Annotated in this window: 85 protein-coding genes, 1 tRNA gene and 2 pseudogenes (1 of these 88 cut by a window edge); 53 read left to right on the top strand and 35 right to left on the bottom strand. The window is 69.1% G+C overall.

Going from position 1 to position 107,034, the window contains the following annotated elements:
* Nucleotides 1-230 precede the first annotated feature (230 nt).
* The 4 genes from J4H92_RS13445 (at nucleotide 231) to J4H92_RS13430 (ending at nucleotide 8,316) form a co-directional block, all read left to right on the top strand.
* The gene (locus tag J4H92_RS13445; protein ID WP_208098689.1) at nucleotides 231-1,946 is read left to right on the top strand and encodes a hypothetical protein; all 1,716 of its coding nucleotides are present in this window, start codon (nucleotides 231-233) and stop codon (nucleotides 1,944-1,946) included.
* Complete coding sequence (gene pglZ / locus J4H92_RS13440) at nucleotides 1,943-4,276, top strand: BREX-1 system phosphatase PglZ type B (protein ID WP_208098688.1); 2,334 nt, start codon at nucleotides 1,943-1,945, stop codon at nucleotides 4,274-4,276. Before J4H92_RS13445 ends, pglZ begins: the two co-directional genes overlap by 4 nt.
* Nucleotides 4,273-6,330 (top strand): protease Lon-related BREX system protein BrxL, encoded by a 2,058-nt coding sequence (gene brxL, locus J4H92_RS13435; protein WP_208098687.1) that lies wholly within the window; start codon nucleotides 4,273-4,275, stop codon nucleotides 6,328-6,330. The genes pglZ and brxL overlap by 4 nt, the downstream gene beginning before the upstream one ends.
* A 207-nt stretch (nucleotides 6,331-6,537) precedes the next feature.
* Nucleotides 6,538-8,316 (top strand): DUF262 domain-containing protein, encoded by a 1,779-nt coding sequence (locus J4H92_RS13430; RefSeq protein ID WP_208098686.1) that lies wholly within the window; start codon nucleotides 6,538-6,540, stop codon nucleotides 8,314-8,316.
* 7 nt (nucleotides 8,317-8,323) lie between these two features.
* On the opposite strand, the gene J4H92_RS15500 is transcribed toward J4H92_RS13430, so the two are convergent.
* The 3 genes from J4H92_RS15500 to J4H92_RS15490 all read right to left on the bottom strand — a co-directional run bounded on the left by J4H92_RS15500 (nucleotide 8,324) and on the right by J4H92_RS15490 (nucleotide 9,020).
* Nucleotides 8,324-8,602 (bottom strand): hypothetical protein, encoded by a 279-nt coding sequence (locus tag J4H92_RS15500; protein WP_243752365.1) that lies wholly within the window; start codon nucleotides 8,600-8,602, stop codon nucleotides 8,324-8,326.
* A gap of 61 nt (nucleotides 8,603-8,663) precedes the next feature.
* Nucleotides 8,664-8,801: a DNA cytosine methyltransferase gene (locus J4H92_RS15495; RefSeq protein ID WP_242497679.1), complete on the bottom strand. Its 138-nt coding sequence runs from the start codon at nucleotides 8,799-8,801 to the stop codon at nucleotides 8,664-8,666.
* 57 nt (nucleotides 8,802-8,858) lie between these two features.
* The gene (locus tag J4H92_RS15490) at nucleotides 8,859-9,020 is read right to left on the bottom strand and encodes a hypothetical protein (protein WP_243752364.1); all 162 of its coding nucleotides are present in this window, start codon (nucleotides 9,018-9,020) and stop codon (nucleotides 8,859-8,861) included.
* A gap of 244 nt (nucleotides 9,021-9,264) precedes the next feature.
* Between J4H92_RS15490 and mobF (J4H92_RS13420) the strand changes: the two are divergent.
* Nucleotides 9,265-10,950: pseudogene (gene mobF / locus J4H92_RS13420) on the top strand (MobF family relaxase); the annotation flags it as partial.
* Between the two features lie 17 nt (nucleotides 10,951-10,967).
* Here the strand turns inward: mobF (J4H92_RS13420) and J4H92_RS13415 are convergent.
* Nucleotides 10,968-11,585 (bottom strand): M23 family metallopeptidase, encoded by a 618-nt coding sequence (locus J4H92_RS13415; RefSeq protein ID WP_175986196.1) that lies wholly within the window; start codon nucleotides 11,583-11,585, stop codon nucleotides 10,968-10,970.
* A 158-nt stretch (nucleotides 11,586-11,743) separates the two neighbouring features.
* Complete coding sequence (locus J4H92_RS13410) at nucleotides 11,744-12,247, bottom strand: MarR family winged helix-turn-helix transcriptional regulator (protein ID WP_175986197.1); 504 nt, start codon at nucleotides 12,245-12,247, stop codon at nucleotides 11,744-11,746.
* Here J4H92_RS13410 and J4H92_RS13405 point away from each other — a divergent pair.
* Nucleotides 12,246-13,298, top strand: a complete 1,053-nt coding sequence (locus tag J4H92_RS13405) for a zinc-binding dehydrogenase (protein WP_341783108.1) — start codon at nucleotides 12,246-12,248, stop codon at nucleotides 13,296-13,298. The two genes, J4H92_RS13410 and J4H92_RS13405, sit on opposite strands and share 2 nt — an antisense overlap.
* Before the next feature lie 51 nt (nucleotides 13,299-13,349).
* On the opposite strand, the gene mobF (J4H92_RS13400) is transcribed toward J4H92_RS13405, so the two are convergent.
* Together mobF (J4H92_RS13400) and J4H92_RS13395 are read right to left on the bottom strand one after the other, a co-directional pair.
* Nucleotides 13,350-16,805 carry a MobF family relaxase gene (mobF, locus tag J4H92_RS13400; protein WP_243752387.1) on the bottom strand — a complete coding sequence of 1,152 codons (3,456 nt, stop codon included), beginning with the start codon at nucleotides 16,803-16,805 and terminating at the stop codon, nucleotides 13,350-13,352.
* Between the two features lie 166 nt (nucleotides 16,806-16,971).
* Nucleotides 16,972-17,640 carry a TetR/AcrR family transcriptional regulator gene (locus J4H92_RS13395; protein ID WP_175986200.1) on the bottom strand — a complete coding sequence of 223 codons (669 nt, stop codon included), beginning with the start codon at nucleotides 17,638-17,640 and terminating at the stop codon, nucleotides 16,972-16,974.
* 105 nt (nucleotides 17,641-17,745) lie between these two features.
* Between J4H92_RS13395 and J4H92_RS13390 the strand changes: the two genes are divergently transcribed.
* The 4 genes from J4H92_RS13390 to J4H92_RS13375 all read left to right on the top strand — a co-directional run bounded on the left by J4H92_RS13390 (nucleotide 17,746) and on the right by J4H92_RS13375 (nucleotide 21,348).
* Nucleotides 17,746-18,360 (top strand): NADPH-dependent FMN reductase, encoded by a 615-nt coding sequence (locus J4H92_RS13390; RefSeq protein WP_175986201.1) that lies wholly within the window; start codon nucleotides 17,746-17,748, stop codon nucleotides 18,358-18,360.
* A gap of 11 nt (nucleotides 18,361-18,371) precedes the next feature.
* A complete protein-coding gene (locus tag J4H92_RS13385) occupies nucleotides 18,372-19,835 on the top strand; it encodes an MFS transporter (protein WP_208098682.1) in 1,464 nt (487 codons plus the stop codon).
* A gap of 518 nt (nucleotides 19,836-20,353) precedes the next feature.
* Nucleotides 20,354-21,013 carry an exopolyphosphatase gene (locus J4H92_RS13380; RefSeq protein WP_243752363.1) on the top strand — a complete coding sequence of 220 codons (660 nt, stop codon included), beginning with the start codon at nucleotides 20,354-20,356 and terminating at the stop codon, nucleotides 21,011-21,013.
* A 125-nt stretch (nucleotides 21,014-21,138) separates the two neighbouring features.
* Nucleotides 21,139-21,348: a hypothetical protein gene (locus J4H92_RS13375; RefSeq protein WP_175986204.1), complete on the top strand. Its 210-nt coding sequence runs from the start codon at nucleotides 21,139-21,141 to the stop codon at nucleotides 21,346-21,348.
* A 63-nt stretch (nucleotides 21,349-21,411) separates the two neighbouring features.
* On the opposite strand, the gene J4H92_RS13370 is transcribed toward J4H92_RS13375, so the two are convergent.
* Complete coding sequence (locus tag J4H92_RS13370) at nucleotides 21,412-22,869, bottom strand: recombinase family protein (protein WP_208098680.1); 1,458 nt, start codon at nucleotides 22,867-22,869, stop codon at nucleotides 21,412-21,414.
* A gap of 84 nt (nucleotides 22,870-22,953) precedes the next feature.
* Here J4H92_RS13370 and J4H92_RS13365 point away from each other — a divergent pair.
* A pseudogene (locus tag J4H92_RS13365) lies at nucleotides 22,954-24,900 on the top strand (ATP-dependent DNA helicase); the annotation flags it as partial.
* A 139-nt stretch (nucleotides 24,901-25,039) separates the two neighbouring features.
* Complete coding sequence (locus J4H92_RS13360; protein WP_073186128.1) at nucleotides 25,040-25,414, top strand: sulfate permease; 375 nt, start codon at nucleotides 25,040-25,042, stop codon at nucleotides 25,412-25,414.
* A gap of 34 nt (nucleotides 25,415-25,448) precedes the next feature.
* On the opposite strand, the gene J4H92_RS13355 is transcribed toward J4H92_RS13360, so the two are convergent.
* From J4H92_RS13355 to J4H92_RS13335, 5 genes are all read right to left on the bottom strand, one after another.
* Entirely contained in the window at nucleotides 25,449-26,432 is a 984-nt protein-coding gene (locus J4H92_RS13355) for a DNA-processing protein DprA (protein ID WP_124973054.1), read from the bottom strand.
* 64 nt (nucleotides 26,433-26,496) lie between these two features.
* Nucleotides 26,497-26,976 carry a hypothetical protein gene (locus J4H92_RS13350; RefSeq protein ID WP_185715025.1) on the bottom strand — a complete coding sequence of 160 codons (480 nt, stop codon included), beginning with the start codon at nucleotides 26,974-26,976 and terminating at the stop codon, nucleotides 26,497-26,499.
* Nucleotides 26,973-27,419, bottom strand: coding sequence for an HIT family protein (locus tag J4H92_RS13345; protein WP_047692334.1), 447 nt, complete (start codon nucleotides 27,417-27,419; stop codon nucleotides 26,973-26,975). The genes J4H92_RS13350 and J4H92_RS13345 overlap by 4 nt, the downstream gene beginning before the upstream one ends.
* Nucleotides 27,400-27,885: a TIR domain-containing protein gene (locus J4H92_RS13340; RefSeq protein ID WP_142113229.1), complete on the bottom strand. Its 486-nt coding sequence runs from the start codon at nucleotides 27,883-27,885 to the stop codon at nucleotides 27,400-27,402. The genes J4H92_RS13345 and J4H92_RS13340 overlap by 20 nt, the downstream gene beginning before the upstream one ends.
* Nucleotides 27,886-28,005: 120 nt before the next feature.
* Entirely contained in the window at nucleotides 28,006-28,338 is a 333-nt protein-coding gene (locus J4H92_RS13335) for a hypothetical protein (protein ID WP_231559520.1), read from the bottom strand.
* Between the two features lie 827 nt (nucleotides 28,339-29,165).
* Between J4H92_RS13335 and J4H92_RS13330 the strand changes: the two genes are divergently transcribed.
* Nucleotides 29,166-29,900, top strand: a complete 735-nt coding sequence (locus J4H92_RS13330; protein WP_208098679.1) for an NYN domain-containing protein — start codon at nucleotides 29,166-29,168, stop codon at nucleotides 29,898-29,900.
* Nucleotides 29,901-30,363: 463 nt separating this feature from the next.
* Here J4H92_RS13330 and J4H92_RS13325 read toward each other — a convergent pair whose 3' ends face one another.
* Nucleotides 30,364-30,825, bottom strand: coding sequence for a TIR domain-containing protein (locus J4H92_RS13325; protein ID WP_208098678.1), 462 nt, complete (start codon nucleotides 30,823-30,825; stop codon nucleotides 30,364-30,366).
* A 33-nt stretch (nucleotides 30,826-30,858) separates the two neighbouring features.
* Complete coding sequence (locus tag J4H92_RS15815) at nucleotides 30,859-31,896, bottom strand: GTP-binding protein (protein WP_208098677.1); 1,038 nt, start codon at nucleotides 31,894-31,896, stop codon at nucleotides 30,859-30,861.
* A 76-nt stretch (nucleotides 31,897-31,972) separates the two neighbouring features.
* Here J4H92_RS15815 and ykgO point away from each other — a divergent pair, with 76 nt between their 5' ends.
* Nucleotides 31,973-32,095, top strand: a complete 123-nt coding sequence (ykgO, locus tag J4H92_RS13315; RefSeq protein ID WP_208098676.1) for a type B 50S ribosomal protein L36 — start codon at nucleotides 31,973-31,975, stop codon at nucleotides 32,093-32,095.
* Nucleotides 32,096-32,143: 48 nt separating this feature from the next.
* Here ykgO and orn read toward each other — a convergent pair whose 3' ends face one another.
* Genes orn through J4H92_RS13290 form a run of 5 tightly spaced genes read right to left on the bottom strand, consistent with a single transcriptional unit; the run spans nucleotide 32,144 to nucleotide 37,839 of the window.
* Complete coding sequence (gene orn / locus J4H92_RS13310; RefSeq protein WP_208098675.1) at nucleotides 32,144-32,779, bottom strand: oligoribonuclease; 636 nt, start codon at nucleotides 32,777-32,779, stop codon at nucleotides 32,144-32,146.
* 31 nt (nucleotides 32,780-32,810) lie between these two features.
* Nucleotides 32,811-34,409 (bottom strand): ATP-binding cassette domain-containing protein, encoded by a 1,599-nt coding sequence (locus J4H92_RS13305; protein WP_208098674.1) that lies wholly within the window; start codon nucleotides 34,407-34,409, stop codon nucleotides 32,811-32,813.
* On the bottom strand, nucleotides 34,406-35,227 hold the full coding sequence (locus J4H92_RS13300; protein ID WP_341783107.1) for an ABC transporter permease: 822 nt from the start codon (nucleotides 35,225-35,227) through the stop codon (nucleotides 34,406-34,408). Before J4H92_RS13300 ends, J4H92_RS13305 begins: the two co-directional genes overlap by 4 nt.
* Complete coding sequence (locus J4H92_RS13295) at nucleotides 35,220-36,209, bottom strand: ABC transporter permease (RefSeq protein ID WP_208098673.1); 990 nt, start codon at nucleotides 36,207-36,209, stop codon at nucleotides 35,220-35,222. Before J4H92_RS13295 ends, J4H92_RS13300 begins: the two co-directional genes overlap by 8 nt.
* Nucleotides 36,187-37,839 (bottom strand): ABC transporter substrate-binding protein, encoded by a 1,653-nt coding sequence (locus J4H92_RS13290; RefSeq protein WP_341783106.1) that lies wholly within the window; start codon nucleotides 37,837-37,839, stop codon nucleotides 36,187-36,189. The genes J4H92_RS13295 and J4H92_RS13290 overlap by 23 nt, the downstream gene beginning before the upstream one ends.
* Nucleotides 37,840-37,895: 56 nt before the next feature.
* On the opposite strand from J4H92_RS13290, the gene J4H92_RS13285 reads away from it, so the two are divergent.
* Genes J4H92_RS13285 through J4H92_RS13275 form a run of 3 tightly spaced genes read left to right on the top strand, consistent with a single transcriptional unit; the run spans nucleotide 37,896 to nucleotide 41,499 of the window.
* Entirely contained in the window at nucleotides 37,896-38,489 is a 594-nt protein-coding gene (locus J4H92_RS13285; protein WP_208098672.1) for a TetR family transcriptional regulator, read from the top strand.
* Nucleotides 38,490-38,499: 10 nt separating this feature from the next.
* Nucleotides 38,500-39,063, top strand: coding sequence for a peptide deformylase (gene def / locus J4H92_RS13280; RefSeq protein ID WP_208098671.1), 564 nt, complete (start codon nucleotides 38,500-38,502; stop codon nucleotides 39,061-39,063).
* A 24-nt stretch (nucleotides 39,064-39,087) separates the two neighbouring features.
* Nucleotides 39,088-41,499, top strand: a complete 2,412-nt coding sequence (locus tag J4H92_RS13275; protein ID WP_208098670.1) for an HAD-IC family P-type ATPase — start codon at nucleotides 39,088-39,090, stop codon at nucleotides 41,497-41,499.
* A gap of 6 nt (nucleotides 41,500-41,505) precedes the next feature.
* Here the strand turns inward: J4H92_RS13275 and J4H92_RS13270 are convergent, their stop codons facing one another.
* The 3 genes from J4H92_RS13270 to J4H92_RS13260 all read right to left on the bottom strand — a co-directional run bounded on the left by J4H92_RS13270 (nucleotide 41,506) and on the right by J4H92_RS13260 (nucleotide 48,992).
* A complete protein-coding gene (locus J4H92_RS13270; protein WP_208098669.1) occupies nucleotides 41,506-41,937 on the bottom strand; it encodes a hypothetical protein in 432 nt (143 codons plus the stop codon).
* A 202-nt stretch (nucleotides 41,938-42,139) separates the two neighbouring features.
* Nucleotides 42,140-43,348, bottom strand: coding sequence for an MFS transporter (locus J4H92_RS13265; RefSeq protein ID WP_208098668.1), 1,209 nt, complete (start codon nucleotides 43,346-43,348; stop codon nucleotides 42,140-42,142).
* Nucleotides 43,349-43,466: 118 nt separating this feature from the next.
* Nucleotides 43,467-48,992: a lamin tail domain-containing protein gene (locus J4H92_RS13260; protein ID WP_208098667.1), complete on the bottom strand. Its 5,526-nt coding sequence runs from the start codon at nucleotides 48,990-48,992 to the stop codon at nucleotides 43,467-43,469.
* 155 nt (nucleotides 48,993-49,147) lie between these two features.
* Between J4H92_RS13260 and J4H92_RS13255 the strand changes: the two genes are divergently transcribed.
* Nucleotides 49,148-49,220: transfer RNA gene (locus tag J4H92_RS13255), tRNA-Arg, on the top strand.
* A gap of 249 nt (nucleotides 49,221-49,469) precedes the next feature.
* Here the strand turns inward: J4H92_RS13255 and J4H92_RS13250 are convergent.
* From J4H92_RS13250 to pepN, 4 genes are all read right to left on the bottom strand, one after another.
* Nucleotides 49,470-51,065 carry an isocitrate lyase gene (locus J4H92_RS13250; RefSeq protein WP_208098666.1) on the bottom strand — a complete coding sequence of 532 codons (1,596 nt, stop codon included), beginning with the start codon at nucleotides 51,063-51,065 and terminating at the stop codon, nucleotides 49,470-49,472.
* Between the two features lie 324 nt (nucleotides 51,066-51,389).
* Nucleotides 51,390-51,857, bottom strand: coding sequence for a globin (locus J4H92_RS13245; RefSeq protein WP_208098665.1), 468 nt, complete (start codon nucleotides 51,855-51,857; stop codon nucleotides 51,390-51,392).
* Nucleotides 51,854-52,747 carry a mechanosensitive ion channel family protein gene (locus J4H92_RS13240; protein ID WP_208098664.1) on the bottom strand — a complete coding sequence of 298 codons (894 nt, stop codon included), beginning with the start codon at nucleotides 52,745-52,747 and terminating at the stop codon, nucleotides 51,854-51,856. The genes J4H92_RS13245 and J4H92_RS13240 overlap by 4 nt, the downstream gene beginning before the upstream one ends.
* A gap of 1 nt (nucleotide 52,748) precedes the next feature.
* Nucleotides 52,749-55,364, bottom strand: coding sequence for an aminopeptidase N (pepN, locus tag J4H92_RS13235; RefSeq protein ID WP_208098663.1), 2,616 nt, complete (start codon nucleotides 55,362-55,364; stop codon nucleotides 52,749-52,751).
* A 226-nt stretch (nucleotides 55,365-55,590) separates the two neighbouring features.
* Between pepN and J4H92_RS13230 the strand changes: the two genes are divergently transcribed.
* From J4H92_RS13230 to J4H92_RS13220, 3 genes are read left to right on the top strand one after another with little or no spacing between them, the layout of a single operon-like run.
* The gene (locus tag J4H92_RS13230; RefSeq protein WP_208098662.1) at nucleotides 55,591-56,193 is read left to right on the top strand and encodes a mycothiol-dependent nitroreductase Rv2466c family protein; all 603 of its coding nucleotides are present in this window, start codon (nucleotides 55,591-55,593) and stop codon (nucleotides 56,191-56,193) included.
* Between the two features lie 28 nt (nucleotides 56,194-56,221).
* Nucleotides 56,222-56,713: a ribose-5-phosphate isomerase gene (locus tag J4H92_RS13225; RefSeq protein WP_208098661.1), complete on the top strand. Its 492-nt coding sequence runs from the start codon at nucleotides 56,222-56,224 to the stop codon at nucleotides 56,711-56,713.
* 44 nt (nucleotides 56,714-56,757) lie between these two features.
* The gene (locus J4H92_RS13220) at nucleotides 56,758-57,744 is read left to right on the top strand and encodes a DNA-formamidopyrimidine glycosylase family protein (RefSeq protein WP_208098660.1); all 987 of its coding nucleotides are present in this window, start codon (nucleotides 56,758-56,760) and stop codon (nucleotides 57,742-57,744) included.
* A 118-nt stretch (nucleotides 57,745-57,862) separates the two neighbouring features.
* On the opposite strand, the gene J4H92_RS13215 is transcribed toward J4H92_RS13220, so the two are convergent.
* A complete protein-coding gene (locus J4H92_RS13215; RefSeq protein ID WP_208098659.1) occupies nucleotides 57,863-58,090 on the bottom strand; it encodes a hypothetical protein in 228 nt (75 codons plus the stop codon).
* A 112-nt stretch (nucleotides 58,091-58,202) separates the two neighbouring features.
* Between J4H92_RS13215 and J4H92_RS13210 the strand changes: the two genes are divergently transcribed.
* The 3 genes from J4H92_RS13210 to J4H92_RS13200 all read left to right on the top strand — a co-directional run bounded on the left by J4H92_RS13210 (nucleotide 58,203) and on the right by J4H92_RS13200 (nucleotide 61,109).
* Nucleotides 58,203-59,579: a Mur ligase family protein gene (locus J4H92_RS13210; protein ID WP_208098658.1), complete on the top strand. Its 1,377-nt coding sequence runs from the start codon at nucleotides 58,203-58,205 to the stop codon at nucleotides 59,577-59,579.
* Nucleotides 59,576-60,316, top strand: coding sequence for a type 1 glutamine amidotransferase (locus tag J4H92_RS13205; RefSeq protein ID WP_341783105.1), 741 nt, complete (start codon nucleotides 59,576-59,578; stop codon nucleotides 60,314-60,316). The genes J4H92_RS13210 and J4H92_RS13205 overlap by 4 nt, the downstream gene beginning before the upstream one ends.
* Nucleotides 60,317-60,548: 232 nt before the next feature.
* Nucleotides 60,549-61,109 (top strand): YceI family protein, encoded by a 561-nt coding sequence (locus J4H92_RS13200; protein WP_208098657.1) that lies wholly within the window; start codon nucleotides 60,549-60,551, stop codon nucleotides 61,107-61,109.
* Between the two features lie 279 nt (nucleotides 61,110-61,388).
* Here J4H92_RS13200 and J4H92_RS13195 read toward each other — a convergent pair whose 3' ends face one another.
* Together J4H92_RS13195 and J4H92_RS15810 are read right to left on the bottom strand one after the other, a co-directional pair.
* Nucleotides 61,389-62,480, bottom strand: a complete 1,092-nt coding sequence (locus J4H92_RS13195; protein ID WP_208098656.1) for an FUSC family protein — start codon at nucleotides 62,478-62,480, stop codon at nucleotides 61,389-61,391.
* On the bottom strand, nucleotides 62,477-63,532 hold the full coding sequence (locus tag J4H92_RS15810) for a phosphatase domain-containing protein (RefSeq protein ID WP_208098655.1): 1,056 nt from the start codon (nucleotides 63,530-63,532) through the stop codon (nucleotides 62,477-62,479). The genes J4H92_RS13195 and J4H92_RS15810 overlap by 4 nt, the downstream gene beginning before the upstream one ends.
* Nucleotides 63,533-63,763: 231 nt before the next feature.
* Between J4H92_RS15810 and J4H92_RS13185 the strand changes: the two genes are divergently transcribed.
* From J4H92_RS13185 to cydC, 4 genes are read left to right on the top strand one after another with little or no spacing between them, the layout of a single operon-like run.
* Complete coding sequence (locus J4H92_RS13185) at nucleotides 63,764-65,230, top strand: cytochrome ubiquinol oxidase subunit I (protein ID WP_208098654.1); 1,467 nt, start codon at nucleotides 63,764-63,766, stop codon at nucleotides 65,228-65,230.
* A gap of 21 nt (nucleotides 65,231-65,251) precedes the next feature.
* Nucleotides 65,252-66,289 carry a cytochrome d ubiquinol oxidase subunit II gene (cydB, locus tag J4H92_RS13180; RefSeq protein WP_208098653.1) on the top strand — a complete coding sequence of 346 codons (1,038 nt, stop codon included), beginning with the start codon at nucleotides 65,252-65,254 and terminating at the stop codon, nucleotides 66,287-66,289.
* A gap of 30 nt (nucleotides 66,290-66,319) precedes the next feature.
* On the top strand, nucleotides 66,320-67,984 hold the full coding sequence (cydD, locus tag J4H92_RS13175; RefSeq protein ID WP_208098652.1) for a thiol reductant ABC exporter subunit CydD: 1,665 nt from the start codon (nucleotides 66,320-66,322) through the stop codon (nucleotides 67,982-67,984).
* Nucleotides 67,981-69,693 (top strand): thiol reductant ABC exporter subunit CydC, encoded by a 1,713-nt coding sequence (cydC, locus tag J4H92_RS13170; protein ID WP_243752362.1) that lies wholly within the window; start codon nucleotides 67,981-67,983, stop codon nucleotides 69,691-69,693. The genes cydD and cydC overlap by 4 nt, the downstream gene beginning before the upstream one ends.
* Before the next feature lie 7 nt (nucleotides 69,694-69,700).
* Here cydC and J4H92_RS13165 read toward each other — a convergent pair whose 3' ends face one another.
* Entirely contained in the window at nucleotides 69,701-70,444 is a 744-nt protein-coding gene (locus J4H92_RS13165) for an aminotransferase class IV (protein WP_208098651.1), read from the bottom strand.
* Between the two features lie 60 nt (nucleotides 70,445-70,504).
* Here J4H92_RS13165 and J4H92_RS13160 point away from each other — a divergent pair, with 60 nt between their 5' ends.
* From J4H92_RS13160 to efeB, 5 genes are all read left to right on the top strand, one after another.
* Nucleotides 70,505-71,899 (top strand): anthranilate synthase component I family protein, encoded by a 1,395-nt coding sequence (locus tag J4H92_RS13160; protein WP_341783104.1) that lies wholly within the window; start codon nucleotides 70,505-70,507, stop codon nucleotides 71,897-71,899.
* Nucleotides 71,900-71,918: 19 nt separating this feature from the next.
* Complete coding sequence (gene leuS, locus J4H92_RS13155) at nucleotides 71,919-74,453, top strand: leucine--tRNA ligase (protein ID WP_208098650.1); 2,535 nt, start codon at nucleotides 71,919-71,921, stop codon at nucleotides 74,451-74,453.
* A 79-nt stretch (nucleotides 74,454-74,532) separates the two neighbouring features.
* Entirely contained in the window at nucleotides 74,533-75,639 is a 1,107-nt protein-coding gene (locus J4H92_RS13150; RefSeq protein ID WP_208098649.1) for a ferrochelatase, read from the top strand.
* Nucleotides 75,640-75,661: 22 nt separating this feature from the next.
* Entirely contained in the window at nucleotides 75,662-76,372 is a 711-nt protein-coding gene (gene hemQ / locus J4H92_RS13145) for a hydrogen peroxide-dependent heme synthase (RefSeq protein WP_208098648.1), read from the top strand.
* 7 nt (nucleotides 76,373-76,379) lie between these two features.
* Nucleotides 76,380-77,783: an iron uptake transporter deferrochelatase/peroxidase subunit gene (efeB, locus tag J4H92_RS13140; protein ID WP_208098647.1), complete on the top strand. Its 1,404-nt coding sequence runs from the start codon at nucleotides 76,380-76,382 to the stop codon at nucleotides 77,781-77,783.
* 270 nt (nucleotides 77,784-78,053) lie between these two features.
* On the opposite strand, the gene efeO is transcribed toward efeB, so the two are convergent.
* Both efeO and efeU read right to left on the bottom strand, forming a co-directional pair.
* Complete coding sequence (gene efeO / locus J4H92_RS13135) at nucleotides 78,054-79,334, bottom strand: iron uptake system protein EfeO (protein WP_208098646.1); 1,281 nt, start codon at nucleotides 79,332-79,334, stop codon at nucleotides 78,054-78,056.
* Nucleotides 79,331-80,389 carry an iron uptake transporter permease EfeU gene (efeU, locus tag J4H92_RS13130; RefSeq protein ID WP_341783103.1) on the bottom strand — a complete coding sequence of 353 codons (1,059 nt, stop codon included), beginning with the start codon at nucleotides 80,387-80,389 and terminating at the stop codon, nucleotides 79,331-79,333. The genes efeO and efeU overlap by 4 nt, the downstream gene beginning before the upstream one ends.
* Before the next feature lie 148 nt (nucleotides 80,390-80,537).
* Here efeU and J4H92_RS13125 point away from each other — a divergent pair, with 148 nt between their 5' ends.
* The 3 genes from J4H92_RS13125 to holA all read left to right on the top strand — a co-directional run bounded on the left by J4H92_RS13125 (nucleotide 80,538) and on the right by holA (nucleotide 84,904).
* Nucleotides 80,538-81,350, top strand: coding sequence for a ComEA family DNA-binding protein (locus J4H92_RS13125; protein ID WP_243752361.1), 813 nt, complete (start codon nucleotides 80,538-80,540; stop codon nucleotides 81,348-81,350).
* Entirely contained in the window at nucleotides 81,347-83,797 is a 2,451-nt protein-coding gene (locus tag J4H92_RS13120; RefSeq protein WP_341783102.1) for a ComEC/Rec2 family competence protein, read from the top strand. Before J4H92_RS13125 ends, J4H92_RS13120 begins: the two co-directional genes overlap by 4 nt.
* Nucleotides 83,798-83,896: 99 nt before the next feature.
* A complete protein-coding gene (gene holA / locus J4H92_RS13115) occupies nucleotides 83,897-84,904 on the top strand; it encodes a DNA polymerase III subunit delta (protein WP_208098645.1) in 1,008 nt (335 codons plus the stop codon).
* Between the two features lie 22 nt (nucleotides 84,905-84,926).
* Here holA and J4H92_RS13110 read toward each other — a convergent pair whose 3' ends face one another.
* The gene (locus J4H92_RS13110) at nucleotides 84,927-85,793 is read right to left on the bottom strand and encodes an acyl-CoA thioesterase (RefSeq protein WP_208098644.1); all 867 of its coding nucleotides are present in this window, start codon (nucleotides 85,791-85,793) and stop codon (nucleotides 84,927-84,929) included.
* A 169-nt stretch (nucleotides 85,794-85,962) separates the two neighbouring features.
* On the opposite strand from J4H92_RS13110, the gene J4H92_RS13105 reads away from it, so the two are divergent.
* From J4H92_RS13105 to J4H92_RS13080, 6 genes are all read left to right on the top strand, one after another.
* The gene (locus tag J4H92_RS13105; RefSeq protein ID WP_208098643.1) at nucleotides 85,963-86,610 is read left to right on the top strand and encodes a DUF8185 domain-containing protein; all 648 of its coding nucleotides are present in this window, start codon (nucleotides 85,963-85,965) and stop codon (nucleotides 86,608-86,610) included.
* Between the two features lie 59 nt (nucleotides 86,611-86,669).
* The gene (rpoZ, locus tag J4H92_RS13100) at nucleotides 86,670-86,984 is read left to right on the top strand and encodes a DNA-directed RNA polymerase subunit omega (RefSeq protein WP_208098642.1); all 315 of its coding nucleotides are present in this window, start codon (nucleotides 86,670-86,672) and stop codon (nucleotides 86,982-86,984) included.
* Nucleotides 86,985-86,995: 11 nt separating this feature from the next.
* Entirely contained in the window at nucleotides 86,996-88,186 is a 1,191-nt protein-coding gene (gene metK, locus J4H92_RS13095; RefSeq protein ID WP_208098641.1) for a methionine adenosyltransferase, read from the top strand.
* Nucleotides 88,187-88,206: 20 nt separating this feature from the next.
* The gene (locus J4H92_RS13090) at nucleotides 88,207-90,309 is read left to right on the top strand and encodes a primosomal protein N' family DNA-binding protein (RefSeq protein WP_341783101.1); all 2,103 of its coding nucleotides are present in this window, start codon (nucleotides 88,207-88,209) and stop codon (nucleotides 90,307-90,309) included.
* Between the two features lie 161 nt (nucleotides 90,310-90,470).
* Complete coding sequence (locus J4H92_RS13085) at nucleotides 90,471-91,745, top strand: calcium-binding protein (RefSeq protein ID WP_208098640.1); 1,275 nt, start codon at nucleotides 90,471-90,473, stop codon at nucleotides 91,743-91,745.
* Nucleotides 91,746-91,879: 134 nt separating this feature from the next.
* Nucleotides 91,880-92,911, top strand: coding sequence for a hypothetical protein (locus J4H92_RS13080; RefSeq protein ID WP_208098639.1), 1,032 nt, complete (start codon nucleotides 91,880-91,882; stop codon nucleotides 92,909-92,911).
* Between the two features lie 48 nt (nucleotides 92,912-92,959).
* On the opposite strand, the gene trpB is transcribed toward J4H92_RS13080, so the two are convergent.
* The gene (gene trpB / locus J4H92_RS13075; protein WP_208098638.1) at nucleotides 92,960-94,171 is read right to left on the bottom strand and encodes a tryptophan synthase subunit beta; all 1,212 of its coding nucleotides are present in this window, start codon (nucleotides 94,169-94,171) and stop codon (nucleotides 92,960-92,962) included.
* Nucleotides 94,172-94,374: 203 nt separating this feature from the next.
* Between trpB and J4H92_RS13070 the strand changes: the two genes are divergently transcribed.
* The 11 genes from J4H92_RS13070 to aroC form a co-directional block, all read left to right on the top strand.
* Nucleotides 94,375-95,307 (top strand): methionyl-tRNA formyltransferase, encoded by a 933-nt coding sequence (locus J4H92_RS13070; protein WP_208098637.1) that lies wholly within the window; start codon nucleotides 94,375-94,377, stop codon nucleotides 95,305-95,307.
* Complete coding sequence (locus J4H92_RS13065) at nucleotides 95,304-96,764, top strand: RsmB/NOP family class I SAM-dependent RNA methyltransferase (RefSeq protein WP_208098636.1); 1,461 nt, start codon at nucleotides 95,304-95,306, stop codon at nucleotides 96,762-96,764. The genes J4H92_RS13070 and J4H92_RS13065 overlap by 4 nt, the downstream gene beginning before the upstream one ends.
* Complete coding sequence (locus J4H92_RS13060) at nucleotides 96,761-98,107, top strand: MFS transporter (protein WP_208098635.1); 1,347 nt, start codon at nucleotides 96,761-96,763, stop codon at nucleotides 98,105-98,107. The genes J4H92_RS13065 and J4H92_RS13060 overlap by 4 nt, the downstream gene beginning before the upstream one ends.
* 273 nt (nucleotides 98,108-98,380) lie before the next feature.
* Nucleotides 98,381-99,010 (top strand): 30S ribosomal protein S4, encoded by a 630-nt coding sequence (gene rpsD, locus J4H92_RS13055; RefSeq protein WP_208098634.1) that lies wholly within the window; start codon nucleotides 98,381-98,383, stop codon nucleotides 99,008-99,010.
* Between the two features lie 160 nt (nucleotides 99,011-99,170).
* Nucleotides 99,171-100,307 carry a serine hydrolase domain-containing protein gene (locus tag J4H92_RS13050; RefSeq protein WP_208098633.1) on the top strand — a complete coding sequence of 379 codons (1,137 nt, stop codon included), beginning with the start codon at nucleotides 99,171-99,173 and terminating at the stop codon, nucleotides 100,305-100,307.
* 53 nt (nucleotides 100,308-100,360) lie between these two features.
* Nucleotides 100,361-100,585: a YtxH domain-containing protein gene (locus J4H92_RS13045; RefSeq protein ID WP_208098632.1), complete on the top strand. Its 225-nt coding sequence runs from the start codon at nucleotides 100,361-100,363 to the stop codon at nucleotides 100,583-100,585.
* Nucleotides 100,585-103,254: an alanine--tRNA ligase gene (alaS, locus tag J4H92_RS13040; protein ID WP_208098631.1), complete on the top strand. Its 2,670-nt coding sequence runs from the start codon at nucleotides 100,585-100,587 to the stop codon at nucleotides 103,252-103,254. Before J4H92_RS13045 ends, alaS begins: the two co-directional genes overlap by 1 nt.
* 16 nt (nucleotides 103,255-103,270) lie before the next feature.
* The gene (gene ruvX / locus J4H92_RS13035) at nucleotides 103,271-103,792 is read left to right on the top strand and encodes a Holliday junction resolvase RuvX (RefSeq protein ID WP_208098630.1); all 522 of its coding nucleotides are present in this window, start codon (nucleotides 103,271-103,273) and stop codon (nucleotides 103,790-103,792) included.
* Nucleotides 103,793-103,809: 17 nt separating this feature from the next.
* A complete protein-coding gene (gene mltG, locus J4H92_RS13030; RefSeq protein WP_341783100.1) occupies nucleotides 103,810-104,916 on the top strand; it encodes an endolytic transglycosylase MltG in 1,107 nt (368 codons plus the stop codon).
* Between the two features lie 5 nt (nucleotides 104,917-104,921).
* Entirely contained in the window at nucleotides 104,922-105,842 is a 921-nt protein-coding gene (locus J4H92_RS13025; protein WP_208098629.1) for a shikimate dehydrogenase family protein, read from the top strand.
* Nucleotides 105,843-105,956: 114 nt separating this feature from the next.
* Nucleotides 105,957-107,034, top strand: partial view of a chorismate synthase gene (aroC, locus tag J4H92_RS13015; protein WP_208098628.1) — the 5' portion only. 119 nt of this gene lie beyond the right edge of the window; only the first 1,078 of its 1,197 coding nucleotides appear in the window; it begins with the start codon at nucleotides 105,957-105,959; its stop codon lies off the right edge, out of view.

Raw genomic sequence — 107,034 nt, 5'->3', positions numbered from 1 at the left:
TCACCGGCAAGGACGCTCAGCACGATCCTTGTCTTCTTCTCCACCGGAATCTGGGGTGGTCTTCCCATGTCGGACTCTCCGTTCAGGACTCAACTAACAGCCCTGCCACATAGTCTGACGCGCGACACTATACGTTCATCGCGACAAACCCACCGTACCTCGGTCGAGGATATTTCTCTGACGAGTTGATGGAGTTCGTTGATTTCCACTTCCCTAGCGGGAAGGCTGACTTGGCCACGGTGTTCATTCAGCGGTGCGCGATGATGTCGATGACCTCGGCGATCGTCTCTCCGCAGAACTGGCTCACCCTCACCAAATACAAGGGACTTCGGCACGAGATCCTCGACAGTTCGACGCTACAGCTGATCGCGCGCCTGGGCCCAGGCGCGTTTCGCGAGATTAGCGGCGAAGTCGTCCAGCCAGCTCTTTGTGTGCTTACTTCAGCGGTGCCGACTGTCTCCAGCAAGATAGCGACCATCGACGTGTCGGGCGCGCGTGGCGCGCAGGCAGGAGCGCTGAAGACCACCGAGATGCTGACCGTCGATCAGATGGCACAGCGCGGCAATCCAGACGCACGAATTTTGCTTGTTGAGCAAACTCAGGGGAGCCGCCTCAGCGAGTACGCCGATGGTATCCATGGCCTTGGTACGAAGGACTCGCCTCGCTTTATCCGCAAGTTCTGGGAGGTTGCTCGAACGGCCCCCGATTGGGAGCTGATGCAGTCGTCGGTCTCTCAAACCACGGAGTGGGCGGGATTGGAGCACATCGTCTATTGGCAGCGAGGCGAAGGCGTACTTCACGCCCTCGCCAAAGAAGGCTGGGCCATTCTCGCGGGAGGCTCGGCGCACGGTCGGCCAGGAGTGCTGGTAAGCCAGGTGGGCCGGCTTTCCGCAACTCTGTATTACGGGGGGTTGTTTGAAAAGAGCGCCGCTGTGGTTAGCCCCAGAGATCCGGAATTGCTCCCCGCGATCTGGGCCTACATCAGCTCTCCTGAGTATGCGGTCGACGTGCGACACATCGACCAGAAGCTCGCCGTCACCAACCGGACTCTCGTCAAGGTGCCGTTCGATGAGGAGCGTTGGAGGGGTGTGGCAGATCGGCGCGGACCGATTCCCGTGCCGTGGTCCGATGACCCGACGCAGTGGATCTTCGATGGAGGAATCTGCTCTGCCAAGCATCAACTTCAGGTAGCCGTCGCGCGACTGCTTGGCTACGCGTGGCCGATGCAGGAGCCTGATCAGTTCGACAGCTTTGCAGACAACGACGGGATCGTTGCGTTGATGTCGCTGCCCGGCGAAGCCGACTTGGCAACGCGTCTCCGCGAGTTACTCGGAGCCGCTTACGGCAGCGAGTGGTCTGGTGCGCTTGAACGGCAGCTGGTGATCGACGCCGGCAGCAAGAACGGGCGATTGGAGGACTGGCTCCGTGATACGTTCTTCGCCCAGCATGTCAAGGTTTTCGCCAACCGACCGTTCCTCTGGCACATCTGGGATGGCCGGAAGGACGGGTTCTCGGCAATCGTCAACTATCACCGCCTTGACCGGAGGACCCTTGAGAAGCTCACATTTACCGTCCTCGGCGCATGGATCGACCGACAGAAGCATGAGGCCCGCGCAGAGCGTCCCGGCGCCGATGCGCGGCTGGCTGCCGCCGAGGAGCTTCAGCACAGACTCCAACTGATCCTCGAAGGCGCGCCTCCGTACGACGTGTATGTCCGGTGGAAGGAGCTGGCAGAGCAGCCGATCGGGTGGGAGCCTGACGTTGATGACGGGGTTCGTTTGAACATCCGTCCGTTCGTGACCGCCGGCGTGCTCCGATCCAAGGTGAACGTCCACTGGCGAAAGGACCGTGGGACGAATCCCGACGGGTCGGAACGGCACAACGATCTGCACCCGACACTTGAGGAGCGCCGTGCCGCCCGACGCGAGGCGGGGGACGCCAAATGACGCTTGTCCATGCCATCGTCGCGAAAGCCCTCCGTGACGCTGCTGCCTTCAATGCGGGGGTGAACTCTGCCCCAGCAGCTGTTCTGTGGGCCGATCCTGAGCGCACCTGGGAGCCGGTGATTCGCATCCTCCAAGAGGCAGTACCCATCCTGGTGCTCGGAGAGTACGACCCCGCGGCTGCACGAGGTCCAGCGCTTTGGCTTCGAGCCGTTCTTGCCTCGCCCGAGGCCGCGGAACTCCCAGCTCATCTTGCCGAACGAGACGAGCGCAATCCGTGGGTGATCTACCTGCCTGGTGTCAGTCGAGGTTCCGTGGCTGAGGCAGCCGCTCTCGATGACTCTCTCGCGCCGTTGGCCGAGGTGGCGATCCGCTCGAACTGGTGGCCTTCCGCCCACGGTCAGACGCCATGGACGCCGCACTCTTTCCTTGCGTCGAAGCAGGGTGCGGGGCTCGACATCGCGAGTGACAGTGCGACGAAGGCGGCCCTCGCTCAGGTGCTGGACAAGTTCCTCTTCGAGGACATCGACGATCTCAAACGTATGGGGCGCCTCGATTCGTCTCGCCTGCACCACCTCGTGCTCGATGACACGGTTCGCACCCTCCTCGAATGGATGAACGCGCCGGACGAGGTGAGGGCTTCGCTCGAAGGTGCGCAGTGGCAGGCCCTTGTCGCCTCCTGCAAGTCCGTCTACGGCATCAGCCCCGACAAGGACGGCGCTCTCACTGCAGCCAGTAAGCTCGGCGGCCGAACGGGTGAGTGGGGAGCTGTCTGGCAACGGTTTGCGGAGAACCCGAGCCGTTATCCGAACCTTCCTGCCTTGCTCGACCAGGCGCGGCCCTCTGTGGTGCCGCTCTTTGGAGACACCGACCCACACCCTGACTCGTGGCCTTCGTGGAACCGCGACCAGGAGGACGCGCTCAGGTCGGCACTCAATGCATTGGGCACTCATCCCGACCCGCGTGGTCGCGTTGAAGAGCTCGCTGCCGCGCACACGCCGCGCGAAGACAACGTATGGGCTGCTCTCGGTCAGGCGCCCCTTGCGAGGGCCGCCGGTCACCTCGCGGAACTGGCAAACCGTGTAGCGACCGCTTCGACAGCAACAGATCTCCAGAGTCAAGTTGCCTGGTACAGCCACGAGGGCCACGTGATTGACAACCTCGCACTGCGGACGATCGCGACGGCCAAGACCGCACAAGACAGGGCCGCTGTCACCCACGCTCTCGGCGCGATCTACGACCCGTGGGTCGATCAGTCGGCACGAGCATTCCAGAAGGCCGCAGTTGGCACCTACCTCGGCCAGACGGGCCTCGACGTAGCCGCCGGAACATGCGTGGTCTACGTCGATGCACTGCGCTACGACCTGGCCACCCGTGTTGCTCGCCGACTGTCGGGTCTCGCGGTAGTTGTGGAGCCGCGCCAGGCGGCTTTCCCCAGCGTCACGCCAACCGGCCAGCCGGCGGTGGCGCCGATCAGGGTCAGCATGGCTGGCGGCGCGGCCTTCGACGCGGCCGACGATCAGGGGCGATCTGTGAAGGGTGCAGTGCTGCGATCGGCCCTCGCTGGGGCGGAGGTGCAGTTCCTCGACTGGGACACCGCTCAGGTCGGCGACCCGGCCGGAACAGCGTGGACGCAGACGAACATGATCGACTCGCTGGGCCACTCGCACGGGCATCAGATGGCGGACCTCATCGACCACCACCTCGACCTCATCGCCGAGCGCGTTCGTACGCTGCTTGACGCAGGGTGGCGGAAGGTCGTCGTGGTCACCGATCACGGGTTCCTCTTGCCCGGCCAGGCAGCGCAGAAGGTCACCCTCCCGATACAGGTGACGGAAGGTGATGCTGCCCGCAAACCGCGTGTGGCGCGGTTGAAAGCCGCCGCGGCGCGCCCGGATTTCCCGATCCTGCCCTGGACTTGGGACTCATCTGTCGACATGGTCAGCGCACCCGGAGCTGCCGCATTTGAAGCGGGCTGCCTGTACGAGCACGGCGGATTGAGTCTCCAGGAATGCGTGATTCCCTTCGTCACCGTGACCCGCGGCGACTCGGCCGCTGCGCCCGTCCAGATTGAAGCTGTTCGATGGACAGGACAGCGCTGCCGCATCGACTACGGCCCTGCCGAAGCCGAAGTGGCCGCCGAAGTTCGGCTTCACCCCGCCGACGCATCGAGCGCCGTCGGCGGCCCGAAGGCGCCCGCCGAGCCGGGCGAGGTCAAGGTGCTCGTCGATGAGGAACAGGCTCCTGCTGGGGCGAGCGCCTGGGTTGTACTACTCGACCCGAGCGGTGGAGTTCTAGCGCAAGCACAAACCACGGTAGGAGGCGTCGAATGACCGAGGCAATCACGCTCGACGAGATCGACACGATCGCAGCATCCGCCTTCGAGGGGTACGTCGTTCGCAAGGACCTCGCCCAGCAGTTCAAGGGCGCGTATCCCGTCCCGACCTATGTCGGAGAGTTCCTCATCGGACGCTACTGCGCCACAACCGACCCGGAGGAGATCGAAGAAGGGCTCCAGGTCGTACGACGACTGCTCGCTGACCGCACTGTACGGGCAGGCGAAGAAGAGCTCTTCAAGTCACGCGCGCGTGAGCGCATGACTGTCAAGCTCATTGATCTCGTGAAGGCCCGACTCGATGCGAAGTCGAACGCCTACGTTGCCGAGCTGCCGAGCCTTGGGCTCCGAGACGTGCGCATCGACGATGACGTTGTCCGTGACAACGAGCGCATGCTGACCGGTGGCTTTTATGCCGAGGTTGATCTGTTCTACGACGCCGCGATCGCTGATGAGAACAACGGCAAGCCCTTCGCTATCGGGTCGCTCCGCCCCATCCAGCTCTCAACCCGCGATTCGCTCTCGCGTCTGGCCGAAGGCCGCTCACGGTTCACCACAGAGCAGTGGAAGCACCTCCTGCTTCGGTCAGTGGGCTTCGAACCTGCGCAACTCACCGAGCGCGAGCAAGACGTGCTCCTGCTGCGCATGGTCCCGTTCGTCCAGCGGAACTTCAACATGGTCGAACTAGGGCCTCGTGGCACCGGCAAGTCCCACCTGTTCCAGCAGGTGTCGCCCTACGCGCACCTGATTTCCGGCGGCAAGGCCACCGTTGCCCGGATGTTCGTCAACAACGCCACTGGGCAACGCGGCCTCGTCGCGCAGTACGACGTCGTCTGCTTCGATGAAGTCTCCGGCGTCTCCTTCGACCAAAAGGACGGCGTCAATATCATGAAGGGCTACATGGAGTCGGGTGAGTTCTCCCGGGGCCGTGAGTCCATCCGTGCTGACGGTTCGATCATGTTGGTCGGGAACTTCGACGTGGATGTCGCCCACCAGCAGCGGATCGGCCACCTGCTCTCGCCGCTGCCCCCGGAGATGCGTGACGACACGGCGTTCATGGACCGCATCCACGCCTACCTGCCCGGCTGGGATGTTCCGAAGCTCAACCCGACCTACTTCACTCACCACTTCGGACTCGTGAGTGATTTCCTGTCCGAGTGCTGGTCGCGCCTTCGCGACCAGTCTCGCCTCACCTCGATCCAGGGGCGGGTCAACTACTCCGATGCACTGTCGGGCCGGGACCTGTCGGCCGTCAACAAGACGGTCGATGGCCTGCTCAAGCTCTTGTATCCCGACGCCGAAGCCGCGATCTCCGACGAGGACCTCGAATGGGCGGTGCGCATCGCACTGGAGTGCCGGCGCCGCGTCAAGGAACAGCAGCGCCGCATTGGCGCAGCAGAGTTCCGTAACACCCAGTTCGGCTACCGCCTCGGCGAGCGAGTCGAGCAGTTCGTCTCGACCCCCGAGCTCGCGAGCCCCGACTCGATCGGGCTCGATCCGCTGCCCCCAGGCCAGGTGTGGGCGATCTCCGAGGGCGGCGGCGACGTCGGCCCGGGACTCTACCGAATCGAGGCGGCGGACACGCCCGGCTCTGGCGCACGCGGTCTACTCAACCAGGCCGCACCCGCCGCGCTCCGGGAAAGCTTCAAGGTCGCAGAGCAGAACCTCATTGCCCAGGCGAGACAACTCGTGGGCGACCGCGACCCGCGCGAGCACAACCTCACCGCTCAGATACGCGCGCTCGACGCGGCCAAGACCGGCGCCGGCCTCGGCCTGCCCATCCTCCTCGCCCTGGCCTCGGCGATGCTCCAGCGGTCTATCCGTGGTGGCCTGATCGCCGTCGGCAACCTGTCGCTCGGCGGTGGCGTCGAGACGATCCTCAACGCAGCGCAGCTTGCCGAGCACGCGATGGAGAAGGGAGCGACGGCCCTCTTGCTCCCGGTATCAGCCCGCCGCCAACTCCTCGACGTCAGCGACGAGGTTGCTACGAAGGTCTCGTTCGTTTTCTACAGTGACGCGCAGGACGCCCTCGTGAAAGCGCTCGACGAATGAACAAGCAGACGGTCAGAGTTTCCATGCGGCCGAACGAGCGGGTGATCTGATGGCCGGTGCTCATTGGGTTCGCGCCGCTCTGCCCTGGACCTGCATCGAATCCCGCAACGAGCTTTGTCGCTATGACCCCTTGCGACACTGTCGTCGCCATGGGGATAAGACCATAGCCTGACCATCCGCCAGTCTGATTGAGAGAAGTCACACCGTATGTCGTTCCAGACCCCGCGCAGCATCGAGGAGATGCTGACCGCGATCCACAAGCGCGAGTACCTGATGCCGGCGATCCAGCGCGAGTTCGTCTGGGGCGCCGACCAGATCACCAAGCTCGTCGACAGCCTCATGCGTGGGTACCCCGTCGGGTCCTTCCTGCTCTGGGACGTCAAGCCCGAGACGGCGCAGTCGTACACGTTCTATGAGTTTCTGACGAACTACCACGAGCGCGATAACCCCTACGCGGACAAGGCGACTGTTCCCTCGGGGAGCGGCACGACGGCGGTGCTCGATGGGCAGCAGCGGCTCACCTCGCTGAACATCGCGCTGTACGGCAGCTTCGCGGAGAAGAAGAAGTACGCGTGGTGGAACAGCGCGGATGCGTTCCCCGTCAAGCGCCTCTATCTCAACCTCGTCGACGAGCCCGACGACGAGGAACTCGGCACCAAGTATGACCTGCGGTTCCTCACCGACCGGGAGGCGGCCCCGGCGGACGGCGAGGCCGACAAGTGGTTCCGGGTCGGCGCGGTCCTCGATCTTGCCAACGCCGGCCCTGCGATCATGCGGGAGCTGGAGCAACGGGGCATCGCCGGATCGGCTGACGCATTCCAGCGGCTCTACGACCTGTACGAGGCGGTGCGGGTTCTCAAGCCGATGAACTACTTCCTGGTCACCGATCAGGATGCCGATAAGGTGCTCGAAATCTTCGTCCGCGTCAACAGCGGCGGCACCACGCTCTCCTATTCCGACCTTCTGCTGTCGATGGCAACGAACCAGTGGCAGGAGCTGGACGCTCGTGAGGAGGTCCGCTCGCTGGTCTCCGAGATCAACAGCAACGCCGGCCGCCAGTTCTCGTTCTCCAAGGATGTGGTGCTGAAGACCGCGCTGACGATCGCGGACGTGGATGTGCGGTTCAAGGTCACCAACTTCACCCAGGGGAACATGGCCAGGGTGGAGGCCGCGTGGCCGCAGATCAAGGGAGCCTTGCTCCGTGCCGCTACGTTGCTTCAGCAGTTCGGGTACAACGAGCGCAACCTCACCGCGAACAGCGTGATCGTCCCGGTCGCGCACTACCTGCACCTCCGAGGTGCAGGCGACTCCTACCTCGACTCCACTGCGGACGCGGCCGACAGGCTCGCCCTGCAACGGTGGGTGACGCGCTCGCTGGTCAAGCGTGGCATCTGGGGGTCGGGGCTCGACACGCTCCTCACCCGCATCCGCGATGTCCTCCGCACCAACTCGACCAATGGCTTCCCGGTCGCTGCGGTCGAGGAGGCGATGGCGGCCGTCGGCAAGAGCCTCGCGTTCGACAACGCCGAGATCGACGAGTTGCTCAACCTCAAGTACGCCGGTCAGCGGACGTTCTCAGTGCTGTCCGTGCTGTACCCGGGGCTGGACCTGAGCAAGAAGTTCCACGAAGACCACATCTTCCCCAAGTCCCGGTTCACCAGGAAGAAGCTCCTCGACGCCGGGATTCCGCTCGACAAGATTGACAACTACCTGGCGGCCGTGAACCTCCTGCCGAACCTCCAGCTGCTCGCCGGGACCGCCAACATCGAGAAGCAGGACAGCCTGCCTGCGGAGTGGATCGACACCGCCTTCCCGGGCGAGGACAAGCGAGCCACCTACCTCGCCGAGAACGACCTCGACGGCCTCCCTCTCGACCTGGCCGACTTCACGTCGTTCTTCGAGCAGCGCAAGCAGCGAATCCGGACCCGCCTGCTCGCCGCTCTGGGAACCACACCGGGAGCGCCGGAGGACGTGCCTCTCTCATAGTCCACGTTCACGCGTCGAGCAGCGACAGTGCGGACACGGCATGGAGAGGTAGCACTCCGTTGCCGAGCGCGGTGATCTGTTGATTCTGCGTCAGCTGGTCGGTATCGGTGACCCATCCGGTCGGTAGGCCCATGAGCCACTCCACGAACTCGGGTGCTGGGCGGGGGCCGTCGGCGACGTTCAGGAGGGCTGGTGCGGGCGCGGGTCGCCCGGTGATGTGTTCCCAGCGGGTGATGGCGTCGGCGTAGCGTCCCCAGCGCTGAACAGTCCGTCGATCAGGGACCACAGCGTTGACGGCGCTCAGCGAAGTTCCTCAGAGTTGAAGTGGGGAGTTTCAGTGAGCGCCGTCACCACTCGGGCTGGAGCGCGTCGATGGCTGCGGCCACGTGCGCCAAGAGCCCCGAGCGGGTACCCGGAGCGAGGCCGGCGCGCTTGCCTACCGTCGAAACGTCTTGGCACGGGAACCCGCCGATGAGGATATCCACGGGCTCGACTTGACTCCAGTCGATGGTCGAGATGTCGCCGAGGTTCGGTGCATCTGGCTAGTGGTGGGAGAAGACGCGGGCGATGGGCGCGTTGAGTCCGGAGAACCACACGGTGTTGGCGGTGAAGACGTGCTCGACGGCGAGGTCGAGGCCGCCGTGGCCGCTGAACAGCGACCCGATCCTGAGTCGCGATTCGCCGCTGACGGTGAGGTCGCGCATGAAGTCTGCTCCGGTAACGGTCGCCCCCGGCATCCGTGCCTCACCGAGAACTGATGCCGAGCTGGCCACCTGTCAGGTGCACGACACCCACACGCGCCTACCGCCCGACTCCTCCACCTCCGGCCTTCGTTCCATCCGCCCTCGGAGGTCACACGCCTCTTGCAGGTCGAGGTAGAGCCAGGCGTCACCGCAGCAGAAGTCGCCAGGTGAGGGTGCTCACCTGCCCGACAGGAACGGAGACGAGATGACGGTTTCGATGCGCGTGATGTCGGCAGGTGACGGCTACAAGTACCTGCTCAGGACCGTCGCGGCGGCCGACGGCAACCGGCCGCTTTCAACGCCGCTGACCCGCTACTACATGGAGGAAGGCACCCCGCCTGGTCGCTGGCTCGGCGCTGGCGTAGCGGCCCTGGGCAAGGGCGAGATTCAGGTGGGCGACCGAGTGTCAGAAGACCAGCTCCAGCTCCTGATGGGCACGGGATGTGATCCGATCACAGGTGACAAGCTCGGCCTGGGCTTCCCGGCGTACAAGAGCCAGGACGAGCGGATCGAGGCGCGGATCGCCGCTCTTGGCCAGACGCTGACGCCTGGGGCCAAGGGCGAGGCTGTCGCGCAGATCGTTGCCGAGGAGACTGCCCGCAGCACACGGCGTGCTGTGGCGGGCTTCGACTTCACCTTCTCCATCCCGAAGTCCACGAGCGTGCTGTGGGCAGTCGCGGACGCCGGGGTCCAAGCGCTCATCGGGGAGGCGCATCATCGAGCGGTTGCGGAGGTGGTTGCGTTCATGGAGCGCGAGGTTGCAGCCACCCGCACGGGCGCAACCGCCGGAGATGGCGCGGTTGCACAGGTCGAGGTCACGGGGCTGATCGCGACCGCGTTCGATCACTTCGACTCCCGCGCCGGCGACCCCCACCTCCACACGCACGTGGTCATCAGCAACAAGGTCAAGACCGACTTCGATGGGAAGTGGCGTTCGCTCGACGGCAGGCCGATGCACGCCGCCGTGGTGGCGCTCTCCGAGCTACATGAAGCCGTGTTCGCCGACCATATGACGCGCACCTTCGGCGTCTCGTGGGAGGCCCGAGAGATGGGCCGCGACCACAACCCGGCATGGGCGATCACGGGAGTGCCCGAGGAACTGATCGCAGAGTTCTCGACCCGCGCCCGTCACATCGACGCCGAGACCGATCGCCTCATCGCTGAGTACGTCGCAGCGCACGGACGACGACCGGCACCAGCAGCCATCATGAAACTCCGAGCCCGAGCCACACTCGCGACCCGCCCCGAGAAGCAGGTCCGATCCTTGGCTGACCTCACCGCCGAATGGCGGGAGCGCGCCACGAAAGCGTTGGGGCGGGATGCGACGACATGGGCGCGCGAGGTGACCGACAACGACAAGCCGCTCCTGCTGCGTGCCGACGACGTGCCGCTCGATGTCATCGGTGAGCTGGGGCGTTCGGTCATCGAGGTGGTCGGTGAGAAGCGTTCGACCTGGCGACGGTGGAATCTCATGGCCGAGGCATCCCGGCAGACGATGGGCTGGCGGTTCGCCACCATGCACGATCGGGAAGCGATCGTCGCGATGGTTGCCGATGCTGCCGAGCTCGTTTCCGTTCGGCTGACGCCCCCCGAACTCGCCTCCTCGCCTGTCGTGCTCCGTCGGCCCGACGGCAGTTCCGTGTTCCGACCGAAGAGCTCGACCGTGTTCACCTCCGAGTCCCAGCTCGCGGCCGAGGACAGACTCCTCGAACGAGCAGCGAACCTGGCCGGGCCGACGGTGCCGCTCGCGACGGTCGAAAAGACCACGCGCAGACCCGCCGCGGATGGTCGAATGCTCGGCGACGACCAAGCCGATGCCTTGACCCGGATCGCGGTGTCGGGGCGGATGCTTGACGTGCTGGTCGGTCCTGCTGGGGCGGGCAATACCACATGTTGGGTTTGACGCTACTACTCGCTGATGTCGATGACGTTTCCGTTGCGCGGGAGGGTACCCCTGAACGTGAGGGGCACGGCTATGGCGCGCTCGATATCGAGGGTGGTGATCGCCTGGATGTGAACGTGCGGCTCGGTGCTGTTGCCGGAGTTCCCGCAGCCCGCGAGTTCGGCGCCTATCTGCACGCGCTGTCCCGTCCGGACTCCCAGGCTGTCTTGTTGGAGATGGCAGAGGGCGACCACGACACCACCGGTCTCGATGAGCACGTGGTTACCGGCAAGTGCGATCCACCCTGCTCGGGCTCGGCGCTGCTGGGTGAGGGCGTAGCCGAGAGACGGTAGTCCGCGGTATGCGGGGTGGTCGGGTTCGGTGTCGTGCGTGGCGACGACGATGCCCTCGACAGGTGACAGGAGCATGCGTCCGAAGCCGGGGAACTTCTCTGCCGGTTCGGGTCGTATGAGCGATCTGAACGTGATGGGTGCGGTGCGTCCGGCGTCATCCGCGGGAACGAAGTCGATGGCGTAGGACGTGGCCAGCAGCGCCGTTCCGTGGCTGGGCACTCGGTTGGCGGGGCTGTTCTGGACGAGCCACCTGCCCGTGAACGGGTACTCCAGATCGATAGAAGTAGCCACGCGGCTCCTTTCCATCGCCTGGTTTCAGCCCCACGCACGGCACGGCACGGGACGCACTCTTACACCGTTGCGTACTGCCCATTCTCCCATCGTCGGCGTAGCGGCGACCGCTGAGCCGGTGTCGTTCTGATTCCGAAGGTCAGCCGCACCAGAGGGGATCAGAGCCCGCGTCCTGGGCCGTCACTGCGTGGAGTGCCGCGGTGCGCGTCGCGGTCGAGCGGGTCCCGCTTCGTCAGGTCGTGACGGAGGTCGCGGATGAGTGTCGTCGCGGTGTCGAGCCGTGTTCCGTAACGCTGGGCGAAGTCGGTGAGCAGCGGCGCTCGTGCTGCGCGGCTCTGTGCGGCAAGCCGTGCGCCTTCCTCGGTGAGTTCGAGCACGACGGCGCGACCGTCATTTTCGGAGCCGGTTCGCACGACGAGGCCGTTCTCGACGAGGCGGGAGATGAGTCGACTCGGGTGGCCCGACTCGGCGACCAGATGCGCGGCGAGCTGTTTGAGGGTGACGGGGCCGAGGTCGTCCAAGGCCATGAGTGCTTCGGCCTGCACGCAGGTCAGCCCGAGCGGCCGGAACAGCGCGGCCAACGCGGCGTTCAACTCGGTGACGAGGCTCTTGACCTCGAACGAGAACGCGAGCACCGCAGCCGCATCCGATTCGTGTGACATGTCATCTATATCCGCTACTCTTGACTACATGACATGTTACCTAAACGATTCGACGCTCGACCGGGATGCAGTCCGCGTGGAGCGGTTCGGGCTCGCTCACGCGACGGCGATCCGAGAGCGGGTTGCGCGGAAACAGAGCGGTCGCCGTGCTCTCGTCCGCGTCACTCATGCCTCGGTGGGGGTGACCGACGCGATGGCCGTCAGGGGTGACTATCTGCTCCAGCCCGTGCGGGGGTTCGTCCCCGGCTACGACTTCGTGGGCGTCATCGAACGCCTGCCTGCGGGGGATCGCTCCGGCCTGCACGTCGGGCAGCGTGTCGCGGGCATCCTGCCCCGGATGGGCGCCCACGCAAGTCTCATCAGCGTCGCACCGTCGCTGCTGGTGCCGGTGCCCGACCTCCTCGACAGTGCGACCGCGGCGACGATCCCGCTGGATGCGGTCACCGCGCTGTTCGCCATCGACGCGCTGGCGATGGCCTCGGGAACGATCCTCGTGCAAGGCGCTGGCGGCGCAGTCGGAGCTTGGGCCGCGCAGCTCGCTGCCGCCCGAGGACTCACCGCCTACGGCACAGCGTCGCCGCGCTCCCACGCTTACGCCGAACGGTTCACCGACTCGGTGTACGACTACGACGACCCCACGTGGATCGACCAGATACTCGACGCGACGACCGGGGGCGTCGACGGAGCCATCGACCACACCGGCAGCCGATCCGTGCGCAGAGCCGTACGCGCGGGTGGTCGTGTCGTGCGCACGGCATTCGGCGGGGCACCCGGACAAGGGCGCATCAGCACCGCCGCAGGCTTCGCCGCCTCGACGCTGCGCCGTTACGCGCGGCCGGGCGAACGCGTCTGCTCCGTGCCGATCCTCGTTGCGACGCAACGCGCCCGCTATCGGCAGGCACTCACCGAACTCTTCACCGCCGTCGGCAACGGCACACTCGTTCCGCCCCGCCCGCGGATCATGCCGCTCGTACAGTACCCGGATGCCCTGGCTTCGGCCACAAGAGCGGCTCCGGGCGAGAAGACGATCCTGACGACGCAGGAGACATAGACCAGACGAACGGTGTACCGCGGCCCCGTTCGGAGTAACGTCCGAACCGCTTTACAGTCCGCGCGTTGGCCCCTCCCGTCGCGGATCGGAGCGGCGGGCTTCGTGCTCGAACGGGTCACCGAGTCGCCGTGCCCGCGATGCCGCTTGGCGCTTCGTCTCCTCCTGCTCGGCGCGGGTGGCCTCGATCAAGCTGGCGGCGTCGCCCGTGGGGAGGCTACGGAGTGTCTCCGCCTGAGCGCGGGAAGCAGCGGCCCTGGCACGGGCGTCGTGGGCGTCGCGGTGTGGGCTGACCGTGCTCATGCCGAACTGGGCACGGCGGGCTTGATCGGTCCCGAGTTCCTGGACCAACAACGCTCTCCGCTCGTGCTGGTGTCGCTGGCGTGTTGCCAGGCGCTTGGCACGGGCCGCTTCGACGGCACGGTCGGCGTCACTCACGCGGGGGTCGCTCTCGGCTCGGCGCGCGGCGGCCTGGGTTGCCCAGGCGGGCAGCGATTCGGGGGTGCGGGGCGGCTCGCCCCAGGCGTAGCGTATCTGCGCCGTCACGGTGTGTGTTTGTTCTGTCGCGGCGTGGTGCTCGGTGCGGGCCTTGCGCCTGCCGAACCTCCCCACCGTGGAGAGGCGAGCACTCGCGGCCGCCTCGTTCTTGATAGCGGCGAGGTAGACCGCACCGTCCTGCTCGGCGCGTGCGGTGAGCGGCGCGGTGACCTCGACGCGTACACGCGCGGCGGTGTCCTCAGCCTGGCGAAGTGCCGCGGTGCCCTCGTCGTCCTCGGCTCGGTGCGCGGCGCGTTGGGCATCGAGGCGTGCGGCGATCCGCTCCCACCGTTCTGCCGCCCGTTCCGCGCGTTCGACCTCGTGGTCGAGGCGTGCGAGTTCGTCGGTGACGAGCCTGACGGGGCCGTCCGCGACGAGACCCTGCACTGCCTCGACAGCCTGGGCGGTGGCGTGGTCGAGCCCCCGGTCAGCGGAGTCACGTTCCATCGCCTCTACGAACTGCGCCCGCGCGTTCGTCAGGTCTTCGGCGACGATGTGGAGCTGGTTGATCTGGCGGCCTCGGGTCATGCCGACGTAGACACCTGCCGCACTGGTCGCCTCCGACAGGAGCGTGTGCGAGGCGTCCACGGTTGCGCCTTGGACGCCGTAGGCGGTCGCAGCATAGGACAGATGCGCGTGCTTGCTCACATACTCGGCCGGGAGCATGACCGTGCCCCGGTGCTTGAGGCTGCTGCCGACCTCGCGGGCGTAGACGGTGCCGTCGTCGGTGACGTGCTGGACGATCCATTGCTGCCGGTTCGCCGCCCCCAGGTCGCTGCTGTTCTTCCGCGTCTGGATGAGGTCACCAGCCCCGATAGCCAGCCCATCGCTGCCGGTCACTGTGGTGGTGTCGTCGACCTCGCCGCGCTCGACCCGTCCGGCGCGGATGCGCTCGTTCAACCCGGTGGTTTCGTCGTTGGTGGCGACGGTGATCGACTCGCTGTCCCGAGCATGGATAGTGATGTGCTCACGCGCCCGCTCATCGTCCGTGTGCAGGATGACGAGGTTCATCGCGGCGAGTCGGTCGAACACTGCACCGGGGTTGGCCCGGTCGCGCATCGCCAGCGTCAACGAGGCGTACTCGGCGTCAGCGAAGCGGTGCAGTTCGCTCATGTCGTAGGTACGGCCCCTGATCTGCGCGGCCATGTCGAGCACCCCACCACGTCCAACCGCGGGGAGCTGGGCGCGGTCGCCGACGAGCGCGACCGTCGCGCCCGCCTCGGCGGTGATGGTCAAGAGGGCTCGGGCGGTGTCTTGGTCGAGCATCCCGGCCTCGTCCACGATCACCCGCTCACCCCGGCGCAGCACCGCATCGCGCGGCGGGCCGGTGTAGGTGCTGCCGGTTACAGGGTCGAGGTCGCCTACCGTGAGGCGCGTCCACACGCCGTCGTCGTTCCATCGCCACCCGTGCGCGTGCACGAGCGCTGCAACGCTCGTGGCGGGCACGCCGAGTTCGTCATGGGCGACCTGCGCGGCCCGCAATGTCGGCGCAACAACACGCGCACCTCGGCCGTGCTCGGCTGCAACCTCGATAGCAGTACGGAGCATCGTGGTCTTCCCACTGCCTGCGGCTCCTTCCACGATCACCAGCGGGTCGGTCGACGCGACCGCGGCGGCGGCGACCGCCTGCCCGGCGTCGAGTCCGGCGGCTTGCGTGGCTTGGGTCACGTCGGGGTGTCCCGGCTCCCGCTCCGGCGTCGCGGCGGTGAGTTGATCGCGCAGTGCGGTCTCGGCAGCGATCACGTTCAGGCTGGTCAGGTGCGCCACGTGCTTTGGCGTCGGCGCGCCTGGCGGCAGGATGGAGAAGCAATCCTCTGTGGCGAGGTTGGTGGCCAGGTCGATGAGCTCCCGCAACTCCACGGGAGTTGCTTGCACGCTCGCCTCGGTGATGATCCTCGTGACGTGCTCCTGCACGGTGTGGGGTGTCCAGGACGATGCGGCAGCGGCGCAGCGATCCAGCGCACGACTGGCGACCTCCTGCACCGTCAGGTCATCCACCGATACCGCCGGGTGCGCGGCACGACGGTTGAGGTTGTCGGGGTCGTATCCGGCCTCTACGAGTTCCTGCCGCCACCACTGCTCGTCTTTGAGGTCGGTGGGCTTCTTCCCGGGCCGCTGGAACGCCCACGCGGCATCCTGCATCCTCGCCGTCAGCGCCGGACCGGGAGTCTCGCTGGGATGCTCCGCCTCCCACTCGGCCACCATCCGGTTGAGGTTCCGCTTGATCTGCGCCGACCGCTTCGACATCACAGCGTTGAACGGCTCCAGCTCGGTCACCTCACCGGACACCGGATCTAGCGTCAACCCGTGATCTGCGAGCGTGGCGGCGAGCTGGGGGTGCGCGGCGATCACCGCGGTGCCGAGAGCGCGGATCGCGCCCTGCTGCTTGAACAGGGCCGCGGTGGTCAGCGCCCGCCACTTCCCGCCCGCCCACACCCTCGTGCCGATCTGGAAGTGGATATGCCGGTGCGGATCACCCGCCCGGCTCGTCTTGTGGGTGATCGCGACGGTCTGCATGTGCTCGACCGGCAGGACTTCCTGCGCACCGCGCGGCCCGGCCAGGGTGACCGAATGCTGGCCGAGGAACCGTTGAATCTCCTGCGCTGCGTCCCGCTGCGCGGCGTCCAGCGCCTCCGACACCGCGGGGTGCAGGGCGGCGGCGACCGACAGGGACTTGGGGGCGTTAATCGTCATCTCGGCAAACAACGGCGATCCCTTCCGCACCGCACCGGGCTTGCGCGGGACACCCATCGACTCACCCGTTTCCGGGTTGATCCAGTCCACCCACCCCTCGTACTCGTCAGCGGTCAGTGAGCGGGTGGCGGTGACCTCGCCGGTGGAGTCGATCACGGCGTACTCGGCTACGGCGTTGTCCGCGCCGAGGTAGTACTCGTCGGCGCGGGAACGGTCAGCCTCGACATACCGGCGCGCGGCAGCACCGCTGCCGCGGAACAGGAGCACGCCGCCCTTCATCCTGGCCTCCCTCATGAGTGGTCTCATGAGGGAGGTGTGCACCACGGCACCGCCGTAAAATGCGTGCATCACTGTGGGGGCGATGCGTTGGGGCGACAGAGAAGCAGTGATCCCGGAGAGGTTCAGCGGCGAGGGCAGGGGTCTCGGAGGAGGAACTCCTGTGTGCTTAGTGACGGGCAGAGATGTGGCCGTGGAGGAAGGCGCGGACGCCAGCATCGGAGAGCCGGTGTAGTTCCGCTACGGGGAGTGGGATGGCCCCGTGGTAGGTGCGGGTGGTGATGTCTCCGGCGATGAGCTGCACCAGGTGGACGGCGGCGAGGTCAGCGTCAGTCACGGTCAGGTGTCCGGCCGTGGCGATGCGGCTGAGGTGTTCGGCGATCTCTTTACGTACACGGAGCGGACCGACTTCTTGCCAGGCTCGGAGTGTGGTCTCGGCGATGTGTCCGGCATCTGCATGAATCTGTCGCACCAGCGCGAAGTGCGGAGCATGCTCAGGTGCGGGAGACGCCCACACACGTCCGAACTCGATCAGGTCGTCTTCGATGTCCACGATCTTGCCCAGGTAGCGACGTACGGTCGCGATCTGCTCATCTGCGGTGCGTCTGGCGCTGTCAACGATCACTGCCTCGAAGAGGGCAGCCTTGTCGCCGAACTGGTTGTAGATCGTCCGTGTTGACACTCCTGCTCTCCGAGCGATGGTGTCGATGCTCGCACGGGTGTATCCGTCCTCGGCGAACACCAGCAGTGCGCCGTCGAGAAGCGCACGCCGTTTGTCGACACGGGTGCTCCTCGGTGGGCGCTCCTTGGGGTCAGCGCTGTCCTGTCCTCGGCTCATGCCCCTCACCCTACTACAACGATGCTTGTACTTACTGCAATGATCGTTGTACCTTGGAGGGGCGGGTCGGCGCGCGACGCGCACGAACGAGACGGAGGGAACCAGATGATCAGAGTCGCAATCGTGATAGCGAGCACTCGACCGGGGAGGCGAGGAGATCAGGTCGCCAGATGGGTGCATGAGCAGGCCGCCGCCCGCACCTCGCAGGATGCCGGGGTCGAGTACGCCGTGGTCGACCTCGCCGAGGTGGGTCTGCCGTTGCTCGATGAGCCGGTTCCCGCGGCTATCGGTGATTACCGAAACGATCACACCCGCCGATGGGCCGACCTCATCGCTTCATTCGACGGGTTCATTTTCGTGGTGCCCGAATACAACCACGCCATCCCCGCGGCTTTGAAGAACGCGATCGACTATCTCTTCGCCGAGTGGCATGACAAGGCCGCGGCCTTCGTCAGTTACGGGCTTAACGGAGGGGTTCGTGCGGTGGAGCAGCTGCGTATGACGCTCGCCGAGGTCAAGGTCGCCTGTGTGCGCAGCCAGGTCGCGTTGGCGCTCTTTACCGATTTCACCATCACTGACATGACTGAGCCGGGCACCTTTGCCCCGGCGGAGCATCATCTGCCGACACTGGAGCGGATGCTCGGCGAGCTGATCGAGTGGACTCGCGCAATGGCTACGCTCCGCCAACCGGCGGGTACGACCTCTCTTGCGCAACGATGACGCGAGGCATCATGGCCGACACCGCAACCAGCATCCGAGCGACACCGCGTGGTGCAGTGACGCTCACTGTTGTGCTGCTGGGCTTCCTCGCGCTTCCGATGTCGATGTCTGGTGCTGGAGTTGCTGTGCCTCGAATCGGCTCCGACCTAGACGCTAGCGGACCGGCAGCACAGTGGGTCGTCACCGCCTACTTCCTGACCGCTTCATCCTTCATGCTCGTGGCCGGGTCTCTCGGTGACGCGATCGGCAGACGACGCATCTACCGCGCCGGTGCTATCGCATACACCCTCGGATGCGTTGGTGCCGCGCTCGCCCCAAACATCGCCGTCCTGCTGGCTGCCAGAGTGCTGACCGGGCTCGGAGCAGCAGGCGTGATGGCAGGTGGCGGGGCCATCCTCGGAGCGACATTCACAGGCGCAGCCCGCGCTCGGGCGTTCGCGGCGATGGGCACCATTTCCGGTCTCGGCCTCGCCCTCGGCCCGTCGCTCTCCGGCTGGCTGGTGGATGGGCTGGGCTGGCGACTCGGGTTCGGCGCGTTCGTCCTGCCCGGTCTCATCCTGATCGCCGGAACTCTGTTGATGCACGAGACCCGCGCGGAGACGACTCCGCGCATCGACGTCGCGGGTGCGGCCGCGTTCATCGCGGGGCTTGCTGCCCTCATGGTTGCCGTCACGCAGGGCTCCTCACTCGGCTGGACGTCTCCCGCCGTCCTCCTCCTGTTGGCCTGCGTGGCACTCCTGCTGACTGCCTTCGTGGTCATCGAGCGTCGCGCCGCCAATCCGATCCTCAACCTCGCGTTGCTGCGCCGTCGGGGGTTCATGGGGTGGCTGCTGGCCGCGATAACCATGTCCGCCGGTTTCGGTGGTGTCTTGAACTTCCTACCCAGTTATCTCCAAGACCCGGTTGGATTGACTGCCGCGAACGCCGGGCTGGTCCTGATGTTGCCGACCCTGCCGATGATGATCATGCCCGCCGTGGGCGGCTGGCTCGTCAGCAAGGGCACCTCGCCGGTGCTGGTCATCACTGCCGCGCTGCTCGCAATCGCCGGAGGCAATGCCTTGCTCGCGACCTTGCACCCGGCCACTACACCGCTCGACCTGGCGTGGCCCCTGGTGTTGCTTGGTGCGGGTGTCGGTCTGGCGTCGGGGATCATCGACGCCCAGGCGATGAACGAAGTCAGCGAGAAGCAGGTCGGGATGGCTGCGGGGATGCTCAACACCGTCCGCGGCACCTCCAACGCTCTTGTCCTCGGTCTCTTCGGTTCAGCGCTCATCACGATCCTGACTGGAAAGATCGGCTCCGCAGAACTCGCAGGACAGGTCGCCACGGGCAACCTCCCGAACACGGCGGATGCAGAGTTCTTGGCCTGGCAACTCACCGACACTTGGCGAATCGTCCTGATCGCACTTGCGATTCTGTGCGTCGTTGCCGCCATCGCCACCAACGCACTCGTACGCCGTCCGCGCCATAGATGAGCGCGACGATCGGCCTGACTATGCCCTGGACTCGACACGAGCGGCTTCGACAACGCTGCCGCTTTCGAGGCCGCAGACACGTCGGCACTGAGTTCAATGCGGCAGGCTTCGGTCGGCACTCATCAGCGGGCCTCGGTGCTACGAGATTGCCCTACCCAACTGTTCATGCACAGCTCGCGCGCTGCCCAGGATCGCCGCCTTGATATGACGCACGCGGCGCGCTTGCTAACCGGCGGCTGGTGTAGGGGCGTGCTGACGAGACGTCCCGGTATGGGTGCTGGTGGCGCACCTCCCTTCTGGGAGGCGTCACCGTGGACGAGCACACTTCACCCGCCAGCGACGATGCTGCGGGACCGGCTGGCCCGGCCAGCCACGGATTCCAGAGCCCCGAGGGACTACGTGCCCTGTTGATCCGCTTGCATGAAGCCGGGCCTGGTGCCTGGCGGGGCGACCGTGAAGCGGCGGAGCTAATGCGATACACGGCAGTGAGGTATCGGCGGCTGGCTCGCAGATACGGGATGGATGCCTGGGAGGTCGCTTCGATGGCGTTCGAGGTCATGCTCGCCCCCTCAACGCGCAACGCGGGGAATCCGTGGGCTGTTGTCACCCACGCCGTGCAGATCACCTGTCTCGCGGAGGCTCGTGCTGCCGGGCTGTTGGTGGCGACCAGCAAGGCCCGCCGCACGCCCAGGATCGCCGGATTCCACGACGCCGTTCGGTTCGCTGAACGAGAGGGCCTGACCGACTACCATCCCGCGTTCGCCGTCGCTGCCGACAATGACGACCCGGAGCCCGGCGAGGACGACGGGCAACTCACCGCCGTGCTGTCGGAAGTGGTGGGGTTGTTCGTCTCGGCGGGCTGGGATGCCGCGCTCGTGGCCGACTGCGTGGAGCATGTCGCCTATCGGCTGGCCGATCTGCCTTCGAGGTCCCGTGCAGTGGAGGTGCTGCGCCGCGACCGCACCGTGCCGGTCCTGCTGGGCCTGCCGCCACGGTCTTGGACCGCGTTGCTGCGGATCGTGTTGGGGCATCCCGCCGCGAAGCACTCCGGCACACCGACCGGCGACGGCCTACTGCTGCGCCTGCTCAGCGGCGAACTACCGGACCGCCTGCGTGACGACGACACTCTGAGAGACGCGATCCGCGCCGCCAACCCCAACCCGACGCCTGAACCGTGAACCTCGTCAGAGCACACTCTCTGGGTGGCGTCGAGGGGCCCCGTCATCCACGAGAACCAACATGTAGCAGATTGATCACTCCATGACCGCTATATGTAGTGGTTTCGAGTGCGCACCTGTCAGGTATGACGACCACAGCAGCGCACAGCACCCCCGAAACTTCTCTGACGCCCTCGGCTCGTGAGCGGCGGGGCCGGACCCCGAGCGGGCTGCCGCCGGGTTTCGATGTCGTGGCGTGGACGATGGAGGCGTGTGAGCGTTCCGCGGTGCCGGTCGGGGTCACCGATCCGGTGACACTGGCCAAGCTCCGCATCCTCACCCGCCCCGAGAACTGACCCTCCACACGCGAGCACCGCCGTCCTTCCTGCCAGGGTGGCGGCGCTCTCGCCCGGGGCGGGTCAGGCTTTGAAGGTGAGTTCCACCCGTTCGGGCCGGAACCTCGCCCCGCGCTTACCGGGCTCTGCGGGTTTGACGGTGAGGGTGTCGATCAGGGCGGCGATGATCGCGCGCTTCTGCGGGATCGACCACTCCACCTCCCACGCCGCCCGCAACGCTTCCTCGTCGCCGATGGGGATGCCCTTCAATGCCGAAGACTTCGCGCTACGACCCAGCACGAGTTCGGCGTTGCTGATGGTCGCGGTGGCGGCGGTCTTGGCGGCGTGCAGTTCGGTGCGGGAGAGCAGGCCCGCGCCGTAGTCGCGGGCCATGTCCTCCATGCGCTGACGGGCGGCGGTGATCTGTTCCATCGCCGCCGACACCCCCGCATCGGCGCCCGGTGCAGTGGTGGGAAGTGTGGTCGCGGCCAGGCGCGCGATCATGGCCTCGCTCACCAGGGTTTCGATGCCGTGCGCGGACACGACGAGCCCGCCACGCTCGGGCCTGCCGGGCAGGGGTAGGCAGCGGTAGAAGCGGCGCTTCCCGATTGAGGTCTCGCCCCGGTGCAGGCCGGAGGAGACGAGGGTGTTGCCGCACTTGGCGCAGGTGATCAGCCCCGCCAGCAGGCTCTTGGATGAGCGGCCCACCCGCCGGTCGGGGTGGTTGAACACCGCCCGGATACGCGCCGTCTCTTCCGGGGTGATGATCGCTTCCCAGTTCCCCGGCCCGAGAATCGCCCGGTCACGGCGTTCCCACGTCGCCGTCGTCTTCGATGCTGGTTCGTAGGCGCGTTGCCCCGAAATCCTGGCCGAGCACAGGATCGAGCCGACCGTGCTCTCGTGCCACATGTTCAACCGGCTCTTGCCCTTCGACGGCGGCACCGGCCCGCCCTCGCGGTTGAGCCACCGGGTGATCTGCCGCACCGACTGGCCCGCGAGGAACCGGTCGGCCATCTCCCGGATCACCGCGGCCTCCTCCGGGATCAGGACCCCGCCGACGCCGTACCCGTACTTCGCCCCGCCATGCCAGTCGCCTCGCTCGGCCTTCTGCTGATTCGCACGGCGGATGCGGTCTGCTTTGTGCCCGGACTCGTAGGAGGCGATCGCCACGAGCTGCCTGGCCATCAACCGGCCTTCGTGGGTGTTCAGATCGAACGCGCCGCCCTTGACCGTCTCGATGCGGATCGGATGGGCTTCCACGAGGTCGATGAGGTCTTCCAGCTCGCGCGGGCGACGGTAGAGGCGATCCACATGCCACGCCACAATCCGCGACGGCCCCAGCTTCACGCGTTCGAGGAGGTCGAGATAGCCGGGGCGCTTCTTGCCCGAGTAGGCGGAGATGTCGTTGTCCATGAACACCGCCGGATCGGTGATCCCGAGCCGGACGCACAGCTCCAGGCAGTCCTGGCGCTGCCGCTCGACTCCGGCCTCCGCGCCGGTACGATCCTCACTGATACGCAGGTACACCACCACCTGCTCCACACCGCTGCTGCTTGCTGCTGTGCCGCCCATGACGACCTCCCCTTGTCGCCTGGTAGGTACGCCGGTCAAACCCGACACGTCGACAAGACCACCGCCATGAACGCGCTCCGACGAGCGTGGGAAGCCGAGCACGGCTCCGGTTCGGTCGTCGGGTTGGCACCGTCGGCGGTTGCCGCCCAGGTGCTGGCGGACGATCTCGGGATCGCGACGGAGAACACGGCGAAGTGGTGGCAGAACCACCTCATCCACGGCACCACGTTCGAGGCGAGACAGCTCGTCATCATCGACGAAGCATCCCTGGCCGGCGCCCTGTCGCTGGACCGCATCACCCACCTCGCCCATGAAGCGGGCGCGAAGGTGCTGCTGGTCGGCGACTACGCGCAACTGCAATCCGTGGACGCCGGCGGAGCATTCGCGATGATCGCCAGAGACCGAGCCGACACCCCCGAACTGGTCGACGTTCACCGCTTCACCCACGTCTGGGAGAAGACCGCCTCACTTGAGCTACGCCACGGCCGCACGGCGGCTATCGACACCTACCTCGCCCATCAGCGCATCACCGACGGCGACGGCGAGGCCATGACCGATGCCGCCTACAACGCCTGGCGCACCGACCGCGACGCGGGACTCGTCTCGGTGCTGATCGCCGAGACCCATCAAGACATGACCGTGCTGAACGGTCGCGCCCGCGCCGACCTGATCCTCAACAAGACGCTGAACCCCGACCGCGAAGTCGAGCTGCGCGACGGCACCGCCGCAGGCGTCGGCGACACCATCATCACGCGACTCAACAACCGGAACCTCCGCACCCTGGCCGGACGGGACTGGGTGCGCAACGGTGACATCTGGACCGTCACCGCCGTCGGCGACGACGGGACCATCACCATCGCACGCGACTATGGGACCGGCACTACCGTCCGCGACGATGGAACCATCAGGGCTCGGAAGCGAGGACGGAGGTTCGGCGGCAGCATCCTCCTCCCCGCCGCTTACGTGGCCGAGCATGTCGATCTCGGCTACGCAGTCACCGCCTACCGAGCGCAAGGCATCACGACCGACACCGCGCACGTCCTGGTCGAACCAACCTCGACAAGGGAGACCTTCTACGTCGCGATGACCCGGGGGCGGCACTCCAACCACGCCTACGTGACGCTCGACCACGCCGACGACCACGCGCAGCCACACCCCGGCGACGACCCACATGCCACCGCGCGAAGCGTGCTCTACGGAGTCCTGCAGCACAGTGGGGCCGAACTCTCGGCGCACGAGACCATCGTCGCCGAACAGGAACAGTGGGGCTCGATCGCCCAGCTCGCCGCCGAGTACGAGACCATCGCCGCCGCAGCCCAACGCGACCGCTGGGCCACTCTCGTTCGGGGCTCCGGGCTCACCGAGGAACAGGCCGAGAGTGCCATCGAGTCCGAGGCGTTCGGCCCGCTCGCGGCTGAACTCCGACGCGCTGAAGCGAACCATCACAATGTCGATGCCCTCCTGCCGCGCCTCGTGGCCGTGCGCGGGTTCGGTGACGCGGACGACATCGCCGCCGTCCTCCACTACCGAGTCGAGCGGGCGACCGCCCGGCCCGCAGGATCAGGCCGAACCCGCAAGCCAGCACGACTCATCGCCGGCCTGCTCCCACGGGCGCATGGAGTCATCGACGCCGAGATGCGAGCAGCTCTCGACGAGCGAGAGGAACTGATCGAGGCACGCGCCGACGCCACACTCGAAGCCGCGCTCACCGAGAACGCAGCGTGGACGAAGGCACTCGGAACACCGCTCGCCGATCGACGACGAGCCGCGGCCTGGCGCAAGTCCGCACGTGTGGTCGCGGCTTACCGAGACCGGTACCGCATCACCGACGACGCGCCCATCGGTGCCCCGCCCGAGTCGGCCGCGCAGAAGATCGACGCCGCCCGAGCGCGCTCCGCGCTCGACAAGGTACGTCAGCTGGTCGCTGATGAGAGCCGTCAGACAGAGGTCGATCTCCAGGCCGTCAGGCGCGACCAGCCCGGGCCTGGGCGCAGCATCTGACCCTTCCCAATGTCATGACTGGGGCGTAGCCTTGAGGTGAGGCGGATTTCTCCTTACCTTTGGGCCGCCCGCGGCAGACCTTCGGGTCACTCTCCACGCACCGTCTCGACAACGACTCGCGTGTTGAGAGGAGCCCATCATGATCCGCCTACTGTGGACAGCCAGCGCCGAGGTTCGCTACTTCCTGCGTTGCTACATGCCGAGCAACATCCTGCTCGATCTGATCCGCACGAGGAAGGGACTGAAGTGGGGCGTCCCCGCGATGCTCCTGGCCGGTCCCTACCTGGTCATCGCCTTCTGGTGCACCACACTCATTGAGAACGGCGGCCCAGGATGGCTCCACCTCGTCGTGCTGGTCTGCCTCTGGAACGCTCTCAAGATGATGGCCATCGGCCCAGTGAGCGTCGTTCTCCTCGTAAGGGCTCGCGCCCGTGAATACCGCGAGCAGCGGCAGCAGCGGCAGGAGCTCTCCGAGGATGTGCCACTGGGTGAGCTCACTCGAAGCTCTCGCTGAGTTCAGGCTCCGGCGTCCACCGCTGACCGGCGCGCTACAGCGTGCGCGTCGGAGCAGGCGAAGGTGGGCCGACCTGCTCCATGTCGAGTCGCTCTCGTGACACCTGGCCCCGCTCCACGAGCTTGGCGAGGTCCGAAGTGTCCGCCACCAAGGTCGCGATGCCGTCGCGCAACAAGCGGTGCGGTCCTATGCTGGCGGCGCTCGTGACTGGTCCGGGAACGGCACCGACACGTCGGCCGAGCTCGTCGGCTCGCTGGGCAACCAGCAGTGAGCCAGATCGAGCACCCGCTTCGACGATCACCGACGCGTAGGACAGCGCAGCCATCAGCCGGGCTCGGGCGATGACCCGGTGTCGGGTCGGAACGGCACCCGGCGGAACCTCACTGACGAGAAGGCCGACATCAGCGACGCGATCAAGCAGGTCGCGATGGCCGACAGGGTACGGGCGATCGACTCCGTTGGCGAGAATGGCGATCGTGTCGCCACCTGCAGCGAGGGCGGCCTGGTGCGACGCGCCTTCGATCCCGTAGGCACCTCCCGCGACGACAACTCGTTCCTCTGCGGCAACGGAACTGGCGAGTTCCCGAGCCACGTATTCACCGTAGGAGGTGCATGCCCGAGCCCCGGTGATCGTGACGAGATCGCTCATCGGACGCGAGAGGAAGGACGACGTGCCGCGAGTCCACAGCACGTAGGGCGCAACTTCACCAAGATCGTCGAAGGCGGTAGGCCAGTCGTTATCGCCTGGGATGAGTGCTCGAACCCCCGATTGGTGCACCTGGTCGATTCGCCCGGCGAGCTCCCTTGCATCTGGCACCCTGAGGCGTTCGCGCCAGACCTGCGCGTCCACTGGGCTCAGACCGACTACTTCGCGGTCGTGCTCAGCGAGCCAAAGCGTCTCGACTGCTCTGAGCCTGGACAAGATGCGTCCTGTCACCGGGTCATTGGGCTCGACGAGCATGGACAGCACCATCCTCGCGGTGCGCTCGTCGCTCGCAACATCGCTCAAGTTGGCCATCATCGGTTCCTCTCGGCGTTTCACTTACCGACGAGGTACACGGTCGGCCCCGGTTGGGCCGCAGCTAGGAGAGGACGGCGCGGATATAGATGCCGACTCCTATGAGCAAGAGCGCGCCGTAGAAGGGCAGAATCGACCACGAAGACCAAACGCTCCAGGTCGGGACCCATCGGCCAACAACAGTCTTGACTCGCTCACGCCATCCGGCCGACGCCGGTATCGGATCGTCAGCTTCGGATGGGTCGAGTGAGAACTGCGGGACGGCCCGCGTGCCCCGTGCAACTGTGTCGTACAGGCGCCGATAGGCGCGTTCTTGTCGCAAGTAGTTGGCGTCGAGGAACATGAAGAGCACGACCGCAGCGAGTCCGAGCAGAGCTACCGCCCGGGAGTGCTGGATCAGCGCGAACCCATAGGTGGCCGTCGCAACTGGCAGCAGCCACCCCTTCGCGCTTGATGACGCAGCGGACATGCGAGTGACGACTGCCTGGATGAAGTCGAGGTGCTTCCGCCGATCTTCTTCAGAGGGTGCGCTCGACGTGCTCAACTGTTGCTCGCCTTCCGACACTCGACTCTCAGCGCTTCCCACGCGTCGTCCTTCTCCTTCTCGCTGTAGTTGCTTTCGGGCGGCCAGATGTGGCCGATGGGGTCGCCTTCCCAGCGAGGCACAAGATGAATGTGCAGGTGGAAGACAGTCTGGCTCGCCGCACTGCCGTTGGACTGGATGACATTGAGCCCGTCCGGATTGACTGCACGTTTGACCGCTGCGGCGAGCCGGGTTGTTGCGTCAGCGAGCTGTTCTGCAGTGCTTCGGTCAAGCGTCCAGATGTCGGGAACGTGGATGCGAGGGATGACCAGGGTGTGTCCGAGGGTTGCCGGGTTGTGGGGGAAGAACGCGACGACATGCTGATCGCGATAGACCTCGCGGGCATCGGGGTCGTCTCTCTGGACGATCTCGCAGAAGGGGCAGTCAGGATCGTTTGTAGGCATTGTTGACCCAAGTAGTGATGTTCGCCTTGATGTCCGCGTAGACGGCCTGGCTGTTCGATCCGCTGGGGCTGTAGACCGGCACGTAGTCGCCGACGGTGCCGCCGCCCTTGAGCGACACCTTGCTGAACGGGTTCTCTCCGTATGAGTCGGTGTTGCCGTTGCGGTCGGCCAGCCCATGGATTCGGATGCCAACCAGCGGCTTGTGGTTGTCCCAGGCGTGCGCGATCTCGTGGCGCACCCACGGACGGCTGGCAGTCTGAGCGCCAATCAAGACTACGACTGCCGACTTGTAGGCCATCTGATCGGCGATCCACTTCTTGATGGCCGCGTCACCCTTGCGCTTGACTTCCTCCCACTGCTGCGCGTTGAGGATGGGCTGTCCCTCCAAAGCGCCCATCTGGATGATCTGCTGCACCCGCCATGCGTCGCGGTCGTAGTGGAAGCTGTAGAAGACTGACTTGGCCATGCTTGACTCTCCCGTCACCTGCGGTCGAGCCGCTCTCGTACCGTCAATCCAAGCCTACGGTGGACCACTGACATTCGAACTTTGATGCGCCCTCGCGCGGAGCCAGACCACCATCCTGCTTCACGACACGCCGTCGATGATCTTGTCCGCGATGAGGCCAGCCTCGACCAGAGCTGCACGCACTGCCTTGCGGTCCACGCCCATCCGACGACCGATCGCTCGCATCGAGACACCCGCACGGGCGAGCCGCACCGCCTCCGCCTTCTCGTCGAGGCCCAACCCCGGGCGGCGGCTCGGCACGTTGCGGCGGCGCAGGTGGGAGAACACCGTTGCGCGGTGGATGCCGTACCTCTCGGCGAGTGTCTTGACGCTCATCCCGGCGAGGTAGTCGCCGACGAGGGCGTCCACTTCGGAGGCGGTGAGAAAAGTTTGAGCCGTCTCGACAGTCCTCACGACGGGGCCACGATCGTCCTTCGGAGCGGTATTCTGGGGACGTCGAGAGACCTCGTAGACCCCACGGTCTAGGCGGTTGACCAGGGTTTTCGTCTTGGGGGCGGAGTTGCCGAACGTACTACTCAGGCACCCCGATGAATCTGCCCCCGGTTTTCGAGTCGGGGCAGATTTCTTTTTGAAACACCTGATCAGCGGTCTATTCCGTGTAGTGCGGCATGGTGATTCGCGAATATTTCGGGTTTCCGAGTTTTGCTGGTGCGCAATCGTGATCATGGTGCGGAGATCTCTTGATCGCCCGAAGCAGTGTCGTCTGTGCGTCACCGAGCTACCACCAACCGACCAGATGCTCGATCCGTTCTCACTGGTGGCCTGAGCTGCCCGCACCTCCGCCTCGCTCAAGCTGCTCTCTCCGAGACCGCGTGTTGCCCCCCCCCGCTTCTTGGAGTCGTTTCCGCAAGGTTTGCACATGGGCACCGTGCCGTCTCGCGATCTCGACCTGCGTCAGCCCGTTCGCGTAATCGACATACGAGTGGAAGTAGTTCTCGAGCATCGGTTCCAGACGATTCCTGGGGTTTGGAGATGCCGGCTCTGCCCTTTCGTTTCTTGCGAGCCGAATCGTTCCCGTTCGCTTTCGTTGTCGCCGCTGCGGTCTCAAACTCGCCTGCCCTGAAATGTCTGAGGAGTTCACGCCGGTTGGGGGGCGAGAAGGAATCCGCGAGTTCCTCTGCTGATTTCGGCAGCCCGGGTTCTTCTCTCGTGTCGCTGGTCATGCCTCACCGCACTCCCGCGAGGTGCTGATTGTCGGACGCGTGATCTAACCTCACCTCATGAGAGTCGGCATCTACATCGATGGATACAACCTCTATTACGGCGGCAGGGGCATCTGTGGACGTTCCAGGGCCGGATGGAGATGGCTGGACATCAAGGCGTTGGCTAAAGAACTTGTTACGGCTCATTCACAATGGGTGGATCCGACGATCGAGGTGGTTACCTACTGCACAGCCAGGATCAGTGGTGCGAGCAATCCCGAAGGCCAGAGGGAGCAGGATGTGTACTTACGCGCTCTGGAACAATCGGGTGCGGCGACACGCATCGCATTTGGAAGTTACGTTGCCCGAGTAGCGACAGCGCCCCTCGCCGTTGCCGGGAGAAACGGGAAGCCGGTCATTTCTCATCCGCAGTGGCCTGTAATGGTTCAAGACGGGGCCGAGGATGACGTGCCAGACGCGAGATTCATGGCATCTATTGCGCGACGCGAGGAGAAGGGGTCAGATGTCAACGTTGCTTCGCATTTGCTCATCGATGTACTCACCGGGGCCATCGATGCAGCTCTCGTGATCTCGAATGACAGTGACCTGGCGTTTCCGATTAACTACGTGCGTGACTTTGTGCCAGTAGGGTTGATCAACCCAACGAAGGGCTATCGTGCAGGCAAACTGGCAGGCCAGCCAACAGACGGAGTCGGTAACCACTGGTGGTACCAGATGCAGCCCGAAGACTGGTATCGAAACCAACTCCCGCAAACGGTCGGGACGAAGGTCACGAAGCCGCCGAAATGGTGATCCGTGCTAGTATTGCCTCACACCACCCGGCCCCTCAGGGGCCGGGTTTTCTTCTTGTCGCTTTGATTAAGTCAATGTGCTTTACAGAACACCCGGTCCTCCTGTGTTCCGACGTTGGTGCACAGAGGAGAATCACCGAAGGCGAACAGGACGTCTACGCAAGCCTCGGCGGGTCCCGCTGTCTTTATGAGCGCTGAAGGCGTTCGTTCGATACTGAAAAGTCGACTGGGTAAGCATAATTGGGCGTGGCCGACAGCGGGCCAGACCGCCTGACCAGTAGTCGACTACCGTGGGATCGGCAAGTTGCACACACGACACCCCCTGTAGGGCGGGGTCGGTCCGCTCTCAGCCCCTGGCGTGGACTTCCAAGCTGTCGACTGGAACAAGCTCAGCGAAGAGTGCTCCCAGTTCCGCAACCAGTTGATCTTTCTCGAACGAGATGTAGCCGAGATTGCTGAAGTCGCTAGGGAAAGATACACTCTCCTCCTTGAAGATCACAATCCGGTTCTCGTACAGGAATTGAGGCGGCTCCCAGTTCGTAGACGAGGTTCTCGCTTGGTCGCCAGATTTCAACCTGTTCGCCCTCTTGGTTCTCTTGCACGAAACGCTCATCCGCGGTGAAGATGAAGATCCCTGAAGAACGCTCGTTCTCCATGAGTTCCGCGACCTTCCGGCTGATAGGACGACCTCGGTTCGGCTCGTCAACCGCGACGGCATACTTGACCTTGAACTGATCGGGCGCCCTCTTTAGCTGATCAAGCGGTGTCCGACTCCTTCCGTGTGCGATGAAAACCTTCTTGGGTCCCTGCACAGCGATTCGCTCGGTGCGGCTTCTCTCACTCTCATCAGAATCCGCCTTGTTCTGCCCATCAGTTCGATGATCGTTGTCCAGACTCTCTTCGCCGACCCAAGGAAGGCCGGGCACAATCGAGCTTGCTCGAATTGCCGAGCCCCGGCCTCAGCGCGGATGCTCGTCGGCGGTGTGCCAGGCGGGGAAGGGATCGGAGAACTCTGCCCAGCTCGTCGGCCCGGCGGCCGCCTCGCGGTCGGTCAGCGCCGCCTCGTCGAGCGCCGCGACGAGCTCGCGGCGGCGCAGATCCAGCCCGATGACGGCGAGATCCTGTCCGAGCGCGAGGATCTCGTCATCGGGCAGCAGACGGTCATCGCTCGCCAGCGGCTCGAGTGAGAACATGGAGCCGACATGGTTCCACTCGGCGATCACCCGCGGGCGGGTGGCGAGACGGCAGAACCCGGCGGAGCGGATGATCGTGCCGAACTCGCCCGGTTCGACGCGTTCGTTCAGCAGCCGCAGCAATCGACCGGGATGGAAGGGGCGCAACTGCTCGTAGCGCAGCGCGGCGACGCGCGGATCGGTCATATGCGGGTCATGATCCTCGTTGAGGATCGCGACCCAGCCGGGCCGCTCCTGATCGGTTTCGTAGGTCGCGCCCGGCTCGGGCGCTTCGACGCCGCTCCGATCGAGGCGCAGCCGGGCTTTCGGGCTCAGGCTGCTGGCGAGCGCCATGACCGTCGAGAGCTCGGAGGTGGGGAGCGAGTCCCAGTTCGCCAGGATGATCGTCGAGGCGTATTCGAGCTGTGCGGCGGTCAGCGCGGCGTGGGCCGTGTACTCGATGCCCGTGATGCCGCTGGGCTCCGTGTGTCGACGGGCGGCATAGGTGTCTCGCTGGAGGTCGTCGAGCAGGTGGAGAGCGTCGGCGACGCAGACCACCCCGGTGAGCCGCACCGGGCTCGACTCGTCGGCGAGGGCTCCGATGAGTTCCGTCATCCGGACGCCGGCCGGGAACTCTGCGAGTGCGCCGCCCGGCCGTTCGGCCCACGGCGCGAGCGCGAGCGCCTCCTCGATCGGGTCGGGGGAGAGCGCGAGACGCCGAGCCGGGATGAGCATGCGCCCGGACGCCAGCGCCGCGCGCTCGGCGTGGCTCGCCCGTTCCGGCGCGCAGCTCCCGACGATTGCGACGAGGTCGACTCTCTCCACTGATGCCTCCGAGGTTTCTTGGGACGATCATTGATCCATGATTTAATGATAACCGTTCTCAAGAAAGGATCATAGTATGAAGGTTCGGGCGTCGCTGAAATCTCTGAAGAAGCAGCCGGGGGCGCAGGTCGTGCGCCGAAGGGGCAGGGTGTACGTGATCAACAAGCTCAACCCGCGGTTCAAGGGGCGTCAGGGCTGAGGGCGGCGAGCCGGTGTCCGAGCCGCCGCAGGAACCCGGCTCGGCGACTCAGGCTTCGCCGCGGATCAGCTCCTCGTAGGAGCTCTCGGCGGCCTGTGCCAGGTGCTCCGCCGCGGCCTTGTCCGGTCCCGGGCCGGGGATCAGCACGGCGCTCCGGAAGTAGGCCAGTTCGCGGATCGACTCGGCGATGTCGGCGAGCGCGCGGTGCCCGCCGTGCTTCCCTGGCGCGCCGTAGAACGCCGCCGGATACCACTGCCGCGCGAGTTCCTTGATGGTCGACACGTCGATGCTGCGATAGTGCATGCGGGCGTCGAGCCGCGGCATGTACTTCGCGATGAAGCGGCGATCCATCCCGATCGTGTTTCCCGCGACGATCGGACGGCGCCCTGCGGCGACATGCTCCGAGACGTAGGCGATCGTCCTCCGTTCCGCCTCCTCGACGGAGACCCCGTCCGCGATGCGCGGCAGGAGTCCGGATTCGGTGTGCATCTTCCGGACGAAATCACCCATGCCCGCGAGCGCCTCGGCCCCCGGATCGATCACGATCTCGAAGCCCGGATGCAGCGGCTCGAGATCGAAGTCGGTGACGATCACCGCGATCTCGCAGAGCCCGTCGCGTTCGATGTCGAGCCCGGTCATCTCGCAGTCGATCCACACCATCTGATCCGCGGGGGCATTGGACATACGCTGGGCTCCTTAGCAACACTGAACCCGGTCAGTTTACTCGGTCCTCCGGCTCGATTCCGCCGTCGCGCAGTCGCAGGACCCGGTCGCTCATGTGAGCGATCACGTCGCGATCGTGCGACACCAGCAGATACGCGGTGCCGCGGCGTCGCTGGATGCGGTCGAGCAGATCGAGCACCCGGGCCTGCACGGTGGCGTCGAGCGCCGAGACCGGCTCGTCGAGCAGCAGGATCTCGGGATCCCGGGCGATCGCGCGGGCGATCGCGAGCCGCTGCCGCTGCCCGCCGGAGAGCGTCGCTGCCGGGCGGGGCAGGAGCGCGGTCTTCAGATCGACCTCCCCGGCGAGCGCCTCGGCCCGCTCGCGCCGCGCCGCGCGCGGAACCCCCGCGGCGCGCAGCGCGTCGACGAGGATGCGCGCGCCGGTCGCGCCTCTCGGGAACGAATCGAGCGGATCCTGCGGCACCGATGAGATGCGGCGGCGCAACTCCCTGCGGGTGCGGGCATCGGCGGCGGAACGATCGACGCCGTCGATGCGCACCGTGCCGTCAGCGGGCGACTGCAGGCCGAGCGCGATCCGGAGCAGCGTGGTCTTGCCGGATCCCGACTCGCCGATCAGGCCCACCGTCTCGCCGGGTCGCACCTCCAGGGAGGCGCCGTCGAGCACGCGCCGCGCGCCGAACGCGACGGAGACGGCCGAGAGATCGAGGCGGGGGACGGCTCCCCGCTCGGGAGGACTCGGCCGCAGCGGCTCCTCGGACGCGCCCGGGGGGAGCGAGGGGGAGTCGCCGCCCCGCTTCTCCAGCAGCGGAACGCCGCGGGGGACGCCCGAGGGGTCCGCGGCGAGCAGCTCCCGCGTGAACGGATGCCCCGGGGCGGCGAGCACCTTCCGGGCCGGACCCTCCTCGATGACGCGGCCGTGGCGCATCACCAGTACGCGGTCGGCGATCCCGCGCACCCCGGCGAGGTCGTGGGTGATGAGCAGCACGCCCGCGCCGGCGTCGGCCCGGCGGCGCAGCTCGGCGAGCACCCGGCCCCGGTGGTCGGCGTCGAGCGCGGTGGTCGGCTCGTCCGCGACGATCAGCTCGGGGTCCGCGATGAGCGCCGAAGCGACGAGCGCGCGCTGGCGCAGCCCGCCGGAGAGCTGATCGGAGCGTTGACGGAGATGCCGGTCGGGCTCGGCCATGCCGGCCGCGCCGAGCGCTGCGACGACGCGGCTGCGGCGCTCCTGGCCGGAGGCGAGGCGATGCAGGCGCAGCGCATCCCCGACCTCGTGCTCGACACGCCGCAGCGGATCCAGCCCGCCGAGCGCGTCCTGGGGGATGAGCGCGGCGTGCGCGCCCCGGACGGCGTTCCAGGCCCGGGCTCGTGCCGGGGGGACCGGCGCGACTGCGGGCGAGGTTGGCGAGACCACCGCGAGCTCGGCGGCCGACGCCCGCGCCGCGGGCGGGAGCAGCCCGAGCAGGGCGCGGGAGGTCAACGACTTGCCCGAGCCGCTCTCGCCCACCAGCGCGACGCACTCGCCGGCGCACACCTCGAGAGAGACGCCGGCGACCGCCGGGGAGCTCTGGCCGGGGAAGCGGATGATGAGCTCGCGGACGCGGGCCAGGGGACGCGCGGATCCGGGACTCATGCGTACCCCCGTCTCCGCTCGACGGCCCGGCCGAGCACGGTCGTGACGATGCCGACGGCGAGGATGGCGAGTCCGGGGAAGAAGGTGAGCCACCAGGCCTTCACCAGGTAGGGCCGGCCCGCGTTGAGCATGGCGCCCCACTCGGGCGCGGGCGGTGGGGCTCCCAGACCGAGGAATCCCAGCGCCGCGGCGAGCACCACCGCCTGCCCGACTCCGAGCGTCGCCAGCACGATCACCGGGCGGAGCGCCTCGGGGAGGATGAGTCCGGACCACACGCGCACCGCGCGATCTCCCTGCAGGCGGGCCGCCTCGACCGCACCGGAGCCCAGCGCCTGACGCACCCCGCCGCGCACCAGACGCGCGTATCCGGGAGCGGTGGAGATCGCCACCGCGATCACGAGGGAGGCGACCCCGGGCCCGCGGATCGAGATGAGCAGCAGCGCGAGCAGCAGGCCGGGGAAGGCGAAGAGCGCCTCGATCGTGCGATCCGCGGCGAAGCGCAGCGGCGCCGTCGCGCGCCCGCGCGATCCGCCCGCGAGCGCGCCGAGGACGACGCCCATCGTCAAGCCCGCGATCGTCGCGGTCACGCCGATGGTGAGCGAGTCGCGGGCGCCGAACACGATCCGGCTCAACACGTCGCGGCCGGAGTCGTCGGTGCCGAAGGGATGCGCGGCGGATGGAGGGGAGAAGGCCCGCTGCGGTTCCACGTCGAGCGGAGCGTACGGAGCGAGCAGCCCGGGGACGAGCGCGCAGGCCGCGATCAGCGCCGCGACCGCGAGCGCCGACCACTCGAACCACGAGAGACCGGGCCTACGCACGCGGCACCTCCCGCGCGAGCCGGGCCTCGGTGCGCGGATCGACCCGGGCGATCACGAGATCGGTCACGAGGGCGACCACGACGTACGCGAAGGCCGCGAACAGCACCACCCCGAGCACGACCGGGACGTCGCGGACGAGCACCGCGTTCACCAGGGTCCGGCCGAGGCCCGGCCGGGCGAAGATGACCTCGATCACCGCGGCTCCGCCGAGCAGCGAGCCGAGCGCCCACGCGGTGAGGTTGAGGCCCGGCACGATCCCGTGGCGGAGGACGTGGCGGATCCGCACCCCGGCCTCGGTCTCGCCGCGCGACCGCGCGCTCTCGACGAAGGGCGCCTGCCTCGCGTCCTCGACGCCCGTGCGGCACACCTGCGCGATGAACCCGGCGGTCGGGATGGCGAGCGCCAGGGCCGGCAGGACGATGCCGCGCGCGTCTCCCGTGCTCACCGGCGGGAACCAGCCCAGCACCCCGGCGAACAGCAGCACCAGGAGGCTGGCCAACCAGAAGTTGGGCGTCGCGGCCGCGATCAGGTCGAGCGCCGAGGCCAGGCCGCGCGCGACGCGCGAATGCCCGCTGGCCACCACCACGCTGGCGAAGGCGAGCGCCCACGCGAGCAGCAGCGCCGAGGCCGTGAGCACCGCGGTCGGGCCGATCGCGCCCGCCAGCACTTCGGCCACCGGCATCCGCTGGGCGTAGGAGACGCCGAGGTCGCCGCGCAGCAGCCGCCAGAGGAAGTCGACGTACTGCACGAGGAGCGGCTGATCCAGCCCGAACTGGGCCCGTGCGGCGGCGAGGGCCTCGGCGCTCGCCTGACTTCCGGGGCCGCCCAGTGCGGCCTCGGCGGGATCCCCGGGAATGAACTGCAGCGCGACGAAGGCGAGCGTGGCGACCGCGAGCAGCACGGCCGCGGCCCCCCCGACGCGCCGGAGCGCGCCGGGGAGCCACCTCCCGGCCTGCGCTCTAGCCGGCGACGACGTTCCCAAGCCAGGGGGTGTTCACGGTCGGCAGCGCCCGGAATCCTTCGAGGTCCGCGCGATGCAGGAAGTGGTTCTGCTGGTCGTAGATCGGCAGGATGATCCGAGCCTCGGCGATCCACTCCTGCGCCTCCCGGGCGGCGTCGCCGCGGACCTCGGGATCCGACTCCTCGCCGATCACCTCGAGCAGCGCGTCGAGCTCGGGATCCTGCACCAGCGCGTGGTTCGCGAAGTAGCCGGAGGGCGCGGGGACGGTGGCGTCGCTGTGGTAGAGGAACCGGAGCACGTCCGGGCCGATCTTCGTGTAGGGCGCGCTCACGAGCTCGTATTCGAGCGCGCCGAGCGCCCCGTACCAGCTGGCCAGGTCGAGCAGCGTGATCTGCACGTCGAACCCGACCTCGCGCGCCGCCGCCTGGATCTGCTCGAAGAGCGCTTGCTCGGCCTGGGTCGACTGCGCGCCCGTCACCGGGAACCTCGCGGTCAGCCGCTCGCCGTCCTTCAGGCGGATGCCGTCGTCGCGCTCCGTCCAGCCGGCCTCGTCGAGCAGCTCGGCGGCCCGGCCGGGGTCGACGGCGTAGGCGTCCGGGCTCTGCACGGCCAAGGGCTCGACGCTCGAGAGCGCGCTGGTCGAGCGAGGGGCGGTGCCCTCGAACAGCGTCTCCAGCCCGGCGTTCACGTCGGTCGCGGCGATGAACGCCTCGCGCACCCGCTGATCGTCGAAGGGCGCCTGCCCGGTGTTGAGCTCGATCCGGTTGCTCGCCCCGGGACGGGGTGCATCGACGTGCGCGAGTGCGTCGTCCGCCTCGGCCGAGGTGATCTGCTCGGGCAGCGGGTTGTCGATCACGTCGACCTCTCCGCTCTCGAGGGCGGCGAAGCGCGTGGTGGCGTCCGGGATGAATCGCCATTCGAGCCGCTGCGCCGCGTCCGCCGAGGGCGGTTCGAACCCGTCCGGCGCGGTGGCGTAGTCGGTGTTGCGCTCCAGCACGATGCGATCCTGCTTCACCCATTCGGCGACGCGGAACGGTCCCGAGCCGATCGGGGAGAGGCAGTTCTCCTCCTGCCCGCGTTCGATGCCGGCCGGGGACTGGATGGCCACCCAGGGCTGCGCGAGGGACTCGAGCAGGGCCGCGTCGGGCCGGCTGAGGTGGAACCGGGCGACGGTCGGGCCGACCACCTCGACCTCCTCGATCTGCTGCACCGCGAGGTAGCCGGTGGAGGATCCGGTGTCGGGATCCTGCAGATGCTCGATGTTGGCCTTGACCGCGGCCGCATCGACCGGGGTGCCGTCGGTGAAGACCGCGCTCTCGTCGAGCGTGAAGTCCCAGGAGAGCCCGTCGTCGGCGGGCTCCCACGCGGTGGCGAGCCAGGGCACGATCTCGCCGGCGTCGTTCAGCGCGACGAGCGATTCGAGCACCTGCGTCGCCAGCAGCGCCTGGGGGAAATTACCGCCGACGTGCGGATCCAGGCAGTCGGGCTCGGCGTCCCCGGTCGCGTAGACGAGGGTGTCCCTCGGCTCCGCCGACTCGTCGGAACCGGAGTCCGTGGCGCAGGCGCTGAGGGGGAGGACGAGCGACGCGAGGGCGAATCCTGCGATCCAGGCGTTGCGATGAGCGGTGGGGGTTCTTCGGGGTGTGTTCACGAAGAGTCATCCTATATTATTAGACGGAGTCTAGTAAATACGAGAGGACCGCCGTCGTGTCGCCTTCGCCCGGACGCCCCCGCAGGGCCTCGCAGGAACTGCTGCAGGAGGCCGCATTCGAGCTGTTCCAGCTGCGGGGCTACCGCCGCACGAGCGTCGAGCAGATCGCCAGGACCGCGGGGTTCAGCCGAGCGACCTTCTTCAACTTCTTCTCCTCGAAGGCCGAGCTCTTCTGGGTGGAGACCGATGCGCTCATCGACGCGCTGAGCGGGTTCCTGGCCGCTGAACTCGACCGCGAAGAGCCGCTCGGGCTCCGCGACGCGCTGCTCGAGCATGCGGGCGGCATGCGCAGCGCCGAGATCCCCTGGGCGCTGCAGCACTACCGGCTGATCGAGGCCGCCGACGATCTCATCGCCAGCGGAGCGAGCCGCGTGCTCGGCGTCAACCGGCTCTTCGCCGACTACCTCCGCCGCCGCGATGCCGGCGAGGGCGGCGAGGGCGGCCGGGCCGCGATCGGCGGGGAGGCCCGTGCCGCCGAGCTCACGGCGCTCCTGATCGTGGCCCTGCGCTCGTGGATCGACGCGGGTGTGGAGCGCGGCCGTCTGCGCGACCACCTCGAGCGCGCGTTCCGGACGGAGGCCGGGCTCTAGGATTGAGGCCATGGCCATTCTCCCCATCGTCATCCGCGGCGAACCGGTGCTGCACCGCCCCGCGGAGCCCGTCACCCGCTTCGACTCCGAACTGCGCGGGCTGGTGGACGACATGTTCGAGACCTGCGAGGCGGCGCCCGGCGTGGGACTCGCCGCGCCCCAGGTCGGCGTCGGCAAGCGGGTCTTCGTGTGGATGTACGAGGATCAGGATGAGGCTCCGGCGGTGGGGGCGGCGATCAATCCCGAGCTCTGGATCGCTCCCCCGGAGCCGGGGCTTCCGGGGGAGGACGAGGTCGAGGGCTGCCTCTCGTTCCCGGGCGAACGGTTCGCACTGCGCCGATCTCCCCGGGCCCTGCTGCGGGCGCACGATCTGGACGGCGAGCCGTTCGAGATCGAGACCAGCGGCTGGTTCGCCCGCATCATGCAGCACGAGTACGACCACCTGGACGGCCTGCTCTACGTCGACCGCCTCGTGCACCCCGAGAATCGCGCCGCGCAGAAGGCGGAGCGCAAGAACGGCTGGGGGGTCCCCGGACTCAGCTGGACCCCCGGCATCGACCACCTCGAAGGATAGCCGCGGGGACACTAGGCTGGCTTCATGGCAGCGGCCGGGGCGACGACCGATGAGGTGAGCGGACTCACCGTCGAGGCCGTCGAGCAGCGACGGCGAGAGGGGCGCACGAACGCCTACGAGCCCGACACCAGCCGGAGCATCTGGAGCATCGTCCGCGCCAACGTCTTCACGCTCTTCAACGGCATCGTCGGCACCTGCTTCCTCGTGCTGCTCCTGGTCGGACGCTGGCAGGACGCGCTCTTCGGCATCGCGGCGCTGAGCAACGCCGTGATCGGCTGCGTCCAGGAGTTCCGCGCGAAGGCCGCACTCGACCGGCTCGCGCTGCTGGGAGCGCCGCGTGCCCGGGTGCGCCGCGACGGGGCGGAGCGGGAGCTGCCGCCGCAGGAGATCGTGATCGACGATCTCCTGGTGCTGCGGGCCGGCGACCAGATCGCCGCGGACGCCGTCGTTGTCGCGGCGCGCGCGCTCCAGGTGGACGAGTCGATGCTCACCGGGGAGTCCGACGCGGTCGACAAGCATCCCGGCGACGAGGTGCTCTCGGGGTCGATCGTCGTCGCGGGGCAGGGCGACACCCGCGTCAACCGCGTCGGCGCCGATGCGTACGCCAACAGCTTCGCCTCCGAGGCCAAGCGCTTCTCGCTCGTGGCGAGCGAACTGCGCGGCTCGATCGACCGGGTGCTGAAGTGGGTGAGCTGGGGGATCGGCCCCATCGGCTTCCTCGTGCTCAACGCGCAGATCATGGTCGCGGGCGGATGGGGCGAGGTCTTCGCGACCGACGCGTGGCAGCAGGCGATCGTCAATACGATCGCCGCCCTCACCGCGATGATCCCGCTCGGGCTCGTGCTGATGACCTCCATCGCGTTCGCGGTGGGCGCGGTGAAGCTCGCGTCGAAGCAGGTGCTCGTGAACGAGCTCCCCGCGGTCGAGGGGCTCGCCCGAGTCGACGTGATCTGCCTCGACAAGACCGGCACGCTCACCGCCGGGGAGATCGCCTTCGACGCCGCCCGCCCGCTCGAGGCCGCCGGGTCGGGCTGGGAGCGGGTGCTGGGCTGGTACGGCGCGGCGCCGGACGCGAACGCGACCGCCCGCTGCCTGCGCGACCCCTACCCGGAAGCCGCCGCGCCGTCGCCCGCGGCGACCATACCGTTCTCCTCCGCCAGGAAGTGGAGCGCGGTCGCGTTCGGCGACGATGATGCAGAGCTCGGAGGGACCTGGGTCCTCGGAGCGCCCGAGATGATCTTCGGCGACGACGCCGTCGACCCGTCCCACCCCCTCGGCGCGCTCGTGGCCGAGCTGTCGTCGCGAGGTCTGCGGACGCTCGTCCTGGCGCACGCCGAGGCGCCGCCGATCCGGGCCGAGATCGACTCCGAGACGCTGCCGGAGGGGATCCGGCCCATCGCGGTGGTGACCTTCCGCGAGCTTCTGCGTCCCGACGCCGCGCAGACCCTCTCCTACTTCCGCGCGCAGGACGTCGGCATCCGCATCATCTCCGGGGACAACCCCCGCACCGTCGCCGCGATCGCCCGAGAGCTCGGGATCGACGCCCCCGAGGGCTTCGACGCCCGGCGCCTGCCCGAGGACGACGCGACGCTCGCGGAGGTGCTCGAGGAGCACCACGTGTTCGGCCGCGTCACGCCGGAGCAGAAGAAGCGGATGGTCGTGGCGCTGCAGAGCCGGGGGCACACCGTCGCGATGACCGGCGACGGCGTCAACGACGCGCTCGCGATCAAGACGGCCGACATCGGCATCGCCATGAACTCCGGCTCGCCGGCCACGAAGGCGGTGGCGCGACTGGTGCTGCTGGACGGGCGCTTCTCGCACCTGCCCGATGTGGTGGCGGAGGGGCGGCAGGTGATCGCCAACATCGAGCGCGTCTCCATGCTGTTCCTCACGAAGACCGCCTACGCCACCGGCCTGGCCCTGCTGTTCGGCCTGCTCGTGATGGAGTTCCCGTTCCTGCCCCGGCAGCTGTCGATCACCGACGGCCTCACGATCGGCATCCCGGCCTTCTTCCTCGCGCTGATGGCGAACCGCCGCCGGTACGTCCCCGGCTTCCTCCGCAGGTCGCTGTCGTTCGCGATCCCAACGGGCATCGTCGTCGCCGTGACGCTGACGGGCTACTCGCTCATCGCGCAGCGGCTCGGCGTCGCCGAGGATCAGCTGCGCACCGGATCCACCATCATCCTCGCCGTGGTCGGCATCTGGATACTGTCGATCCTCTCCCGGCCGCTGAACGCGTTCAAGGTGCTCGTGATCGGGGCCATGTTCATCGCGCTCATCGGGTTGTTCACGCTGCCGCTCGCTCGCGAGTTCTTCCAGCTCGTCGATCCGGGCGAGGCCGCGGCGTGGGCGCTGACGGGCTGCGCGATCCTCGCGATCCTCGCGATCGAGGTGGTGCGCCTGTTCCACCGCCGCTTCGTGCTGCGGAACCTCTGAGCCGGGCTACGCGGGCGCGAGCGGATCCGGCGCCGCCTCACGCGAGGTGAAGTGCCGCGATCCCGGAGGCAGCCAGAGCACGGAGACGACGAGAAGCGTCAGCGCGAACAACAGGATCGAGGAGAGATCCCAGGGGTCGGTAGCGATCACGGTGACGACGAAGAGCGTCGTCTCGATCACGGCGTAGAGCGTGACCAGGATGCGCGAGAGGCGACTGCCGCGGGCGATGCCCGAGGCCACGGCGAGGGTCAGCAGGCTCCCGAGGACGACTCCCGCCCCCACCAGCGATACGAGGAGCATCTCCTCGCGGTCGACGCGGTACCGGCTGAGAAGGACCAGGATCCCGAAGAGCGCGCCGAGCAGCCCGTCCACCGTGATCAGGACGACCGCCAGCGTGACGGTCCACGGGCGACGGGATGCGGATCTCGCTTCGGTCACGCCCCCACACTACTGCCGGAGCCGCGTCCTTCGCAGCGTCCCGGTCGGTCTCCGACACCGGACCCTGGCGGCCGGGACGCGCGACGGAGGAGCCTGAGGGCATGAATCGCTCCCGCTCCTCCGCGCTGCCAGCCGTCCCCGTCGGCCTGCGGGGACCCCGCGGCATGGTCCTCGGAGATCGGGATCGGGATCGGCCGGAGCGTCATGCTGCGATGCGGCGGGAATCCGAGACGAGCGACCAGGCGAGCGTCGCGATGGCGAGCAGCCCGGCGGTGATGCCGAAGGCCCAGCCGAACCCGGCCGCATCGACGATCGCGCCCGCGACGAGCGGGCCGAGCACGCCTCCGAGATCGCTCGCCATCGAGTAGGCGGCGACCACGTTGCCGCCCGAGCGCCGGCCGACGATGTCCGCGAGCACCGCCTGCTGGCCGGGACTCACCAGCGCCGAGCCGGCGCCCGCGACGAACATGACCGCGAGGGCGATCGCGAGCGTCGGCGATGCGGGGAAGAGGAGGTACGTCGCCGTGAGCACGGCCATGCCGGTGACGAGGAGCGGTTTGCGGCCGAAGCGGTCGTTCCAGCGGCCCGAGGGGAAGATGAGGATCGCGTTCCCGGCGGCGTACGACGCCAGGACCCATGCGGCAGTCGTGGGGTCGTCGTCGCCGAAGGCCACGGCGACGAACAGGGGCACCACAGAGATCCGGACGCCGAACGAGGACCAGCCGAAGACGAAGGCCGAGACGAGCGCCACGCGGAAGTGCGGCATGCGGAGCGCGGAGCCGAGCGCGAGGATCTCCCGCGGCGCTCCGTGCTCACCCCGGGTGGCGAGCACGGAGCGCCGCAGCGCCAGCCAGATGATCGCCGCGGCGGCTGCGAGGGTGACGAAGTAGAAGGCGAAGGGGGCCCGCAGACCCAGCCCGGCGATGATCGCCCCGAACACCGGGCCGAGCAGCGTTCCGCTGAGGAAACCGGCGGAGTTGAGGCTGGCGACACGGCCCCGGGCCTCGAGCGGGCTCACCTTGATGAGGAGTGCCGACGCCGCCACCGTGAACATGCTGCTGCCGATGCCGCCCGCGGCGCGCAGCAGCAGCAGCTGCGTGTAGTCCGCGGCGAACACGCAGGCGCCGCTGGAGACGGCGACGATCAGCAGACCGGTGATGTGGGTGCGGCGCTCACCGAACCGTTGCACCAGCATGCCGGCGAGCGGCGCCGAGACGAGACGCATGAGCGCGAACGCGCTGACGATCGCGGCGGCGGCGAAGTTGGAGACCCCGAACTCCAGAGCGAACTGGGGGATCGCCGGCGCGACCACGCCGTAGCCGAGCGCGACGGCGAAGCCGCCCGCGACGAGCGCCCAGACCTCGAAGGGGATCCGAGCCGCGGGGCGGGGATCGGCTTCGCTCGGGCGCACCAGTCGAGTCTACCGTCGGCGCGGAGAGGCCGTTCCGGGGCCGTGCGCGTCATGATCGAGGGGCGGGGCGGTGAGTGATGTCACCGCCCCGCCCCTCGACCACGCGATGGGACGCCGGCTACCGCTTCCTGACGACGAGGCGCTTGGAGGTGGCCGCGGTGCCGAGGAACTTGGAGCCCTGGTACACGGCCTTCACCGTGCGCTTGCCCCGCTTCAGCTTGGACGAGGTGACGACGGCCTTCCCCTTCTTGAGGGTGACGGTCTTCGAGGTGCCGCCGACGGAGACGCGCACCTTCCCGCTGAGGGGCACACCGCTCGGCGCCTTCACGGTGACCCTGATCTTGGCCCGCTTGCCGGCCTTGATCGAGGCGGGCGCCTTCACCGTGATCCGCGGACGAGCCTTGGCGACGCTCAGCCTGAGGGTCGTCGAAGACGCCTCGGCGGTCGTGGATCCTCCGAACCGCGCCGTCAGCGTGTGCTTGCCGACGGCGAGCTTCTTAGCCGGCAGCGTGATGACCGCCTTGCCTCCCCGGATGGTTCCGCTTCCGAGCGTCTTCGTTCCCTTGCGCAGCTGGATCTTCCCGCTCGTCGCGCCCTTCACTCCGACGGTGAGCCTGACGGACTTGCCGTAGGCGACCGAGGCGTTCTTCGCGCTCAGCGACGTCTTCGCCTTCGCCGGGGTCTCCGGTTCGGGCTCGGTCACCGTCAGCAGGCGCACTGCGGAGTAGTCCTCACCGCCGTGCGGACCCGAGGTGACGACGTACCATCCGCGCTCGCCGGGCTTCGGATCCGCCCACTTCGCCTCGACGGTGGTGCCGCTGGGCACGTTCTGCTGCGAGGCGATCTCCTTCGCGGTGAGCACATCGGCGCGGAACGAGTCGGCGGCGAGCGTCTTGGTCTTCGGATCGAGGCCGACCTCGGCGTAGGGGATCTCGAACTCCTGGTGCCCGGGAGGGTCGTTCAGGGCTGCGTTGTCGGAGTTGAACACCCCGAGCGACGGCGAGTAGGTGCGGACCAGGATCCGCTCGTCCTCGTTGTCGAAGTGCAGCAGGCGCAGGAACCCCTGGCCGCCCTCCGCGAGTGCCTGGTAGTCGAACAGCATCGAGTAGACGGTCCGATCGGCGGTGCCGTCCCCGTCGTCGTCGAAGTCGTCCGTCCGGGTGTAGGCGTCGTGGTAATGCCCGGAGCCGACCGCGAAGACGTTCGGGTTGGTCGCCACGACCTCGTCGAAGACGCGCTGCGGGAACGGCCCGAGTCCGCCCGTGGTGAGCATGTACTCGTGCAGGTTGATCCAGACCTTGCGCTCCGGATACTGCCGGATCACGGAGTTCATCCACTCGATGTCCTCGGTGTTGAGCTCGGTCTTCGACACGTTGTCCGGCCAGCCCATGTAGAGCACGAGCAGGTCGAGACCGTTCGCGGAGATGAGATCGTAGTGCCCGCGATTGTTCTTGTAGGAGCCGCCGTACCAGGGATTCGCGGCGAAGCGCTCCTCGCCGAAGTACTGCCCGTACTCGGTGTAGTCCGCCGCCGCGCCATCGACGTCGTGGTTGCCCGCGAGCACGCCGTAGGGCAGGCCGATGTCGTCCAGGATGCGATAGGCCGCGTCGGCGTTCTGCCACTGATGGTCCTGCTTCGAGCCGTCGACGATGTCGCCGGTGTGCATCAGGTACTGGAGATTCAGCGCATCTCGCTCGGTCCGCAGGAAATCGTGGATGTTGAGCTGGTGCTGGTAGAACTTGTCGCTGCCGCCCGTGCCCGCCAGGAAGCCCTCGTTCCGGTTGTAGTACTGCGTATCCGATTCCCAGGCGATCGTGAAGTCGTAGTCGGTGCGCGGAGTGGCATCGGGGTGGTAGGGGGTGACGCTTGATCCGCGGGTCGTCGCGCTCTCGCCGGCGAAGCCGCTCGAGTGCTGCACGAGGAAGGTCAGCTCGCCGTTCACCGCGTATCCCTCGGCGGGGAGCAGCGCCTCCAGGCCGAATTCGGTGTCCGCCCCGCCGGTGGTGAGGTGGCGATCCACCTCCTTCCACGATCCGTCAGAGCTGCGGGCGTAGAGCACGATCCGCGCATCCGCGTTCGCCGATCCCTCCCACGCGACCCGCACCTGGGCGCCGTCGCCGGCGTCGGAGGGCACCGCGACGGTGAAGAGCTGATAGGGCAGCTCGGTGTCGGAGGAGACCTCGACGTCGACGCCGTCGGTTCCCACCAGCTCTTCGAGCTCCGCAGCGCTGAGGGCCGTCGCCCCATCGCGCTCTGCGTCCTTCGCGTCGTTCACGGTGCCGGTGGATACCTCGATCTCGGCGTCGGTCGGCACGAAGGTGTGGCCCTCGCGGAAGGAGACGTCGAGGAGATCCGACTCCGGCGAGTCAACCTTCGCGCGCAGCGTGACCGCATCGGCCGCGGCGCTCGCCCCGTCCGCAGGGCTCACGAGTTCGGCGCTCGGCTGCTCGGCCGCGGTCTTGAAGACGATCGTCTCGGTCGTCTCGTTGCCGATCTCGTCCTTCGCCGTCAGCACGAGTTCATGCTCGCCGGGGGTCAGCCGGAGCGAGGAGGTGCTGTGGGGAAGCGCCAGCGGCTCGCCATCCAGGCTCGCGGAGACCGAGGCGACCCCGGATCCGGCGTCGCTCGCCTCGGCGGTGATGTCGAAGGCGCCGCGGTAGGTCTTGCCCTGCTCGATGCCGCTGCTGAGGGCCGGAGCGGTGTTGTCCACCCGGACGCTGCGGGCGACGGTCTCGGAGCCGGCGGTCGCGGTCACCGCGTGCTCGCCGTCCGCCACCGCCGCGGTGTCCCACACGGTCGCGAGGGAGTCGAAGGCGTCGTCCGGCACGGTGAAGGTCAGGAGCAGCGAGACGAGCCCGGCGTCGCTGAAGCCCACCCTGGTCGTGGGGTCCGCGGGGCACGTGTAGGGTGCGGGCGCCGTCTCTGCGCCGCCGGCCTCCTTGGTGGTGGCGCAGCTCGTCGGATGCAGCACGCGACCGTCCGGCAGCGCGAGCCGGAAGTTCATGGCGGAGAAGTCGTCGTTGTTCTCGTTCGGATCCGCCTGGGGCCAGGCCTTGGTCCCCGCTACGACGGTGAGGGTGAGCTCCTGGCCCCGAACGACCCGGTCGACCGGCACTTCGGCGTCCACCGTCTCGATCCGGGAGTAGAAGCCCTCATCGAAGATCGTGAGCACGTCGTCGCCGAGCTTCACGCCGTTGCGGAAGAAGGCGTCGGTGGCGGTCGCCTCGAAGGCGAAGACGGGACTCGCCTCGAGCGACGGCACCGGGTCCGCGACGCTCTGCCCGTCGATGGCGAGCGAGAGGTCGGAGGGGTCTCCCGAGGTCGTCGCCGCGACCCGGGTGTCGCCGCGGACGAACTGCCCCTCGGCGAGCCCGATGCGCAGGGGTTCCGGCTCGCCCTCGATCAGGTCGACCCGCACCGGTCCGAGCGTGCTCGTCTGCGCTCCGTCGCTCGCGGTGACCGTGTACTCGATCCAGCGCTTGCCGAGCAGATCGACGGCTGGGACGCTGAAGGTGTAGCGATCGGTTCCGGAGCGCACGAGGCTGCGGGTCTCGGTGGCGCCGAGATTGTCGGTCAGCTCGAGGCGGACCGAGCGCACGAGCAGGTCGTCCGTCACGTCGAAGCCGAGTTCGAGCCCTTCGGTCTCGGGAATCTCGGTGCTGCCGGTGAGATCGGTGATCTCGGGCGCGCTGCCGGCGGGGAATGCGGGCACCAGCCCGCGCGAGACCTGATCGTCCGAGACGGCGCCGGGCGTGGGCGGGGCGAGCTTCGTCATCGTCTGCACGGTGCCGTCCGCGGGGGTGGGGCTCCACAGATGGCCGCCCGCGCCGGGGTTCCAGGCGTACTGGATCGCGGTGGTCGGCGTGGTCTGATCGTCCGCGAAGTAGTATGCGCGGCTGATGTCGTATCCCGTGTTCGTCTGCACCTGGATGCCGCGCGAACCGCCGTTGGCCATGCCGCCGTTGTACATCTCGACGATGTCGGTGCCGAGCGCGAGATCGGTGCCGAAGGCGGTGTTGAAGTCAGCGACGGTGAGGCCGGCGGACACGACAGTCGGATTCTTCACCCAGAGCACGAGGGTCTTGCCGGGCTGGATCACCGGATCGGCCGGGACCGACGGCCACAGCGTCGAGGAGGTGGCGACGGGGGAGGTGAGGTCGTTGTCGGTGTAGAGGTAGTTGAGCGTGTAGTCGCCCCAGCTCACCGGCGCATCCGATGCGTTGTAGACCTCGACGAACTCGTAGGCGTCGGATCCGCTCACGTTCGCCGTGTCGGGCGCGAGCTCGGTGATCTGCAGGAGCGGTGCATCCAGCTCGGGATCCGTCGGGCGGTCGAGAGCGCTCGTGACCTGCTCGATCGCGATGCCGCCGGGCGTCGGCGCGACCTCGGAACCGTGGGTGTGGGCGAGCAGCCGGGCGTCGGCGCTGCCGATCAGGTCCGGCACGCCGAACTGCGCGTTCCAGGGGGTGGAGCTGTTGCCGTCGTCCGCGGGAACCCAGGCGCGGGTGATCGTGCCGGACTCGTCGGTGAGGCTGAAGCCGCGGTCGCCGCCGTTCGCGAAACCCGCCTGATTGCCGAAGCGGTAGACCAGCGTATCGGCGTCGATGCCGTAGAAGGAGCGGAACTCCGCCTTGCTCAGGCCGCGGCGGGCGTCGCCTTCGCCGTAGTTCATCCAGAACACGGCGATGCCGCCCGCCGGGATGACCGCGGGGGAGTCGTTCTCGCCCTCGAGGTGGATGCGCGGCTGCACCGTGCCGGCGTTCCACTTGCTCGTGTGGTAGCGGATCGAGATGCCCTCGGCATCGAGGTCGATGGCGCTATCGGTCGTGTTCGTGACCTCGAGGAACTCCCAGTTGTCGGCGCCGACGTTGTCGCCGTTGATCTCGGTGATGACGAGCGGCGAGATCGCGCTCGCGTTGCCGGAGTTGCCGAGCACCTTCTCGGGCTCGGGCTCCTGAGTCGTCGGTCTGACGAGCTGGCTCGGGTCTACCGTGCCGGGGGTGGGATCGTCCGCGACCGAATCCGTGAGCACCGCTCCGGTGGCGGGCAGGGTGAAGTGATCGGACTTGCCCTTGTTGGTCGTGGGCCGGGTGTAGTGGGACTCGGAGACGATGTCCGTTCTCGTGCCGTCGAAGATGCGGAGCGCGCGCGTGTCGGAGTTGGAGAAGCCGCTCTGGCCGATGACGTGGAAGAGCGGGTAGCTCGATTCCGCGTCGCCGAAGTGGCCTCGGAAGTCCTGCTCGGAGAGCTGCCACTGGGTCACGGCGGACTCGCCGGTGCCGACCGCGTAGCGCAGCCAGAAGACCGCGGTGCCGTTCGCCGGGATCGTGACCTGGTCCAGTGCCGTGCTCGTCCCCGGCTCCACCACGGAGAGCCACGCCGCGTTGTGGTATCTCAGCTGGTAGTCCGCGAAGTCGATGTCGGCGTCGGTCGTGTTCGTGACCTCGAAGAACTCGTAGTAGTCCTGATCGCCCGGCGTGCCGGCGTTGTCCGGCATGATCTCGGTGATGACGAGGGGCGGAGCCGGCTCGGTCTCCGCCAGCGCGGGGGAGGCGCCGGCCACGAGACCGGAGAGCACCAGGCTCCCGGCCACGAGAGCGGCGACGGACGTGCGAAACGGGCGAAGCGCGGAGGCGAGTGACATGCCTCAAAAAGTATGGACCGCGATCAACCGGCTGGTTGCGCGCAGGTGAACCGCAGGCGACTCGAAGGTGAACGGATGATGGCGTGCGCGCACGCGTCCCGGTGCGTACCGGGGGGCGGGGTGCCCTTTGCGGCCTGCGATACGCTAGTCCGGTGGCCTCCGTAGCTCAGTGGATAGAGCAACGGCCTTCTAATCCGTTGGTCGCAGGTTCGAATCCTGCCGGGGGCACCGAAGTCGACAACGCATTCGCGTTGTCGATCGGTGCCGGTCGCCCATAGGCGACCCTCGGCATTTGTGATCAACACCTCGGCGCACCGCGTGCGCAAGCAGCGCATTCGCGTTGTCGATCGGTGCCGGTCGCCCATAGGCGACCCTCGGCCTCGTGGCCCTTGGGGTCGGCTCTGCGTAGCGTGCGGGGCGACCGCCAGACTGGACGGGGGCGCGGCCGAAGCCGAGCCCCCGTCCGTCGGAGCGGAATCAGCCGAACTGGTTCATGGTGTTGTCCTTGCCGCCCGCCTTGAGCGCGGCGTCGCCGGCGAAGTACTCCTTGTGGTTGTCGCCCAGGTCGCTGCCGGCCATGTTCTGGTGCTTGACCGTGGCGATGCCCTCGCGGATCTCGCGACGCTGCACGTCGCGCACGTAGGTGAGCATGCCCTCGTCGCCGAAGTAGCCCTTGGCGAGGTTGTCCGTCGACAGCGCCGCAGTGTGATAGGTCGGCAGGGTGATGAGGTGGTGGAAGATGCCGGCCCGGGCGGAGCCGTCGCGCTGGAAGGTGCGGATCTTCTCATCCGCGAGCCGGGCGAGTTCGGTTCCGTCGTACTCCACGCTCATCAGCTTGTCGCGATCGTAGGCCGAGACGTCCTGGCCCTGCTCGGCGAGCAGGTCGTAGGCCTGCTGGCGGAAGTTGAGGGTCCAGTTGAACGAGGGGCTGTTGTTGTAGACGAGCTTCGCGTTCGGGATGACCTCGCGGATGCGATCCACCATGCTCGCGATCTGCTCGACGTGGGGCTTCTCGGTCTCGATCCAGAGCAGGTCGGCGCCGTTCTGGAGGGACGTGATGCAGTCGAGCACCACGCGGTCCTCGCCGGTGCCCGTGCGGAACTGGTACAGGTTGCTGGCGAGGCGCCTGGGGCGCAGGAGCTTGCCGTCCCGCTTGATGACCACGTCGCCGTTGCCGAGTTCCGCCTCCGAGATCTCCTCGACGTCGAGGAAGGAATTGTACTGGTCGCCCAGGTCGCCGGGGGTGCTGCTGACGGCGAGCTTCTGGGTGAGGCCGGCGCCGAGCGAATCGGTGCGGGCGACGATCACGCCGTTGTCGATACCGAGTTCGAGGAAGGCGTAGCGGACGGCGTTGATCTTCGCGAGGAAGTCCTCGTGCGGCACCGTGACCTTGCCGTCCTGGTGGCCGCACTGCTTCTCGTCCGAGACCTGGTTCTCGATCTGGATGGCGCAGGCGCCGGCCTCGATCATCTTCTTGGCGAGGAGGTAGGTCGCCTCCGGGTTGCCGAAGCCCGCATCGATGTCGGCGATGATCGGCACGACGTGGGTCTCGTAGTTGTCGATCTGCGACTGGATGAACTCCACAGCGGTCTCGTCGCCGGCCAGACGCGCCTCGTCGAGCTGGGTGAAGAGCAGATCCAGCTCGCGGGCGTCGGCCTGGCGGAGGAAGGTGTAGAGCTCCTCGATGAGCGCGGGCACCGAGGTCTTCTCGTGCATCGACTGGTCGGGCAGGGGGCCGAACTCCGAGCGCAGGGCGGCCACCATCCAGCCCGAGAGGTACAGGTAGCGCTTGTTCGTGCTCTTCAGGTGCTTCTTGATCGAGATCAGCTTCTGCTGGCCGATGAAGCCGTGCCAGACGCCGAGCGACTGCGTGTAGACCGAGGAGTCGGCATCGTACTCGGCCATATCGCGGCGCATGATGTCGGCGGTGTACTGCGCGATCTCGAGCCCCGTCCTGAAGCGGTTCTGCGCCCGCATGCGGGCGACGTACTCTGGGTTGATCGCATCCCAGCCTGAGCCGTTGTGCCCCTTGAGCGCCTGCACGGCCTCGAAGTCGTCGCGGAAAGCAGTCATGATCGTTCCTTATGTCTGGTGGCTGTGAGTCCGCGATCGCTCTGCGCGAGATCGCGTACTTCTACTCTGGGCCACCTCAGAAGCGGATCGGGCCGTGGAACGGGGGTGAAGTTTCGTGAAATTTCTGCGAAAAAGAAAATGTGAGCCGCGGAGAAGGGCGACATCCGGCTCGGCCGAAGAAGGAATCCGGGGATCCGGGGATCGGGCCGGTCGGAAGGAGATGAACCTGGGGCGCGCTCGCCGTTGAACGAGCCTCAGGTTGCGTCCGACGCTACTCCGGCCGGCGGGTCGGGCCAAGCCGACGGCGAGGTCGTGGCCGAGTTGTTATAGTTCGCGATCGAGTCGATTGACCATCGCCAGCGCGGCTCGTTCGATGTAGTCCCTGAACGCCGTGTCGTGCATGGGCGGCAGTGCCGCTTCGTCCAGCGCCGCGTGCATGTGCTGCAGCCAGTGATCCTTCGCCTCAGGGGTGACGGGGAAGGGCGCATGGCGCATCCTCAGTCTGGGATGACCGCGCTGCTCCGAGTAGCTCGTCGGCCCGCCCCAGTACTGCTCGAGGAAGGCTCGCAGACGCCAGATCGCGCCGTCCCAATCGTCCTCCGGATACATCGGCGCCAGTACGGGATCCTCCCGCACTCTCCGATAGAACGACTGGACGAGCCGTTCGAAGGTCGCGGTGCCGCCGACCTGGGACCACAGCGTCTCGGTGATCGCCGGGCCGGCCTCTCCCTGGCGCAGCGTGAGGTTCGGCTTGGGCGCTCCGCTCCGCTCCTCCGGCGCCGGGGCGGTCACGCCGCGCCTCCCGACGGTTTCGGGATCTCCGCCGCGAGCTGGATGCCGAGCTGTCCGAACCGTTTCTTGATCTTCGCCCGCAACTCGCGCTGCACCGCGAACTGCGCCTCGGGGCGCGTGCGCAGCGTCAACCGGAGGGTCGCACGATCGCCGAACACCGATTCCAGGCCGAGCATCTCGGGTCCGCCCGTCACACGCCGTGCGAACTCGGGGGATTCGATGAGGTCGCGGGCGCTCTCCAGGGCGACGCGCTCCACCGCGTCCAGGTCCGCCTCGGCGTCGACCGTGATGTCGATGATCGCCCGGCCCCAGCCCTGCGACACGTTGCCGAGGGTCAGGATCTCGCCGTTCCTGATGAACCACAGGGTGCCGTCGAACGCGCGCACCTTGGTGACCCTGATCCCTACATCCTCGACAGTCCCGGTGATCTGATCTATGGTGACCATGTCGCCCACCCCGAGCTGATCCTCGAACACCATGAAGATGCCGTTCAGGATGTCCTTCACGATGTTCTGGGCGCCGAAGGCGAGACCCGCCGCCACGATCCCCGCCGAGGTGAGCAGCGCCGCGAGGTTCACGCCGAGCTGGCTCAGGATCAGGATCACCGCGATCACCGCGATCGTCCAGCTGATCACGTGGCGACCCACCGTGCCGAGGGTGCGCGTGCGCTGCACCGCACGGGCCTTGAGCTGCGGGGCGGCGAGCAGCTCCTGCGTCGCATCGACCTGGTTCGCCCGCTTCACGCCGCGCACCACCCCGTGCACCGCGCGATGGAGGATCAGCCGCAGCAGCCAGTTCGCGAACAGCGCGGCGGCGATGATCAGCAGGATGCGGAACAGCACCTGGTACTGCTCGAAGAAATCGGCGACCGCCGCCCAGAACTCGGCCATGTCACACCGCGGTTTCCGCTGTTCCCGGAGGGGTGCCGCCGTCGGCCGCCTGAGCGGCGAGCGCCCGCTCCACTCCCGCGAGGTGCTCCACGATCAGTCGCCGCAGCGCCGGGGGAGCGTCGCGGTTGGTCTCGAGCCAGGTCGAGGTCGCATCCCGCAGCGGCTCGCTCGCGAGCGGCGCCGGATAGAAGCCGTCGATGATCTCCTCGACGATGGCGTGGCTCCGTGAATCCCAGATGCCCCGAACCGCCTCGAAGAAACGGCTCACGTACGGCTCGAGCACCGTGCGGTCGTGGGCGCGGAGGAACCCGAGCCCGGTGGAGCGCACGATCGCATTCGGCAGTCCGGCGCGGTCGAACACCGACGCCCAGGCCGCCGCCTTGTCCGAGGCGGTCGGCAGCGCCGCACGGGCGTGCGCCGCCGACTGCTGGCCGGTGGCCGTCCGGTCGTCGGCCAGCGCGGCGTCGATCTCCTCGGCGGTCGCCCGTCCACCCGCGGCGAGCGAGATCAGCAACTCCCAACCCAGGTCCGTGTCGATGTCGAGCCCGTCGAGGGGGGTGCGCTCCTCGAGCAGCGCCAGCACGGTGTCCAGTTGGTCGTCGGTGGCGGCGAGCTGCGCGAAGGCCTTCACGAACTGGAACTGGGGGTCTCCGCCGGGCTCGGCGTCGACGGCCAGCTTCCAGAGCGCGTCCGCGACTCGCTCGATCGTCTCGGCGCGCCGCTCGGGGGCGACGTAGGATGAGGCCGCGAGCAGCAGTTGTCCGATCAGCGTGCGCAGCGTGGTCGAGTTCGTCTCCGCAGCCGCGTGGACGAGTACCACTTCGACGAAGCGGGAGGCGGGGAGCTCGCCGTCCCGTGTCTGGTCCCACAGCGTGCCCCAGACGAGGGAGCGCGCGAGCGGATCCTCGATCCCTCCGAGGTGATCGGTCGCTGTGGCGAGCGACCGCTCATCGAGCCGGATCTTCGCGTAGCTCAGATCGTCGTCGTTGAGCAGCAGCAGATCGGGCTGCGCGACGCCGACGAGCTCCGGCACCTCGGTGCGGGAGCCGTCGACATCGAGCTCGATCCGGTGCGTGCGGCGCAGGATCGCGGCGCCGTCGGGATCCGTCCCGGCGCCGGGATCCTTCGCATACAGCCCGACCGCGATACGGTGCGGCCGCAGCGTCGGATGCTCGCCCGCGGCGGTCTGCTCGATCGCGAAGCCCGCGTAGCGGCCGTCGGCGTCGAGCTCGAACACCGGGCGCAGCGTGTTGACGCCCGCCGTCTCCAGCCACTTCGCCGACCAGTCGGCGAGGTCGCGCCCGCTGCGCGCCTCGAGCTCCGAGAGCAGGTCGACCAGCTCGGTGTTGCCGTGATGGTGCTTCACGAAATAGTCGTGCACGCCGCGCATGAAGGGCTCCCGGCCCACCCAGGCGACGAGCTGCTTGAGCACCGAGGCGCCCTTGGCGTAGGTGATCCCGTCGAAGTTCACGAGCACGTCCTCGAGATCGCGGATCTCCGCGACGATGGGATGCGTGGAGGGCAGCTGATCCTGCCGGTACGCCCACGACTTCTCGCTGGCCACGAAGGTGGTCCAGCAGTCGGTCCATTCCGTGGCCTCCGCCGTGGCGAGCGTCGACATGTACTCGGCGAACGACTCGTTGAGCCAGAGGTCGTTCCACCAGCGCATGGTCACGAGGTTGCCGAACCACATGTGGGCGAGCTCGTGCAGGATCGTGATGACCCGCCGCTCCCGCATCGCGTCGGTCACCTGGCTGCGGAACACGTACGCCTCCGTGAACGTGACCGCCCCGGCGTTCTCCATCGCCCCCATGTTGTACTCGGGCGCGAACACCTGATCGTACTTGTCGAAGGGGTAGGGCACCTCGAACTCGCGCTCGAAGAACGCGAAGCCCTGCCGCGTCTTCTCGAAGATGTAGTCGGCGTCGAGGTGCTCGCCCAGCGAGGCCCGACAGAACACGCCGAGCGGGATCGTGCGGCCGTCGCTGCTGGTCAGCTCGGAGCGCACCGCGCGGTAGGGCCCGGCGATGAGCGCCGTGATGTAGCTCGAGATCACGGGCGTGGGCGCGAAGCGCCAGACCGCGATCGCCTCGCCGTCCCGCTCGCCCGCGGGCTCCGCTTCGGGCGTCGGCTGATTGCTGATGATCTGCCAGCGGGCCGGCGCCGTGACGGTGAAGCGGAAGGACGCCTTGAGATCGGGCTGCTCGAACACGGCGAACACCCGGCGCGAGTCGGGCACCTCGAACTGCGAGTACAGGTAGACCTCGCCGTCGGCAGGGTCCACGAAGCGGTGCAGGCCCTCGCCGGTGTTGGTGTACTCCTGGTCGCTGACCACGGTCAGCACGTTCTCCGCCGCCAGCTCCGGCAGCGCGATCCGCGAGTCGGCGACCACCTCCGCGGGATCCAGCTCCAGGCCGTTCAACGCCACGCTCAGCACCTCGCGGGCGATGAGATCGACGAAGGCGGCCTCGCCCGGCGTGCCGTCGAAGCGGATCGTCGTCTGGGTCCGGAAGACCTCGGGGCCCGTCGTGAGGTCGATCGCCACCTCGTAGCCGTGCGCGGTGACGAGACCGGCGCGTTCGCGGGCCTCGGTGGAGGTGAGGTTGGTGCCAGGCACGGTGCTCCTTCTCGGATGTCGTCGGATCGAACGCGGTTTCCCGCACAAATCTACGTGACCAGCCTATGGTTCCCCTCAAACCGACATGTGCGCTCGCCCGGAAACGGACGTCGGCCCGGAGCAAACGCCGGGAGGGCCCGTCGCCGATGAGGCGGGTCGGGCTCCGCGGACGGGGGTGGTGGGCCGTGTGCGGCGGGCGGATGAGGAGCCCGAGTAGGGTGGAGGCATGAGCGAAGCGCCGAAGGTCGAGTTCTGGTTCGATTCCGTCTGCCCGTGGTGCTGGATGACCAGCCGCTGGGTCGACGAGGTCGCGCGGGTGCGCGGATTCGAGGTCGCCTGGCATCCGATCGCCTTGGAGATCCTGAACGAGGGCCAGGATGCGGGGCCCTACGCGGAGATCCAGCGGCAGGGGCTGCGCCTGGCGCGCGTCGTCGAGGCGACGCGCCGCAGGCACGGCGAAGGCGCCGTCGGCGGGCTCTACACCGGGTTCGGCACCCGGATCCACCCGGGCGGGCGTGACGACTTCGACGCGATCATCGCCGAGTCGCTGGCGGAGCTCGGTCTCGAGGCCGGTCTCGCCGAGACCGCGGACGACGGGGACCTCGACGGGCAGCTGCGCGCCAACACGAGTCACGCGATCGACATCGCCGGCCCAGACGTCGGCGTGCCGATCATCTCGGTGGACGGCGTGGCCTTCTTCGGGCCGGTGGTCACCCCCGCGCCCACCGGCGAACTCGCGCTGCAGCTCTGGGACGGCATCGTCGCGGCGGCGAGCGTGCCGGGCTTCTACGAGCTCAAGCGCGGGCGCACGGCCGGCCCGCAGTTCTGAATCCGGGCGACGCACTAGAATCGGGCTCATGCGCATCCACATCGCGACCGACCATGCCGGCCTCGAGTTCAGCCGCACCCTGCAGGAGCATCTGCGCGGTCTCGGCCATGAGGTGATCGACCACGGTCCCGAGGACTACGATCCGCTCGACGACTATCCGGCCTTCTGCATCAACGCCGCGCTCGGCGTCGCGCGCGACGAGCGCGCGGGGGTCGAGGCGCTGGGCGTCGTGTTCGGAGGTTCGGGGAACGGCGAGCAGATGGCCGCGAACAAGGTCGAGGGGATCCGCGCGGCGCTCGTCTGGAACGATGCGACCGCCGAACTGGCGCGCGAGCACAACAGCGCGAACGTCATCTCGATCGGCGCGCGGCAGCATCCGGTGGAGGATGCGATCCGCTTCATCGAGACCTTCATCGCGACCCCGTTCCCCGGAGACGAGCGGCACGTCCGCCGGATCGCGCAGCTCGGGGAGTACGAGCGCACCGGCGACATCGCCGGCAAGCAGGTGGATCGCCCGTAGCCGTATGTGCCGTGGCCGTCTCGGCCACGGGGAAAGGTCGAGCCGTGCCTGAGGGTCATTCCGTGCATCGGATCGCGCGGCAGTTCGGTGCGAACTTCCTCGGGGAGCGGCCCGAGGTGACGAGCCCGCAGGGGAGGTTCGCCGAGGGCGCCGCGATGCTGGATCGCCGGGAGATGACCGACGCGCGTGCGGTGGGCAAGCAGATGTTCCTCGAGTTCGAGGAGCGGGATTGGCTGCGCGTGCATCTCGGCATCTACGGGGCCTGGGACTTCTCGGGGGAGGTGCGGGTCGACCCGTCGATCCAGATCCATGCGACGAAGTTCGGCACGGGCCGGCTGGGGCAGACCGGCATGGCCGGGGCGCTCGACAGTGCCGGCGAGGATTCGGTGGCGTCGATCGGCGCCCCTCGGCGAGCCCGGGTGCGGATGGCCGAGCACGACCGCGAGAGCGAGGCGCCCGAGCAGTTCCCGCCGCCGCCCGTCGGGCAGGTGCGGGTGCGCCTGCTGACGGAGACGGTGTGCGCGGATCTCCGCGGTCCCACGGCCTGCGAGGTGCTGACGCCCGGGGAGGTGGAGGCCGTCCTGCGTCGGCTGGGTCCCGATCCGGCCAACGCCAACACGGAGGCCGAGCGGCGTCGCTTCATCGAGCGGGCCGGTGCGAAGCGCACGCCCATCGGGCTCGTGCTGATGGACCAGTCGGTCGTGGCGGGGATCGGCAACGTGTACCGGGCCGAGCTGCTGTTCCGCGCCGGCCTCGACCCGCACACCCCCGCGAATCGGCTGGGGGAGCGGGAGCTCGGCGCGCTCTGGGACGACTGGGCGAGACTTCTCGACATCGGGATCACCGTCGGTCAGATGATCACGATCGACGGGCTCGAGGGGGAGGATTACCGGCGCGCGCTCCGGGAGCGGGACGAGCGGCACTGGGTCTACAAGCTTGAGGGGACGCCGTGCAAGCGGTGCGGGGCGAACATCGTGCTCGAGGAGATGGGCAGCCGCAAGCTCTACTGGTGCCCGGGCTGCCAGTCCTGACGCGCAGCGTGAGGTGAACGGCCATTTCTGGCCGTTCATGCAGCCCCCGAGAGCCTCTGGCTCTCGGTGCAGCGCCCTGCGTTCGGCGGGCGCGTGCTGCCAGTCCTGACGCGCAGCGTCAGCTGCTGTAGGCGGCGATGAGCGCGCCGATGACCCAGGGCAGGAGATTCGCTGCCGCCCAGATCGCGATGGCGCTCGACGCGATGACCACGGCGAACGCGACGGTTCCGAGTACCCCGCCGAACACCTTCTCTTTGGTGCCGATGCGGTCTGCGCTCTCCGGGGCGTGCTCGATTCCCTCGAAGCCGAGATTCTCGAAGCCAGCGCTCGGGCGATCCTCCTCCATGGATTCAGCCTATCGAGAAGGCGGGGACCTTTGCGCGGCGCTCGGCGCGGTGTTTCCGCTCCGACCTGCGGGTGCGCCGGGAAGTGCAACACGGGACGCTAACCTGGAAGGCATGCGCGATGTGCTCTCGGCCGTGATCGGCAAGTCCGTGCGCCAGCTCGCGCGGCTGCGGGGCGGCGGCTCGGCGCTGCCCGGGCTCGTCGTCGAGAAGATCGACCCCGGATTCCTGGGACGGGTGCTGGGGCGGCTGCCCTACGGCGTGGTCGCGGTCAGCGGCACCAACGGCAAGACCACGACGACCAAGATGATCGTCGAACTGCTCGAGGCGCAGGGTCTGCGCGTCTTCACCAATCGCACCGGATCCAACTTCTCGCGTGGCGTGGTCGCCGCGGCCGTCAGGGAGTGCTCGCCGCGCGGCCGGCTCGACGCCGACATCGCGGTGCTCGAACTGGACGAGGCGCACGCGATCCATTTCGTCGCCAAGGTGAAGCCGAGGTTCACCCTGCTGCTCAACGTGCTGCGAGACCAGCTGGACCGCTTCGGCGAGATCGACACCACGGCGCGACTGCTCGAGCGGATCGCGCGGTCGACGACCGAGGGGCTGGTGGTCAACCGGGAGGATCCCCTGATCGCGCGCATCGGCGAGCAGGAGCGTTCGCGACTCGACGTGCGCGAGTTCGGGCTCTCACCCGATCTTCGCGCGCTGTTCCCGAGCGATGACGACTTCCACAGCGCCTCGGCGGGAACGGATGCCGAGGCCGGGCGAGAGGCCGAGCCGGGGCAGGGGCGACCCGCGGATGTCGTGCTCGTGCAGCTCGGCGACCACGAGGCGGTCTTCCGGATCGACGGATCGGATCACCGCACCGGGCTCGAACTGGAAGGGCTCTACAACACCTTCAATGCGGCCGCTGCTCTCGCCACGGTGCGCCTGGTGCTGGAGGCCGCCCCGCTGCCCGGGCATCCCGCGCGCTACCGCGCCGACGCGAACGCCGATGCGCTGATCCGCGCTCTCTCCGCAGTGCGTCCCGCCTTCGGGCGCGGCGAGCGGCTCGAACTCGACGGAGAGTCCCTGGAGCTGGTGCTGGTGAAGAACCCGGCCGGCTTCCGACTGGCGCTCGCCTCTTTCCCCGCGGAGGGAGTCGCCACGATGATCGCGATCAACGACCAGTATGCGGACGGCCGGGATATGTCCTGGTTGTGGGATGTGGACTTCGGATCCCTCGCCGATGCCACGGGCGTCGACGGTTCGGGCGGTGTCGACGCCGCGGGCGTCGACACGGTCAGCGGAACCCGGGCCTGGGATATGGCGCTGCGCCTCGAGCACGACGGAGTGCCGGTCGGGTCCGTCGAGGAGGACCTCTCCGTCGCGCTCTCCCGGTTCCGCGAGCGCACGCCGGGGCGTCCCCGTCGCATCTTCTGCACGTACACCGCGATGCTCGCCCTGCGCAAGGAGCTGTCGTCGCTGACGGAGGTCGAGGAGGTCTGGTGAGCGAATCCGATGTGGCCCGGGAGCGGGAGTTGACGATCCTCTCGCTCTATCCGCGGGACATGAACATCTACGGCGATCGCGGCAACGTGCTCGCGCTGGTGCGGCGCGCGCGGCAGCACGGCCTCTCGCCCCGGGTCGTCGAGCTGAACGCGGGCGACGCGCTTCCCGGCGACGTGGATCTCGTGATCGGCGGCGGCGGCCAGGACTCGGGCCAGGGCCGAGTGGTGTCGGATCTGCAGGGTCGTCGCGACGAGTTCCGGGCGCTCGCGGAGGACGGCGTGCCCATGCTCGTCATCTGCGGGCTGTTCCAGCTGTTCGGGCATCGCTTCATCACGAATACCGGCGCCGAACTGAGCGGGATCGGGGTGCTCGACGTGGAGACGCGCGGCGGCGACGAGCGGATGATCGGCAACATCGTCGTGTCGAGCGACGAGTTCGGCGAGATCGTCGGCTACGAGAACCACAGCGGCGACACGATGCTCGGCGGCGGGTCGCGGCCGCTCGGGCGGGTGCTCCAGGGCGCGGGCAACAACCCCCGGGACGGGGTCGAGGGCGCGCGCACGGGGAACGTCATCGGCAGCTACCTGCACGGATCCCTGCTGCCGAAGAACCCGTCCGTCAGCGACTTCCTGATCGGGGAGGCCGCGAGGCGCAGGCACGGATCCTTCGAGCCGCGCGAGATCGACGATACGACGGCCGTTCGCGCGCGGGCCTCGGCCAAGCGCCGGCCCCGCTGAACCGCCCGCACGGTGTTGCGGTATACGGCGCTGCGGCGCTCGTGCCCGCCTCGCGATCCCGGCTGCGCTCGCGCGCGGACGAGAGCGGGAGCATGCCGCCTGAACGGCGCGTGTCGTTTGCGGAAACACTCGGCCGCGCGCTTGCAGCGCCCGCTCTCGTATTGCTACACTCGGCAGTTAGTTGAAACATCAACCAAATTCGTTCGTCACGTCACTGCGCCAGGAGGCACCCATGTCCATCACCGCCGACCAGATCCCCGGTTATCGCGCCGGCACCTGGAACATCGACCCCACTCACACCGAGGTCGGCTTCTCCGTGCGCCACCTCGCGATCAGCAAGGTCAAGGGCAAGTTCGAGCGATTCAGCGGCACCATCGTCACCGGCGAGAACCCCCTCGATTCGAGCGTCGAGGCCAGGGTCGAGGTCGCGTCGATCAACACCAACCAGGCCGACCGCGACGGCCACCTGCGCACCGGCGATTTCTTCGCAGCGGAGGAGTTCCCCGAGTTCACTCTGAAGAGCACCGGCATCCGCCAGGAGGGCGGGGACTTCAAGGTCGACACGGAGCTCACGCTGCGCGGCGTGACCAAGCCGGTCACCTTCGACTTCGAGTTCGGAGGCTTCGGCGCCGACGCCTACGGCAACTACAAGGCGGGCTTCACCGCCACCGCCGTGGTGAAGCGCGAGGACTTCGGGATCGAGTGGAACGCGCCGCTCGAGACCGGCGGCCTGCTGCTCGGCAGCGACGTCACCATCACCCTGGATGTGCAGGCAGCTTTCGCTCAGGAATGAATCGCGTTCAGCGATTCATCGCGAAAGCTGGCGGGGCCACTGCCCCGGTCGCTCAGGAATGAATCGCGTTCAGCGATTCACCGCCCGGCGCGAGGCGAGGCCCGCGGTTCCGGTTTCTGTCACTTGAGCGGAAGAGCGGTATGGCACGCTGTGCGGCCATACCGCGAAGACGCTCCGGAGGGATGGACACCGGAACCGCGGGCCTCGTAGCGACCCCTATGCAGGAGCCGGAACCGCGGGCTTCCCCGCGACCCCGATCCAGAATGCGGCATACGCCGTCTACAGCAGTTCGCCGGTGATCCTCCCGCGTACGCGGCGCAGGTCCTCCATCAGCGATCCGATCAGGATCCAGTGCTGCGGATGCGGCGAGGCGATGACGTAGGGCGCGGTGAGCGCCGGCGGCTCGGCGGGCGGGTCGGTCCCCGCGGAGGCGCCGGCGCTCCCGTCCGCGGTCACGTTCGGCAGGCGTTCGAGATCGTGCGCGGCGCGGCGCATCTCACGGGCGATCCCGAGGACCTGCGGGTCGCCGGCGAGGCTCGGCGAGTAGAGGTCGACCAGCGCGCGAGCCATGCCGCTCACCTGGGTGACGATCGGCTGGATCCGCTGGAAGAGGCCGTCGTCGGCCTCCAGCATCGCCCGGTAGCGCGGTCCGCGCGGGTTCATCCGCAGGCTCTCCCGAGCGTTGCGGAGCAGCTGCTGCACCTCGGCCCGTTCCTGCTGCAGGCTTCTCGCATCGGCGAGCATGCGCTCGAGCCACGCGGCGTCGCGCGTCTCCTCGAGGCCGTCGGCGATGCGGCGCAGCACGTCCGAGGTGCGGGAGGTCAGGCGTCCGATGGTCTCGTGCATGCGGGTGGTGTGCACGGGGGCGACCACGACCGCGTTGATGAGCACGCCGATCGCCGCGCCGATCGCCGTCTCGACCAGGCGCTCCACCCCGTAGTCGAACTCCAGGCCGCCCAGGGCGATCATCAGCAGCGCCGAGATCGCGATCTGGTTGGTGGAGGTGTTGGTCATCCGCAGCGACCATCCGATCGACATGGCGACGACGATCGCGGCGACGAAGAGCCACGACTGCGCACCGAACACGGCGCCCGCTCCGAGCGCCACGCTCACTCCGAGCAGCACGCCGACGACGCGCTCGATGCCGCGGGTGAGCGACTGGTTCACGCTCTCCTGCACGCACAGCAGCGCGGCGATCGCCCCGAAGATGGGCAACTGGCCCGGAAAGATGAGCAGGCAGACGAACCAGGTGAGGATCGCGGCACCCGCGGCCTTGAGCACCTGGAGCAGCGGCGCGCGCTCCGGCGCGGTGAAGCGCCCGGTCACCCGGCGCTCGAAGCGGCGCCACGGTCTCGTGCGCGGAGCGGTCACAGCAGGCCCAGGCTCCTGAGTTCGTCCCGCAGCGTCGCCCCGTCGGGGCCGTACACCCACGGAACCCCGCTCGCGCCCTGGTGCAGGCGCGCCTTCGAGCGACCGCCGGCGAGCACGGCCTGTCCGACGGACAGCTGGCGGATGGCGACCGCCGCCACGTTCTCCGGGTGCTGGCTGGCGAACTCGTGATACAGCTTCTCGTCGTGCTGGCCGTCGTCCCCGATCAGCACCCACCGCACCTCCGGGAACTCGCGGGCCAGGCGCCGCAGCTCCCGCTGCTTGTGCTCGGTGCCGCTGCGGAACCAGCGATCCGTCGTCGGGCCCCAGTCGGTGAGCAGCAGCGGCCCCATCGGATAGAGGTTGCGCTCCAGGAATCTGCTGAGCGTCGGCGCCGCGTTCCAGGCGCCGGTCGAGAGGTAGATGACGGGGGAGCCCGGGTGCGCCGCGACCAGGTGGTCGTAGAACACGGGCATGCCGGGCGTCGAGGTGCGGGCGTGCTCGTCGAGCACGAAGCTGTTCCATGCCGCCACGAGGGGACGCGGCAGCGCGGTGTTGAGGATCGTGTCGTCGACGTCGCTGATGATCCCGAAGCGCGCCGCCGGGTCGACCACGTAGACGGGAACGTCCACCGCATCGCTTCCGCCGCTCTGGAGCGTGACGGTGTGCCAGCCCGGCTCCAGCGACACGGGGACGATCGAGTCGATGACTCCGCCGCGATCGCTCACCACCTCGGTGACCGGTTCGCTGTCGATCAGCACCCGCACCGGCTGATAGGGAACGTGCAGGCTGGTGAAGCTGCGCCACCCGCGCACCCGGCCGACGTTGCCCACGCCGTTCCGGCGCCAGCGCTGGCCGCCGGAGGCGTCATCGGGCTTGAGGTAGAGCACTCGGCCGAGCACGCGCACCCACTCCGGGGAGCCGTAGCCGATGTAGGGGATGACCCCCGGAACCTTGCCCGCCGCGAGCGCTCGTTTCTGGCGACGCCTGTGGAGCCACTCCTCGAGTCGCGCCCCGAGCCGGGGTCTGCCGTCCGCTCGCCGAGATTCCGTCACCCGTCCAGCTTAGAGGTCGGGGGGAGCGCGGGCCACGGCTTCGACGGCCGAACCGGCGCTGTGCAATATGACTCGGCGTCGAGCCGGATTCGGAGCAAACGTTCAGACTCGGTAAAATCGTAGTCGACCGGCGATCAGCCGGTAGATTCTGGCGAGGATGATACCTCTACCCGGAGCTCACTATGGGAGTGCGTCCCCGCTGGTGGGCGCTCCCCGCACTCTGGAGAACTCGTGAACGAATTCTTAGATGCGTTGACGCTGGCCCGGTGGCAATTCGGGTTGACGACGCTGTATCATTTCCTCTTCGTCCCGCTCACCATCGGTCTCAGCTTCCTGGTGGCGATCCTGCAGACCGCTTGGGTGCGCACGGGCAAGGTCAAGTACCTCCGCCTGACCAAGCTCTACGGCAAGATCTTCCTCATCAACTTCGCGATGGGCGTGGTCACCGGGATCGTGCAGGAGTTCCAGTTCGGCATGAACTGGTCCAACTACTCCCGCTTCGTGGGGGACATCTTCGGCGCGCCCCTCGCCATGGAGGGACTGATCGCCTTCTTCCTCGAGGCGACCTTCATCGGGCTGTGGATCTTCGGCTGGGACAAGCTGCCCAAGGGCGCGCACCTGGCGACGATCTGGCTGACCTCGCTCGCGACGATCCTCTCGGCCTACTTCATCCTGGCGGCGAACGCCTTCATGCAGAACCCGGTCGGCTACGAGCTGAACGAGCAGACGCAGCGGGCCGAGCTGACGAACATCGGCGAGGTGCTGCTGAACCCGGTCGCACTGCATCAGTTCCCGCACACGATCTTCGCCTCGATCATGTTCGCCGCGACGGTGATGGTCGCGGTCGCGGCCTGGCACCTCTCCCGGAGACAGTACGTCGACGAGATGCGGACCAGCCTGCGCTTCGGTCTGTGGGCCAACATCCTCGCCTTCATGGGCGTCGGCTTCACCGGCCACTCGCTCGGAATGGTGATGACCCAGACGCAGCCGATGAAGATGGCCGCGGCCGAGGCGCTCTACGAGACCGCCTCGGGCGCCGACGCCTCGTTCTCCATCTTCAGCCTCGGCACCCCGGACGGACTGCACGAGATCTTCTCGGTGCGCATCCCCTACCTGCTGTCGTTCCTGTCGCACGGCAACTTCACGGGCGAGGTCGAGGGCATCCGGGACCTGCAGGCGGCCTACACCGAGATGTACTGCGGTGCGGATTCGAGTCTGCTCACCTGCCCGAGCGACGGCCAGTTCATGCCCATCATCTGGGTCACCTACTGGTCGTTCCGCTGGATGATCGGGCTCGGGGCCCTCGCCACGCTCGTCTCGGTCGTGGGGCTGTGGATCACCCGCAAGAACCGCGAGGTGCCGGCCTGGGCTTGGAAGGTCGCGATCTGGACCGCGCCCGTCCCGATGATCGCCTCGCTCGTGGGCTGGATCTTCACCGAGATGGGCCGCCAGCCCTGGATCGTGTTCGGCGTGATGACCACGGAGTCGGGTGTCTCGCCCGGCGTGCCGGCCTGGGCTGTGCTCGTCTCGCTGATCGTGTTCACCGTGGTCTACGGCGGACTCGCGGTCGTCGAGTTCAAACTGATCGTCAAGGCGGCGCAGGCCGGGCCCCCGGAGATCGAGACCTCCGGCGACGGCGGCGCTGACGGCAGCGGCGAAGGCGACGTCGACCACGACAAGCTCGCCACGGTGTACTAGGAGAGGGCAAGGAAAACGGACATGGATCTCATCACCCTCTGGTTCCTCATCGTCGGGGTGCTGCTCATCGGGTACTTCGTGCTCGACGGCTTCGACTTCGGTGTCGGCATGGCGCTGCCCGTGCTCGGCAACGACAACACGGACCGTCGTCTCATCATCAACACGATCGGCCCGGTCTGGGATCTCAACGAGACCTGGCTCATCGTCGCGGGCGCCTGCCTGTTCGCGGCCTTCCCCGAGTGGTACGCCACGATGTTCTCGGGCTTCTACCTTGCGCTGCTGCTCATCCTCGTCGCGCTCATCCTGCGCGGGGTCTCCTTCGAGTACCGCCACCAGGGCAAGGGCCGGCAGTGGACCCGCTGGTTCGACCAGTTCATCTTCTGGGGCTCGCTCCTGCCGCCGCTGCTGTGGGGCACCGCGTTCGCCAACCTCATCCAGGGGCTGCCGATCCGCCCGCTCGAGACCGGCGGCTGGGTGTACGAGGGCACGCTGCTCACGCTGCTCAACCCCTACGGCCTGCTCGGCGGGATCACGCTGACGCTGCTGTGCTTCACGCACGGACTCGTGTTCATCGCGCTCAAGACCATGGGCGACATGCGGGAACGCGCCCGGACCCTCGCGACGAAGGCCGGGCTGGTCGCGCTGGTGTCCGCGGCGGCGTTCCTCGTCTGGACGGTGCTGCAGCACCTGGGGGACAGCAACGCCGGAGTGGTGATCCTGCTCGCGGCGCTCGCCGCGGTCGCGCTGGTCGCCGGTATCCTGTTCAACCTGCGGGGTCGCGAGGGGTGGGCCTTCACCTTCAACGCGCTCACCATCGCCTTCGCCCTGCTGACGATCTTCATGGCGCTGCATCCGCACCTGATGATCTCGAACATCGACCCGGCCTATTCGATGACGATCGCGGGCGCGGCCAGCTCGCAGAAGACGCTCGAGCTGATGACCTGGGTGGCCGCGTTCACGCTGCCGCTGGTGCTCGCCTACCAGGCGTGGACCTACTGGATCTTCCGCAAGCGCCTCTCCCGCGCCCACATCCCGTCGGAGGAGGAGGCGCACGCGTAGCCGCTCGGCGGACGCCCTAGGATTGATCTGATGAAACCGCTCGATCTCAGGCTGCTGCGCTATGCCCGCAGCGTGCGCGGCGTCCTGGGATTCGGCGGCCTGCTCGGCCTGCTGCGCACCCTCGCGGTGATCGCCTGGTGCTGGTGTCTGGCGCAGGCGATCACCGCGATCGTGCTGCCGGTGCTCGGCGGCATGGGCGGAGGATCCGGGCGCGTCGGCGAGGGCGCCCCCGACGTCGACGCGCTGCCGTGGCTGCTCGCGGGGGCGACCGCCGCGATGCTCGCGCGGGCCGCGGCGGGCTGGGGCATGGACGTGCTCGCGGCGCGCGGCGCGGTGCGGGCGAAGTCCCAACTGCGCACCGCCGCCCTCGACCGTCTCGATGCGCGTTCGCCGGACTGGCTCGCAGGCCGCGCCGATGCCGGGCCCGCGACGGCGCTCGGCCGCGGACTCGATGCCCTCGACGGCTACTTCTCCGCCTACCTTCCGCAGCTGATCCTCACCGTCATCGCCACCCCGATCCTCGTGCTGGCGGTGCTGCTCGCCGATCCGGTCAGCGGTGTCACGGTGCTCATCGTCTTCCCGGTGATCCCCGTGTTCATGATCCTGATCGGCCTCGCGACGCGCAGCGTGCAGGATCGGCAGTGGGCGCAGCTGCAGCGGCTGTCGGGCTCCTTCCTCGACGTCGTCGAGGGGCTCTCGACGCTCAAGATCTTCCGCCGCGAGCAGCGTCAGGTGGAGCGCATCGAGCGTGAGACGGGGGAGTACCGCACCCGCACCATGCGCGTGCTGCGCGTCACGTTCCTGTCGGGGTTCGTGCTCGACCTGGCGGGCACCTTCTCGATCGCGCTCGTGGCGGTGACGATCGGCACCCGGCTGGTCGCCGGAGAGTTCCCGCTCGGACTCGGCCTCTTCGTGCTGCTGCTGCTGCCCGAGGCGTTCATGCCCATCCGCGCGGTGGGCGCCGCGTTCCACGCCTCGACGGAGGGGCTCGCCGCCGCCGAGGACGTCTTCGAGATCATCGAGGGCGAGGAGGATCAGCCGGCCCGCGTGGCGAGCGGTGCGCCCGGCGGCGCTCCGATCGGCTTCGACGGGGTGGTCGTGGAGCGTGGCGGTCGCGCGGTCGTCGGGCCGGTCTCGTTCGAGGTGCGACCGGGCGAGGTCGTCGCGCTCGCCGGCCCCTCGGGCTCCGGCAAGAGCACGCTCGTCTCGGCGCTGCTCGGCTTCGTCGCGCCGTCGGCGGGATCGCTGAGCCGCCCGGAGACCCTGGCCTGGACGGGACAGCGGGCCGGACTGCTGCGGGGCACGGTCGCCGAGAACGTGGCCCTCGGCTCGGACGAGCCCGACCCGGAGCTCGTCTCCCGTTCGCTCGCCGCGGTCGGGCTGCCGGATCTCCCGGCGGCGCGCGCGCTGGGCGTGCAGGGATCCGGTCTCTCCGGCGGGCAGGCGCAGCGGGTCGCCGTCGCGCGCTGCCTCTATCGCGCCTGGGCGGCCGACGCGGGAGCCGTCGTGCTCGACGAGCCCAGCTCGGCGCTCGACGCCGCCAGCGAGGCGCGCGTGGCCGAGGCGATGCGCGCGGAGGCGCGGGCCGGCCGCGCCGTGCTCGTGGTCACCCACCGGCAGGCGCTGCTCGACGCGGCGGACCGGGTGGTCACCGTCGGCGCGGAGGAGATCGACGCGATCGGGGCCGAGCGTTGAGCGCCGGGGGCGTGCGCGCTGCCGCGGCGACTCGCGCCGCCGAGCGCGCCGGCGTCGCCGAGGTGCTGAGGCGCGCGGTGCCGCCGTGGCGGCGGGCGGCGCCCGGCGCGGTCTTCGGCGCCCTGGCGGACGCCTGCGTGGTGGGTCTGCTCGCGCTGAGCATGTGGCTGATCGTGCGCTCCGGTGAGCAGCCCCCGATCCTGCACCTGACCTTCGCGGTCGTCGGCGTGCGAGCGCTGGCGATCGGCCGTGCCGCGTTCCGCTACGTCGAGCGCCTGTTCAGTCACGACGCCGCGCTGGCGCAGCTGGCCACGCTGCGCACTCGCACCTTCGAGTCGCTGCTGCCCCGCGTGCCGGGCGCGATCGAGTCGCACCGGCGGGGCGACGTGCTCGCGGCCTTCGTGGACGATGTCGATCAGCTGCAGGACGAACCGCTCCGCGTGCGACAGCCGTTGATCGTCAGCGGCATCGTCGTGTCGCTCACCATCGCGGCGGTGGCGCTCGTTGCCCCGTCGGCTGCGCTGATCCTGGCTGTGCTCCTGGCCGTCTTCGGCGCGCTCGCGGCGTGGTCGTCGCATCGCATCGCCGCGTCGAGCGACCGCGAGCTCGCCGAGGCGCGAGGGGCGCTGAGCGACGCGCTGCTCGAACGGTTCTCGTCAGCGGAGGTGCTCGCGGCCTTCGACGCCCAGTCCGGGCAGCGCGCACGCATCTCCGCCGCGGAGGATCGCCTCTCCCGCGTGCAGCTGGCGCGCAGCCGTGCTGCCGGGCTGAGCGGCGCCCTCCTCGCGGCCGGTTCGGGGCTGGCTTCGATCCTGATCCTGCTGGTGCTGCTGCCGGAGGCGGGGAGCGGGATCTCGGCGCCCCTGTTCGCCGCGGCGGTGATCGTGCCGGCCGCGGTGTTCGAGGTCTTCGCCCAGGTGCCGGCCGCGCTCACCGCTCGCCGCACCGTCGCCACGAGCGCGGCGAGAGTGGCCGCGCTCACCGAGTCGCCCCTGCCGCAGGTGATCCCGGCGGACCCCGCGGATCCGGCACCCCTGCCCGCGGTGGAGAATCGAACGCTTCCGGTGCTGGAGGTGCGCGAGCTGGCCGTGCGGCATCCGGGCAGCCCCGAACCGGCGATCCGCGATGTCTCGTTCGCCCTGCGCTCCGGCGAGACGCTCGTCATCACCGGTGAGAGCGGCGCGGGCAAGAGCACCCTGGCGCTGGCGCTCGTGCGGCTGCTCGACTACGAGGGCGAATACCGCCTGCGCGGCGTGGAGGCGCGCGAGCTGCGGGCCGAGGACGTGCGCTCCGTCGTGGGCCTGTGCGAGCAGCTGCCGCACCTCTTCGACGCGGATCTGCGCCAGAATCTCGCCTTCGCCGCCGACAGCGCGGGGCGCGCACACGACGACGCCGAGTTGATCGCGGTGCTCGAACGCGTAGGGCTCGGAGACTGGTTGCGCCGGCGCGGCGGACTCGACGCCCCGGTGGGGGAGCGCGGCGCGCTCGTGAGCGGCGGACAGGCGCAGCGGATCGCGCTGGCCCGGGCGATCCTGGCCGACTTCCCCGTGGTCGTCCTCGACGAGCCGACCGCCGGCGTGGATCGGCTGCTCGCCGACCGGCTGCTCGCCGACCTGCTCGGCGCGGTGCCCGATGACCGCGCCGTGATCCTGATCTCGCACGTCGAGCTGCCCGACGGGGTGGCCGCGTCGGCGTCGCTCGCACTCTGACCGTCGTTCAGCTCGTCACGGGCTGCCAGCTGCGGTCGAGAGCCTCGCGGAATCGGTGCAGGCGGCGCTCGTCCGGCCGGGGAAGCGCGGCGCCGTCGATGCTCGTGACCGGGCGGATGCCGTGCAGCGCGTTCACCGCCCACACCTCCTGCTCGGCGAGCTGCTCGGGGCTCGCGGCGGCGCCCTCCAGCCGCCCGTCCGCGGCGTCGAGCAGCAGCGATTCGGTCACCGACGGGACGCGGCGATCGTCTGCGACGAGGTACCCCCTGTCCGTGGCTGGATCCCGCCCGTTCCCCGGCGGCCACCAGACCAGGCCGGTGGTTGCGCCCTCAAGCGCGTGTCCCGTCTCGTCGAGCAGCAGCGCCTCCGCGCCGAGCTCGCGGTTCAGGTCCGCGAGCAGCGAGATGTTCGGCCCCTTGCGACGGGGGTCCGGGAGGCGCACGCCGGGCGCCGAGCGCAGCTCGACGGTGCGGCCGAGCGCCGGCAGCGGGCGGAGGGAGAGGCGCAGCTCCGTCGTTCCGCCGTGGCGTCGGAGCTCGAGGCGCGGAAAGCCGGCACCGTAGTCGGCGATCCGCGCTCGCGCGTCGAGGATGAAGGCGCTCAGCTCGTCCGGGGAGGGCGGAGAGGCGCCGGACGACGGCTCCCGGACCGAGGCGGTGAACCGTTCGAGGTGACGATCCAGTCCTCGGACCTCGGCGCGCCCTCCGCGCACCCGCACGCGGAACGAGTCGGCGGCGAGCAGAGCATCCATGCGGGCACTCTACCGTGCGGGTGCCGGGGGCATCGCGGCCGCGCCGCTAGAGTGTTCTCCGTGGGAGTGCGGCGAGAGGTGCCTTGGCCTGCGGACGTCTCCGCCGTGGCCCGCGCGCTCGCCTCGACGTCGTCGTCCTGGTACTGGATCGACGATTGGGACGGCGTCGGCCGCCTCGGGGCCGCCGGAGAGCTGCGGATCGCCGAGCGCGGCTGCGAGCGGGACTTCCTCTCGGCGCTTCGCGGGGACGCGGATTGGGTCGTGGCGTTCGGATACGAGTTCGGGGTCGCGCTGCTCGGACTCGATCCCGCCCTCGATGACGCCGCCCCCGCGTTCGCGCTGCGGACGGGGGTGGAACTCGTGCTCGACCACGATCGCGGAGAGGCCGAGCTGCGCGGCCCGAGCGAGGCGGCCCTCGACGCCTGGCTCGCGCGCTGCGGGGCCTCGCTGCGAGAGGATCCGGTGCTTCGGGCTGAGATTGCGCCTTGGGAGGGGGATCCTGCCGTGCAATCTCCGCCCGAGTTGCAACCTCCGCCCGAGTTGCACGATCCGCCCGAGCTGTTCGAGCGACGCCCGAGCTGGCGGCGCAGCGCAGCCGAGTACGAGGATCTGGTCGAACGGTGCCGTACGCGCATCCGGGACGGCGACGCCTATGTGCTCTGCCTGACCGATACGGCCGAGATCCGCGGGCCCCGCGCGGATCCGCTCGATCTCTACCTGCGGCTCCGCGAGTCCGGGCCGGCGGTGCGCGGCGGGGTGATCGTCGCGGGGGAGCGCGCTCTGGTGAGCGCGAGCCCCGAGCGCTTCCTGAGCGTGCGCGGGGACGGGATCCGCACCGACCCGATCAAGGGCACCCGGCCGCGGGGCGCCACGCCAGAGGCCGACGCCGCCCTCGCACAGGAGCTCGCCGTCGACCCGAAGGAGCGCGCCGAGAACCTGATGATCGTGGATCTCATGCGCAACGACCTGAGCCGGGTCTGCGTTCCCGGCACCGTCGCGGCGACCGGCTTTCTGCGCGTCGAGACCCATCCGCACGTGCATCAGCTGGTCAGCACGGTCTCGGGTCGGCTGGCCGGCAACCTCGATGCGGTCGACGCGATACGGGCCTGCTTCCCCGGCGGATCGATGACCGGGGCGCCCAAGCACCGGGCCGTCGAGATTCTCGCCGAGCTGGAGGGGGCCCCGCGCGGTCTGTACTCGGGCTGCTTCGGCTGGATCGATCGCTCCGGCGATGCCGAGCTCGCGATGACCATTCGCAGCATCGAGCTCCGGGAGCTCGGTGCCGTGGGTTCTGTCGAGTTGCGCGGCCTCGGCGGATCCGCGCCGCGCGCGCGCGTCGGTGCGGGCGGCGGGATCACCGTCGACAGCGATCCGGCGAGGGAGCGCGCGGAGAAGAGCGTGAAGGCCGCGCCCCTGCTGCGTGCGCTCGGAGCGGGCGGCGCTGGCGCGAGGTGAACAGCGATAATCTAGAGGAATGCAGACGAGCGATCAGCACGCCGAGAGCGGTGCGGCGGGGTACGATTTCCGGGCGATCCAGGAGCGTTGGCTCCCCGTCTGGGAGGAGTTGCGGCCCTTCGAGGCGAACGACGCGGCGGCGGGCGGCGGGCGGCCCCGCAAGTACGTGCTCGACATGTTCCCCTACCCGTCCGGCGATCTGCACATGGGCCACGCCGAGGCCTTTTGCTTCGGCGACGTGCTCGCGCGCTACTGGCGCGGCCGCGGTTACGACGTGCTGCACCCGATCGGCTGGGACTCCTTCGGACTGCCCGCCGAGAACGCCGCCATCAAGCGCGGCGTCGACCCGCGCGAGTGGACCTACGCGAACATCGCCCAGCAGAAGGCCTCGTTCCGCCTCTACGCGCCGTCGTTCGACTGGAGCCGCGTGCTGCACACGAGCGACCCCGAGTACTACCGCTGGAACCAGTGGCTCTTCCTGAAGCTCTATGAGAAGGGCCTCGCCTATCGCAAGGCCAGCTGGGTCAACTGGGATCCGGTGGATCAGACGGTGCTCGCGAACGAGCAGGTGCTGGCCGACGGGACGAGCGAGCGCTCGGGCGCCCCGGTCGTCAAGAAGAAGCTGACCCAGTGGTACTTCCGCATCACGGACTACGCGGATCGCCTGCTCGACGACCTCGACGCCCTCGAGGGGCAGTGGCCCGCGAAGGTGCTGAACATGCAGCGCAACTGGATCGGGCGCTCGACCGGTGCGGAGGTCGAGTTCGAGATCGAGGGCCGTGAGGCGAAGGTGCCGGTGTTCACGACCCGGCCCGACACCCTCTACGGCGCGACCTTCATGGTGGTCGCGCCAGACAGCGACCTCGCGGCGGAGCTGGCCGCCAGCGCCTCGCCGGAGGCGCGTATGCGCTTTCAGGAATATCTCGCCGAGGCGCAGAAGCAGAGCGAGATCGATCGCCAGAACGCCGACCGTCCGAAGACCGGCGTGTTCCTGGACCACTTCGCGATCAATCCCGTGAACGGCGAGCGGATCCCGGTCTGGGCGGCCGACTACGTGCTGGCCGACTACGGCCACGGCGCCATCATGGCCGTGCCCGCCCACGACCAGCGCGATCTCGACTTCGCGCTGAAGTTCGAGCTGCCGGTCCGCGTGGTCGTCGAGGTGCGCGGCGAGGACGGCGAGCCGCTTCCGGATCCCGCGGAGAGCGGTGTCGCCACCGCCGGGGACGGCATCCTGGTGAACTCCGGCCCGCTCGACGGGCTGGGCAAGGCCGAGGCGATCGCGCGCGCCGTGGAGGTGCTCGAGGAGCGCGGTACCGGCCGCGCGGCGAAGACCTACCGTCTGCGCGACTGGCTGATCTCGCGCCAGCGCTACTGGGGCACGCCGATCCCGATCCTCCACGGCGCGGGCGACTCGAACGCCGGCGAGATGCGCCCGGTGGGCGAGGCCGAGCTGCCCGTGCGGCTGCCCGCCTCGGAGGGCCTCGATCTGAAGCCGAAGGGCGCCTCGCCGCTGGGCGCGGCGACGGAGTGGGCGCGGGTGATCGATCCTGAGACGGGGGAGGAGTGGACGCGTGACCCCGACACGATGGACACCTTCGTCGACAGTTCGTGGTATTACCTGCGCTTCCTCTCCGCGCGGGACGACACGCAGGCGTTCGACCCGGAGCTGGCCCGCAGATGGGGGCCGATCGACCAGTACGCGGGCGGCGTCGAGCATGCGATCCTCCACCTGCTCTACTCGCGCTTCATCACCAAGGTGCTGCACGACCTGGGCTACCTCGACTTCGAGGAGCCATTCACCGCGCTGCTCAACCAGGGCATGGTGCTGCAGGACGGCGCCAAGATGTCGAAGTCGAAGGGCAACCTCGTCGAGTTCGCCAGCGAGCTGCGCGAGCACGGCGCAGACGCCCTCCGCGTGACGCTCGCCTTCGCCGGGCCGCCGGAGGACGACATCGACTGGGCCGACGTCTCGGTGCAGGGGTCCGCGAAGTTCCTGGCCCGCGCCTGGCGAGTGGCGGACGATGTGGCGAGCGAGCCGGGCGCGGAGTTCTCCGCCGGCTCGACGGAGCTGCGCCGCCACACCCACCGCCTGCTGGCTGATGCTCCCGGCCTCGTCGAGCAGTACAAGTTCAACGTGCTCGTGGCGCGGCTCATGGACCAGGTGAACGTCACCCGCAAGGCGATCGACTCGGGGGCCGGCGCCGCCGATCCGGCCGTGCGGGAGTCGGCTGAGGCGACGGCGATGATCCTCTCGCTCTTCGCGCCCTACACCGCCGAGGACATGTGGGCGAAGCTCGGGCACGAGCCGACGGTCGCCCTCGCGGTCTGGCCGGAGCCCGATCCCGCACTGCTGGTGGAGGACGAGATCACGCTGGTCGTGCAGGTGAACGGCAAGGTGCGGGATCGGCTCACGCTGCCGGCCTCGGTGAGCGAGTCCGAGGCGGAGACCGCGGCCCTGGCCTCCGAGGCCGTGCAGCGCGCGATCGGCGAGCGCGAGATCGCGAACCTGATCGTGCGCGTGCCGAAGATCGTCAGCATCGCGCTGCGCTGATCCTCCCGTCGGCAGTCGGAGACGGCTCACCGTTGCCTGTTCATCTGATGTACAGGATCTGTGAGGTATCGTCTGATGTATGTCGACGACACCCTATGACGCCCTGCTCATCTGCTCCTTCGGCGGCCCCAACGAGACCGGCGACGTCGTCCCCTTCCTGCAGAACGTGACGCGGGGCAAGGGCATCCCCGAGGAGCGGCTCAGGGAGGTCGGCGAGCACTACTACGGCTTCGGCGGCAAGAGCCCCATCAACGAGCAGAATCTCGAGCTTCTCTCGGCGCTGCGCGCCGAGTTCGAGAGGCGGGGCCTCGACCTCCCCGTCATCTGGGGCAACCGGAACTGGCATCCCTACACGGTCGATACGCTGCGCGATGCGAGCGCCTTCGGCGCCAAGCGGATCCTCGTGCTCGTCACCAGCGCCTACGCCTCCTACTCGGGCAGCCGCCAGTACCGGGAGCACCTCGCCGCCGCACGGACGGCTCTCGGAGATCACGCCCCGGAGATCGACATCCTGCGGCCCTTCTTCAACGATCCCGGATTCGTGCAGGCCAACATCGAGGCCATCATCGAGGCGGCCTCGGAACTCGGCGACGGCGATGCGGCGGCCGGTCTCGACGGCGCCCGCCTCGTCTACGTGACCCATTCGATCCCCGACACGATGCAGGACGCCTCGGCGGTGACCGGACCCGGCTACCGCGAGCAGCACGAGGACGTGCGGGCATCGATCGACACGGCGCTCCGCGAACGCCTCGGATCCGACTTCGTCTCCTCGCTCGCCTACTGCTCCCGCTCGGGCGATCCGCGCGTCCCCTGGCTCGAACCCGACGTGAACGACCACATCGAGGCGCTGGCCGCGGACGGAGCGCAGAAGGCGATCATCGCCCCGATCGGCTTCATCTCGGACCACATGGAGGTCGCGTTCGACCTCGACATCGAGGCGCTGGAGACCGCGACGGAGCACGGGCTGCGGGCCGTGCGGGCCGGCACCGCGAGCGTTCGGGAGCCCTTCGTCTCGGGCCTGGTGGACCTGGTGCTCGAGCGTGCCGCGCGCGAGCGCGGGGAGACCGTTCCGGCGCCGACGGCCGGCGTGCTCGGGGCCTTTCCCGACGTGGCGCCCCCCGGGAGCTGCCGGATGCGTCACGGCGAGGTCAGCGGGATCCCGGTGATCGCCGGAGCACAGGACTGAGCAGAGGGAATCGAGGAGCAGCATGAGCGAGCAGGAGCGGCCCCACGTCGACCATTCGGCGGTGGCGGAGTCGATCAACGCATCCGTCAACTACACGATGTACGCGGTGTTCCAGGAGCATCGGGGCGTCCCGGCTCCGGGCGAATCGGCGGTGGCGTCGATCGTCGAGGATCTCGCGGGTATCGACGGACTGGTCGTCCGGGGATGGTACGACGTGTCCGGCTTCCGCGCCGACGCGGATCTGCTGCTCTGGCTCCACGCGCCGGTCCCCGAGACGCTGCAGCGCGCCTACCGCGTGCTGCTCGAGCGCAGCGAGGCGCGCCTGGCGCCGGTCTGGTCGAACGTGGGCGTCCACCGCGCCGCCGAGTTCAACCGCGGACACGTTCCGGCCTTCCTCGCGGGCGATGCGCCGAAGCGGTATCTCTGCGTCTATCCCTTCGTGCGCTCCTACGAGTGGTATCTGCTGCCCGACGCGGAGCGCCGCGAGCTGCTGAGGGAGCACGGAGCCGCCGCCCGCGACTACGGCGACGTCCTGGCGAACACGGTGGCCTCGTTCGCCCTGGGCGACTACGAATGGCTGCTCGCCTTCGAGGCCGACGACCTCCTGCGCATCGTCGATCTGATGCGAGAACTGCGCGCCACGGAGGCGAGGCGTCACGTGCGCGAGGAGCTGCCGTTCTTCACCGGCCCGCGCGGAGACGCCGAGGCGCTGCTGCGCCGGGCGCTGGTGTGACGGCGAGATGAGCGAGGACGATCTGCCCGAGCCGAGTCGCTCGCCGGGTGAGGATTCCGGGTCCCAGGGCGCCCCGGCGCCGGAGGCGGGCGCCGACCCGGCGCCTGAGGCCGGAGCGCAGGAGAACGCCGGATCCCCGGTCGGGAGGGGGCTCTCCCGTCGCGGGATGCTCGCGCTGCTCGGCGGCGGTGTGGCCGGCGCGTCGATCGGCGTGGCCGGGACGGCCGCGGTCGTCGCGGCGACCGGATCCTCCGGCGAGCCCGGAGCCGGACTGAGCTATCCCTTCGCCGGCGCCCATCAGGCCGGGATCGTCACCCCGGAGCAGGAGCACCTGCATTTCGCGGCCTTCGACATCCGCGAGGGGCTGGGCCGCGATGATCTCATCGAGCTCCTGCAGGACTGGAGCTACGCGGCGAGCCGGATCACGCAGGGGCTCGACGTCAGCGCACGCGGGGCCTTCGACGGCGGTCCGTACCTGCCGCCTGACGACACCGGGGAGGCCACCGGCATCGCTCCCGCCGGGCTCACCGTGACCATCGGCTTCGGCAGATCGCTCTTCTCGACCGATGCGGGGGAGGACCGCTTCGGGCTGGCCGCGCAGCTGCCCGAGCACTTCACCGAGCTGCCCAAGATGATCAACGACTTCATCGACCGCGGGCGATCCGCGGGGGATCTGTGCATCCAGGCCTGCGCGAACGACCCCAAGGTCGCGGTCCACGCGATCCGCAACCTCACCAGGATCGCCTTCGGCCGCGCGCAGCTGCGGTGGTCGCAGCTCGGCTACGGCCGCACCTCGTCGACCTCGACCTCTCAGGACACGCCGCGCAACCTGTTTGGGCAGAAGGACGGCACGGCCAACATCCGGGCGGAGGAACCCGACCGGCTCGAGGAGCACGTCTGGATCGGAGAGTCTCAGGGCCCCGACTGGGCCGTGAACGGCACCTATCTGATCGCCCGCCGCATCTCCATGACGATCGAGGTCTGGGACGGCGTGCAACTGGGGGAGCAGGAGCGCGTGACCGGCCGCGACAAGCGGGACGGCGCCCCCCTCTCCGGCGGCGGCGAGTTCGACGAGCCGGATTTCGCGGCGACGGATGCGTCCGGCGCGCTGCTCATCGACGAGCGCTCTCACGTGGCGCGCGTGCACCCGAGCAACAACGACGGCATCCGCATGCTGCGTCGCGGCTACAACTTCACGGACGGGAACGACGACCAGGGGCGCCTCGACGCCGGATTGTTCTTCATCGCGTTCGTGAACGCGCCCGAGCGCTTCTCCGTCGTGCACAAGAACATGGCTCGGGACGACCTGTTCATCGAGTATCTGAAGACGACGGCCTCGTCGGTGTTCCTGATCCCGCCGGGCGTCTCAGAGGGCGGCTACGTCGGGCAGCAGCTGTTCGAGGCGGGCTGATTCGACGCGAGCTGAACCGTCGCGGCGCGGATCCTCTGCAGCCCCGTCCGCTCCCCGTGAGCGGGACGCCATTCGTCGAATGGGCGCGAGTCGTGCGGTGCACCCCGCGCCCATTCGACGATCCCGATCCCATCTGGGATGCGCGCTGACCGGGACGCCGGGCTCGGGCCGAGCGGATCCGGACGCGCGCTGACCGGGAGGCGCGTTGCGCCGAGACGCGGACGGGGGCGGAGCGCCTCGGCGCCCCGCCCCCGTACTCGAACCCGGCGGCTACTCCTCCTCGGGAGCCTCGATGCCGAGGACGGTCCCGGTGAGCTTCGACAGCGGCTCGCGCAGCGCGTTGATCTGGTCGACCAGCTCGTTCTGCTGCTCGGTGGTCACCTCGTCGTACAGCACGAAGCCGTCATCGAGGTTGCCGTACTGATCGAGCAGCGCCTGCAGCGCGTCGAACTCGGCGTTGATGGTCGTGACCAGCTCGGTGCCCTCCGCGCCCTTGCGCTCCGCGATCGGAGCGACGAGGTCGAAGGCGATCCTGGAGCCCTCGAGGTTGGCCTGGAAGTCCCACAGGTCGTAGTGCGACCACCAGTTCTCCTCGCCGGTCACCTTGCCGACCGCGATCTCCTCGAGCAGCGAGGAGGCGCCGTTCGAGACCGTGGCGACGTCGATCTGCTGGTCGGCGATGAAGTTCTCGTCGTGGACCGCGTCGTAGAGGGCGTTCACGTCGCTGATCAGCGTCTCGCCGATCGTCTTCCGCTGCTCGTCGGTCGACGGCTCCCAGTCCTCCCAGGCGCTCGCGCCGTCGGGCTGCACGGCGTCGTCCTCGGGAACCCAGAGATCCTTCTCGATCCGGTGGAAGCCGAGCCACTCGGTGAACGTGGGGTCGTCCTCCGCCAGGAGATCGGCCTCCGCGAGGTAGTCGATCTCGCGGTAGTCGATGCGGGGATCGAGCACGCCGAGCGCCTCGGCCACGGGCTCGATGCGCTCGTAGTTCACGCGGATGTCGGCGTAGAGCTCGCGCGCGGTGTCGTCGTCGCCGTCGATGTAGGCCTGGGCGAACTCCTCGACGTTGGGGACGAGCTCGGCGATCTCGTTCTTGACGAAGTTGATGTAGTCGACGACCACCTGGTCGAACAGCTCCTGGTCCTCGCCGGTGAGCTCGATCGGCTCGCCGGTGACCTGGAAGGCGGCCTCGCCGATGTTCGCGCCGCGCATGCCCGGCTTGCACGCGGTGAAGTAGTCTCCGGGCTGCAGCGAGACGGAGAGATCCGCGGAGGAGCCCGGGGCGATGTTCTCGCGCTCGGAGACGATGCGCAGGCCGTCTTCGCCGAGGAGGTAGAACTCGGTCGTCTGATCGCCGTCGTTCGCGATGGTGAAGGTGACGTTGCCGCTCTCGGCGGTGGCCGCCGAGACGTCGCACGCATCCGCGGTCGAGGAGACGGTCAGGACGTTGCCCGAGGGCTCCTCGCTCGATGGCTGGTTCTGCACGCAACCGGCGAGCAGCATGGTGCTCGCCGCTGCGAGTCCGGTGAGAGCGAACAGTTTCTTTCTCATATTTCTCCTTGTTGTGCGTCCGCCGTCTCCAGGGCGTCGGATCTGCGATCCGACGGAGGCGTCGGGGTCTGGTGAGCCCGGCTCTTCCCGCCTTTCGCGCGATCCGACGCCTCCTTGCGCGCGCGGATCACCTGGCGGATGAAGAACGGGAAGACGATGGCGAGGTAGAGCGCCCAGAGGGTGACCTCGAGCCAGCTCATGAGGGGGACGAAGCCGACCGTGCCCTTGAGGAAGGCCGCGAGCATGCCGCTCGGCTCGATCACGTGCTCGAGGTTGAAGGCCCACCCGAACGGATACGCGGCCGCCCAGAAGGGGGAGTCGGTGAATCCGGTGAGCACCTCCCCGGTGCGGAAGTTCGTCGGGGTGATCGGCGACCCCGAGAACGGGCCCGGCAGCACGGCGGCCTCCTGGAGGTCGTGGATCCCGTAGGCGAGCACTCCGGCGGAGACGATGATCAGGAAGGTGCCGGTCCAGGCGAAGAAGACGCGGAGATTGATGCGCAGCATGCCCCGGTTGAACAGGTAGCCGATGCCGACGGCGATGAGTATCCCGACCACCGCGCCGGCGGCGGCGACGAGGTTGCCCGCCCAGCCCCACAGCATCAGCGTCGTCTCGATGCCCTCGCGCGCGACGGAGACGAACGCCAGCCAGAAGATCGCCCAGCCCGATCCGATCAGCAGCGCGCGATCGACCCCGGTCTGCAGTTCGTCCTTCAGCTTGCTGCCGGTGTTCATCATCCAGAACACCATCCAGGTGACCATCGCGACGGCGAGCAGGGACATCGATCCGCCGATCACCTCCTGGGCGGTGAAGCTGAGCCCGTACCTGCCGAAGGTGAAGAGCGCCCCGAGCGCGAGGGAGAGGCCCACGGCGATCCAGACCCCGAGCCAGATCTTCTGCTTCACGTCGTCCCGGCCGAGTTTGCCGACGTAGGCGAGGAGGATGCCGATGATGAGTGCCGCTTCGAGGCCCTCGCGGAGGCCGATCAAAAAGGAGGCGAAGAACACGTCCGTACTTCCGTTAGCTGGTTGCGCGTCGATCATCCGATCAAACACATCAGATGAATGGTAGCAGAACCTTTATTGCATGTGATGTTGGAGTATCGCCCCTCACAGGAAAGCCCGTCCGAGGGACCGGCGAAGCCTCTCCACAGATTCGCCTGCGCCCCGCTTCGGGGCTCTCCGCGCCGCATACGGTCGGGGGATGAGAACCCCCTCGACCCGCACCGTAACGAGCCCCCGCCGCCACGCGTCTCACCGCTGGAACGAGCCCGTGCGCCTCGCGGATCCCACCGCTGATCGACCGGATCCGATCTCCCTCGCGACCCGGCCGACATTCCGCGAGCGGGTCATCCGCGCGGTCCGCATGCCGGCGCTCGTCGGCGGGGGACTCTTCCTGCTGGCGACGGTGATCGCGGTCGTTCTCGTCGCGGTGCAGTCGTCGGGAGGAATCCCGGGGCTCGAGGCGTCGGAGCAGCCGGGCCGGCACGAGCTCGGGTCCTCGGAAGCGGAGGATCCGGAGCGGACGGAGGGCGCGGAGCAGCCCGACGGCGTCGCGCTCCTCCCCGAGAACGCGCCCGGCGTCTTCGTGCACGTGGTCGGGGAGGTCCGCTCTCCCGGGGTCGTGGAGCTCGCGCCGGGATCGAGGGTGGAGGAGGCGATCGAGGCGGCCGGGGGCGCCCGGCGTGCGGCCGAACTCGCCGGGGTCAATCTCGCCCGCGAGGTGGTCGACGGGGAGCAGATCGTGGTGCCGGACGCGGATGCGGCGGCGAAGGGCGCGCCGCCCGGGGGCGCGCCCGATCCGGCGGCCGCGGACCGTGCCGGAGGTCCGATCGACCTGAACACCGCGGACGCCGCTGCGCTGCAGACGCTGCCGCGCGTCGGACCGGCGATCGCGCAGCGCATCATCGACTGGCGGGAGGCGAATGGGGGCTTCGGCAGCGTGGAGCAGTTGCTGGAGGTCTCGGGGATCGGGGAGAAGACCTTCGAGAGCCTGCGAGAGTCGGTGACCGTGTGAGCCGGGGCGCGCCGGACGCCGGTCTCGACGGCCCGGTGCCGGGCACCTGGCGCCTGCTGGCGCCCGCCGCGCTGGTCTGGGCGGTCGTCGCCTGGGCGATCACCGTGCCGGGCTCCGCGCATCGGATCGCACCGGCCGCCGCGGCGCTGGGGTCGGTCGTGCTGCTGCTCCTGACGCGCCGCTCACGAGAGAGGATCGCCGGATGGGCCGGTGCGGTCCTTCTGACCTGCGCCCTGCTGCTGATCGCGGCAGCGAGGATCGCCTCGCAGGAGGAGGCGCGAGCGGACCAGGGCTGGATCGGTGCCGCCGCACAGGGCCGCGCCGTCGACTTCGCAGCCGACCTCACCGGTTTTCCCGAGCCGATTCCGGCGGGCTTCGGGGAGCGCTGGTGGGTGAGCGCGGAGGCGGTCGCGCCGAGCGGCCGGATCCCCGTGCTGCTCTGGCTCGACGACCGGCCGGGGCCGCGTTGGGCTCCCGGCACCGCGGTCATGGCCCGGGGCAGTCCCGAGCTCCTCGAACCGGCCTCGTCGGCGGGCTTCGGGGTCGACGTACACGAGATCCGGGAACGGGAAAGCGGAGGGCCGTCCGCCCTGCTCGGGGGTCTCGCGGCCGAGCTGCGCACCGGATTGCGGAACGCCGCCGAGCGGATGCCGGGGACTGAGCTGGTGCCGGGGTTCGCAGTGGGCGACACCTCGCTGGTGAGCGAGGATCTCGACGAGGCGATGCTCGCGAGCTCGCTGACCCACCTCACCGCCGTCTCCGGAGCGAACTGCGCGCTCGTGGTCGGCGCTATCTCGTGGGTGCTCGCCGGACTGGGGGCCGGGAGACGGCTGCGCCCGCTTCTCGCCGCCGCCGCGCTGGGCCTGTTCGTCACCGTCGTCGGCCCCGACGCCAGCGTGCAGCGGGCCGCGGTGATGGCCGCGGTGATCCTCGTCTCGGGGTTCGGCGGCAAGCGCGCGAATGCGCTGCCCGCGCTGGGTCTGGCCATGCTCGTGCTGCTTCTCGCGGATCCCTGGCAGGCGCTGCAGCCGGGATTCGCGCTCTCGGTCGTCGCGACCGCCGGGATCCTGCTCATGGCCGCACCCATCGCCGATCGCCTGCGCAGTCTGGTCCGGCTCCCCGCCGCATTCGCCCTTCCGGTCTCGGTGGCCCTGGCCGCGCAACTCGCCTGCGGCCCGCTGCTCCTGCTGCTCCAGCCGGGGATCCCCGCGGTCGGGGTCGTCGCCAATGCGATCGCCGCGCCGGCTGCGCCGCTCGGCACCGGGCTGGGGCTCGTCTCGGCCCTGCTCCTTCAGACGGCTCCGGCGCTCGGAGACGTCGCGCTGTTCTGCGCAGGTCTGCCCGCCCGCTGGGTCGCCGCGACCGCGAGGGTGTCGGCGGAGCTGCCCGCGGGCCGCTGGCACTGGCCCGGCGGCTGGAACGGCGCGCTGCTGCTCGTCGCCTGTCAGACTGCGCTGCTGCTCGCCTGGGCGCTCCGACACGGGCACATCGGGCTGCCCGGAGGCGCGAGGGCGACGCGCCGGCGGCCCTGGCGCGCCGCGCCGCACGTCCCCCTCCGCGTGCGGCTCGCCAGTACCGCGCTCTCCGGCCTGGGGCTCGGCACGATCGCGGCGATCACGCTTCTCGCGCCGAGCGCGGCGCGCTTGAGCGTGCCGCACGATTGGGCGGTGGTCGCCTGCGACGTCGGGCAGGGCGACGGCCTGCTCCTGCGCGATCCCGATCTGCCGGACGAGGTGATGCTGGTCGACACCGGCGACGACCCCGCGCTGATCGGCGCCTGTCTCGAGCGCTTCGGAGTGGATCGGATCGCGCTCGCGGTGCTGAGCCACGACGACGGCGACCACGTCGGGGCGCTGCCCGCGCTGCTCGACCGCATCGATGCCGCGCTCATCGCGCCGGCCGTGCGCGGAGAGGAGACGGCTCGACGGGAGGTGGTGCGGCGACTCGAGGCTGCGCAGATCCCCTACCGCATCGGCCGCCGGGGACTGCGGTCCTCCGGGGCGGCGGGGCCGGCATGGGAGGTGCTGGCCCCGGCGGCGGGTCGAGCGCCTCCCGACACCAACTCGGCGAGCCTCGTGATGCGGGTGGCCGTCGGACGCGCGAGGGTGCTGCTGCTCGGGGACACCGGGGCCGAGGAGCAACGAGAGCTGCTGCGAAGCGGCACGGAGCTCGCGGCCGAGGTGATCAAGGTCGCCCATCACGGCTCCCGGGACCAGGATCCGGGCCTGCCCGCCGCAGTCGGCGCCGAATGGGCGCTGGTGTCGGTCGGAACGGGCAACGGATACGGGCACCCGGTTCCCGAGACGCTGGCCGCGCTCGTCGACGTCGGCGCGCGCCCGCTGCGCACCGATCTGCACGGGTCGATCGCCCTCGTGGCTCTGGCCGGCGGCGGACTCGAACCGTGGGTCGAACGCGCGGAAGGCGACGCGAGCGAGGCCCGACCGTGAATCCGGGGGCGCTCCGATCGCAACGCCGGAGGTTCTCCGGCTGCGCCAGGGGCGGGGCGTCCGCGTTCAGACGTCGGCGGTGGGCCGTAGACTCGAAGCGTGGCAGCAGGCAAGGCGAAGATCCCGCAACTCGGGTACGGGGATGCGCGCCCCGCTCCCGTCGTGCTCATCAGCGGGCCCGAGCGGTTCCTCGCGGATCGCACGGCGCAGACCATCCGCGATGCGCTGCGCGCGGAGGATCCGGCGCTCGAGATCCACGACATCGAGGCCGCGGCGTACGGCTCGGGAGAGCTCTTCACGATCGCCAGTCCGTCGCTCTTCGCGGAGCCGCGCCTGATCCGGGTCGACGGTGTGGAGAAGGCGAGCGACGCCTTCATCGCGGATGCCAAGCGCTATCTCGAGCACGCCGCAGAGGGCACCACGCTGGTCCTCCGGCACGGGGGCGGACAGCGGGGGAGAGGGCTGCTCGACGCCGTTCGCGGAGAGGCGGGACTGGCCCTCGGAGCCGTCGAGGTCGTCTGCGCCGAGATCAAGCGCGATGGCGACCGCCTCGCGTTCGCCCAGGCGGAGCTGCGCCGGTTGGGCGCGCAGCTGTCACCGGCCGGGGCCCGCGCGCTCGTCGCCGCCTACGCCGGCGATCTCGGCGAGCTGGCGGGGGCGATCGGGCAGCTCGTCTCGGACCGGGGCCAGCGGCTGAGCGAGGAGGACGTCGAGCGCGCCACGGAGGGGCGCGTCGAGGCCGGTGCGTTCAAGGTGGCGGACGCCGCGACGGCGGGCAACGTCGCGGATGCGCTGTTCCTCCTCAGGCAGGCTCTGCTCACCGGAACGGACGCCATCCCGCTCCTGGCCGCGCTCAACATGAAGGTCCGAGCGATGGCCCGGGTGTTCGCGGCGCGAGGGAGCGCCGGCGAACTGGCCAAGACGTTCGGCATGGCCCCCTGGCAGGTCGAGCGGGCGCAGCGGGAGACCAGGGGCTGGCGGGAGGCCGACCTCGCTCGCGCCGTCGACCTCGGCGCGCAGACCGAGTGGCTGCTCAAGGGCGGCAGCCGCGACCCCGAATACGCGCTCGAGCGCTACGTGCTCTTCATCGCGCGCCGCGGACGCTGAGCGCGGGGGCCGACCCCGCGTCTCACCCCTCTGGGCGACGCACCATCGCCTCCTGGGCGACGCTCGCGACCAGCCTGCCGGAACGGTCGTGGAAGCGGCCGAAGGTGAGCCCCCTGCCCCCCTGCGAGGTGGGGGTCTCCAGCGAGTAGAGCAGCCAGTCGTCGACGCGGAACGGATGGTGGAACCACATCGCGTGATCGAGGCTGGCCGCCCGCAGGCCCGGAGTGGCCCAAGGAATTCCGTGGCGGCGCAGAATCGGTTCGACGAGCATGTAGTCGCTGGCGAAGGCCAGCGCCGCCGAGTGCTGGAGCTGGTTCCCCTCGAACGTGTCCCGGCTCCGCAGCCACACCCGCTGACTGGCCTTCGGCTCGTCGACGCGGAGCATGGAGTCCGACTCGACGTAGCGGAAGTCGAACGGCCGGTTCAGCATCCACGACGCGCGCCCGCCGTCCGCCAGGTGGCCGTAGAGCTCCCAGACGGTCGGCAGGTCCTCGGGCTGGGCGATCGACGCGACATCGAAGGCCTCCTGATGCTCGAGTCCCTCGCTCGGCGTCTGAAACGAGGCGATCAACGACATGAGCACCTCTCCGCGCTGGTAGGCCTGCGCCCGCCTGGTCGAGAACGAGCGGCCGTCGTGCAGCCGGGCGACCTCGAAGGTCATCCGCTGCTCGGAGTCACCGGGGCGCAGGAAATAGCCGTGCATCGAATGCAGTTCGCGCCCCTCCGGCGCGGTCACGCCGGCGGCCGCGAGCGCCTGGCCCAGCACCTGTCCGCCGAACGCCCGCCCGTGCGGCGTGGAGAGCGGCGGACCGGTGAAGATGTCGTCGTGGGTGCGGGCGTCCGAGTCGACGATCGCGAGCATCGCTGACAGGTCGGTCGATCCGGTCATGGCGCCTCCTGGTGGGAATCTGGGCGAGGACCGTCGGAGCGATCCCGCGCCTGCCGCTCTTCGCCGGTGCTGGAGTCCGGCCGTGTACGGGACTCAGTCTATTCGCGGCCCGGAGCGACGCCCGTCAACCCTGTGCCACCCGCACAAACCACGCCCTAGGCTGGAAGCGATGACCACGACCCTCTCCCTCTCCGGACACGCCTCGCGAGAGGATCTGCGCGTGTACCTCGAACGGCTGCTGCGCGCCGGACGCGCTGAAGCGCGGCTCGTCACCCGTGGCACGGTGCTGGCCGTGTTCGGCTGCACGCAGGCCCCGGCGAGTCTGCTCGATCGGCTGCCCGTCGTGCTGGTCCTCCGCTCATTCGAGCTCGCGGCTCGGCCGGACGAGGACGTCGACGCGGTGATGCCGGCTCGGTCGCTGCTCGACCGGATCGCGCGACTCGGGGTCATCGGCCTCGAGCTCGAGCTCCCGGAGGTCTCGACGACCGCGGCCTGGGCCGGCGTGCTGCCTCCCCTCGGGGGCTGGAACCCGGTCGGCCGCCTCGACGCGGCCTCGCTCGAGGCGGTCGCGCGCGAGGGCATGGAGCGGATCGCGGCCGCCCTGCCCGAGTCGCCGGGCGAGGCGGTGGTGCGGACGGTGCGCGAGCGGGTGTGGGGCCAGGAGATCGCCCCCGGGCTGCCCGCCGCCGCCGCGTTCGCCGCGGAGTCGATGGGTTTCCTGGGCGGGGTGCCGCCGCTCCGGCTGAGCCGGTCGCGATCCTGGACGCGCCTGGCCTCCGAGCGGGGCGACGTCCTCGTCCGCCTGTCGATGGGGTAGGATGGCGTGGTTATCGGGCGCCACCGCAACCTTGCGCCCGAGCGAAGGAGAATCGCCCCATGGCCCAGGTGAACGGCATCATCGATCCGCCCATCGATGACCTGCTCGAAAAGGTCGAGTCGAAGTACGCGCTCGTGGTCTTCGCGTCGCAGCGCGCCCGCCAGATCAACGACTACTACACGGATCTGCACGACGGCAACCTCTTCGACAACGTCGGTCCGCTGGTGGACGCCTCGATCGACGACAAGCCTCTTTCGACCGCGCTGCACGAGATCGTGGAGGGCAAGCTCGAGATGACGCCCCGCACGCACGACAGCGCGCAGAGCAGCCTCGAAGCCGCGCTCGACGAGGCCGAAGCGGCCGCCGGCGAGTAGCTGTGCCCGCTGTGAGCCTGCGCCAATTCACCTCTGAGTCGGTCACCGAGGGGCATCCCGATAAGATCTGCGACAGAATCAGCGACTCGATCCTCGACGCGATGCTCGAGCAGGATCCCGGCGCGCGCGTCGCCGTGGAGACGCTGGTCACGACCGGATTGGTGCACGTCGCCGGAGAGGTCAACACCACCGGCTACGTCGAGATCCCCCAGATCGTCCGCGAGGTCATCCGCACCGTCGGGTACACCTCGAGCGATATGGGCTTCGACGCCGCGTCCTGCGGCGTGTCCGTGTCCATCGGCCAGCAGTCCCCGGAGATCGCCGAGGGCGTCGACTCGTCCTACGAGGTGCGCGAGGAGCGGCAGAGCGACGCGCTGAGTTCTCAGGGCGCCGGGGATCAGGGTCTCATGTTCGGGTATGCGACCGACGAGACACCCGAGCTGCAGCCGCTGCCGAGCTGGCTGGCGCATCGCCTGGCGGAACGGCTCACCGAGGTGCGAAAGACCGGCGTGCTGCCGTACTTGCGCCCCGACGGCAAGACGCAGGTGACCGTCGGCTACGACGGCGACCGCGCCGTCAGCGTCGAAGCCATCGTCCTGTCGACCCAGCACGAGCGGCAGATCGAGCAGGAGGAGCTGCACGCCGACATCGAGCGCGAGGTCATCCGTCCCGTGCTCGAGCGCGTGGAGCTCGCGAGCTCCGAGACGCAGTTGTTCATCAACCCGGCCGGACCCTTCGTGATCGGGGGGCCGATGGGCGACGCCGGTCTGACCGGCCGCAAGATCATCGTCGACACCTACGGCGGCGCGAGCCGCCACGGCGGTGGCGCGTTCAGCGGCAAGGATCCGTCGAAGGTGGATCGTTCGGCCGCGTACGCGATGCGCTGGGTCGCCAAGCACGTGGTCGCGGCGGGACTCGCCTCCCGGGCGGAGCTGCAGGTCGCCTATGCGATCGGGCGTGCCCGCCCGGTGGGGCTGTACGTCGAAACGTTCGGCACCGAGACGGTTCCGGTCGGTCGCATCGAGGCGGCGGTCCGCGAGGTGTTCGATCTGCGCCCGCTCGCCATCATCCGGGATCTCGACCTGTTGCGCCCCATCTACGCGAAGACCAGCGCGTACGGGCATTTCGGGCGAGAGCTGCCCGAGTTCACGTGGGAGGCCACCCCGCGCGTGGCCGAGCTCCGGGCCGCCGCAGGCCTCTGACAGGTCCGGGGGACCCGCAGGTGCCGGACTTCGAAGCGGAGCGGCCGGGTGAGAGACGGGTGGCGCGCGTGCTCCTCGACTCCTCCCTTCCGCAGCTCGACCATCTCTTCGACTACGCCGTGCCGGAAGCACTCGCCGGGGAGATCCGCGTGGGCCATCGGGTGCGCGTGCCGTTCCGCTCCCAGCAGCGGAACAGTCGCGGCTATGTGATCGGTTTCGCCGCTCGGAGCGACTTCGGCGGCGAGTTGCAGCCCATCTCCGAGATCGTCGGTCCGGTGCCGCAGCTCCCGCCCGAACTCTGGCGCACGGCGCGCGCGGTCGCGGACCGCGCCGGCGGCTCGGCCTGCGACATCCTCCGCCTGGCGATTCCTCAGCGCATGGTCCGGGTCGAGAAGCAGTTCCTCGCGGCCCTCGAGGAGTCGTGCGGCGCCACCGGGACGGCCGAGGCGGAGCCTCGCGGCGGCGGTCGGGATCCGTCGGATCCGCGGTTCTCCCCCTCCGTCGCGGAACGCGAAACGGCCGAGTCGCTCGCGGCCGGCGAGCGCTTCGCCGTGCTGCCGCCGCACGGCCCGACGAGGCTCGGCACAGGAGAATGGGTCGGCGCCTGGGCCGTCTCCCTGGCGCGTGCCGCACTCGCCGTGCACGCGCTCGGACGCAGCGCGATCATCGCGGTTCCCGATTACCGCGACCTGGATCAGCTGCGCGACACGCTCGCGTCGCTCGGAGGCGCCGAGGTGCTGCGCGTCGACGCGCGCCAGTCCAAGGGTGAGCGCTACGCCGCGTTCCTGCGCACCCTCGTCTCGAAGCCGTGCATCGTCCTCGGCAACCGCTCGGCGGTCTACGCTCCGGCCCATCGGCTCGGCGCGATCTTCCTGTGGGACGACGGCGACCCCCTCCTCTCCGAGCCCTTAGCGCCCTACGTTCATGCGCGCGACGCGGCGCTCGTGCGCGCTTCGCTCAGCCGGGAGGAGGACGCCGGTGAACCGATCGGACTGTGGTTCGGGGCGCACGCCCGGAGCGTCGAGGTGCAGCGCCTGGTGGAGATCGGCTACGTCCGCGCGGGTGCGCCCGCCAGAAGGACTCGTGTGGTGCACGCGGATGCCTCCGTCGCGCCGGAGGCCTTCGCGGGGCGCGTGCCCGACTTCGCCGCGCAGCAGCTCAGGCGCGGCATCGCCGACGGTCCCGTCCTGGTGCAGGTCGCGGCACCGGGATACTCGCCCGCCTCCGTGTGCGGAGGTTGCGGAGAACGCGCCCGCTGCGCGAGCTGCGGCGGACCGATCGGATTCCGCTCGCCCGGCCGCGGCTCCTGCCGGTGGTGCGGCGACGCGGTCGCGGCCTGGGCCTGCCCCAGCTGCGGGAACCGGTCGCTGCAGCAGCGGGGCGCGGGCTCGCAGCGCACGGTCGAACAGTTCCGGCGACAGTTCTCGGGGTTCCGCATCCTGCTCAGCGACGGCGATCATCCGCATGAGCGGGTCGATTCCAGGCCCGCGCTGGTCGTCGCCACGAGAGGTGCAGAGCCCATCGCCGCCGGAGGATACCGGGCCGTCGTCCTGCTCGACGCGGAGCGTCTGCTCGGCATCGAATCCCTGCGAGCGGGCGAGGACTGCCTGCGCTGGTGGCAGAACGCCGCGGCGCTCGCGGCGCCCGACGGGATCGTGGTCATGGCGTCGGGGGGCGGACCGGTCGTCCGGGCGTTCGTCACCGGGAACGCCGAGGCCTGGCTGCGCGAGGAGCTGCGGGATCGTCAGGCCCTGCGCTATCCGCCCTCCGTCCGTGTGGCGAGCGTCTCGGGGGGGCCGAGCGAGGTCGAGCGCGCGCTCGCGGCGCTCGGCGAACTGCCGGGCGTCGACGTCCTCGGTCCGGCTCCGGTCGCGGAGCGTTCGGGGGATCGCGCGCGCGGGGCGGACGGGACTCCGAACCCCTCGCCCGAGCCCGGACGATATCGCGCCATCGTGCGCTTCGACTATTCCCTCGGCGACGAAGTCGCGAAGCGACTGCGTGCGGCGCTGGTGGCCGACGCGGCCGGCGCCTCGTCGCGCGCCGCCGGGCGGGGCGCCCGGGGACGAGCACGGCACACGGCGCTGCGCCTGCGCTTCGACGACCGCGGCGTGTTCGACGGCTGAGACGACGAGCGGCGGCCGTCGCACACGCCGCAGTCGGCGTCCGATCACCGGTGACGCCCGGTGAAGCGGAGCGCGCCGCACGGTTGTCAGGTCCGGCGCAGCCGGGTTAGGGTGGGGACGGCCATACCGAAGTGGCTCGATCCGCCGAACGGAGACCCCGCATGCGCGCATTCACCGTTGTTCTCAGCACCTCGGCACTGGTCGCGGCCGGTCTCGTCGCGGCCGCCTCACCGGCCTATGCGGCGACGTGCGACGGCCTCCCGGTCACCATCGACCTGAACGCTCCGGGACATCCCGATCCGGATCGCGGGGACGCCGACGTCGTACTGGGCACCCCCGGCGATGACGTCGTCTTCCTCGGCGGCGGGGACGACCTGTTCTGCGGTGGGTCCGGCGACGACATCGCGTACGGCGGATCCGGCGAAGACACGCTGTTCGGCGAGGCCGGGAACGATCGCCTCTACGGCGGCGAGGGCGACGATGCGCTGCACGGGGGAGCCGGCAACGACCGTCTCGTCGACAGCGAGGGCAACAACCACTTCTTCGGCGGCGAGGGCGACGATTCGCTGGGCACCGGCATCGGCAATGACGTCTATGACGGCGGAAGCGGATCCGACACCGTCGACTTCCGCGGGCGGACGATGATCTTCGTCGATCTCTCCAGCACCGCTCCTCAGAACACCGGAGGAGCCGGCGTCGACAGCTTCGTCGCGGTGGAGCACGTCATCGGGTCGGACTACGACGATGTGATCACGGGCAATGCCGCGGCGAACGTCATCCGCGGTGAGGGCGGCAACGACGTCCTCTACGGTCTGGGGGGCCGGGACACGCTGATCGGCGGCCCCGGCAACGACGTTCTCGACGGCGGCGCCGGATCTGACACGGCGGACTATGCGACCGCGGCCGGAGGGGTCAGGGTGAGCCTGGCGGTCGTCAACACCCCGCAGAACACCCGTGGTGCGGGCGTCGACACCCTCGTCCGCGTCGAGAACCTGGTGGGGTCCCGCTATGGCGACCGGCTGACGGGCGACTCGGGCCCGAACAGGATTCGCGGCGGCAACGGTGCGGACACGATCAGCGGCGGCGCGGGCGGCGATCGTCTCGAGGGAGGCGCGGGCAGGGATGTGATCCGCGGCGGCTCGGGGAGGGACGTCCTGCGCGGGGGGTCGGGGCAGGATCGGCTGCACGGCGATTCCGGCGCGGATCGACTGTACGGTGATGCGGGCAACGACCGCCTGTACGGCGGCAGCGGGAATGATCGCGTCTACGGCGGACGGGGCGATGACCGTCTGTACGGCGGTGCGGGGCACGATCGGCTCTGGGGCGGTCCGGGCCGGGACAGGCTCTACGGCGAGTCCGGCAACGATGTGCTGATCGGCGGCCCGGGACGGGATCTGCTCAGGGGAGGCAGCGGCAGGAACACCCTGCGGCAATGACGGCGCGCCGACTTCCCGGCAGCATCGGAAGGGGTGCGCGCTCCAAGAGCGGGCGATGTATAGTCTGAGAAAGCTGTGTGGATCTCCCAGCGATCGGCGCTGATCGGATTCCCCATGGAGAGGATGAGTTCACCATGTCAGATCGTCTATCGGAAGGCCGTTCGATCCGGCGCCTGCTGAGTGCCACGAGTGCCGCAGCGCTCGTGCTCGGCCTGGTCGCCGTCGCTCCGACCGCCGCGAGCGCGGCAACCGGTGCCCCCGAAGGGCTGAACACCTACTCCTTCGCCGGGTCGCCCAAGGGCTACGGCAAGGTTCAGGTGAAGAACGTCAAGCTGAAGAGCGCCGCGAAGTACTGGGACGCCCTCGCCTTCGTCAACGCGAAGAACGGCAAGGAGGCCGCGTCGGGGTTCGCTCCGAACTCCCTCTCGAAAGAGGCGGTCGCCCAGCTGAAGCCGGGAAAGTACCGGATCGCGCTGCAGCGCTACACCTACAACGCTCGCACCGGCAAGATCAGCACGAAGGTGCTCGGCGTCTTCGGCACGAAGAGCAAGTCGGTGAAGAAGGGTAAGACGGTCACCGTCCGCAAGGGCAAGGCGCTCCTGGCCGACTACCGCACGGGCAAGGTGAAGAAGCAGAAGGACTTCTCTTCGAAGGTCGTGCTGAAGCTGCGCACCCAGATCGACGCGGGCAAGAAGCTGACGGCGTCGCTCCCGAGACTTCCGAAGGGGACCAAGGTCAAGTACCAGTGGTCGTTCAACGGCAAGAAGCTCAAGGGCGCCACCAAGAAGAGCTACACGGTCAAGCCCGGTCAACGACTCGGCTACCCGCAGGTAGAGGTGCTGATCTCGAAGCGGGGCTACGTGAGCGGCTCGCTGGGCGGGTGGAGCTACGTCAGAGGGCTGAAACTCGGTCTCAAGACGGATCAGACGATCGCCCAGTCGGGAACCACGCTCACCGTGACGAGGGCCGTGTTCAACCGGAGCACCACCGCATACTTCTCCTGGTCGGTGAACGGCGAGTACATCGGAAACGCCGGAGAGACCCTCGACGTGTCGGAGTTGCCCGCCGGCACCGTCGTCGCGGTGGAGGGCTTCTACTTCGCGGCGGGGCACGAGTCCGCGACGCGCAGGAGCACCGTCACCCTCGCCGAGAGCGAGATCGAATAGCGTTCGCGCGGGCGGTCCGTCTCGCGGACCGCCCGCGCTGCGCGTCGCTCACGCTCCGCGCAGGCGCTCGGCCACGAAGTCGACGTCCTTGTCGCCGCGCCCCGAGAGGTTCGCGATCAGGATCGCGTCGGCGGGGAGCTCCGGAGCGAGCTTCACGACGTGCGCCAGCGCGTGCGAGGACTCCAGCGCCGGGATGATCCCTTCCACGCGCGAGAGCGTCTGGAACGCGCCGAGCGTCTCCTCGTCCGTCACCGAGACGTATTCGACGCGACCGATCCGCTCCAGGTGGGCGTGCTGCGGGCCGACTCCCGGGTAGTCGAGGCCGGAGGCGATCGAGTGCACGGGCGACGGCGATCCATCCTCCTGCTGCAGCACCTTCGTGCGCATGCCGTGGAGGGTGCCGGGCGAGCCGAGGGTCATCGTCGCGGCATGCCGATCCCCGTCGAGCCCCTCTCCCGCGGGCTCGACGCCGATGATGCGGACGGCCTCATCGGTCAGGAAGGCGTCGAAGAGCCCCAGGGCGTTCGAACCGCCGCCGACGGCCGCGACGAGCGCATCGGGGAGGCGCCCCTCGGCCTCGAGGATCTGCTGCCGCGCCTCGCGGCCCACCACCGACTGGAAGTCGCGCACCATCGAGGGGTACGGGTGCGGGCCGACGACCGAGCCGATCGCGAAGAAGTACTCGTCGGGCGAGGCCGCGTAGACGCCGAATGCCGAGTCCACGGCCTCCTTGAGCGAGCGACCGCCCTCCTGGACCGCGACGACCTTCGCCCCGAGCAGTTCCATGCGCACCACGTTGGGGTGCTGTTTCTCGACGTCGATCGCGCCCATGTGGATCTCGCACTCGAGTCCGACGAGCGCGGCCGCCGTGGCGAGCGCCACGCCGTGCTGTCCGGCACCGGTCTCCGCGATCACCTTGGTCTTGCCCATGCGCTTCGCGAGCAGCGCCTCGCCGAGGCAGTGGTTGATCTTGTGGGCTCCGGTGTGGTTCAGATCCTCCCTTTTGAGGTAGACCCTCGCGCCGCCGAGGTGCGCGGTGAGATTCTCGGCGAAGTAGAGCAGGGACGGCCTGCCGACGTACTTCGCGAGCAGCGACTGCAGCTGATCCTGGAACTCGGTGTCCTGCGAGGCCCGTTCATAGGCCGCGGCGACCTCGGCGATGGGTTCGACGAGGAACGGCGGCAGCTCGGCGCCGCCGAAGTCGCCGAAGAAGCCCGCCGAGTCGGCACGATAGACGGAGGGGGAGGTCAGGTCGGTCATGAGTGGATCCTTTGCGTCAGGGGATGCGGTGCGCCTTCGTCACCGTGGCCTCTTCGCGGACGAAAAACACCGCCTGCGAGGAGGCGGTGTCGTCAGGATATGCCGCTGGGCATGCGCGAGAACCGCCGGTCAGGCGGTCCACCAGTCGCGTGCAGCGTGCATGTGGCGAGTCTAGCAGAGCGGGATGGGGGAGAATGGTCGGCATGCGCATCGTCTTCGCCGGGACTCCGGAATACGCCGTGCCCAGCCTGCGCGCACTCGTCCGCGGCGGGCATCGGGTGGTCGGAGTGCTCACCCGTGAGCCCGCCCCGACCGGGCGCAAGCAGATCCTCGTGGAGTCGCCGGTGGCCCGTGTCGCCGATGAACTCGGGCTCCCGGTGCGCACCGCCAATCGTCCCGACGCGGGAACGGCGGAGTGGGTCTCGGGTCTGGGCGCCGACCTCGGGGTCATCGTCGCCTACGGCGGCCTGCTGAGAGAGCCGCTCCTGACGGAACCGACCCTCGGCTGGATCAACCTGCACTTCAGCGAGCTGCCGCGCTGGCGGGGGGCGGCGCCCGTGCAGCGGGCGCTGATGGCCGGGGAGCAGCGACTCGGGCTCACCGTGTTCCGGTTGGTCGAGGCGCTCGACGCCGGCGACGTCCTCAGCCGGGACTCGCGCGAGTTCGCTCCGGGTACGTCCGCGGGAGCGGCGCTGACCGAACTCGCCGAGTACGGCACCGCCGCGCTGGAGCGGGCAATCCTCGAGTTGGCGCGGGATCCGCGTGCCGGGGAGCCGCAGCAGGGCGAAGCGAGCTATGCCGGCAAGCTGCTCCGCGCGGACGGCAGGCTGGATCTGTCGCGCCCGGCGGGCGAGGTGCTCGCACAGTGGGCCGGTGTCACTCCGGAACCCGGAGCCTTCGTCCACTACGAGAAGCAGCCGCTCAAGCTGCTCTCCGTGGCGGCGCGCGAGGAGTCGTCGGCGAGCCCGGGATCGTTGCCGAAGACGGTCGGCGAGGTGCGGCTCGTGTCGGGACGATCGCTGCTGCGCGTCTCCGCGGGCCTGCTCGAACTGCTCCGGGTGCAGCCGCCCGGCAAGCCCGGGATGTCCGCTGCGGACTGGCTGCGCGGCCGCGGCGGCACGGCGGTCGTCTCGTGAACGCGCCGAGGCCGCCGGCCGGCGGCGCCACGGTGCTGCGCGGCGGTCGGGGCGACGGAGGCGTCTCCCGTTCGCGACTCGTCGCCTACGATGTGCTCCGAGACGTCGAGGAGCGCGACGCCTACGCCAATCTCGCCCTGGCCTCCCGCCTCGCCGAGGCCCGTCTCGACGCACGCGACGCGGCCCTCGCCACGGAGCTCGCCGCGGGGGCGCTCCGTGGCCGGGGCCGCTACGACCGCATCATCGAGCTGGCGGCCGAGCGCGACATCGACCGCGTCGACGCGCGCACCCGCAACGTCCTCCGCCTCGGGGTGCATCAGCTGCTCGGCATGCGCACCGCGACCCACGCAGCGGTCAACGAGAGCGTCGAACTGCAGCGACGCGTGGCGAACCGGGCCGCGACCGGTTTCGTGAACGGTGTGCTGCGGACGATCGCCCGCACGGATGAGGCGGAGTGGGACGCCCGCATCGAGGCGGCGGCGGGCAGCCCCGACGAGGCGCTGGCGGCGCGCACATCGCATCCGGCCTGGGTGCTGCGCGCGCTGCGGGCCGCGCTCGCCTCGGAGGGCCGCGGCGACGAGTTGGAGGCGCTGCTCTCGGCCGACAACGTCCCGCCCCGGGTGGGGCTCGCGCTGCTGCCCGGTTCGGGCATGGATCCCGGCACAGCGGAGGCGCTCGGCGGCGACTCCGGCATCGCCGCGACGGGCCCGTCGCCGATCGGTCTCGAGCTGTCGGCCGGCGATCCGATGAGGGCCATCGCCGCGCTCGACGCTCCCGACGGCACGGTGCGGGTGCAGGATCAGGGCTCCCAGCTGGCCGCCCTGGCGCTCACGCGGGCCCGGCCGGCGGCGCCGGGGGAGCGCTGGCTCGACCTCTGCGCCGGACCGGGCGGCAAGACCGCGGTGCTCGCGGCCGAGGCGCGGGCCGTCGGCGCAACGGTGCGCGCGAACGAGATCTCCGAGCATCGGGCCGAGCTCGTCCGCGGCGCGGTGATCGCCAATGCGGAGGTCGTCGAGGTGGCGCGCCACGACGGCCGGGAGGCGGCGGCCCTCGGGGCCGCCGAGGGGCGCTTCGATCGCGTCCTGGTCGATGCGCCCTGCTCGGGTCTCGGAGCGCTTCGCCGGAGGCCGGAAGCGCGGTGGCGGAAGCAGCCGACGGATCTGCCGGGGCTCACCGCACTGCAGGGCGAGCTGCTGGACGCAGCCGCCGGCGGACTCGCTCCCGGCGGGATCCTCGCCTACGTCACCTGTTCGCCGCACCTCGCGGAGACCCGTGTGGTCGTGAACGGCCTGCTGAAGCGGCACACCGGGCTGCGCGAACTCGACGCGAAAGCGATCGTGCGCGAGCTGGCGCGTGTCCCGCTCGATCTCGCAGGCGAGGCGCTCAGCGCGCAGCTGTGGCCGCATCGGCACGGCACTGACGCGATGTTCATCGCGCTGCTGGAGAAGACCTCATGACCGCCGCCGCCCCCACCGGCGGCTGGCGCACCTTCCTCCACGTCCTCGTCAACACTGCGGTGGCGGGGCTCACGACCAACTTCCTCTGGTTCGCGGTGGTGTTCTGGGTCTATCTCGAGACGCGGAGCATCCTGGCGACCGGCATCCTGAGCGGCGTCTACATGATCCTCGTCGCTCTCAGCTCGATGTGGTTCGGCTCTCTCGTGGACCGCTACCGCAAGCGTTCGGTCATGCTGGTCTCCGCGTGGCTCTCGTTGATCGCCTTCGCGGTCGGCTGCGCCGTCTTCTTCACGGTCCCGGCCGACGCGCTGCTCGCCCTGAACCGGCCGTGGTTCTGGCTCTTCACCCTCGTGCTGCTCGCCGGCTGCGTCGTGGAGATGCTGCGCGCGCTCGCGCTCTCGACGACGGTCACCCTGCTCGTCCCGGTCGAGCAGCACGCCAACGCCAACGGGCTCGTCGGCACGGTGCAGGGCCTCACCTTCATCGTCACCAGCGTGTTCAGCGGACTCTCCATCGGGTTCTTCGGCATGGGCGCCACCATGCTCATCGCCCTGGCCCTGACCGCTATCCCGATCCTGCACCTGCATCTGCTGCGCATCCCGGAGCAGCGGATCGTCGCGGATCCCGAGCGCAGCGCGGTCGATTTCCGGGGCGGCTGGGCCGCCATGCTCGCGGTGCCGGGCCTGCTCGCCCTCGTGATCTTCTCGACCTTCAACAACCTCGGCGGCGGCGTCTACATGGCGCTGCTCGACCCCTACGGGCTGACCATGTTCCCCGTGGAGATCTGGGGCGTCGCCTTCGGTCTGGCGGGCACGGGCTTCATCGTCGGGGGCGCCCTCGTCGCCAAGTGGGGGCTGGGCCGCAACCCCGTCCGCACCATGCTGATCCTGGTGGCGGCCCTCGGCCTGCTCGGGTCGAGCATCACCCTGCGCGAGTGGCCGTGGTTGTTCATCGGCGGCATCTGGGTCTTCATGCTGCTCATGCCGGCGATCGAGGCGGCCGAGCAGACGGTGATCCAGCGGGTCGTGCCGTTCGAGAAGCAGGGCCGGGTGTTCGGGCTGGCGATGACCTTCGAGGCCTCCGCGGCTCCCATCACGGCATTCCTCATCGCCCCGATCGCCGAGTTCTGGGTGGTGCCCTACATGGAGACGGCTCAGGGCCGGGAGCGCTGGGGCTGGCTGCTCGGCGAGGGGGAGAGCCGCGGGATCGCGCTGATCTTCCTGGTCGCGGGGGTGACGCTCGCGCTGCTCGCCGTCGCCGCGATGTTCACGGGCGCCTACCGTCGCCTCTCCCGGAGCTTCGCCGAGGCGATGCCCGTGGCCGACTCGGGACGCGAGTCCTAGGGCCTGCCCTCGTCGAGGCGCGCGGCGTGCTATCCTGGTCGCTGGCCAACGTCGTTCCCGGTCGTGCGGCTGCGAACGGGGACATCGACGGCAGGCGCCCTGTAGCCGGGTTTCTGCGACTGGTCGTTCCCTCACCGACTATTCTCCGAAGAATACGGTTGACTGCGCTGCGAGCATGGCGCCGACGCGCGAATGCGAGTGCAGTCCGGCCGAGAGAACATCGGGCCGCCCGTGCGGGCGCCCGGAGAACAACAGAACCCCGAAAGGATCCAGGTGTCGACCACCTCACGTACCCGTTCCAAGACCCGTCTGTCGCGCGCGCTGGGCATCCCGCTCACGCCCAAGGCCGCCCGCTACCTCGAGAAGCGCCCCTACGGCCCCGGCCAGCACGGCCGCACCAAGCGCAAGAGCGACAGCGACTACGCGGTGCGCCTCCGCGAGAAGCAGCGCCTGCGGGCGCAGTACGGCATTCGCGAGAAGCAGCTGCAGATCGCCTTCCGCGAGGCGCGCCGCCAGGACGGCCTGACCGGTGAGAACCTGGTCGAGCTGCTCGAGATGCGCCTCGATGCGCTGGTGCTCCGCGCGGGCTTCGCACGGACCACCGCCCAGGCGCGCCAGCTGGTCGTGCACCGGCACATCCTCGTCGACGGCAAGATCGTCGATCGCCCCTCGTTCCGGGTCAAGCCCGGGCAGCTGATCCACGTCAAGGAGCGCTCCGAGGCCATCGAGCCGTTCCAGGTGGCTGCGGCCGGCGGTCACGCCGAGGTGCTCCCCCCGGTCCCGGGCTACCTCGAGGTCGAGCTCGACAAGCTGCAGGCCCGCCTGCTGCGCCGCCCGAAGCGCGCCGAGGTGCCCGTCACCTGCGACGTCCAGCTGGTGGTCGAGTACTACGCGGCGCGCTAGGCGCGGCGCGGAGTGCTCGAGTCGCGGAGGGTCCGCGGGATGCGTCCCGCGGACCCTCCGCGTTCTCGGTATCGAGGATGCTTCGGCGCGAGCGTAGACTGGGCGTGTTCGTCGGCGCTTCCGCCGGTGGAGTTCCGAGGCGGCGAGAGGCGGGGCTCTGATGAGCCGACTGTTCAGATGCGTGGTGTTGGCGGCGTTGCTCCTGTTCGGCGTTTCGGGATGCACGGCGGGGGCGGGCGACGCGGTGGTTTCGGGCGAGACGTCTGCGGAGCGAGCGGTCATCGATGAGTTCCGCACGGTCGCCGAGGATCTGGGCACCGTGGGGGCATTCCTGTTGGTGCGCACGTCCGATGGAGCGTATTCTTCGGCGTACGGTGAGAACGAGGACGGGACGGGTGTCGAGCCGACCGGTGACACGGTGTTCCGGATCGGTTCCAACACGAAGACCTTCACGGGCACGGTGCTTCTGCAACTCGTGGACGAGGGGCTGATCGCTCTGGACGATCCGGTGTCCGACTACTGGGACGACGTTCCGCACGGAGACGCCATCACCATCGAGATGCTGCTGAATATGCGCAGCGGCTTGTACAGCTATACGGAGAGCGAGGAGTGGGCGGAGGCGTCTCTCGAGGACACCGGACGGGTGTGGGAGCCCGAGGAGCTGCTGCGGATCGCCTTCGAGCATGAACCGCATTCGGAGCCGGGCGAGAGCTACTACTATTCGAACACGAACACGGTCCTGCTGGGAGCGATCGCAGAGCGGCTGACCGGCCGCTCGTTGGAGGATCTCTTCGCCGAACGCCTCTTCGAACCGCTCGGCCTTGCGTCCACCCGCCTCCCGGTCGCGGATGACGTGAGCCTGGCCGAGCCGTATGCGCACGGCTACGTGATCCTGGAGGGCGAGGAGCGGGTGGACTCGACCTTCTTCAATCCGTCTTGGGGCTGGGCTGCGGGTGCGGCGGTGTCCACGGCCGAGGAGCTGGCGGATTGGGCCGAGGCGTTGACCTCGAGCGGTCTGTTGAGCGAGGGGCTTCAGGAACGGCGACTGGATTCCGTTCTGCCGATCTCCGAGGATGCCGCGCAGGAGGGCTGGGGCTATGGGCTCGGTATCGCAGAGGTTGCCGGTCTGCTCGGTCATACGGGCCAGTTGCCGGGGTACAACTCCTTCATGGGGTCGGATCCGACCACGGGCGTGACGGTGGTGATCTGGGCGAACTTCGCGCCGACGGCGGATGGTCGGGATCCGGCGAATGCCATCGCGGACGCGGTCGTTCCGCTGATCCGGCAGGAAGACTAGACTTGCGGGGTCGGCGGATTCGCACGCCGCGCCGCACGAGATCGGAGAACAGCATGCGCAGACTGTCCTGGCTGGTGGTCGGGGCCGCACTCGGCTTCGTCGCCGCGCACTTCGTGAACCAGACTCCCGAAGGCCGCCGTTTCTTCGAGCGCGTGGGTCGCGGGGCCAGGGAGTTCGGGGACGCCATCGCGGAGGGCTACCGCGAGGCCGAGGAGGAGTTCGTCGAGGTGCTCGACGACGTGGAGCGTCGCCTCACCGAGTTGGAGTCCAAGAACTAGTGCAGACCGCAGAGATCCGCCGTCGCTGGCTCGACTTCTTCGAGCGCAAGGGGCACACCGTCGTGCCCTCCGCCTCCCTGGTGAGCGACGATCCCAGCCTGATGTTCACGGTCGCCGGCATGGTCCCGTTCGTGCCGTATCTCTCCGGCCTGGTGCCGGCGCCGTATCCGCGCGCGACGAGCGTGCAGAAGTGCATCCGCACCAACGACATCGAAGAGGTCGGCAAGACCCCCAGGCACGGCACCTTCTTCCAGATGTGCGGCAACTTCTCGTTCGGCGACTACTTCAAGGAGGGGGCGATCCGCTTCGCCTGGGAGCTGCTGACGAGTTCCGAGGACGAGGGCGGTCTCGGTTTCGAGGCGGGGGATCTGTGGGTCACCGTCTACGAGGAGGACGACGAGGCGCACGCGCTGTGGCGCGACATCGCGGGACTCCCGGAGGAGCGCATCCAGCGGCTGGGCAAGGACAGCAACTACTGGTCGACCGGACAGCCGGGGCCGGCCGGCCCCTGCAGCGAGATCTTCTACGATCTGGGGCCGGAGTACGGGGTCGACGGCGGTCCGGCCACGGATGACGACCGCTACGTCGAGATCTGGAACCTCGTGTTCATGCAGTACGAGATCGCGGAGGTGAAGTCCAAGACGGAGTTCGCGGTGGTCGGGGAGCTGCCGCGGAAGAACATCGACACCGGTCTCGGCCTCGAGCGCGTGGCGTTCATCAAGCAGGGCGTCCAGAACATGTACGAGATCGACCAGGTGCGTCCGGTCCTCGACGCGGCGGCGCAGCTCGCGGGCAAGGCGTACGGGGAGAACCACGCCGATGACGTGCGCCTCCGCGTGATCGCTGATCACGTGCGCAGCGGGCTCATGCTGATCGCGGACGGGGTCACCCCGTCGAACGAGGGGCGCGGCTACATCCTGCGACGTCTGCTGCGCCGGGTGATCCTCTCCATGCGCCTGCTCGGCGTGGAAGGTCCGACGTTCGATCGGCTCTTCCCCGCGTCGCGGGATGCGATGAAGGCGGCGTACCCGGAGGTCGAGCGCGATTTCGATTTCATCTCCCGCACGGCCTACTCCGAGGAGCGCACGTTCCTGCGCACGCTGGCTGCGGGCCTCCAGATCCTGGACGGCGCGATCGAGGCCGGTCGTGACGCGTCCGTCGGTGCGTCCGGCGCCGCCGTGCCGGGGGACACCGCCTTCCTGCTGCACGACACGCACGGGTTCCCGATCGAGTTGACCCTCGAGATCGCCGAGGAGGCCGGAGTCTCGGTGGACCGCCGGGTGTTCGCGGAGCTCATGCAGGAGCAGCGGGACCGGGCCAAGGCGGACGCCAAGGCGAAGAAGGGTCAGCGGGCCGATCTCTCGGTCTACAAGGAGTTGCGCGGGCTCGGCGAGACCGCCTTCGTCGGCTACGACGAGCTGAACCATGAGAGCCGCGTGCTCGGCATCGTGGTGGACGGACGCCCGGCGCCCTCCGCCCAGGAGGGCGAGATCGCCGAATTGGTGCTCGCTGAGACGAGCCTGTGGGCGGAGTCCGGCGGTCAGGACAGCGATCAGGGCCTCATCGTGGGCGACGGATTCGAGGCCGAGGTGCTCGACGTGCAGCGGCCGGTTCCCGGCCTGATCGTGCACACCGCGAAGGTCCGCATCGGCACGGTGGCGATCGACGCGCGCGCCGAGACCCGGGTCGATCCGGATTACCGTCGCGGGGCGACGCAGGCCCACTCGGGGACGCACATCGTGCACGCCGCCCTGCGAGAGGTGCTCGGCCCGAACGCCCATCAGGCCGGGTCCTACAACAAGGCCGGTTATCTCCGGCTCGACTTCACCCACGGGGAGGCGCTGAGCCCCGAGACGCGGAGCGAGATCGAGGAGATCTCGAACCTCGCGGTGCGCAGTGACTACGAGGTGGTCACCCGGGAGATGCCGCTCGACGAGGCGAAGGCGCTCGGGGCGATGGCGCTCTTCGGGGAGAAGTACGGCGAGCGCGTCCGCGTGGTCGACATCGGCGGCCCGTGGTCGCGCGAGCTGTGCGCCGGCACCCACGTGTCGGGCTCGGCCGAGGTCGGCATGATCAGTCTGATCAGCGAGAGCTCGATCGGCTCCACGAATCGGCGCGTCGAATCGCTCGTCGGCATCGAGGCGTTCCGCAGCTTCGCCGCCGAGCGCGCCATCGTGCAGCAGCTGACCGGCAGTCTCAAGGTCCCGCGCCTGGAACTGGTGCAGCGGGTGGGCGAACTCGCCGCGCAGCTGAAAGCCGCGGAGAAGACGATCGCCCGGCTCGAGGCTGCCAAGCTCGGGGAACGGGTGCCCGAGCTCGCGGCCGGCGCGCAGCGGATCGGTCCGTTCACCGCGGTGACCGCCTCGCTCGGGAGCGTCGGTTCCGCCGACGATGTGCGCGGCCTCGCGCAGCAGCTTCGCGAACGCCTCGCGGACGAGCCGGCCGTGGTCGTCCTGGCGGGGGAGGCGAGCGGCAGGCCCGTGCTGATCGCGGCGACGACCCCGTCCGCGCGGGAGGCGGGCGCCCGAGCCGGTGCGCTCGCGAAGCTCGGCGCCGGCGTGCTCGGCGGCGGCGGCGGCGGAAAGGACGATCTCGCCCAGGGCGGCGGCGCCGATCCCGCGAAGATCGACGAGGCGCTGGCCGAGATCCGCCGCGCGCTGGCAGGCTGACGGCGGGATTCATCCTATGCGGCATGGAGTGCGGCTCGGCATCGACGTCGGGAAGGCGCGGATCGGCGTGGCCCGCTGCGACCCTCACGGCCTGCTCGCCACGCCGCTCGAGACCGTGCCGCGCGCGCGCGGCACGGACCGCGGCGATCTCCGGCGCATCCTGGAACTGGTCGGGGAGCACGCGGCGTTCGAGGCGGTGGTCGGCCTGCCGTTCGGGTTGAGCGGCCACCGCACTCCCTCGACCGAGGACGCGGAGCTCTTCGCTCAGCGGCTGCTGACCGCGGCGCGGGCCGAGGCGGGCTCGGGGCGCGCGGCATTGGAGGTGCGGCTGGTGGACGAGCGCCTGTCGACCGTGTCCGCGCAGCAGGGCTTGCGCGATGCCGGACGCAGCACGAAGAAGAGTCGTAACGTGATCGATCAGGCCGCGGCTGTGGTGATCCTGCAGCACGCGCTCGACCTCGAGCGGGGCCGCGGCGTGCCGCCGGGCACCGTGATCGGGGCGGATGAGGCCGAGGACCGACGGAGAGGGACGGCATGATGGCTCGACACGCCGCAGTGGGCGCAAACCGTGAGGATCGGAGGGCCAGGCGCCGGAGGAACGGGAGGCGCTGGATCATCGCTCTCGCCGTCACGGTCGTGTTGCTCGGCGGTCTGGGAGCGGTCGCGGCGGTGTTCTGGTCCGAGTACGGCGCGCGCATCTCCCAGGCCGCCGGATGGGTCTCGAACGATTACGAGGGCGAGGGGCACGGCGAGGCCTTCATCACGATCACCGCGGGGGAGATCGGCGAGGATGTGGCCGCGGCGCTGGCCGAGGCGGATGTGGTGAAGACCCAGCAGGTCTTCTACGAACTGCTGCTCCAGCAGGATCCTCAGGTCGAGTTCCTCCCGGGCCAGTACCAGCTGAGACTGCAGATGAGCGCCCAGGCCGCGCTCGACGCGCTGCAGGATCCGGAGAATCGGAGAGAGCTCACGGCGGTCATCCCCGAGGGGAGGACGGTCGATCAGGCGCTCGAGATCGTCGCGGCCGGAGCGGACATCCCGCTCGAGGAGCTGCAGAAGGCCGCCGAGGACCCCCAGGAGTTCGGCCTTCCGAAGAGCGTTTCCTCCCTGGAGGGATGGCTGTATCCGGCGACCTACGAGTTCGACGCCGACACCACGGCGGAGGAGGCGATCGGGATGATGGTGGAGTATCAGCTCGCCCTGCTCGACGAGCTCGGCGTTGAGAAGAAGGACCGGGAGCGCGTGCTCACCGTCGCCTCGATCGTGGAGCGGGAGGCCGGCCGAGCGGAGGACTTCGGCAAGGTCGCCCGGGTGATCGAGAATCGACTCGACACCGGCATGCTGCTGCAGATGGATTCCACGGTGCAATACGGCTATCAGCAGCACGACGACGGCAGCGTCTGGTCGAGCGACGACGCCCTGAAGGACGACAACCCCTGGAACACCTACCTCCGCGCGGGGCTTCCGGCCGGTCCGGTGGCGAACCCGGGCCGTGCCGCGATCGAGGCCGCGCTGAGCCCCGATGAGGGGGACTGGCTCTTCTTCGTCGCGGTGAACCTCGAGACCGGTGAGTCCGTCTTCACGACGAACGAGAACGATCACTACGCGGCTGTGGAGCAGTTGCAGCAGTGGTGCACCGCCAATCCGGGGAACGGATGCTGACACCGATGCCGGGCGACGACCCTTCGCCTGCGCTCGAGGGCGTCGCTCCGCGGCTCGCCGTGCTGGGCTCGCCGATCTCGCATTCCCGCTCTCCGGTCATCCACCACGCGGCGTACCGCCGGCTCGAGTTGCCCTGGCGCTACGACGCCGTCGAGCTGGAGGCGCCGTCTCTGGAGGGCTTCCTCGCGGAACGCGGGCCGGAGTGGCGGGGGTTCTCGCTGACGATGCCGCTGAAGGAGGAGGCCCGGCGTCTCGCCGCGGTGCTGGATCCGGTGGCGACGGAGAGCCGGGTGGTCAATACGATGCTGCGGCTCGCAGGCGGGCGCTGGGCCGGATTCAACACCGACGTCGGCGGCCTGGCCGCGGCGATCGAGGAGGCGGGGCTCGACGCGGCCTCCACGGTGGTGATCGGATCCGGCGCGACCGCGGTCTCGGCGATCCTCGCCGCACGGCGACTGGGGGCGCTGCAGGTGGAGGTCGTGGCCCGCAACCTCTCCGCGATCGACGATCTCGTGGCCCGCTTCGACGGAACCGTCGAAGCGGGAGGCTCGGCTCCGCTGCGCGTGCGCGGCGCCCCGTTGCCGCACCTCGCAGAGGCTTCGCGCCCGGCCGGGGGGTGCGAGCCGACGCTGGTGCTCTCGACGCTCCCCGGGCCCGCGGGGCGTGAGCTGGAACTGCCGGTCTCGTCTGCGGGGCGTTCGCTGACCTCCGTGCCGCTCTTCGATGTCGCCTACGATCCGTGGCCCTCGCCCCTCGCGCTGCGCTGGCGCGACGCCGGGAGCGTGGCCCACGCGGGCGTCGGCATGCTGCTGCATCAGGCGCTGCTCCAGGTGAGGATCTTCGTCGGCGGCGATCCTTCGTCGGTGCTCCCGGATGAGCGGGAGCTGTTCGCGGCCATGCGCGTTGCCGCGGGTGTGGGAGAATAGCGGGTATGCTCGCGCGCTGGGTTCTGGCGCGAAGCCCGTTGCGGGCTTCGCCGCGACACCGGTGCAGAGGCCGTCTCGGCCTGTGAATGTGTTCTGCATAAGAGAGGTTTCGCTATGCTCCGCTGGTTGACCGCCGGGGAATCCCACGGTCCCGAACTCATCGCCGTACTCGAGGGGCTGCCCGCAGGGGTGCCGCTGTCGCTCGACAGCGTGCGCGAGGATCTCGCGCGCCGCAAGCTGGGCTACGGGCGCGGCTCGCGGATGAAGTTCGAGCAGGACGAGCTGCACTTCTCCGGGGGCGTCGTACAGGGGCGCAGCATCGGCGGCCCGGTGGCGATCCGGATCGGCAACACCGAGTGGCCGAAGTGGGTCGAGGTGATGAGCGCCGAGCCGACCGAGCTGAGCGATCGCTCCCGCGGCCGGGGCGCTCCGCTCACGCGGCCCAGGCCCGGCCATGCCGACCTGACCGGCATGCAGAAGTACGGCTTCGACGAGGCGAGGCCCGTGCTCGAGCGGGCCAGCGCGCGCGAGACGGCCGCGCGCGTCGCCCTCGGAGCCGTCGCGAGAGCCTTCCTCGCCGAGCTCGGCATCCGGCTCGTCAGCCACACGGTCGCCCTCGGCACGGTGCGCGTTCCCGCGGAGTCGCCGCTGCCGCGCCCCGAGGACGTCGCTGCTCTCGACGCGGATCCGCTGCGCTGCTTCGACTCCGCCGCGAGCGCGCGCATGGTGGTGGAGGTGGACGACACCAAGAAGTCCGGAGACACCATCGGCGGCATCGTCGAGGTGCTGGCCTACGGGCTCCCGCCGGGCCTGGGCTCCTACGTGCACTGGGATCGGCGCCTGGACTCGCGGATCGCCGGCGCCCTGATGGGGATTCAGGCGATCAAGGCGGTCGAGTTCGGCGACGGCTTCGAGACGACGAGGCGCCGGGGTTCGGCCGCGCACGACGAGCTCCACGTGCGCGACGACCGGATCGTCCGGGACACCGATCGCGCGGGCGGCGTCGAGGGCGGGATGAGCACGGGGCAGGTGCTCCGCGTCCGTGCCGGGATGAAGCCCATCGCCACCGTCCCCAACGCGCTGCCGACCGTGGACGTCGTCACCGGCGCTGAGACGAAGGCGCATCACCAGCGCAGCGACGTCTCCGCGGTTCCCGCGGCGGGCGTGGTCGCCGAGGCGATGACCGCGCTCG

The organism is Leucobacter weissii (genome assembly GCF_017565745.1).
Taxonomy (GTDB): domain Bacteria; phylum Actinomycetota; class Actinomycetes; order Actinomycetales; family Microbacteriaceae; genus Leucobacter; species Leucobacter weissii.
This window is presented reverse-complemented; position numbering and strand designations above follow the sequence as displayed.

What these genes read in the sequence shown, in the direction of transcription:
- J4H92_RS13110 (WP_208098644.1), bottom strand. Translation starts at nt 85,793, where the DNA reads ATGACCGGATCGACCGACCTGTCAGCGATGCTCGCGATCGTCGACTCG.
- efeB (WP_208098647.1), top strand. Translation starts at nt 76,380, where the DNA reads ATGAGCGAGGACGATCTGCCCGAGCCGAGTCGCTCGCCGGGTGAGGAT.
- J4H92_RS13210 (WP_208098658.1), top strand. Translation starts at nt 58,203, where the DNA reads ATGCGCGATGTGCTCTCGGCCGTGATCGGCAAGTCCGTGCGCCAGCTC.
- J4H92_RS13025 (WP_208098629.1), top strand. Translation starts at nt 104,922, where the DNA reads ATGCCGGGCGACGACCCTTCGCCTGCGCTCGAGGGCGTCGCTCCGCGG.
- J4H92_RS13165 (WP_208098651.1), bottom strand. Translation starts at nt 70,444, where the DNA reads ATGGATGCTCTGCTCGCCGCCGACTCGTTCCGCGTGCGGGTGCGCGGA.
- ruvX (WP_208098630.1), top strand. Translation starts at nt 103,271, where the DNA reads ATGCGGCATGGAGTGCGGCTCGGCATCGACGTCGGGAAGGCGCGGATC.
- J4H92_RS15490 (WP_243752364.1), bottom strand. Translation starts at nt 9,020, where the DNA reads ATGCGCGACCTCACCGTCAGCGGCGAATCGCGACTCAGGATCGGGTCG.
- J4H92_RS13410 (WP_175986197.1), bottom strand. Translation starts at nt 12,247, where the DNA reads ATGTCACACGAATCGGATGCGGCTGCGGTGCTCGCGTTCTCGTTCGAG.
- J4H92_RS13390 (WP_175986201.1), top strand. Translation starts at nt 17,746, where the DNA reads ATGATCAGAGTCGCAATCGTGATAGCGAGCACTCGACCGGGGAGGCGA.
- J4H92_RS13105 (WP_208098643.1), top strand. Translation starts at nt 85,963, where the DNA reads ATGACCACGACCCTCTCCCTCTCCGGACACGCCTCGCGAGAGGATCTG.
- J4H92_RS13305 (WP_208098674.1), bottom strand. Translation starts at nt 34,409, where the DNA reads ATGAGTCCCGGATCCGCGCGTCCCCTGGCCCGCGTCCGCGAGCTCATC.
- efeO (WP_208098646.1), bottom strand. Translation starts at nt 79,334, where the DNA reads ATGAGAAAGAAACTGTTCGCTCTCACCGGACTCGCAGCGGCGAGCACC.
- J4H92_RS13330 (WP_208098679.1), top strand. Translation starts at nt 29,166, where the DNA reads ATGAGAGTCGGCATCTACATCGATGGATACAACCTCTATTACGGCGGC.
- J4H92_RS13070 (WP_208098637.1), top strand. Translation starts at nt 94,375, where the DNA reads ATGCGCATCGTCTTCGCCGGGACTCCGGAATACGCCGTGCCCAGCCTG.
- J4H92_RS13250 (WP_208098666.1), bottom strand. Translation starts at nt 51,065, where the DNA reads ATGACTGCTTTCCGCGACGACTTCGAGGCCGTGCAGGCGCTCAAGGGG.
- J4H92_RS13375 (WP_175986204.1), top strand. Translation starts at nt 21,139, where the DNA reads ATGACGACCACAGCAGCGCACAGCACCCCCGAAACTTCTCTGACGCCC.
- J4H92_RS13215 (WP_208098659.1), bottom strand. Translation starts at nt 58,090, where the DNA reads ATGGAGGAGGATCGCCCGAGCGCTGGCTTCGAGAATCTCGGCTTCGAG.
- J4H92_RS13045 (WP_208098632.1), top strand. Translation starts at nt 100,361, where the DNA reads ATGCGCAGACTGTCCTGGCTGGTGGTCGGGGCCGCACTCGGCTTCGTC.
- J4H92_RS13200 (WP_208098657.1), top strand. Translation starts at nt 60,549, where the DNA reads ATGTCCATCACCGCCGACCAGATCCCCGGTTATCGCGCCGGCACCTGG.
- J4H92_RS13380 (WP_243752363.1), top strand. Translation starts at nt 20,354, where the DNA reads ATGGATGCCTGGGAGGTCGCTTCGATGGCGTTCGAGGTCATGCTCGCC.
- leuS (WP_208098650.1), top strand. Translation starts at nt 71,919, where the DNA reads ATGCAGACGAGCGATCAGCACGCCGAGAGCGGTGCGGCGGGGTACGAT.
- rpoZ (WP_208098642.1), top strand. Translation starts at nt 86,670, where the DNA reads ATGGCCCAGGTGAACGGCATCATCGATCCGCCCATCGATGACCTGCTC.
- ykgO (WP_208098676.1), top strand. Translation starts at nt 31,973, where the DNA reads ATGAAGGTTCGGGCGTCGCTGAAATCTCTGAAGAAGCAGCCGGGGGCG.
- J4H92_RS13395 (WP_175986200.1), bottom strand. Translation starts at nt 17,640, where the DNA reads ATGAGCCGAGGACAGGACAGCGCTGACCCCAAGGAGCGCCCACCGAGG.
- pglZ (WP_208098688.1), top strand. Translation starts at nt 1,943, where the DNA reads ATGACGCTTGTCCATGCCATCGTCGCGAAAGCCCTCCGTGACGCTGCT.
- J4H92_RS13085 (WP_208098640.1), top strand. Translation starts at nt 90,471, where the DNA reads ATGCGCGCATTCACCGTTGTTCTCAGCACCTCGGCACTGGTCGCGGCC.
- mobF (WP_243752387.1), bottom strand. Translation starts at nt 16,805, where the DNA reads ATGAAGGGCGGCGTGCTCCTGTTCCGCGGCAGCGGTGCTGCCGCGCGC.
- cydD (WP_208098652.1), top strand. Translation starts at nt 66,320, where the DNA reads ATGAAACCGCTCGATCTCAGGCTGCTGCGCTATGCCCGCAGCGTGCGC.
- brxL (WP_208098687.1), top strand. Translation starts at nt 4,273, where the DNA reads ATGACCGAGGCAATCACGCTCGACGAGATCGACACGATCGCAGCATCC.
- J4H92_RS13340 (WP_142113229.1), bottom strand. Translation starts at nt 27,885, where the DNA reads ATGGCCAAGTCAGTCTTCTACAGCTTCCACTACGACCGCGACGCATGG.
- def (WP_208098671.1), top strand. Translation starts at nt 38,500, where the DNA reads ATGGCCATTCTCCCCATCGTCATCCGCGGCGAACCGGTGCTGCACCGC.
- J4H92_RS13430 (WP_208098686.1), top strand. Translation starts at nt 6,538, where the DNA reads ATGTCGTTCCAGACCCCGCGCAGCATCGAGGAGATGCTGACCGCGATC.
- J4H92_RS13260 (WP_208098667.1), bottom strand. Translation starts at nt 48,992, where the DNA reads ATGTCACTCGCCTCCGCGCTTCGCCCGTTTCGCACGTCCGTCGCCGCT.
- J4H92_RS13080 (WP_208098639.1), top strand. Translation starts at nt 91,880, where the DNA reads ATGTCAGATCGTCTATCGGAAGGCCGTTCGATCCGGCGCCTGCTGAGT.
- trpB (WP_208098638.1), bottom strand. Translation starts at nt 94,171, where the DNA reads ATGACCGACCTGACCTCCCCCTCCGTCTATCGTGCCGACTCGGCGGGC.
- J4H92_RS13230 (WP_208098662.1), top strand. Translation starts at nt 55,591, where the DNA reads ATGAGCGAAGCGCCGAAGGTCGAGTTCTGGTTCGATTCCGTCTGCCCG.
- hemQ (WP_208098648.1), top strand. Translation starts at nt 75,662, where the DNA reads ATGAGCGAGCAGGAGCGGCCCCACGTCGACCATTCGGCGGTGGCGGAG.
- J4H92_RS13050 (WP_208098633.1), top strand. Translation starts at nt 99,171, where the DNA reads ATGAGCCGACTGTTCAGATGCGTGGTGTTGGCGGCGTTGCTCCTGTTC.
- J4H92_RS13355 (WP_124973054.1), bottom strand. Translation starts at nt 26,432, where the DNA reads ATGGCCAACTTGAGCGATGTTGCGAGCGACGAGCGCACCGCGAGGATG.
- J4H92_RS13225 (WP_208098661.1), top strand. Translation starts at nt 56,222, where the DNA reads ATGCGCATCCACATCGCGACCGACCATGCCGGCCTCGAGTTCAGCCGC.
- cydB (WP_208098653.1), top strand. Translation starts at nt 65,252, where the DNA reads ATGGATCTCATCACCCTCTGGTTCCTCATCGTCGGGGTGCTGCTCATC.
- J4H92_RS13275 (WP_208098670.1), top strand. Translation starts at nt 39,088, where the DNA reads ATGGCAGCGGCCGGGGCGACGACCGATGAGGTGAGCGGACTCACCGTC.
- orn (WP_208098675.1), bottom strand. Translation starts at nt 32,779, where the DNA reads ATGTCCAATGCCCCCGCGGATCAGATGGTGTGGATCGACTGCGAGATG.
- J4H92_RS13150 (WP_208098649.1), top strand. Translation starts at nt 74,533, where the DNA reads ATGTCGACGACACCCTATGACGCCCTGCTCATCTGCTCCTTCGGCGGC.
- J4H92_RS13405 (WP_341783108.1), top strand. Translation starts at nt 12,246, where the DNA reads ATGTCATCTATATCCGCTACTCTTGACTACATGACATGTTACCTAAAC.
- J4H92_RS13060 (WP_208098635.1), top strand. Translation starts at nt 96,761, where the DNA reads ATGACCGCCGCCGCCCCCACCGGCGGCTGGCGCACCTTCCTCCACGTC.
- J4H92_RS13240 (WP_208098664.1), bottom strand. Translation starts at nt 52,747, where the DNA reads ATGGCCGAGTTCTGGGCGGCGGTCGCCGATTTCTTCGAGCAGTACCAG.
- J4H92_RS13360 (WP_073186128.1), top strand. Translation starts at nt 25,040, where the DNA reads ATGATCCGCCTACTGTGGACAGCCAGCGCCGAGGTTCGCTACTTCCTG.
- J4H92_RS13385 (WP_208098682.1), top strand. Translation starts at nt 18,372, where the DNA reads ATGGCCGACACCGCAACCAGCATCCGAGCGACACCGCGTGGTGCAGTG.
- J4H92_RS13125 (WP_243752361.1), top strand. Translation starts at nt 80,538, where the DNA reads ATGAGAACCCCCTCGACCCGCACCGTAACGAGCCCCCGCCGCCACGCG.
- J4H92_RS13345 (WP_047692334.1), bottom strand. Translation starts at nt 27,419, where the DNA reads ATGCCTACAAACGATCCTGACTGCCCCTTCTGCGAGATCGTCCAGAGA.